Source organism: Emticicia sp. SJ17W-69 (genome assembly GCF_051209875.1).
In the GTDB taxonomy this organism is placed as follows: domain Bacteria; phylum Bacteroidota; class Bacteroidia; order Cytophagales; family Spirosomataceae; genus Emticicia.
Map to the genome: position 1 here is coordinate 5,266,541 of NZ_JBNTQY010000001.1, position 115,343 is coordinate 5,381,883.

The 115,343-nt window shown below is 35.4% G+C and carries 96 protein-coding genes (2 of these 96 running past the window's edge); 46 read left to right on the forward strand and 50 right to left on the reverse strand.

Going from position 1 to position 115,343, the window contains the following annotated elements; translation table 11 throughout:
- Positions 1-544: the 3' end of a DEAD/DEAH box helicase gene (locus ACQUQZ_RS21605; protein ID WP_435357170.1), read on the forward strand. 851 nt of this gene lie to the left of the window's left edge; 544 of the gene's 1,395 nt are visible here — the last part of the coding sequence; its start codon lies off the left edge, out of view; its stop codon occupies positions 542-544.
- A 219-nt stretch (positions 545-763) separates the two neighbouring features.
- A complete protein-coding gene (locus ACQUQZ_RS21610; RefSeq protein ID WP_435357171.1) occupies positions 764-1,573 on the forward strand; it encodes a tetratricopeptide repeat protein in 810 nt (269 codons plus the stop codon).
- Here the strand turns inward: ACQUQZ_RS21610 and ACQUQZ_RS21615 are convergent.
- Complete coding sequence (locus ACQUQZ_RS21615) at positions 1,570-2,415, reverse strand: helix-turn-helix domain-containing protein (protein ID WP_435357172.1); 846 nt, start codon at positions 2,413-2,415, stop codon at positions 1,570-1,572. The genes ACQUQZ_RS21610 and ACQUQZ_RS21615 overlap by 4 nt on opposite strands.
- A 149-nt stretch (positions 2,416-2,564) precedes the next feature.
- Here ACQUQZ_RS21615 and ACQUQZ_RS21620 point away from each other — a divergent pair, with 149 nt between their 5' ends.
- Entirely contained in the window at positions 2,565-3,386 is an 822-nt protein-coding gene (locus tag ACQUQZ_RS21620; RefSeq protein WP_435357173.1) for a phytanoyl-CoA dioxygenase family protein, read from the forward strand.
- A gap of 21 nt (positions 3,387-3,407) precedes the next feature.
- Here the strand turns inward: ACQUQZ_RS21620 and ACQUQZ_RS21625 are convergent, their stop codons facing one another.
- From ACQUQZ_RS21625 to ACQUQZ_RS21635, 3 genes are all read right to left on the reverse strand, one after another.
- Positions 3,408-5,339, reverse strand: a complete 1,932-nt coding sequence (locus ACQUQZ_RS21625; protein ID WP_435357174.1) for a DsbA family protein — start codon at positions 5,337-5,339, stop codon at positions 3,408-3,410.
- Complete coding sequence (locus ACQUQZ_RS21630) at positions 5,336-6,505, reverse strand: pyridoxal phosphate-dependent aminotransferase (protein WP_435357175.1); 1,170 nt, start codon at positions 6,503-6,505, stop codon at positions 5,336-5,338. Before ACQUQZ_RS21630 ends, ACQUQZ_RS21625 begins: the two co-directional genes overlap by 4 nt.
- A gap of 277 nt (positions 6,506-6,782) precedes the next feature.
- On the reverse strand, positions 6,783-7,967 hold the full coding sequence (locus tag ACQUQZ_RS21635; protein ID WP_435357176.1) for an MFS transporter: 1,185 nt from the start codon (positions 7,965-7,967) through the stop codon (positions 6,783-6,785).
- A 200-nt stretch (positions 7,968-8,167) separates the two neighbouring features.
- Between ACQUQZ_RS21635 and ACQUQZ_RS21640 the strand changes: the two genes are divergently transcribed.
- Positions 8,168-9,367, forward strand: a complete 1,200-nt coding sequence (locus ACQUQZ_RS21640; RefSeq protein ID WP_435357177.1) for an acetyl-CoA C-acetyltransferase — start codon at positions 8,168-8,170, stop codon at positions 9,365-9,367.
- A gap of 88 nt (positions 9,368-9,455) precedes the next feature.
- Here the strand turns inward: ACQUQZ_RS21640 and ACQUQZ_RS21645 are convergent, their stop codons facing one another.
- Positions 9,456-10,103 (reverse strand): LolA family protein, encoded by a 648-nt coding sequence (locus tag ACQUQZ_RS21645; RefSeq protein WP_435357178.1) that lies wholly within the window; start codon positions 10,101-10,103, stop codon positions 9,456-9,458.
- 120 nt (positions 10,104-10,223) lie between these two features.
- Positions 10,224-12,782 (reverse strand): DNA translocase FtsK 4TM domain-containing protein, encoded by a 2,559-nt coding sequence (locus tag ACQUQZ_RS21650; protein ID WP_435357179.1) that lies wholly within the window; start codon positions 12,780-12,782, stop codon positions 10,224-10,226.
- Between the two features lie 153 nt (positions 12,783-12,935).
- Here ACQUQZ_RS21650 and ACQUQZ_RS21655 point away from each other — a divergent pair, with 153 nt between their 5' ends.
- From ACQUQZ_RS21655 to ACQUQZ_RS21665, 3 genes are all read left to right on the forward strand, one after another.
- Positions 12,936-13,145, forward strand: coding sequence for a hypothetical protein (locus ACQUQZ_RS21655; protein WP_435357180.1), 210 nt, complete (start codon positions 12,936-12,938; stop codon positions 13,143-13,145).
- A 99-nt stretch (positions 13,146-13,244) separates the two neighbouring features.
- Complete coding sequence (locus ACQUQZ_RS21660; protein WP_435357181.1) at positions 13,245-13,916, forward strand: thiamine diphosphokinase; 672 nt, start codon at positions 13,245-13,247, stop codon at positions 13,914-13,916.
- Positions 13,917-14,425: 509 nt separating this feature from the next.
- A complete protein-coding gene (locus ACQUQZ_RS21665) occupies positions 14,426-16,897 on the forward strand; it encodes a ribonucleoside-diphosphate reductase subunit alpha (protein WP_435357182.1) in 2,472 nt (823 codons plus the stop codon).
- Between the two features lie 80 nt (positions 16,898-16,977).
- On the opposite strand, the gene ACQUQZ_RS21670 is transcribed toward ACQUQZ_RS21665, so the two are convergent.
- The 3 genes from ACQUQZ_RS21670 to ACQUQZ_RS21680 form a co-directional block, all read right to left on the reverse strand.
- The gene (locus ACQUQZ_RS21670; RefSeq protein ID WP_435357183.1) at positions 16,978-19,725 is read right to left on the reverse strand and encodes a carboxypeptidase-like regulatory domain-containing protein; all 2,748 of its coding nucleotides are present in this window, start codon (positions 19,723-19,725) and stop codon (positions 16,978-16,980) included.
- A 297-nt stretch (positions 19,726-20,022) separates the two neighbouring features.
- Positions 20,023-22,881 carry an excinuclease ABC subunit UvrA gene (gene uvrA / locus ACQUQZ_RS21675; RefSeq protein WP_435357184.1) on the reverse strand — a complete coding sequence of 953 codons (2,859 nt, stop codon included), beginning with the start codon at positions 22,879-22,881 and terminating at the stop codon, positions 20,023-20,025.
- Between the two features lie 58 nt (positions 22,882-22,939).
- On the reverse strand, positions 22,940-25,306 hold the full coding sequence (locus ACQUQZ_RS21680; protein ID WP_435357185.1) for a T9SS type A sorting domain-containing protein: 2,367 nt from the start codon (positions 25,304-25,306) through the stop codon (positions 22,940-22,942).
- 208 nt (positions 25,307-25,514) lie between these two features.
- Between ACQUQZ_RS21680 and ACQUQZ_RS21685 the strand changes: the two genes are divergently transcribed.
- The 7 genes from ACQUQZ_RS21685 to ACQUQZ_RS21715 all read left to right on the forward strand — a co-directional run bounded on the left by ACQUQZ_RS21685 (position 25,515) and on the right by ACQUQZ_RS21715 (position 31,362).
- A complete protein-coding gene (locus ACQUQZ_RS21685) occupies positions 25,515-26,177 on the forward strand; it encodes an HAD family hydrolase (protein ID WP_435357186.1) in 663 nt (220 codons plus the stop codon).
- Positions 26,174-26,563, forward strand: a complete 390-nt coding sequence (locus tag ACQUQZ_RS21690) for a VOC family protein (RefSeq protein WP_435357187.1) — start codon at positions 26,174-26,176, stop codon at positions 26,561-26,563. Before ACQUQZ_RS21685 ends, ACQUQZ_RS21690 begins: the two co-directional genes overlap by 4 nt.
- Positions 26,563-27,726: an MFS transporter gene (locus ACQUQZ_RS21695; protein ID WP_435357188.1), complete on the forward strand. Its 1,164-nt coding sequence runs from the start codon at positions 26,563-26,565 to the stop codon at positions 27,724-27,726. The genes ACQUQZ_RS21690 and ACQUQZ_RS21695 overlap by 1 nt, the downstream gene beginning before the upstream one ends.
- 347 nt (positions 27,727-28,073) lie before the next feature.
- Entirely contained in the window at positions 28,074-29,132 is a 1,059-nt protein-coding gene (locus tag ACQUQZ_RS21700) for a hypothetical protein (RefSeq protein WP_435357189.1), read from the forward strand.
- Positions 29,133-29,312: 180 nt separating this feature from the next.
- The gene (locus ACQUQZ_RS21705) at positions 29,313-29,993 is read left to right on the forward strand and encodes a head GIN domain-containing protein (RefSeq protein WP_435357190.1); all 681 of its coding nucleotides are present in this window, start codon (positions 29,313-29,315) and stop codon (positions 29,991-29,993) included.
- A 112-nt stretch (positions 29,994-30,105) separates the two neighbouring features.
- The gene (locus ACQUQZ_RS21710) at positions 30,106-30,684 is read left to right on the forward strand and encodes a methyltransferase family protein (RefSeq protein ID WP_435357191.1); all 579 of its coding nucleotides are present in this window, start codon (positions 30,106-30,108) and stop codon (positions 30,682-30,684) included.
- Positions 30,685-30,846: 162 nt separating this feature from the next.
- Positions 30,847-31,362 (forward strand): hypothetical protein, encoded by a 516-nt coding sequence (locus ACQUQZ_RS21715; RefSeq protein ID WP_435357192.1) that lies wholly within the window; start codon positions 30,847-30,849, stop codon positions 31,360-31,362.
- A 78-nt stretch (positions 31,363-31,440) separates the two neighbouring features.
- On the opposite strand, the gene ACQUQZ_RS21720 is transcribed toward ACQUQZ_RS21715, so the two are convergent.
- The 7 genes from ACQUQZ_RS21720 to ACQUQZ_RS21750 form a co-directional block, all read right to left on the reverse strand.
- The gene (locus ACQUQZ_RS21720; RefSeq protein WP_435357193.1) at positions 31,441-33,162 is read right to left on the reverse strand and encodes a M3 family oligoendopeptidase; all 1,722 of its coding nucleotides are present in this window, start codon (positions 33,160-33,162) and stop codon (positions 31,441-31,443) included.
- 99 nt (positions 33,163-33,261) lie between these two features.
- Positions 33,262-33,987 carry a carboxypeptidase-like regulatory domain-containing protein gene (locus ACQUQZ_RS21725; protein ID WP_435357194.1) on the reverse strand — a complete coding sequence of 242 codons (726 nt, stop codon included), beginning with the start codon at positions 33,985-33,987 and terminating at the stop codon, positions 33,262-33,264.
- 88 nt (positions 33,988-34,075) lie between these two features.
- On the reverse strand, positions 34,076-35,416 hold the full coding sequence (locus ACQUQZ_RS21730) for a M14 family zinc carboxypeptidase (RefSeq protein WP_435357195.1): 1,341 nt from the start codon (positions 35,414-35,416) through the stop codon (positions 34,076-34,078).
- Positions 35,417-35,470: 54 nt separating this feature from the next.
- The gene (locus ACQUQZ_RS21735) at positions 35,471-36,394 is read right to left on the reverse strand and encodes an EamA family transporter (protein WP_435357196.1); all 924 of its coding nucleotides are present in this window, start codon (positions 36,392-36,394) and stop codon (positions 35,471-35,473) included.
- Between the two features lie 48 nt (positions 36,395-36,442).
- Positions 36,443-36,862, reverse strand: coding sequence for a Fur family transcriptional regulator (locus tag ACQUQZ_RS21740; RefSeq protein WP_435357197.1), 420 nt, complete (start codon positions 36,860-36,862; stop codon positions 36,443-36,445).
- An 88-nt stretch (positions 36,863-36,950) separates the two neighbouring features.
- Entirely contained in the window at positions 36,951-38,852 is a 1,902-nt protein-coding gene (locus tag ACQUQZ_RS21745; protein ID WP_435357198.1) for an ABC transporter ATP-binding protein, read from the reverse strand.
- Between the two features lie 130 nt (positions 38,853-38,982).
- Complete coding sequence (locus ACQUQZ_RS21750; RefSeq protein WP_435357199.1) at positions 38,983-39,981, reverse strand: gliding motility protein; 999 nt, start codon at positions 39,979-39,981, stop codon at positions 38,983-38,985.
- Between the two features lie 155 nt (positions 39,982-40,136).
- Between ACQUQZ_RS21750 and ACQUQZ_RS21755 the strand changes: the two genes are divergently transcribed.
- Together ACQUQZ_RS21755 and ACQUQZ_RS21760 are read left to right on the forward strand one after the other, a co-directional pair.
- The gene (locus ACQUQZ_RS21755; RefSeq protein WP_435357200.1) at positions 40,137-40,991 is read left to right on the forward strand and encodes a hypothetical protein; all 855 of its coding nucleotides are present in this window, start codon (positions 40,137-40,139) and stop codon (positions 40,989-40,991) included.
- 295 nt (positions 40,992-41,286) lie between these two features.
- The gene (locus ACQUQZ_RS21760; protein ID WP_435357201.1) at positions 41,287-43,428 is read left to right on the forward strand and encodes a peptidylprolyl isomerase; all 2,142 of its coding nucleotides are present in this window, start codon (positions 41,287-41,289) and stop codon (positions 43,426-43,428) included.
- Positions 43,429-43,497: 69 nt separating this feature from the next.
- Here ACQUQZ_RS21760 and ACQUQZ_RS21765 read toward each other — a convergent pair whose 3' ends face one another.
- Together ACQUQZ_RS21765 and ACQUQZ_RS21770 are read right to left on the reverse strand one after the other, a co-directional pair.
- Positions 43,498-46,071, reverse strand: a complete 2,574-nt coding sequence (locus tag ACQUQZ_RS21765; protein WP_435357202.1) for a TonB-dependent receptor — start codon at positions 46,069-46,071, stop codon at positions 43,498-43,500.
- Between the two features lie 105 nt (positions 46,072-46,176).
- Positions 46,177-46,545 (reverse strand): winged helix-turn-helix domain-containing protein, encoded by a 369-nt coding sequence (locus ACQUQZ_RS21770; RefSeq protein WP_435357203.1) that lies wholly within the window; start codon positions 46,543-46,545, stop codon positions 46,177-46,179.
- Between the two features lie 281 nt (positions 46,546-46,826).
- On the opposite strand from ACQUQZ_RS21770, the gene ACQUQZ_RS21775 reads away from it, so the two are divergent.
- Both ACQUQZ_RS21775 and ACQUQZ_RS21780 read left to right on the forward strand, forming a co-directional pair.
- Positions 46,827-47,729: a DUF1684 domain-containing protein gene (locus ACQUQZ_RS21775; RefSeq protein WP_435357204.1), complete on the forward strand. Its 903-nt coding sequence runs from the start codon at positions 46,827-46,829 to the stop codon at positions 47,727-47,729.
- A gap of 79 nt (positions 47,730-47,808) precedes the next feature.
- Positions 47,809-48,684: an aldo/keto reductase gene (locus ACQUQZ_RS21780; protein ID WP_435357205.1), complete on the forward strand. Its 876-nt coding sequence runs from the start codon at positions 47,809-47,811 to the stop codon at positions 48,682-48,684.
- 97 nt (positions 48,685-48,781) lie between these two features.
- Here ACQUQZ_RS21780 and ACQUQZ_RS21785 read toward each other — a convergent pair whose 3' ends face one another.
- Together ACQUQZ_RS21785 and ACQUQZ_RS21790 are read right to left on the reverse strand one after the other, a co-directional pair.
- The gene (locus ACQUQZ_RS21785) at positions 48,782-49,960 is read right to left on the reverse strand and encodes an AGE family epimerase/isomerase (protein ID WP_435357206.1); all 1,179 of its coding nucleotides are present in this window, start codon (positions 49,958-49,960) and stop codon (positions 48,782-48,784) included.
- An 85-nt stretch (positions 49,961-50,045) separates the two neighbouring features.
- A complete protein-coding gene (locus ACQUQZ_RS21790; RefSeq protein WP_435357207.1) occupies positions 50,046-52,103 on the reverse strand; it encodes a glycosyl hydrolase family 95 catalytic domain-containing protein in 2,058 nt (685 codons plus the stop codon).
- Between the two features lie 115 nt (positions 52,104-52,218).
- On the opposite strand from ACQUQZ_RS21790, the gene ACQUQZ_RS21795 reads away from it, so the two are divergent.
- Positions 52,219-53,061 carry a c-type cytochrome gene (locus ACQUQZ_RS21795; RefSeq protein WP_435357208.1) on the forward strand — a complete coding sequence of 281 codons (843 nt, stop codon included), beginning with the start codon at positions 52,219-52,221 and terminating at the stop codon, positions 53,059-53,061.
- Between the two features lie 101 nt (positions 53,062-53,162).
- Here ACQUQZ_RS21795 and ACQUQZ_RS21800 read toward each other — a convergent pair whose 3' ends face one another.
- The 4 genes from ACQUQZ_RS21800 to ACQUQZ_RS21815 all read right to left on the reverse strand — a co-directional run bounded on the left by ACQUQZ_RS21800 (position 53,163) and on the right by ACQUQZ_RS21815 (position 58,094).
- Positions 53,163-54,722, reverse strand: a complete 1,560-nt coding sequence (locus tag ACQUQZ_RS21800) for an outer membrane beta-barrel protein (RefSeq protein ID WP_435357209.1) — start codon at positions 54,720-54,722, stop codon at positions 53,163-53,165.
- A gap of 33 nt (positions 54,723-54,755) precedes the next feature.
- A complete protein-coding gene (locus ACQUQZ_RS21805) occupies positions 54,756-55,316 on the reverse strand; it encodes an RNA polymerase sigma factor (protein WP_435357210.1) in 561 nt (186 codons plus the stop codon).
- A gap of 233 nt (positions 55,317-55,549) precedes the next feature.
- On the reverse strand, positions 55,550-56,275 hold the full coding sequence (locus tag ACQUQZ_RS21810; protein WP_435357211.1) for a hypothetical protein: 726 nt from the start codon (positions 56,273-56,275) through the stop codon (positions 55,550-55,552).
- A gap of 151 nt (positions 56,276-56,426) precedes the next feature.
- Complete coding sequence (locus tag ACQUQZ_RS21815; protein WP_435357212.1) at positions 56,427-58,094, reverse strand: glutamine--tRNA ligase/YqeY domain fusion protein; 1,668 nt, start codon at positions 58,092-58,094, stop codon at positions 56,427-56,429.
- A gap of 265 nt (positions 58,095-58,359) precedes the next feature.
- On the opposite strand from ACQUQZ_RS21815, the gene ACQUQZ_RS21820 reads away from it, so the two are divergent.
- Both ACQUQZ_RS21820 and ACQUQZ_RS21825 read left to right on the forward strand, forming a co-directional pair.
- Positions 58,360-59,199, forward strand: coding sequence for an N-acetylglucosamine kinase (locus tag ACQUQZ_RS21820; protein WP_435357213.1), 840 nt, complete (start codon positions 58,360-58,362; stop codon positions 59,197-59,199).
- A 22-nt stretch (positions 59,200-59,221) separates the two neighbouring features.
- Complete coding sequence (locus tag ACQUQZ_RS21825; RefSeq protein ID WP_435357214.1) at positions 59,222-59,926, forward strand: pseudouridine synthase; 705 nt, start codon at positions 59,222-59,224, stop codon at positions 59,924-59,926.
- A gap of 63 nt (positions 59,927-59,989) precedes the next feature.
- On the opposite strand, the gene ACQUQZ_RS21830 is transcribed toward ACQUQZ_RS21825, so the two are convergent.
- The 4 genes from ACQUQZ_RS21830 to ACQUQZ_RS21845 all read right to left on the reverse strand — a co-directional run bounded on the left by ACQUQZ_RS21830 (position 59,990) and on the right by ACQUQZ_RS21845 (position 64,961).
- Positions 59,990-61,918 carry a ComEA family DNA-binding protein gene (locus ACQUQZ_RS21830; protein ID WP_435357215.1) on the reverse strand — a complete coding sequence of 643 codons (1,929 nt, stop codon included), beginning with the start codon at positions 61,916-61,918 and terminating at the stop codon, positions 59,990-59,992.
- Between the two features lie 272 nt (positions 61,919-62,190).
- Entirely contained in the window at positions 62,191-62,982 is a 792-nt protein-coding gene (locus tag ACQUQZ_RS21835) for an RluA family pseudouridine synthase (RefSeq protein WP_435357216.1), read from the reverse strand.
- A 79-nt stretch (positions 62,983-63,061) separates the two neighbouring features.
- The gene (locus tag ACQUQZ_RS21840) at positions 63,062-64,123 is read right to left on the reverse strand and encodes a sensor histidine kinase (protein ID WP_435357217.1); all 1,062 of its coding nucleotides are present in this window, start codon (positions 64,121-64,123) and stop codon (positions 63,062-63,064) included.
- 148 nt (positions 64,124-64,271) lie between these two features.
- Positions 64,272-64,961, reverse strand: a complete 690-nt coding sequence (locus tag ACQUQZ_RS21845) for a response regulator transcription factor (protein ID WP_435357218.1) — start codon at positions 64,959-64,961, stop codon at positions 64,272-64,274.
- Positions 64,962-65,152: 191 nt separating this feature from the next.
- Between ACQUQZ_RS21845 and ACQUQZ_RS21850 the strand changes: the two genes are divergently transcribed.
- The 3 genes from ACQUQZ_RS21850 (at position 65,153) to ACQUQZ_RS21860 (ending at position 67,474) form a co-directional block, all read left to right on the forward strand.
- The gene (locus ACQUQZ_RS21850) at positions 65,153-65,857 is read left to right on the forward strand and encodes a membrane or secreted protein (RefSeq protein ID WP_435357219.1); all 705 of its coding nucleotides are present in this window, start codon (positions 65,153-65,155) and stop codon (positions 65,855-65,857) included.
- 75 nt (positions 65,858-65,932) lie between these two features.
- Positions 65,933-66,400 (forward strand): CYTH domain-containing protein, encoded by a 468-nt coding sequence (locus ACQUQZ_RS21855; protein ID WP_435357220.1) that lies wholly within the window; start codon positions 65,933-65,935, stop codon positions 66,398-66,400.
- A 75-nt stretch (positions 66,401-66,475) separates the two neighbouring features.
- Positions 66,476-67,474: a cation diffusion facilitator family transporter gene (locus tag ACQUQZ_RS21860; RefSeq protein WP_435357221.1), complete on the forward strand. Its 999-nt coding sequence runs from the start codon at positions 66,476-66,478 to the stop codon at positions 67,472-67,474.
- A 1-nt stretch (position 67,475) separates the two neighbouring features.
- Here the strand turns inward: ACQUQZ_RS21860 and ACQUQZ_RS21865 are convergent, their stop codons facing one another.
- The 4 genes from ACQUQZ_RS21865 to ACQUQZ_RS21880 form a co-directional block, all read right to left on the reverse strand.
- On the reverse strand, positions 67,476-68,303 hold the full coding sequence (locus ACQUQZ_RS21865; RefSeq protein ID WP_435357222.1) for a tetratricopeptide repeat protein: 828 nt from the start codon (positions 68,301-68,303) through the stop codon (positions 67,476-67,478).
- A 173-nt stretch (positions 68,304-68,476) separates the two neighbouring features.
- Complete coding sequence (locus ACQUQZ_RS21870) at positions 68,477-69,259, reverse strand: hypothetical protein (protein WP_435357223.1); 783 nt, start codon at positions 69,257-69,259, stop codon at positions 68,477-68,479.
- Between the two features lie 271 nt (positions 69,260-69,530).
- Positions 69,531-70,079, reverse strand: coding sequence for a hypothetical protein (locus ACQUQZ_RS21875; RefSeq protein ID WP_435357224.1), 549 nt, complete (start codon positions 70,077-70,079; stop codon positions 69,531-69,533).
- Positions 70,080-70,190: 111 nt separating this feature from the next.
- Complete coding sequence (locus tag ACQUQZ_RS21880) at positions 70,191-71,585, reverse strand: BamA/TamA family outer membrane protein (RefSeq protein WP_435357225.1); 1,395 nt, start codon at positions 71,583-71,585, stop codon at positions 70,191-70,193.
- 190 nt (positions 71,586-71,775) lie between these two features.
- Between ACQUQZ_RS21880 and ACQUQZ_RS21885 the strand changes: the two genes are divergently transcribed.
- Entirely contained in the window at positions 71,776-72,990 is a 1,215-nt protein-coding gene (locus ACQUQZ_RS21885; protein WP_435357226.1) for an acyl-CoA dehydrogenase family protein, read from the forward strand.
- 62 nt (positions 72,991-73,052) lie between these two features.
- Positions 73,053-73,847, forward strand: coding sequence for an alpha/beta fold hydrolase (locus tag ACQUQZ_RS21890; RefSeq protein WP_435357227.1), 795 nt, complete (start codon positions 73,053-73,055; stop codon positions 73,845-73,847).
- Between the two features lie 6 nt (positions 73,848-73,853).
- Here the strand turns inward: ACQUQZ_RS21890 and ACQUQZ_RS21895 are convergent, their stop codons facing one another.
- Positions 73,854-75,056, reverse strand: a complete 1,203-nt coding sequence (locus ACQUQZ_RS21895; RefSeq protein WP_435357228.1) for an ATP-binding protein — start codon at positions 75,054-75,056, stop codon at positions 73,854-73,856.
- Between the two features lie 485 nt (positions 75,057-75,541).
- On the opposite strand from ACQUQZ_RS21895, the gene hemA reads away from it, so the two are divergent.
- Positions 75,542-76,798 carry a glutamyl-tRNA reductase gene (gene hemA / locus ACQUQZ_RS21900; RefSeq protein ID WP_435357229.1) on the forward strand — a complete coding sequence of 419 codons (1,257 nt, stop codon included), beginning with the start codon at positions 75,542-75,544 and terminating at the stop codon, positions 76,796-76,798.
- A 237-nt stretch (positions 76,799-77,035) separates the two neighbouring features.
- On the opposite strand, the gene ACQUQZ_RS21905 is transcribed toward hemA, so the two are convergent.
- Both ACQUQZ_RS21905 and ACQUQZ_RS21910 read right to left on the reverse strand, forming a co-directional pair.
- On the reverse strand, positions 77,036-77,485 hold the full coding sequence (locus ACQUQZ_RS21905) for a hypothetical protein (RefSeq protein WP_435357230.1): 450 nt from the start codon (positions 77,483-77,485) through the stop codon (positions 77,036-77,038).
- Positions 77,482-77,715: a DUF4160 domain-containing protein gene (locus ACQUQZ_RS21910; RefSeq protein WP_394990315.1), complete on the reverse strand. Its 234-nt coding sequence runs from the start codon at positions 77,713-77,715 to the stop codon at positions 77,482-77,484. The genes ACQUQZ_RS21905 and ACQUQZ_RS21910 overlap by 4 nt, the downstream gene beginning before the upstream one ends.
- Positions 77,716-77,882: 167 nt before the next feature.
- Here ACQUQZ_RS21910 and ACQUQZ_RS21915 point away from each other — a divergent pair, with 167 nt between their 5' ends.
- Positions 77,883-79,328, forward strand: coding sequence for a Gfo/Idh/MocA family protein (locus tag ACQUQZ_RS21915; protein WP_435357231.1), 1,446 nt, complete (start codon positions 77,883-77,885; stop codon positions 79,326-79,328).
- An 81-nt stretch (positions 79,329-79,409) separates the two neighbouring features.
- Here ACQUQZ_RS21915 and ACQUQZ_RS21920 read toward each other — a convergent pair whose 3' ends face one another.
- Together ACQUQZ_RS21920 and ACQUQZ_RS21925 are read right to left on the reverse strand one after the other, a co-directional pair.
- On the reverse strand, positions 79,410-80,582 hold the full coding sequence (locus ACQUQZ_RS21920; RefSeq protein ID WP_435357232.1) for an acyl-CoA dehydrogenase family protein: 1,173 nt from the start codon (positions 80,580-80,582) through the stop codon (positions 79,410-79,412).
- Positions 80,583-80,712: 130 nt separating this feature from the next.
- Complete coding sequence (locus tag ACQUQZ_RS21925) at positions 80,713-81,993, reverse strand: metallophosphoesterase (RefSeq protein ID WP_435357233.1); 1,281 nt, start codon at positions 81,991-81,993, stop codon at positions 80,713-80,715.
- Between the two features lie 230 nt (positions 81,994-82,223).
- Here ACQUQZ_RS21925 and ACQUQZ_RS21930 point away from each other — a divergent pair, with 230 nt between their 5' ends.
- The 3 genes from ACQUQZ_RS21930 (at position 82,224) to ACQUQZ_RS21940 (ending at position 84,336) form a co-directional block, all read left to right on the forward strand.
- The gene (locus ACQUQZ_RS21930; protein WP_435357234.1) at positions 82,224-82,781 is read left to right on the forward strand and encodes a TetR/AcrR family transcriptional regulator; all 558 of its coding nucleotides are present in this window, start codon (positions 82,224-82,226) and stop codon (positions 82,779-82,781) included.
- A gap of 75 nt (positions 82,782-82,856) precedes the next feature.
- Positions 82,857-83,723, forward strand: coding sequence for an alpha/beta hydrolase family protein (locus ACQUQZ_RS21935; RefSeq protein ID WP_435357235.1), 867 nt, complete (start codon positions 82,857-82,859; stop codon positions 83,721-83,723).
- Positions 83,724-83,817: 94 nt separating this feature from the next.
- Entirely contained in the window at positions 83,818-84,336 is a 519-nt protein-coding gene (locus ACQUQZ_RS21940; protein ID WP_435357236.1) for a DinB family protein, read from the forward strand.
- Between the two features lie 66 nt (positions 84,337-84,402).
- Here ACQUQZ_RS21940 and ACQUQZ_RS21945 read toward each other — a convergent pair whose 3' ends face one another.
- The gene (locus ACQUQZ_RS21945; RefSeq protein ID WP_435357237.1) at positions 84,403-85,764 is read right to left on the reverse strand and encodes a deoxyguanosinetriphosphate triphosphohydrolase; all 1,362 of its coding nucleotides are present in this window, start codon (positions 85,762-85,764) and stop codon (positions 84,403-84,405) included.
- A gap of 230 nt (positions 85,765-85,994) precedes the next feature.
- Here ACQUQZ_RS21945 and hisH point away from each other — a divergent pair, with 230 nt between their 5' ends.
- Complete coding sequence (hisH, locus tag ACQUQZ_RS21950; protein WP_435357238.1) at positions 85,995-86,603, forward strand: imidazole glycerol phosphate synthase subunit HisH; 609 nt, start codon at positions 85,995-85,997, stop codon at positions 86,601-86,603.
- 4 nt (positions 86,604-86,607) lie between these two features.
- On the opposite strand, the gene ACQUQZ_RS21955 is transcribed toward hisH, so the two are convergent.
- Complete coding sequence (locus tag ACQUQZ_RS21955; protein ID WP_435357239.1) at positions 86,608-87,933, reverse strand: sensor histidine kinase; 1,326 nt, start codon at positions 87,931-87,933, stop codon at positions 86,608-86,610.
- Positions 87,934-88,208: 275 nt separating this feature from the next.
- Between ACQUQZ_RS21955 and ACQUQZ_RS21960 the strand changes: the two genes are divergently transcribed.
- From ACQUQZ_RS21960 to ACQUQZ_RS21970, 3 genes are all read left to right on the forward strand, one after another.
- Complete coding sequence (locus ACQUQZ_RS21960; RefSeq protein ID WP_435357240.1) at positions 88,209-88,865, forward strand: hypothetical protein; 657 nt, start codon at positions 88,209-88,211, stop codon at positions 88,863-88,865.
- A gap of 166 nt (positions 88,866-89,031) precedes the next feature.
- Positions 89,032-89,754 carry a YebC/PmpR family DNA-binding transcriptional regulator gene (locus ACQUQZ_RS21965; protein ID WP_435357241.1) on the forward strand — a complete coding sequence of 241 codons (723 nt, stop codon included), beginning with the start codon at positions 89,032-89,034 and terminating at the stop codon, positions 89,752-89,754.
- A 176-nt stretch (positions 89,755-89,930) separates the two neighbouring features.
- Positions 89,931-91,295 (forward strand): hypothetical protein, encoded by a 1,365-nt coding sequence (locus ACQUQZ_RS21970; RefSeq protein WP_435357242.1) that lies wholly within the window; start codon positions 89,931-89,933, stop codon positions 91,293-91,295.
- Here the strand turns inward: ACQUQZ_RS21970 and ACQUQZ_RS21975 are convergent.
- From ACQUQZ_RS21975 to ACQUQZ_RS21985, 3 genes are all read right to left on the reverse strand, one after another.
- Positions 91,283-91,660 (reverse strand): type II toxin-antitoxin system VapC family toxin, encoded by a 378-nt coding sequence (locus ACQUQZ_RS21975; RefSeq protein WP_435357243.1) that lies wholly within the window; start codon positions 91,658-91,660, stop codon positions 91,283-91,285. The two genes, ACQUQZ_RS21970 and ACQUQZ_RS21975, sit on opposite strands and share 13 nt — an antisense overlap.
- Positions 91,642-91,863 carry a hypothetical protein gene (locus ACQUQZ_RS21980; protein WP_435357244.1) on the reverse strand — a complete coding sequence of 74 codons (222 nt, stop codon included), beginning with the start codon at positions 91,861-91,863 and terminating at the stop codon, positions 91,642-91,644. The genes ACQUQZ_RS21975 and ACQUQZ_RS21980 overlap by 19 nt, the downstream gene beginning before the upstream one ends.
- An 80-nt stretch (positions 91,864-91,943) precedes the next feature.
- Positions 91,944-93,293 carry a sugar porter family MFS transporter gene (locus ACQUQZ_RS21985; RefSeq protein ID WP_435357245.1) on the reverse strand — a complete coding sequence of 450 codons (1,350 nt, stop codon included), beginning with the start codon at positions 93,291-93,293 and terminating at the stop codon, positions 91,944-91,946.
- Between the two features lie 183 nt (positions 93,294-93,476).
- On the opposite strand from ACQUQZ_RS21985, the gene recF reads away from it, so the two are divergent.
- Positions 93,477-94,574, forward strand: a complete 1,098-nt coding sequence (gene recF / locus ACQUQZ_RS21990) for a DNA replication/repair protein RecF (protein ID WP_435357246.1) — start codon at positions 93,477-93,479, stop codon at positions 94,572-94,574.
- On the opposite strand, the gene ACQUQZ_RS21995 is transcribed toward recF, so the two are convergent.
- The 3 genes from ACQUQZ_RS21995 to ACQUQZ_RS22005 form a co-directional block, all read right to left on the reverse strand.
- Positions 94,541-95,329 (reverse strand): amidohydrolase, encoded by a 789-nt coding sequence (locus ACQUQZ_RS21995; protein WP_435357247.1) that lies wholly within the window; start codon positions 95,327-95,329, stop codon positions 94,541-94,543. The genes recF and ACQUQZ_RS21995 overlap by 34 nt on opposite strands.
- A gap of 90 nt (positions 95,330-95,419) precedes the next feature.
- Entirely contained in the window at positions 95,420-95,995 is a 576-nt protein-coding gene (def, locus tag ACQUQZ_RS22000; RefSeq protein ID WP_435357248.1) for a peptide deformylase, read from the reverse strand.
- Positions 95,996-96,006: 11 nt separating this feature from the next.
- A complete protein-coding gene (locus ACQUQZ_RS22005) occupies positions 96,007-96,471 on the reverse strand; it encodes a GNAT family N-acetyltransferase (RefSeq protein ID WP_435357249.1) in 465 nt (154 codons plus the stop codon).
- A 20-nt stretch (positions 96,472-96,491) separates the two neighbouring features.
- Between ACQUQZ_RS22005 and lipB the strand changes: the two genes are divergently transcribed.
- Positions 96,492-97,211, forward strand: coding sequence for a lipoyl(octanoyl) transferase LipB (lipB, locus tag ACQUQZ_RS22010; protein ID WP_435357250.1), 720 nt, complete (start codon positions 96,492-96,494; stop codon positions 97,209-97,211).
- 379 nt (positions 97,212-97,590) lie between these two features.
- On the opposite strand, the gene ACQUQZ_RS22015 is transcribed toward lipB, so the two are convergent.
- Positions 97,591-98,382: a response regulator transcription factor gene (locus tag ACQUQZ_RS22015; RefSeq protein ID WP_435357251.1), complete on the reverse strand. Its 792-nt coding sequence runs from the start codon at positions 98,380-98,382 to the stop codon at positions 97,591-97,593.
- 319 nt (positions 98,383-98,701) lie between these two features.
- Between ACQUQZ_RS22015 and ACQUQZ_RS22020 the strand changes: the two genes are divergently transcribed.
- The 3 genes from ACQUQZ_RS22020 (at position 98,702) to nadC (ending at position 102,277) form a co-directional block, all read left to right on the forward strand.
- A complete protein-coding gene (locus ACQUQZ_RS22020) occupies positions 98,702-100,441 on the forward strand; it encodes an ArnT family glycosyltransferase (RefSeq protein ID WP_435357252.1) in 1,740 nt (579 codons plus the stop codon).
- 59 nt (positions 100,442-100,500) lie between these two features.
- Positions 100,501-101,313: a type III pantothenate kinase gene (locus tag ACQUQZ_RS22025; RefSeq protein ID WP_435357253.1), complete on the forward strand. Its 813-nt coding sequence runs from the start codon at positions 100,501-100,503 to the stop codon at positions 101,311-101,313.
- A 112-nt stretch (positions 101,314-101,425) separates the two neighbouring features.
- Positions 101,426-102,277 carry a carboxylating nicotinate-nucleotide diphosphorylase gene (nadC, locus tag ACQUQZ_RS22030; protein WP_435357254.1) on the forward strand — a complete coding sequence of 284 codons (852 nt, stop codon included), beginning with the start codon at positions 101,426-101,428 and terminating at the stop codon, positions 102,275-102,277.
- Between the two features lie 281 nt (positions 102,278-102,558).
- Here the strand turns inward: nadC and ACQUQZ_RS22035 are convergent, their stop codons facing one another.
- Together ACQUQZ_RS22035 and ACQUQZ_RS22040 are read right to left on the reverse strand one after the other, a co-directional pair.
- Positions 102,559-104,142, reverse strand: coding sequence for a S8 family serine peptidase (locus tag ACQUQZ_RS22035; protein WP_435357255.1), 1,584 nt, complete (start codon positions 104,140-104,142; stop codon positions 102,559-102,561).
- Positions 104,143-104,351: 209 nt separating this feature from the next.
- Positions 104,352-105,497, reverse strand: coding sequence for a trans-sulfuration enzyme family protein (locus ACQUQZ_RS22040; RefSeq protein ID WP_435357256.1), 1,146 nt, complete (start codon positions 105,495-105,497; stop codon positions 104,352-104,354).
- 139 nt (positions 105,498-105,636) lie between these two features.
- Between ACQUQZ_RS22040 and argB the strand changes: the two genes are divergently transcribed.
- From argB to ACQUQZ_RS22055, 3 genes are all read left to right on the forward strand, one after another.
- A complete protein-coding gene (gene argB / locus ACQUQZ_RS22045; protein WP_435357257.1) occupies positions 105,637-106,425 on the forward strand; it encodes an acetylglutamate kinase in 789 nt (262 codons plus the stop codon).
- A 123-nt stretch (positions 106,426-106,548) separates the two neighbouring features.
- Positions 106,549-107,628 carry a M20 family metallo-hydrolase gene (locus ACQUQZ_RS22050; protein ID WP_435357258.1) on the forward strand — a complete coding sequence of 360 codons (1,080 nt, stop codon included), beginning with the start codon at positions 106,549-106,551 and terminating at the stop codon, positions 107,626-107,628.
- Between the two features lie 96 nt (positions 107,629-107,724).
- Positions 107,725-108,168, forward strand: coding sequence for a DMT family transporter (locus ACQUQZ_RS22055; protein ID WP_435357259.1), 444 nt, complete (start codon positions 107,725-107,727; stop codon positions 108,166-108,168).
- Here ACQUQZ_RS22055 and ACQUQZ_RS22060 read toward each other — a convergent pair.
- On the reverse strand, positions 108,151-109,416 hold the full coding sequence (locus tag ACQUQZ_RS22060) for a 3-deoxy-D-manno-octulosonic acid transferase (protein ID WP_435357260.1): 1,266 nt from the start codon (positions 109,414-109,416) through the stop codon (positions 108,151-108,153). The genes ACQUQZ_RS22055 and ACQUQZ_RS22060 overlap by 18 nt on opposite strands.
- Positions 109,417-109,609: 193 nt before the next feature.
- Here ACQUQZ_RS22060 and eat point away from each other — a divergent pair, with 193 nt between their 5' ends.
- Positions 109,610-110,959 (forward strand): ethanolamine permease, encoded by a 1,350-nt coding sequence (gene eat / locus ACQUQZ_RS22065; RefSeq protein WP_435357261.1) that lies wholly within the window; start codon positions 109,610-109,612, stop codon positions 110,957-110,959.
- Between the two features lie 66 nt (positions 110,960-111,025).
- Here eat and pbpC read toward each other — a convergent pair whose 3' ends face one another.
- Positions 111,026-113,428 (reverse strand): penicillin-binding protein 1C, encoded by a 2,403-nt coding sequence (gene pbpC, locus ACQUQZ_RS22070; protein ID WP_435357262.1) that lies wholly within the window; start codon positions 113,426-113,428, stop codon positions 111,026-111,028.
- A 203-nt stretch (positions 113,429-113,631) separates the two neighbouring features.
- Here pbpC and ACQUQZ_RS22075 point away from each other — a divergent pair, with 203 nt between their 5' ends.
- Together ACQUQZ_RS22075 and ACQUQZ_RS22080 are read left to right on the forward strand one after the other, a co-directional pair.
- A complete protein-coding gene (locus ACQUQZ_RS22075; protein ID WP_435357263.1) occupies positions 113,632-114,153 on the forward strand; it encodes a KdsC family phosphatase in 522 nt (173 codons plus the stop codon).
- A 58-nt stretch (positions 114,154-114,211) separates the two neighbouring features.
- Positions 114,212-115,343, forward strand: partial view of a BamA/TamA family outer membrane protein gene (locus ACQUQZ_RS22080; RefSeq protein WP_435357264.1) — the 5' portion only. The gene runs 5 nt beyond the window's last position; only the first 1,132 of its 1,137 coding nucleotides appear in the window; it begins with the start codon at positions 114,212-114,214; its stop codon lies beyond the right edge, outside the window.

A 115,343-nucleotide genomic window follows, 5' to 3' on the forward strand; every position in this document is an offset into this window, starting at 1 on the left:
TCAAAATACAAGAATCAACTCTATGGATGCTTTTCGTGATGGAGTAGTGACGGTTTTGGTTGCAACTGATGTGGCTGCTCGTGGTATTGACATTGACCATGTAACGCACGTCGTCAATTTCGATGTGCCTTTGATCTACGAAGATTATGTTCATCGAATTGGCAGAACGGGTCGAGCCAATCATTTAGGTGAAGCCATTACTTTTTTGACTCCTGCTGAAGAATATCATATCAAGAAAATTGAGAAAATCATTAGGATGGATATTCCTCGTGAGTCAATCCCAGAAGAAGTAAGCATCGCTCCTACGCCTTTTGATGAAAATCAGGCAATGTTGCTCGAAATTGATAACCAGCGTAAAAAAGAAGATCCAACTTTTAAAGGAGCTTTTCATGAAAAGAAAAATCCGAAAGCTGTTGTAAAGAAAAAAACCAGTTTAGCAAAAACTGGATTACCAAAGAATGTTACAGCCAAAAGTTTTTCTTCGACACGACCAAAAAGTTATGGTTTTTCCAAGAATAATAAACGAAGTGGTAAAAGTAAATGATTGTCGGCGACCAAAATAAGATTGATAGGCATTATTTTTGTAAGTGAAACTATTTATAAAAAAGGTTAAATTGAAGCAAATAGATTCTTTTTTTCAGGAAATCTTAACTCTTACTAATCTTTAAAATTCTTATAAATTCCGTTTAAAATTTTCGGGGTAAACTCTAATAATATCGCAATAGATGACGTTATTTACATGATGTTTATGTCAAGACCACTGATGAAATTTTTTGTATTATCGAGTATTTATGTCTTTATTTCTGCCGAAGTGCTTGCTCAACAGCCAGTTTTTCGTTCGCAGAGTGCCAATCTTAATACTTTTTCTTCGCAGACAAAGCCAAAGTCTTTTATATCTGCTCAAGATACGCCAAGTCAAGTCGTCAAAAAGCGATTTGCTCCAGCGGGAACGAATATTCATTTATTACCCTTGTTTGGAGAATTTGAGAAAACAGATGCTCAAAAAGCGGCAGACGAAGAATTTTTAAAAATGTGCGACTTAAACTTTCCAACGCGTGAAAAAGCAAGTGCTTTTTTTGCCGAAAGAGCTTGGGAATATCTGTCAGAAGGACAAAAAGATACTGCTACTTACCGATTCAATTTAGCTTATTTGCTTGATAATGACAATTCAGACGCTTTTTGGGGGCTGGGTGTTATTTCTTACCAAAACGAAAAATATGACAAAGCCATTAATCTAATGAAACGTGGCTTAGAAATCGACGATGACGATAATACTACTTTAATTGTAGATTTATCAACCGTTTATATCAAATGCTTTACAGTAGATGCTGAAAAAGAAGATTTATATAAGGCTTTCGATTTATTAGAAAAAGTCATTAAAAAGCAACCCGAATCGGCCAATGCCTATATGCAATTATCATTAGCAAGGCTCTTGAATGGACAAATTGAGGATGCTTGGGAAAACTTCCATAAAGGCTACGAAATCGACCCTGATAATGCCAGCGTTGATATTTTAGAAGGTCTTTTAGCTAAAAAAGAAGACCCAAAGGGCATTTTTAAGAAGAAAAATTAAAAACTCCTCCGATATACCAAAGGTGTAAGACCCACTTGATTTTTAAAAATGCGATGAAAATGTGAAAGATTTTGAAATCCACATTCCAATCCAACTTGGCTTATACCCAACTCACTATCTATCAATAATTTACGAGCATGACTTACCCGAATCTCGTTGAGATAATCTACATAAGTTTTTCGGGTGCGAGATTTAAAATAACGACAAAATGATGGAACTGTCAGATGAGCAATTTCGGCAATCGCCTGAATCGAAATTTCATTTTGAAAATTATCCAGCGTAAACTCTAAGATCTTTCGCATTCGTTCATTTTCTACATCATCAGGTTTTATGTTAAAATGTTCACTCGCAAGAAGTTGATAATGACTGGTTTGAGACAGATTTCCCAATAAATCAATCAATAAAATAAGACGTTTGATTCCATGTGCTTCAACAACTTTTTCTAAATATGTTTGAAACATCACAGGAAATCGAATACCAGATTTCGACAAATGCAGCATCTTAATGATTGATTTGCATTCGGGTAGTTTTTCAAAAATATTTTTCACAAAATCAATCGAAAATTGAATAACAATTGCTTCTGCAATCGGCTCTTTATTTTCATAAAAAGTCTTTTCGCTACGCCAAAAATGTGGCAAATTTGAACCAAGCAACACCAAATCTCCTGGCTCAAAGTTTTCGATACTATCCCCTACAAAACGTTTTCCGTTTCCCTGCAAAATCAAGGTTAATTCATATTCTGGATGATAATGAAGCGGAGCATCAAAATAACTTAACAAAATTCTTCTTGCTAAGAATGAGGTTTCTTCAATCGCAGGTATTTTTTCAAAAAATGCTCTCATTTAACATAAATATATAATATTAAATTATTATTTGTTAAAATAATACATAAACTGGAAAATACATAAGATTTTCTTCCTATTCATTTATATGACCTTTGTCATATAAATTTGTTCTAAAATTTAAGCACTCAATTAACTTAATTTCAACTATGACAGCAACTATTGATAAAGTGTCGCTTTTACAACAACTCAACAAGCCTTATACACTTTCGCCCGAAAACATTGCCTTTTATCGAGAAAATGGCTATGTAAAACTCAAAAATGTACTTTCAGCCGAAGTCATAGAGTATTATGGTGAATTAATAACCGATTTGGTTTTTAAACTAAATAAACTCACCAAACCAATGGAAGAACGTACTACTTATGAAAAAGCTTTTTTGCAAGTAATGAATCTTTGGGAAGAAAATGACGAAGCAAAGGAATTTGTTTTCTCAAAACGTTTGGCACAAATAGCTACCGAATTGATGGGTGTTTCGGGTGTTCGTTTATATCACGACCAAGCATTGTATAAAGAACCTTCGGGCGGAATTACCCCTTTCCATGCCGACCAATTTTATTGGCCACTTTCAAATAACAACACCATTACAGCTTGGATTCCACTGCAAGCAACACCAATGGAAATGGGGCCTTTAGCATTTGCAGAAAAAAGCCAAGACGTAGAAATCGGACGTGATAAAGAAATTTCTGATGAATCAGAAGCGATTTTGAGCGAAACTTTGAAACAATTTACCATGAATGAAGCACCATTCGACTTAGGCGAAGTAAGTTTTCACTCAGGTTGGACATACCATCGTGCAGGAGCAAACGTTTCGAGCAAAGCTCGTAAAGTAATGACGATGATTTATATGGACAAAGACATAAAAATAATTGAACCAACTAACAAATACCGCATAGCCGACTGGGAGAGATGGTTAAGTAGCAAGCAAATTGGTACTGTGGCAGATGGTTCGTTGAACCCTATATTATTCTAAAACAAAGAGCAAATCAATGGCTTAATAAGCCATTGATTTGCTCTTCCAAAGTACACCATTTTTACTTTCATATTTATCAATAATTCCTCCTCTGAATAAAGCATTGAGTGTTTCATTACTATTTTCCATGGAAGTATCTGTAATAAACGAAAATTCCTTATTGGTCATGGTTGCAAAACGATTGAACAAATATTCAGGGGTAATATCTACTTTTTGCTTCTTGGCATTTGGAACTAATTTTAATATTACACGCTCTAAATCTTGGTATGATTGATGCCCCGTTGTAACGATTTGCTCATTCTGTTTGTTTGTAAAAATGAGCGTTGGGAGCATATTCACCTTCAACTCGCTTGCCAATCTAAGGTCTTCAATGAAACAATCCTTCGCTTTTTGTTCATAATCTTTCAAGAATCGAGCAGAATCTAAGCCAATCTCAAAAGCGACTTTTGCAAGAAAATCAACATCAACAATATTGGTTTTTTCAAGAAAAAGCATTTCTTTAATTCTTCTTAAAAATAAGGAAGCTAAGTCGGAATCTTGCAATTGTGCCGCTTTGAAAGCAATTGAAGGAGGATAAGAAGAATTGAGTGGATCTTCCAACCAAATATCCCCATCAATTGGCATTCCATAAAGCAAACATTCTTCTTCCCAATGAGGAGCTACATCAGATGGCTTACTAATATTACCACGATTAAAATTTTCCCAAGAAGGCAATAGTCCTCCCATGCGATTTTCAACATTAATATACTGACCATACTCTAAAATTAATTTTCGCAAAAGCGGCTGTACTACCCAACAAGTTGAACAGATTGGATCTGAAAAATATTGCAAATTAATTTCTTTATGAGATGTATTCTCCACCACTTTTTTTGAAATAAGAGGTACTCGTACTTCGTCTTCATCTATTTTGCTTGGATACAAGAAGAATTCTTTCAATTCCCTTCCTAATAAAATATGTTGTTCAACGTGCTGCAAGCGTTGCTCATAAAATGCTTGAAAATCTTCTGTATATGTCTCATGTTGAAACAATACATCTGAAAGGACTTGAGCATCCATAATAGCGTTGGTTGTACCCGCACTCGTAAATGGTAAAGCTAAATGGGCTGCATCACCTATCAATACTATGTTATTTTTATGAAAAGTGGGCAAAACACCAAAATCACGTGTATTCCAAATGTAACTATTGCTAAAGTCATTTGACGCCAAAAGTTCTGAAACTTCCGAAGGAAAATCAACTAATAAATTCGTACAAAATGATTTCAATTCTTCTGCACTGCACCCATCTTGACAATCGGCTAATGACGTATCAAATTGCATAAACCATACAAATTCATCAGAAGAAACAGGAATCATTCCAAAGCTTAATCCTTTTTTATTACTTTGGAATTTTTTAAAAATATGTCTTTGTTTGACTCCCAAAAATTCATTTTTACAAATACCAACCACCTCTTTTACTTGAATTTTAGTAAAATCAACAGGCCCTAAAATAGCATTTCTAACACTTGAATTTCCACCATCAGCACCAACGAATATATCACCACACTCAACTTCACCATTAGTAAATGCTGCCGCAACCACCTTATCGCCTTCATAAATAAAATGAGAGAATTCTCGACCGCTTTTAATTTTGTCGCCAGGAAATAAATCATAAAGATATTTTATCAAATCTTTACGCTTGAAACATTTCCATTGATGGAGTTTTAGCCTTTTGATTTCTTCTCCATTTGGTCTATTAAAACTAAAAGTATTAATAGATTCTCCTTTAAGATAATTAGATGAATGCTCCCCCAGTTTATTGAGGATTGACCATCCATCTGCGTGCATCAAAAAAGCGTGGCCACGGTCAGGTAAGCAGTTGGCTCGCTCATTGATAATTACCTCACATTTTTTCTTGAGTAGTTGGAGTCCAAGCGTTAAGCCAGCCACTCCTCCTCCGATAATAACAATTTTCATAGGACATCTAATATGGATTTGATTTGGGAAAGTGCTTGTGTAAGAATTTCATCAGTAGTAGCAAAACTTAGTCTAATATAACCTTCTGCCCCTTCACCAAACCATTCTTTGAGGCCAGGAACTACCGCTACTTTAGCTTCATTTAACAATAACTCATGAATTTCTTTACTTGATTGATGGGTATTTTTAATATTAGCAAAAGCCACATAACAACCTTCAGGTGCAATACAACTTACACCTTTCATTGTGTTCAACTCAACGGTACATTTTTGACGCATTTTATGCAAATGGGCTACAAAATCATTCAACCAATATTCACATTGGTTAAGGGCAGTTGTTGCCGCAATTTGCCCCAAAGTATTTACGCCATGAATGGTTGACTGATGCAAAGATGTTTTAAAAAGTTGTTCAAAATGTAATTGATTAGAAGCAATAATTGCTCCAATTCTTAATCCTGCCAGTCCATAAGATTTACTAAAACCAGTGACAATGACAGTTTGTTGTCGTATAGCCTCGTCCAACGAAGCAATACTTGTATAGGTATGGGGTTGATAGATTATATCACTCCAAATTTCGTCAGATAGAATAATCACATTATGTTTACAGGCAATCGTACCCAGTTGTTGAAGCTCAGCACGAGTAAAAACCTTTCCAGTTGGATTTAATGGATTACACAAGCATATCAAGCGAGTTTTGGGTGTAATAAGTTTTTCTAATTGCCCGAAATCAACAACATCCGTTCCTGCTGGAATCGCAAAGGGAATGGCTTTTGCCCCAACTTTTTCAACAGAATAACGAAAAAGAAAATCAACTGGATCAAAAATTATAGCCTCATCAAGTGGATTTAAAAAGGTTTGGCACACTAAAAAAATGCCAAATGCTGCACTATCAACGGGAAATGTAAAAGCAGGTGAAGCTGTAACCTTTCTTTTTTGTTGAAAGAAATGAGCTACACTTTCTTTAAAATCAGGAAGTCCTTCTGCTGGGCCATAACAAAGATATCGGTCTCGAATAAATTTTGTAAGTGCCTCTGCAATTTCGGGAGCACTTGGAAAATCAGGGTCAGCAGCTGTAAGTGGAATTACGCCATTAGGAACTGTTGCCCATCTTAAATTATAAGCACGTTGTTTTAAAATATCAAGATTTACAGATGAATTATTGAACATAAATTACTACTTAAAAGAGTCGGATTTGCAAACTTTTTTGTTAAAAAAATCCACTTCAAGTCCTACCATTTCTTTAGTAAGAAAGTCCAATTAGTGTTCGGTTGAAGTGTATAATTCAATAAAATATGATTAAGCGGTAGCATTACTAAACTTATCACATTCAGAATTAAATGTAGAAAATAAAATTTTTATTTCACTAAAAATCCTTGTCTTTTTTTATTCATTTTGAGGGAGGTAAGCACTCGCTAAAACTGGTTTTAGCGAGCTTTTGGAAGCTCTAAATTTTCTTTAACCAGACAAATCCTAAAGCTGAAATAATACCAAAAGAGCCAAGAATATACCACAGTGTATCGAAGCCAAAATGAGCAATGGTTTGTGTGCCAATCAAAGGGGCAGAGATTTGTGCTATCGACCATGTCATCGAATGGAGAGCAGAGTATTGTCCACGATTATGAGATTTAGACCGTTCAATACTAAAAGCATTCATAAAAGGCATCGCAAAAATTTCGGAAAATGTTGCAAAGACGATACCTACAATAAGCCATCCATAATTATGCGAAAACAAGAAAATTAGATAATTGACTACCACTAAACCTACACCAAAACTTATCAATGATAATTTTTGAAACTTACCTTCTATTTTATAAATCAAAATCATTTCAATGAAGGCCACTAATAGTCCATTCAAGCCTAAAATATAGCCAATTTGAATTTCAGATAAATTACAAGCTCTTTTATAAAACAATGGGCCAATTGTAAAAAGTTGAAAAAAGGCAATGGCATAAAGGGTGGTTAATAATAAAAAAAACAAATACTTTCGATCTCGATATACTGAGTCTTTGGGATTTACGTTACTTTTGACAGTATGTTTATCCGATTTTTTTCGTCGAGTTCCTCTTAAAAAAGAAAACACCAATAACGCAGCTCCAATATTTGTCAATCCATCTGCCCAAAATAATAATTTATAATCTCTTGTTGCCAAAAAACCTCCGATTGCAGGCCCGATCGACCAGCCTATATTGATAGCCAAGCGAATCAAAGATACCGAGCGAGTGAATGTTTCGGGTGTACTAAAATCTGCGATTGAGGCTGTATTTGCGGGACGATATGCTTCGCCAAAAGCACTCAATAAAAATACAAACGTACAAATTAGGTAATAGTTTTGTACCTGAGAAATAAGCAAAAACATCACTCCCCCTAAAAACAAACTCCATAACTGCACAGGAAAATAACCAATCAAATCAGTCAGTTTTCCACCCATAAATGTTCCACAAATTGAGCCAACACCGAAGGCAACCATCACAAAGCCTGCTTCTGTTACACTAAAACCCAGTTTTTGAGTTAGATATAATGTTAGGAAAGCAACCACCATTCCCCCACTCCGATTAATGAGCATAACCAAAGCCAACAGCCAAACTTGCCGTGAAAGCCCACCAAAAGCATTGCGATATAATGAAATCATTGATAATTGGAAAATGTATAATTGAAAAAGTTTGATTTTATTCTTGATATAATAAGTTTCTGAGAAGAAAATCTATTTTGAAAGCACTCGGCAAATTTAGGCTTTTTAGCATTTGCAACAAACCAAAGTATTGATTAGTTTTGTCAAACAAAGTATGCTTGCATACTAATTTCTATTCATCTTTACACTAATCTAAAAAAATGGAAGCATATATTTATGATGCCGTACGCACGCCTCGTGGACGTGGCAAATCTGATGGTTCTCTGCATGATGTGCAACCTGTTGAGCTACTTTCAACGGTTTTGAAGGCAATCAGAGATAGAAATAATCTTGATACAAGTTTGATTGATGACGTAATAATCGGTTGTGTTTCGCCTATTGGTGAGCAAGGGGCAGATATTGCTCGCACGGCAGTTTTGGCAGCGGGTTATGCTCAAACTGTGGCAGGGGTGCAGGTAAATCGTTTTTGTTCCTCAGGTTTGGAGGCAATCAATATGGCAGCCGCTTATGTCATGTCGGGTCAAGTTGATTTATTGGTGGCGGGTGGCGTTGAATCTATGTCACGTATTCCTATGGGGTCAGATGGTGGGGCTTTATTTATGAATCCTCAAATTATTTCTCAACATAAGATTGTACCACAAGGTATTTCTGCCGACTTGATTGCCACCAAATACGGCTATTCACGCAATGATGTTGATACTTTTGCTGTAGAATCAGTTCGCCGAGCAGTAGAATCTCAAAAAAACAAACATTATCAATCAATGGTTTCGGTAAAAGACGAAATCGGCATAACAGTGCTTGATCGTGATGAAGGTATTCGTCCAGACACAACGGTTGAATCTTTGGGCAAACTAAAACCTGCTTTTGAAATGATGGGCAGTATGGGGCTTGATGCTTTGGCTTTAATGAAATACAATGATTTGGTAAATATCAATCACGTACATCATGCAGGAAATTCTTCGCAATTAACCGACGGTTCGGGAGCATTATTAATAGGGAGCAAAGCTATGGGTGAAAAATTAGGGTTGAAACCTCGTGCCAAAATAAAAGCATTTGCTATTGTTGGCTCTGAACCAACAATCATGCTTACAGGGCCTGTTCCTGCTACTGAAAAGGTTTTGAAAAGAGCAGGAATGTCAATCAGCGACATTGATTTATTTGAAGTAAATGAGGCTTTTGCCGCTGTACCAATGCTATTTATGGAAAAATTTGGCGTTGACCATTCAAAAGTCAATATCAATGGTGGAGCAATTGCTTTAGGGCATCCGCTTGGAGCAACAGGGGCCATTCTTTCAAGTTCATTGATTGACGAAATGGAAAATTCTAATAAATCAACAGGACTTGTAACCCTTTGCATTGGTGGCGGCATGGGAATTGCTACTATTTTTGAAAGGGTTTAATTATAATTTTCATATAAAAAAGCTCATGAAAATTAATTTTCATGAGCTTTTTTATATTTATCTAATGATATTTTGACTATCAATCTACTTATCTCAAATCTACTACTTCTACTCCTGGATATTTCTTTTTGTCAAAAGTAAAGATTTTATCATCGGCTGGAGCATTTGGCGAAAACTTATCTACACGAAAAACCGTGCGTTTACCATTTTTGTCCCAAACTTTCCAAGACTTTACTGACTTATCTTTCTTATCAACCTTAATTTGAACCTTCGCAACTTTGCTTGATTTATCTTCTGGTGAAAGTTCTACTACTTCATAAAACTGGCTTCCTTCTTTTACTTCTTCCAAGAAAACATATTTATATCCTTTTTTATAAATCGTATAAATTTTGGTCGGAGAAAGCTCCTCCATTTCAGTAGGATTAAACTCCGTTACATTACACTCGTTGGTTTCTTTTACATAAGTATAAAGGTCTTTTCCATTGGCAAAAACCTCTTGTCCAGCCATTTTTAAGCGAAATTTTATACCTTTTACAGTTACATCACCTTTATAGCTTTCTGTTAGTTTTGCGTTTGTTCCTTCCACACCATAAGTAAATGCCGCACTAAACGATTTCATTGTTTGGTATTTTTTGCTCATTTCATCCAAAATCGCCGTAGCTTTTTTGTCTTTTTGAGCAACCACTAAATTGCTGATTATCAACAAATTAGCAATTATAAAGAGTATTTTTTTCATTATTTTATAGAGTTAATTATGTTTTTATTGTTAGTTAGACGAGATTTATATATTGAAGGATTAATATTTATTCCGTCTTTTATAACATTTAAGACGCAAAATTAATTCAAAAGGTTGTTTTTACCTCAATTTTCTTAAAATCTCTTCTAAATGTTCCATATCCTTTACTAAAACTTCCCGTGCCTTGCTTCCCTCGAATGGCCCAACAATTCCTGCACCTTCCAATTGGTCGATGATTCTTCCTGCACGATTATAGCCTAATTTCATTTTACGCTGAATCAACGAGGTACTGCCTTGTTGGTGCGAAACCATCAAACGTGCCGCTTCTTCAAACATTACATCAAGTTCTGAAGCATCAAATTCGGCCGTTTCACCTTCTTCATCGCCATAGAATTCTGGCAATAAATACGCAGATTCATACGCTCGTTGGCTTCCAATAAACTCACAAATTTCTTCAACTTCGGGCGTATCAACAAATGGACATTGCAAACGAACCATATCCGACCCCATTGAAAGCAACATATCTCCATTCCCTACCAATTGCTCCGAGCCACCCGTATCTAAAATTGTTCTTGAGTCAATTTTAGAAGTAACTTTGAATGACAAACGAGCTGGGAAATTGGCTTTTATCAAACCTGTGATAACATTGACTGATGGACGTTGTGTAGCTACAATCAAGTGAATACCAATAGCACGAGCCAACTGAGCCAAACGAGCAATCGGTTGTTCCACTTCCTTTCCAGCCGTCATCATCAAATCTGCTAACTCGTCAATAACCAACACGATGTATGGCAAATAACGGTGTCCCTTCTCTGGATTTAATCTTCTTTGAACAAACTTGACATTATACTCTTTGATATTTCGTACACCTGCATCTTTCAGCAAATTATAGCGATTATCCATTTCGATACAAAGTGAGTTGAGGGTATAAACAACTTTTTTTGTATCTGTAATAATTGCTTCTTCAGCATTGGGTAACATTGCCAAGAAATGTCTTTCGATTTTGTTATAAAGCGTCAACTCAACTTTCTTAGGGTCAACCAACACAAATTTTATTTGAGCAGGGTGTTTTTTATAAAGCAAAGATGCCAAAATAACATTCAAACCAACTGATTTACCTTGACCCGTAGCTCCCGCCATGAGTAAGTGAGGCATTTTGGCCAAATCAGTTACAAATATTTCGTTCGAAATCGTTTTTCCAAGAATAATGGGTAATTCAAAATTAGTTTTTTGAAATTTCTCACTCGAAATCACCGATTTCATCGTAACCATCTCTCGGTTTTTGTTCGGAACTTCAATACCAATCGTGCCTTTTCCTGGCATTGGTGCAATAATACGAATACCCAAAGCGGCCAAATTTAAGGCAATATCATCTTCCAAATTTTTAATTTTTGAAATACGAATACCCGCATCTGGCACAATTTCATAAAGGGTTACTGTTGGGCCAATTGTAGCTTTAATGCTTGCTATTCCTATCTGGAAATTACGCATTGTTTCCACAATTTTGTTTTTATTTGCTTCCAGTTCTTCTTCTGTAACTTTGCTTCCTGAATTACTATATTCGCTCAAAAGTGAGAGTGGAGGATATTGATAATTGCCTAAATCAAGTGTTGGATCAAACAAACCAAAGTCTTTTAATACTTTTTCATTGACACCATCATCATCTAAATCATTTTCAAAAACATCCTCTTCTTCTTCCGATTCATTTTTACTGGTATCTTCGATTATAAAAGTTGGACCTCCCTTAAATGGCTCATTTGGTAAAGTATTTTTTGTTTTTTCAACACTTTCTACCTCCAACCTTACATTTTTTTCTTCAAATGGTTTCGGAACAATGACTTCATCATTTTCAATTTTATCGTTTCCTACTTTCAAGAAATCAATTTTATCAACCGTTTCTCGTTTAGTAGGAGGTGGCGTATTTCTGAAAGTATTTTCTTCTATTTCTTCGTCTTCATCATCCTCAACTTGTATGGCACGACGAATACGGTCGGTGGCTACATCTTCACGAGGGTCACGCTGAAAATATTTGGCAAAAAACCAGTCATCAATTTTGGTATAACCATGAAAGAAAATCAACCAACCTGCCAAAATCAATAAAATGACCAATATACCACCCCAACCAATAGCTTGATGAAAAAACTGATTAACAGTATAGCCAATTCCTCCACAAACAGTTCCAGCAGGCAAATCAAACAAGGAAGCAAAATAGCCTAAGAAAATACTTGTCCAAAAAATATAAAAAATACTGGAGAGCGTAAAACGATTAAAACTTTGTGGAAGTAAATCTTTCTTGAAAGTCAAACGATAGCCTGCCCAAAAAACAACAGGTAACCAGCCAAAAGCAGCTAATCCAAACCATTGAAAGATAAAAAAGTGTGAAAAATATGCACCCATCAATCCCATTGCGTTGCGAGCTTTACGGTCAGTTTGTTCAAGAGAAGCTTTGAAAGTACGTTGAACAATATCTTGATCTGCATCACCTGTAAAAAGATAGGAGACAAAAGAGATGAGCAAAATTACTGACAGAATTAGCAAAAAAATGCCAAAAGCGAGTAAATAGCTATCCTTGTTGACGTTGAACTCAATGGGCATTTGAGTTACGCCACCTTTACCTCCCGAAGAGCCACGTGGTGTACTCTTGGGTGGTTGTTTTTTTCGAAAAGTATTACCAGACATCTTTATGGGGTAGGAAAGCAATATATTTTAAAGACAAATATATAAATTTTAGGATAAATATTCTCAAAAAGGAAACTATTTTGAAATTTATTACTTTTTTTAACCAAAGGTTTCTGCCTATCTTTGTTGCTCTACGTAATTTTCAAACAAAAAATGTCTGGTAAAAAAAGCTTAAAAAGCAGAATTGAAAGTACGCTCTCTTCTTCTGACATTAATTATATTAAACATAATGCTACAAGTCATACACTTGGACAATTAGTCGGACGCTTAGGACGTTCTGAAAATACCATAAAAAAGTATTTGAAACTTTTGGACTTAGAACCATCAACAGTAGCCACAGTTTCAATGGATATTCGACCCTAATGTTTAAAATTATTAAACTCAAGAAAACTAGAATTAATATTTGTAAATAATGGCCAATAAATTGACCATTATATTTGGTTATTATTACTAAGTAAGAAAATGTCTTCACACCATATTGTAAGAGAAAAACAAGAGCCAGCTCTCATCATTGCGAATGGCGAAAGTTGCAGTTTTGAATTGCTTGGGCAGTTGCTGGAATGGAGTCCATTTGTGGTGGTTCTAGACAGTGCAATTCAGCGTGTAATGCCGCTTGGAATTAAGATAGATGTACTTCTTGGCGATTTTGATGAGGAATTAAATCTGAGCGAAATTGAGGAAAGCCAATACCCAATTGAGGTTGTACATACACCTGATCAAGACAAAACGGACTTAGAAAAAGCCTTTGATTTTCTGATAGAAAGGGGCTTTCCTGCGGTGAATGTTGTATGGGCTACGGGTCGTCGAGCCGACCATTCTATTACTAATATGACCAATATTGTTCGTTACAAAAGTAAACTTCATATCGTGATGATTGATGATTATTCGGTCATTTATCCTTTACACCCCAAGCCCTATGTATTCCAAAAATGGTTCGCAAAAAGTTTCCAAATTTCACTTATTCCGATAGGAACGACAACAGGTATTTACACCCAAAACTTGCGTTATTCACTTGATAATGAGCAACTTATACTCGGATATCGTTCAGGAAATAGTAACGAAGTGGCAGCAGATGGAATTGTGCAAATTTCTTACGAATCTGGTGACTTATTACTCATGGAATGTCATGATTAAGGAGAAAAATCGAGTGTGGATAACTTTTTCAGAATTTATTTTTTTTTCTGAAAATTAAATATTTACATTTGTCAATGAAAACACAACTAAAACTTCTATAAACTGCCTCGTTGAATTATAAGAAAAAAGTATTTACAACCGTGTGGATAACTTTTTTTATTTCACTTTTCTAATCCACCAATTAAGTAACTAACTGATTATTAGGGCTTAATAATTTCTTAACATTACACTTTTTAAGTATTGCTAATTAAGTATCGTTTTTTGATTTTTAAATAGCTTGATTATTTATTAATTTTACAATCATATCGGTATTCAGTATGCATAAAAATATACATGAATAATTGGCTGCTTATTTTATAAAAATACTCGTATTTCCCGAACCCAAAAAGTGACTGGCAGTCACTAAATATATAAATAATAACAGTAGTTGAATCCTTATTAAAGGTCAAATTTTGACCTCATTGAAATTTGTTGTGAATTCCTAAAATCCTTATTAAAAAGGCTGCCTTATGTATGTAATCAAGAGAGACGGACGCCGCGAGTCGGTAAAGTTCGACAAAATCACTGCTCGTATTGAGCGACTGTGCTATGGTTTAGAGCCTGCATTTGTCCAACCCGTTGAAGTTGCTATGAAAGTTGTGGCGGGTATCTATGATGGTGTAAATACCAGCGAATTAGATAGTCTTGCTGCCGAAACGGCCGCTTCGATGACAACTAAGCATCCCGATTATGCTGTTTTGGCAGCTCGGATTGCTATTTCAAACCTTCATAAAAACACCCTTAAGTCGTTTTCTGGTACAATGAAAATGTTGTATCATTATACCGACCCCAAAACTGACCAAAATGCTTCACTTATTGCCAAAGACACTTGGAAAGTAATTCAGAAACATGCTGCTTTGCTTGATTCTGCTATTATTTATGACCGTGATTTTGGCTACGATTATTTTGGTTACAAAACGCTTGAAAAATCATACTTATTAAAACTTAACGGCAAAATCGTTGAACGTCCACAACACATGCTTATGCGTGTTGCTGTTGGTATTCATGGCGAAGATATTGACCGTGTAATTGAGACGTATGAATTGCTTTCAGAACGTTGGTTTACACATGCGACTCCTACATTATTCAACGCAGGAACACCAAAACCTCAGCTATCTTCTTGTTTCTTGTTAACAATGAAAGAAGATAGCATCACCGGAATTTATGAAACTTTAGCTCAAACGGCTCAGATTTCACAATCTGCTGGTGGTATAGGATTGGCTATTCATGATATTCGTGCCACAGGATCTTACATCAAAGGCACTAATGGAACATCTAATGGTATCGTGCCGATGCTGCGTGTTTTCAATGATACAGCTCGCTACGTTGACCAAGGTGGTGGCAAAAGAAAAGGTTCGTTTGCTATTTATATCGAACCACACCACGCTGATATTTTTGAATTTTTGGATTTAAAAAAGAATCACGGAAAAGAAGAACTTCGTGCGAGAGATTTATTCTACGCTCTTTGGATTTCAGATTTATTCATGAAACGTGTAGAAGCTAATGAAACTTGGTCTCTATTTTGTCCTCACGAAGCTCCAGGTCTATCAGAGTGCTATGGAGAAGAATTTGAAAGACTTTACGAAAAATACGAATTAGAAGGTAAAGCACGTAAGACTATCAAAGCTCAAGACCTTTGGTTTGCTATTATGGAGTCTCAAATTGAGACAGGTACACCATATATGTTATACAAAGATGCTGCTAATAAAAAATCAAACCAAAAGAATTTGGGAACGATAAAATCATCGAATCTTTGTACTGAAATCATCGAATACACTGCTCCTGACGAAGTGGCAGTCTGTAACTTAGCTTCAATTGCTCTGCCAAAATATATCGCAAAAGATGAAAAAACAGGATTCTTGAAGTTTGATCATCAGAAATTATATGAAGTAACGAAAGTAATCACTAAAAACCTCAACAAAGTAATCGATGTAAATTATTACCCTGTACCTGAGGCAAAACATAGTAATCTCCGTCACCGTCCGATTGGTTTAGGAATTCAAGGTTTAGCTGATGCCTTTATTTTATTAAAAATGCCATTTGAATCAGACGAAGCTCGTCAGTTGAATAAAGACATTTTTGAAACGATTTATTATGCAGCCATGGAAGCCTCAATGGAGTTGGCGATCAAAGACGGCCCTTATCCAACTTGGGAAGGCTCTCCGATTTCAAAAGGTATTTTCCAATTTGATATGTGGAACGTAACTCCAGAATCCGGTCGTTGGAATTGGGAGGAATTGCGTGAAAAAGTAGTTAAAAATGGTGTAAGGAACTCCTTATTAGTTGCTCCTATGCCAACAGCTTCAACAAGTCAAATTTTGGGCAATAATGAATGTTTTGAACCTTATACTTCAAATATTTATACCCGTCGTGTACTTTCTGGGGAATTTGTGGTTGTAAATAAGCACTTATTAAAAGATTTAGTAAAAATCGGCTTGTGGAATGATACCATGAAAAACAAGTTAATTGCTGCTAATGGTTCAGTACAAGCAATTCCTGAGATTCCTCAAAACTTGAAAGATTTGTATCGTACCGCCTGGGAAATTAAGCAAAAAACCATCGTAGATATGGCAGCCGACAGAGGAGCATATATTTGCCAAAGTCAGTCATTGAATATCTTTATGGAAAATGCTAATTTCGGAAAATTGACTTCGATGCACTTCTATGCTTGGAAAGCAGGATTGAAAACAGGTATGTATTACTTACGTACAAAAGCCGCTTCTGATGCTGTGAAATTTACAGTTGATAGACAAGCAATTGCCGAAGTAATGCCAGCAACTTCAGTAGTTGAAGAAAAACCATTAGATTATGCCAAATATGCCGAAGAACAAACTGCAAAGGCAACTGCAGCGGCTTCTTTTGCAAGCGAAGAAGAGTACCAATACGCAGCAATGCAATGTTCTCTCGATGACCCAGAGGGTTGCGAAATGTGTGGTTCATAAGGGATTCCGACTGTGCTCTTTCTTAATATAAAATTGTTACAAAACCACCTCAAAAGGGTGGTTTTGTTGATTTTATACTATTATCTTTGTACTTCTACAAAAGTCTCTGCTATTTCATTGCCATTTTTTACTGAAATTCTATAAACCCCAATATTATCGGCTGCGTAGAATGAGAATTTATTAGAACTAAGTTTGGGTTGCCAAAAAATAGTTGTTCTCATATCTAGCTTGGAAATTTCTTTGGACGTTCCATAATTCGGACTAAAAAAAGGGTTTGCTTCTTGAAACCCAATGATGGTAAGTTGTTTAGCACTGGCTTTCAGTCCATGATTATTACTTTCTGATGGCTTAGACACCGAAGATTTAGTATAAATAGCAATCACGCCATTGGCTCCTCTCGAACCAAACATCGCACGAGCAGTTTTCAATACCTCAATACGATCAATATTATCAAAATTAACGCTTAACAATGAATTCACATCTTCCACAGGAAAACCATCAATCAAATATAATGGTGCCGAATCTCCCTCAATCGAGTTCTGTCCACCTCTCATTCTCACTTTTATTCTACCATCAGCATAAGTAATCTGTACGCCTGGAACTTTGCCTTGAAGAGCCAATACTGGGTTCATTCCTATCAGGGCTGGCCCCATGTCTTTGGCATAAACGGTGAAATCAGGATTTCCATAAATAGGCTTACTCACAAATTGCTTTTCTGTTCGTTTGGTTCTTACGCTCACTTCATCAAGTTGAATCGCATCTTTAGGTAAATCAATATCTTTTTCTATTAAAACTGTGGTATTTAGGTCTTTTATCTCAAAAATTGGTGTCAAAACTGAGGGTTTTATGATAGGAAATTCTTCGTTATCAAATAAAATTTTATTCAACAAACGCCCTTTTAGATCGGTTGCTTGGTAACTAATATCAGTTGTATCACTTAACTGAATACCCGAAACTGAAAATTTTCCTTCGGTATCCGTTTGTGCCGTTACAGTATATTGAGCTTTTCCAAAGTAAAAAACCAAATTAGCAAAGGCAGGCTTATCACTTTTATCTAAAACTTTACCCGAAAGCGTCAAACCCGTTTCAGCAAGATATTTAAATTCAGGTAAAATTTTGAAACTTGATGCCGAAAGAAATGGTTTAGCCTTGGTTTCCAAAGATTTTACTCGGCGAATCACCAGCGAGTCAGTTACCGAAACTACTACATTCTCAGCTTTTGTACCTTCGATTTGAACATTAATTTTTTCACGTGGCTGATACACCTTTTTATCGGTAATAAGTTTTATCAGAGAATTATTTACTGATGGGATTGCTTTTCCAACAATATATTGTTTGGGTGAAATTACAGGCACAATTTGCTCGAAAAAGCAAGAATCTCCAAAATTTCGCATCCATTTTGTGTAAGCTCGAAGGTGATAGTTTCCTAACATAAGGTTAGATGGAAGCTTCACCATCCCTTGAAAATGTAATGAATCTACATGATATTTCTGACGGATAATTAACTCATTTTGTGGACTTATCCATTCAACATAAACCACTTTACTAATCGAATCACTCATGGCAGCATCGGCATAGAGCATTTCTCCTGCAAACCATAGGTTTTCGTTAGGGTGATAATACGATTTATTAGTCGAAAGTTGCACTTGCTCTTGTAAACGCCAAATGCTTTTTTGTGTAGTAGAATCAAGTGCTACATTGATTTTTGTTGCAGGAATTTCTCTTTGAATGGATTCATTTGGCAAATAATCAAGCGGAAGCATTTCAGCCAAACGTTTATTGCTCATAAAGCCTGAAACAATCAAATCTTTGGGATTTTGAATAATACCCTTGTCATTGAAATCTAAATCCTTCGTCGTTTCTATCCACGAAATCATGCGATTGTCGTCACGATAGAATTGACCATTGAAATATGGACTTGCAAAGTGCAATTCGATACGTTTGGGGAACTTTATACGAAATTCATTATCAATTCGCCCTTTTTTAATGAGAGAATCTAAATTAACTGGTAAAATACTTTTGTTCAATTGGCCATAAAACATAGCAGTTCGGTTGGCAGGATTGAAACCTGCTGCATCAACAAAAGCCTCATAGCCTTCCATTTTGAGTTTGTGCTGTGCCAATGACCAAAATAAATGTCTGTCAGAGCCTTCAAAAGCCATTTTTCGATTCAAGTTCCACTTTTTTTCTTCTTTATCGCTGACTGGTTTCAACTCTTCAAAACGAGCATAACCTTGATATTGAATTTCATCATTTGATAATAAAAAACTCGTAAGTGTAAAGAACACTCGATAGCCTAAAGCTAAGTTTTCAACTTCAATTGGGCGAGTTGCTTTTGCCTTCAAAATACCTTTAATCTCCTCAAAATCAATAAGATAGCTGTCTTTAATAGTGCATGATTTTGCTAAAGGAGTATCACCTAATATAGCCTTTAAAAAACGTTGAAAATATTTTTCCCACGTTTTATCTCGACTACTTGACACTTTTACTTCACTGAGTTCTTGCTCGTTTGGATTGAGTGTAAAGTCAATTTCTTTGACACCAGTTTTTTCCTCACGAATAGTCTGGCGTGCAGGAGCATATCCAAGCATAGAAACAGAAATAATGACCGTGCCGAAAGGTATTTTTGTGAGAGAATATTCTCCTTTTTCATTGGTGGTGGTACCTTTAGTAGTATTGGCAATAAACACATTCGCAAACGGCACAACCTCGGCCGTTTTGGCATCACGCACCACACCTGATATTGAAAATGTTTGAGCAAAAACACTGAAACATGTAAAGAAAAAAAAGAGAATTAAGTAAAAGTTTTGGCGGTAAAATAGCGTCATGTTTATTAGCAGTAAATTTCAGATTTAATTCTCCAAAGTAAACGAAATTATTAGTTGATAAAATACATTTCGGCTAAATTCTTTATCAAAATGCTTTACGCTGGAAAAAAACTTGGCTATTTATGCTATAGAAAATAAAAAAATGCTGTTTTTTTTGAAGTTTTTACTAAAATTAAGGCTCTATAAATAAACTTCTCTTCGTAAACTTAAAGAAGCAAAAAAGTAGTCATAAAGGCCACCTTTTTGCTTCTATTCCTCTTATTAAATTCTAAATATGACCCAGAAGGGCACTATGATTTAAACCTTCTCCTTCAAGAAATCAGCTGTATAATTTCCTTCCAATTTTACCATTTCTTCGGGAGTTCCTTCGAAAGTCAGATAGCCACCTTTTTCGCCTCCTTCAGGCCCTAAATCGATTATCCAATCTGCTGATTTGATGATTTCCATATTATGTTCAATGATAATAACCGAATCGCCTTGGTCAACTAAAGCATTGATAGCTTTCAAAAGTTTTTTAATGTCGTGAAAATGTAAACCTGTTGTTGGCTCATCAAAAACAAAGAGGGTTTTCCCTTTGTCAGCATTACCTCTACTCAAGAAAAATGCTAATTTGACACGTTGAGCTTCTCCACCTGAAAGTGTACTTGATGATTGACCTAAACGAATATAGCCCAAACCAACATCTTGTAAAGGGCGAAGTTTATCAGCTAGTTTTGGTTCACTTATATTAAAAAAATCTATCGCCTCATCGACTGTCATATCCAAAATATCGGAAATGTCTTTTTCATTATATTTTACTTCCAAAATCTCTTGTTTGAAACGTTTTCCACCACAACTTTCGCATTTTAGACGAACATCAGCCATAAATTGCATCTCAATTGTTTGTTCGCCCTCTCCTTGACAGGCTTCGCAACGTCCACCATCAACATTGAATGAAAAAAAAGCTGGCTTGTAATCACGTGCCTTGGAGATTTGTTGCTCTGACATCATCTGGCGAATATAATCGTAAGCTTTGATGTACGTAACAGGGTTCGAGCGAGATGATTTCCCGATTGGATTTTGGTCAATCATTTCGACTTGGGTGATTCGGTCAAGCGAACCAATCAAGCCCGAGTATTTTCCAGCCTCGTCACTATATTCACCTTTCAAACGAGCAATGGCAGGAAACAAAATTTTACGAACCAAAGTCGATTTTCCTGAACCACTTACCCCCGTAACAACTGTAAGTACTCCCAAAGGGAATTTGACATTCAATTCTTTTAAATTATTTTCTCTTGCCCCTGTTAATTCAACAAAATCTGTTGGTTTTCGTCGTTGGATAGGTACTTGAATTTGGTCTTTTCCAGTTAAGAAATTGATGGTGTGGGAAGTCTTAGTTCCTGAAATATGGCTCGAAATATCATCCCAATTTCCCTGAAACACCAGCTCTCCACCCAATGTACCTGCATCAGGGCCAATATCTATGATTTGATCAGCGGCACGCATCACTTCTTCTTCATGCTCTACCACTATCACTGTATTTCCCATATCTCGTAGTGATTCCAACACACTTACCAATCGCTGCGTATCTCTCGGATGAAGTCCGATACTTGGTTCATCAAGAATATACATCGAACCAACTAAGGCACTTCCAAGTGACGTTGCCAATTTGATACGTTGAAATTCACCACCCGAAAGACTCGAAGTAAGGCGATTTAAAGTCAAATACCCTAAGCCCACACGCTCCATGTATTCGAGGCGGGCATTGATTTCAATCAAGATTCTCTTTGATACAGCTTGTTGATAATCAGGAAGTTGTAAATTGCTGAAGAATTTTGCAACTTCAGAAATAGGCATTAAGACCAAATCTGTGATTGATGCTCCACCCACTTTCACATAACTTGCATCTTTGCGGAGACGAGAGCCCCTGCAATCAGGGCAATCGGTTCGGCCACGATAGCGAGAAAGCATCACACGGTATTGTACCTTATGCACTTGACTTTCGATGTCTGTAAAAAAAGCATCAAGTCCTTGAAAATATTTATTCCCTGTCCAAAGCAGTTGTTGCTGCTCTTTTGTAAGGTCTTTGTAAGCACGATGAATCGGGAAGTCAAAACGAATACCGTTGCGGAGCAAAGGTGTGAGCCATTCTTCGCTCATTCGTTCACTTCTCCAAGGAGCAATCACACCTTCAAAAACCGATAAGTTTTTATCAGGAAGAACTAATTCTGGGTCAATTCCCAATACTTTTCCATAACCTTCACAGCGTTTACACGCTCCATAAGGATTATTAAATGTAAATAAATTGACACTTGGTTCTTCAAAAGTAATATCATCAAGTTCAAACCTATCTGAAAAAGTTTTTCTAATAATTTGCTTCTCTCCTGCTTCATTCGTAGAAATAATATCAATTAGACATTCCCCTTCCCCCTCAAAAAAAGCAGTTTGTACTGAATCCGAAAAGCGAAACTGAGTATCTTCATCATCATGCTTCACTACATTTCGGTCAATTAAAATCTCTAACCTTTGTTTGTCCGAAAGTTTTATTTTTTCACTCTGAATCTCTTCAATTTGTTTTACTTCATCATCAATCACGATTCGGGTATAGCCTTTGTGAAGCAAAAGGTCTAATTCTTTTTCTATCTTTCTACCTTCTTTTACTTTCAAAGGTGTCAAAATCATCATTCGAGTCCCTTCTTGATGTGAAAGAATGAAATTTACTACATCCGTTACCGTATCTTTTTTGACTTCTTTACCTGAAACTGGCGAATATGTGATTCCTGCACGAGCAAATAGTAATTTGAAATAATCGTAGATTTCAGTGGTGGTACCGACTGTTGAACGAGGATTTTTAGTAGCAACTTTCTGTTCAATGGCAATCGCTGGCGAAACACCTTTGATATAATCGACATCAGGTTTCTCCATTCTTCCCAAAAACTGACGAGCATACGAACTCAAGCTTTCCACATACATTCGTTGTCCTTCGGCAAAAAGTGTATCAAATGCCAAGGAAGATTTTCCACTACCCGAAAGCCCAGTGATAACAACCAATTTGTTGCGAGGAATAGCTACATCAATATTTTTTAGGTTATTTACTTTCGCCCCCTTGATAATAATATAATGCTTAGGGTCAAGCGTTTCAACTTCAGGATATTGGGTATTTTTGGTATTATTCATTCAATTTGAGGGGATAAGCTCGAACTAATTTAACCAATTTATTGGGCATATAGTTTCACTATTTTGATTGTATTATTAGGCGTTTTGTTTCTTCAAAACCGTATCCTTTGATTTTTATGATATATGAGCCACTTTCCAAACTTCGTAGGTCAATTTCTTTGCGTTCCGAGGTATCATCCAAAATAAATTTATAGACTTGTTTTCCTAAAGTTGTATAAAATCTTACATCTAAATTTTTCATCACTTCTTTTGTTTCCAAATACACGAGGTCAGTTGCAGGGTTAGGATAAATAGAAACAAAATCATTTAATAATTGAAAAGAAAAAATATCAGAAACTTTGGATTGACAAGTAAGTGACTGACTATTAGATACTTGATATTTTCTCACTGTTGAAACCTGATAAGCTCCAGGCTGAGCAATTTTCAAGAGGGGTGTGCTGGTAGTTAAAAAAAAGGTATTTTCTCGCTTCCATTCAAACTGGTCATTAGCAAGAAAATCACCAGTGATTGCTTGTAAAGCGAAAACACCAAATTGTGAAACACTTGGTTGTTTTGGTGTTGGATTGATACTTATTTTTTGTAAAATTGATTCCGAAGAAACGCAACCCAATTCATTACTTACTTTCAACGAAACCTCATAATTCCCAATTTTATCAAATGAAATCGCCGATGTAGTCTCATTATTACTCCAAAGTATTTTGTCATTGCTATCTGTTGAAAGCGTAATATTTTGTCCTTCGCAAACATTATTGGCAGGCAAAACCATAATTTTTGGTTGTTCGGGAGTTGGTTTTGCCGTCACAACTATTTTATCCGAGATAAGCGAAAGACAACCAAATTCATTTTTGGCCGTTACAGTAAATTCTCCTGAATTTCCTACCATAATTTTTTGATTAGTTTCTCCCGAACTCCATTGGAATGTTTTAAACTCATCCCCAATAGCAGTCAATGACACTTTTTTTGTACCATCGGTACAAAATTCTAAATCTATATCATTCGTAATGACAGGCTTTTCTTTTGGATAAATGAGATTCGTATTAATTATAGGACTTACATATTTATTCCCTTGTAAATCTTTTAAAGCAACCGAATATTCTCCTTTTTCAACTGAAATTTGGTTACTCGTTGAACCATTCGACCATTCAATACTTTTAAAAATTTCGGATACTTTTAATATCGCTTGATTGTCGGTATCGCACAAAATCTGAGGTTCAACAATGGCTTTAGCCAATACAGGTTTTGAATTTTGAAAGAAATTATTGTCAAGAAATTTATCCCAATTTTCAGCAAGAATTGAAAGACCCATATTATCAGGCGGAACGTTTTTAAAGTGTACATTATCGGGCCGTGGGATTTGTAAATTATCAGTCAGAGGTCCAGCAAAAACATTGTTTCCTGCTTGATTAATCACTTTATTTTGTCCTCCAATAATTTCAGGATTTGATGGTGTGAGATATGTCAAAGAAGTTCGAGTAACCATCCATGTTAGGTCATTATCAAAATCTTTTCGTGAAATATCTATTACTTTTTGAAGATTGTCCGCATAAACATCAGCAGAAAGGCGATTAGGTGAGTTATCTGTTTCACCTTGATTCCAAAGCAATGAGCGAACACCTAACAAAGAACCATAATAATTCAACGTATTTTTAAGATTAGAATAGGGTATTCCAAAATTATATTGAAAACGACCACCCACATCCAAAACAAAATTGAATGTTGGTAAACCTTCAGCACTTTCTCGCCAATTGATGACAGAGACGCCCAAAAAACCCGCATTAAAAAACATCACGGGAACATTCAGTCTTTTGACCAATCTATCGCCTAATTCGCCATAACACCAAGGGCCAGTGCCATGTGGAGCAATATCCACATTTTGACTCAATTGGACGAAATTTAGATTTTCGGGAACGGTACCATTCTCATTAAAAAAATTTACTGTATTTACTCGATCATCTTCTGCCCCCTTCGCTCCACTATCGCTTATTCCTTGTGCATTTGATTGCCCTAAAGCAATAAAAACTTCTCCAATTCCTACTTTCTCAATTGTAATTATTTTCAAAACAACATCATTTTTTACACCTCTGATTTCCATTTTATACCAACCTCCTTGTCCTTGTATTTTTCCTGCAAAATACCCAGCTTTTGGGTTTGCTTGTACCAAAAGCCAATCTGTAGCTACTCCTTGTCCTGCTGCTATGGGTGTGAGCTTTGCTTCTATTTTATCTAAGGATTGGGTGTAATTTCCCATGATATTTATGAAACCAAAATTTTCATTATTTCTCTGAAAAACCATTCGATTAGTAGGAAAAGAAACACTAAGCGTAGCATCACTTGTTTGTGCGAAGCTTGAAAAAGAATAAAAAAATAGCCCAATAAGTAAAATATTAAAGAAAAGTCTTTTAGCAAAAAAAGTTGTCACAGGCATTGTAAGTAAAGTTTTATGAAGTTGAAAGAGGTATTGGATTACGCAATAAACAAATAAAATAATAGTCAATAGCATATTAATTAAGACAAAAATAAGTTTTTTAAAATTGATTCTATCAATCTAGTATTATTTTTAGTAAATGAAAAGATAGAATCAAGCCCCAAAAATCTGTACTTTTGCAAAAAACTTAAACTTTCCTCAAAGGGCATTGGAAACATCATTTGCAGTAATTTTCGACATGGATGGTGTCATTTGCGACACTAATCCCTACCATTCATTAGCTTGGAAGGCTTTTTTAGATAAACTTGGTATCGCATCAAGTGAAGAAGAGTTCATCGCCCACATGTACGGCAAAAGCAATAGCTACATTCTCAAACATTTTCTTCAAAGACCAGTGGTGGGAGAAGAATTTGCCCAAAAAGAATTTGAAAAAGAAGCACTTTTTCGTGAAATCTACGAGGCTCATGTAAAACCTATCAATGGCCTTTTAGAATTTATTGAAGATTTAAAAGCCAATGGTGTAAAAACAGGTATTGCCACTTCGGCTCCTTACTTAAATATGGAATTGATTTTGAGTAAATTGCCTTTACGTGACAAAATGCAGTCGTTGCTCGCAAGCGAAGATGTAAGCACTCACAAGCCAAATCCAGAAGTTTATCTAAAATCAGCATTAAATTTAGATATTTCACCCGAAAGATGTGTCGTCTTTGAAGATTCATTTTCAGGCGTTACAGCAGGGAAAGCCGCAGGAGCTAAAGTGGTTGGGGTTCTATCAACTTACAAAAAAGAAGAGCTACCTCCGTGCGATAGCTATATTGTTGATTATCAAGGACTTACTTATCAAAAAATCAAGAATTTATTTGAGATATGAAAATCGAACATATCGCTATTTGGGTAAGAGATCTTGAAAAAATGAGGATTTTCTATGAAAAATATTTTGATGGAAAATCAAACGAAAAATATAGAAATGAGAAAAAATCTTTTGAATCTTATTTCATTTCTTTCGATTCGGGAGCAAGGCTCGAACTTATGCAAATGCCTAATATTCCCGATTCAAAAAATAACATTTACGAGCAATTTATAGGACTCATTCACTTCGCTATTTCAGTAGGAAATACCCAAACTGTTGATAGCTTGACAGAAAAATTAAACAATGATGGTTATGAAATAGTTGGACAACCAAGATGGACAGGCGATGGCTATTACGAAAGTGTAATCCTCGACCCCGAAAAAAACAGAATTGAAATTACAAACTAATGTTAAAACACTTACGTACTTTTTTTACCCATCGACAAAGCCTTGCTATCGGAATGATTTTTATTTCAGTGGGTTTTTTATTTGGTAATTGGGCCACATTAATTCCTTACATTAAGCAAAAATTTGACTTAAATGATGCTCAATTAGGTTTATTACTACTAAGCTTGCCTTTAGGAGCTACTACCATGAATCCCTTTTCTACGTATTTCATCAACCGTTTTGGTATGCGAAATACTACGGTGATAGGCCTAATACTTTTATCAACGACATATATTATTCCTGTGAGTATCCACTTTTTACCTTTCGTTGTAGCAGGTTTGATTGCGGTTGGGATGAGCCTGTCAGTGACAAATGTGGCGATGAATACTTGTGTGACAAGTCTTGAACATCAATATCGAATAAATATCATGTCAACTTGCCATGGGATGTTTAGTGCAGGACTTATGTTTGGTTCTATTGCTGCCAGTATTTTACAGGGAATGCAAATTCTCCCCTCCTACCAAATGCTTGCAATAGCCATTGCATTAATTATTTTAGTCTTTTTACTCAGGCCAACAATTTTAAGTATTCACGAAGAAAAAATTAATGATAGTGACAGTGGTGGAGCGAAGTTTATTCTTCCAAAAGGCCCTTTACTTTTGATGATTTTGATAAGCCTTTGTACAAACATTACCGAAGGCACTATGGCCGATTGGACAGCGGTTTATATGAAAGATATTGTTCAAACCGATGCCTATTTTATAGGTTGGGGACTGGCTGGCTACTCTATGTTTATGGCTTTGGGTCGTTTTCTTGGTGATGCCCTCATTCCACGATTTGGGGGTAATAATGTTATTCGTGCAGGAGGAGTCATAGTTGCTTTAGGTGTTTTGATAGCTATTTTCTTACCATCTACTATTTCTGCCATTATTGGTTTTACAATGGTTGGGGCTGGTGTTTCATGTGCAGCTCCAGTACTTTACGGTAGTGCAGCAAGAGTTCCTGGCATGGCAAAAGGAGCTGGTTTGGCAACGATGAATACTTTTAGTATGGCTGGTTTTTTGGCTGGCCCCGTTATTATTGGCTTTATTTCTAAAAGTGTTAATTTACCTTTTGCTTTTTCATTGGTAGCTATTTTGGCTATTATTTGGGCTTTTTTAGTCAATCGAGTGAAACTTTATTAGTAAAATTTCAAGTTTTACACCAAAATTTTGAGTTAAATACATACTCAAAGCCATGCCAAGTTTGATAATATTAATCAAAAAAGCTTAAAAAAAAGTAAAACTCACTACAATAATTCATAAAACATATTAAAATATCCTTTAAAAAACTTTAATTTGGGATATTTGCTTAATGGAATGATAATTGCTTAATTTTAATCTCTGAAAGTTCCAAAAACTCACATTAGAAAAAATTATCTGTTTTTATTAAAATACCATGTTTACCATTAAATAAAATTTAGAAAGAATATTTTTTCTTCTAAAAACAACTCTTTACCTTTATCATCAGAAAACAGATAAAAGTAACATATATGAAAAAAATTCTTTACTCTCTTGGCATTTGCCTTTTAGCAAGTCAAGTTCACGCACAGTTTGTAAACAATACTGACTTCTACATTAGCGAAGGTGCTGTCGTAAGTTTTAATACTAATGTAGTAAACGAAGGCAAACTCACTAACAACGGAAAAGCTCATTTTCAAAAAAACTTTGATAACCTTAGTGTAGTTAATTCACCAGGTATTGCTGTTTTTGATGGTAACGGTACACAATTCATTAAAAGTGAAAAAGAGTTATCGTTTAATCAAATACAATTAGACAATGATGTAAAACTTGAAACACCTGTCCGTATCAATGGCTCTGTTTCTTTCCGTCGTGGCGTAATTGAGTCATCAACAAACGCTCCTTTAATCTTTACAGAAGGTGCAAAACACAATGGAGCATCTGACTTCTCACATGTAAAAGGTGTAGTAAAAAGAGAAGGAAATGAGGCATTTGAATTCCCTTTGGGTGATGGAACAAACTTCCGTGCATTCAGCGTAGCAAGAAATGCAGATAGCCAAGTACTTACTGCTTCATATTTATATAAAAGCCCATTAAATATTTCAGGTCAAGTTTCTGAAAGCCTTGAAACAATCAACGAAAATGAATACTGGTCATTGAAATCTGAATCTGTTAAAGGCTCAGCTCAACTTTCAGTCAATTCACAAGCAGGTCTTGAAGATATTGCTTACTTGAAGAGAGGTACTTGGGATGTGTTGGAAGATTCAAAACTTTCAGCAACAACTGATTTGAAAAACGGAACATTGTTTACTTTAGCAAGAAGCCGTAATATCAAGGCTGAAATTGGGGTGTATCCTAATCCAACTGAAGGAGAATTCTTCTTAAAATTGAGTGGAATGGATGAAAATGAATCAATCACAGTTGATATTACTAACCAAGATGGTACAACTATTATGCACAAAGAAGGTTTGGTAAAAGATCTCCGCAAAGCATATACATTACCAGAAACATTGCCAGCTACTGAACTTACTGTACGTGCAATCAGAGAAGGCAATAAATCATTAGTTCAAAAAATGATTTTAGAAAAATAACCATTGGGTTATCAATATGTTACAGCAAAAAAGACCATCTTTTGAGATGGTCTTTTTTGCTGTATATGCGATAAAATAAAAACGCCAACGTTATTAGTAACAAAATATTTTATTGTATTTATGCAACATTTTATATTTTGTTCTCATCTAATGAGTAAATACAAACCAATTCAAGAAAACATGAAAAAATTAATTGTTTTATTCATCTTCATTGCAACAAATAGTTTCTCTCAAGAACTCAAACGCACATTTAATGTAAGTGGTTTCGATAAATTAGATATTGGAAATTCTTTTATTATCACCGTTACACAAGGAAATGACTATAAAGTTGACGTTCGTGGACGAGAACAAGACGTAAAAGAAATCATGGCAAAGGTATCAGACAATACTTTAGACCTACATTACCCATCCAATTGGAGTGGCTGGAGAAACCACAAGGAAGTTTATGTGACTATCACAATGCCTAAATTAGCTGGAGCTGAGTTTTCAGGAGCTTCAAAATCTAACGTATCTGGTTTTAGTAGCGAGAAACTTGATATACAAGTTTCAGGAGCTTCAAGTGCCGTTTTCAATGTAAATGCAAAGAAACTTTCCTTAGATTGCTCTGGTGCTTCTGGCCTTAAAATTACGGGAGATGGCCAAACAATGAACGCTGAGATTTCGGGTGCTTCAAACATCAATGCTTTTGATTTTAAAGTAACAACTGCCAACATTGACGCCTCTGGTGCGAGCGATGCGAAGGTTTATGTAACAAGCAAAATTGTAGCTGAAGCCAGTGGGGCAAGCAGTGTTCGTTATAAAGGTGGAGCCTCTGTCATGTCGAATACTTCGGGAGCTGGTTCTGTGAAATCAGTGAACTAAGTTTCTTTCATAAAACTGTAAAATGCCTTGTTTTCAGTCGAGAACAAGGCATTTTTTATTTCGTTCAATTTTTACAATATTTGTATTTCTCCTAGAATTCAATTTTCATTTTATGATACTACTCTCGCTGGCTTGGTTACTTTATGGGGCTATTCATAGTTTAATGGCTAGCAATTTTTTCAAAGATTTTATGTCAAAAATCTTGGGTAAAAACTTTCGTTTTTATCGACTGATTTATAATATTTTCGCTTTTGCATTGCTTATTCCTGTACTGACTTTACAATTTTCGACTGAAAAAGTCTCTCTTTGGCAATTATCTGGCTATGTACAAGTCATAGGAAAATTCATTTGTGTTTTTGGAGTAATCTTTATCGCTACTGCCTTGCAAGGCTATGACTTGGGTGAATTTAGCGGCATTGATTTCAAGAAAACGAATGAAATACCTAAACTGAAAACCGATGGATTATTAGAATATGTTCGCCACCCTTTATATTTCGGAATCTTACTTTTGGTTTGGGGTTTGTTTATTTCAGAGGCTTCAACACGTAGCTTGGCAAGTGCCATAGCCGTTACGATTTACTTATTAATTGGGATATATTTTGAAGAAAAGAAATTGATTGAAACATTTGGCGGGCAATATAAAAAATACCAAAAAGAAGTAGCAATGTTGATTCCTTTTTTGAAGATTTGATAGAGAATATTTAAAAAAACTTCAAGATTAGCAAACTCGAAGTATATATATGGAGGATAAATTACTGATAATCAGATTATTATATAGAATGTTTTCAAGAAAACACTTTGACTAATAACAATTTCTTATAATATTTGTTGTGTCTATAAAACTCTTCTGACTATGAAAAGGAATTCTTTACTTCGCACTTATTCAGTTATTTTTGGATTGTTAATGACTGCATGTAGCAGCTCAAAAGATGAGGTTTTGCCCAATGCCACACAAGCCAAAATCATTTCTCAAAACTTAGCATTGACCCAATCAATGAAAGGGACTTGGAATGCCGAAATGGTAAAAGATGACAATGTTTTGGTTTATGCACGGAATAACGAAAAAAACACGGTCGATTATGGAAAGTTTCAAATTGATTTGAAGAATGATGCAAAGTTTTCGATGATTGATAGAGAAGGTAATAAAATCGAAGGAGAGTGGTATGTCGGTCAAGGAAATGTATTGAATTTAGAGTACGAAAAAAATGATTTTAAAAGCTGTGCAGTAGAATCAACTTCTCAAGTTTGTACAGTAACTTCGATATTAGTAACGATAAGTTTTGACCTCGTTAAAGCTCCAAACAATAATGAATTAGGTATTCAAAATAAATCTATTAATTTTTTAATGAAAGCTCCAAAAGTTGAGTAATTATTAATAGACATAATATAAAAATGGGGGCAGACGAAAATCTGCCCCCATTTTTAATTTTTAGAGAAATAAGTTGTTCTACTTCAATTTCTCCAGTTCATCTTTTACAAAATCCATCAATTCAGCAATATATGCCTTCGAGAAATCAAATTTTACATTGGCTGCTTCATAAATCTTGCCGATTGTGGTGGTATAACCCAATTTCAAAGCATTTAAGTATCCATCTAAACCTTTTTGAGCATCTTGCTTGTAATTTCTCCAAACACTGATTGCTCCTAATTGAGCCATTCCATATTCAATATAGTAAAACGGCACTTCGTAAATGTGCAATTGTCGTTGCCAAGTATAACGTTTGAATCGTTCAAAACCTTTCCAATCTGTAATCGAATCTGAGAATTGTTCAAATGTTTTTAGCCATTGCGTTTGACGTTCTTCGATACTATGCGTTGGGTTTTCATAAATCCAATGTTGAAATTTATCGACCGTCGCAATCCAAGGCAAAACCTCTAAAATATCTTCCAAATGCTCAATTTTAGCACGTTTTAGGTCTTCTTCATTTTCAAAGAAAACACCCCAATGCTCCATCGAAATCAATTCCATTGACATCGAAGCCAATTCTGCCACCTCTGAAGTTGGATTTCTAAATGAATTAATTGGTAAGTTTCTTACTTCAAATGAATGGATGGCATGTCCACCTTCATGAACCATCGTGACCACATCACGCAGACTCGAAGTAGCATTCATAAAGATAAATGGTACTCCAATTTCTTCTAAGGGATAATTATAGCCTCCTGGAGCTTTTCCTTTACGAGATTCTACATCAAAATGTCCCATTCTACGCATGATACGAATGTAATCGGCCAATTTTGGGTCGATTCTTTGGAAACATTCAACTGTTTTATCCAACAAATCTTCACCGTTTTTGAATGGTTTAAGTGCAGGTTTTCCATCAGGATCAACTTTCAAATCCCATGGACGTAACTCCTCAACATTTAACTTCGTGCGACGTTCTTTTGCCATTTCATCAACCAAAGGCACAACAGTTTCGGCCACTGCTTCATGGAAATTGAAGCAATCTTGTGGTGTATAATCGAAACGTCCCATTGCCGCAAACATATAATCACGGAAGTTAACAAAACCGGCATTTACTGCCAATTGATGGCGTAAATCACGCAATTCATTGAATAAAGTATCTAATTTTTCATGGTCTTGATACCGGCGTTCCGAAATTTTAGTCCATGCTTCTTCACGAATCTCACGGTTCGGCGATTGCAACAAATCACCTGCCTTAGGTAAAGTCAATTCTTCGCCATTAATATTTACGGTCATGGCTGCCGTAGTTGACTGATATTCAGTTTGTTTAGTCTGAATTTGTGTTTCAATTGGAATATTTTCTTCACGAAAAATCTCGACTGATTTCTTCATTCCGCGAATTGTTATATAAAAACCAGCATCTGTTAATTCCTCTAAAAACGGACTATCAAGGACCTTTTTGTTGAGTTGGTCACTATAAACAGAAAGTTCGGGCTGAATTTGCTCTACAAAAAACTGGTAGTTTTTTTGATTTTCTTCGCTTGCGGTATCACAAGTCATTTTGATATAACGCCAAGCCATATTTTCTGATAAATACGACTCCAACTCACTACGGTCAATAAACCATTGACGCAAATCTTGGGCATTACCTAAAGTACGATTCAATAGATTTTCGTACAATGGCTTCACATCTTGCCATGAATTTAAAGCAAATTCTTCACCAATAAATGTGCGTGGTTTTCTTTGTGGTATTGTTATTTCTTGCATGATTATTTTGTTATTGAGATACTGGATACGAGAAGCAAGATATGAGATTTTAAAAAAAAACTTTCTCGTATCCCAAATCTCATATCCCGAATCTAAAATCTAAAATTTAAAACTTGGTATTCTTTGAAATTCATCCAAACAACGATAAACCTCAAAAGTAAGGTCATAGTCGTTGGCTGTTAACACAAAATTATCAGGTAAATTACAAAATTTCATAAAGTTCTTTAGCTCCTGACCTTTTAGTTTTGTTACAAACGAAATGTATTCAGAATTATAACGGTACTCAACCAAGAGTTTTCTTAAATCTTCTTGTTTCATTGCGGCTAACTTTCGGCGTGATTTTCCTTCTTTACTAAAAAGTTCATAAAGTCCATCTATCGAAATGCCAATTGCTCCAGGAGTAGAGGTATTTGTATTAATCAAGTTTGAAATATCTTTCCATTTAAGTTTTGTAGAAGCCTCGGGCGTTGCCAAAAGTTCATCAATTTGTTTTTTGATTTGCTCCAAACGCTTATCTCTCACAACCACTTCATGCAAGGCTATCGCATCTTGTCGCATTTCGATAACAGGCTCCATATTTACCCCATCCCACGCAATTCCTGTTGCTTTATAGCCAACCGAAGTAATTTTTATCGAATCACCTTTTGAAGCCCTTACCAAGAAATTACCATTTTCACTTGTCTTGGTTATTTGCTTGGTATTTTTATTGACAACCGTTGCCGCTGGTACTGGCTTTCCAGTAACCTTATCAATAGCTCTGCCAAGGACGTAAGATTTTTGGGCGAAAGTGGAGAAGGAAAGGAGAAAACATAGTATTAACCCCACCCCTAACCCCTCCCCGAACTTGGGAGGGGAAAAACAAATATAATATTTCGTTACTCCCCTCCCTATCGGGGAGGGGCTGGGGGTGGGGTTATTTAATCTGTCCATTCAGAATAATATATTTAACTTCTTTGTCTTTGGTTAGGAGAAAACTGGCTCTTTCATCGAGATTTAATTCTTGGTTCAAGAGTTCTTTCTCAGAGATTTTATATTGTTGCATTATTTCTGGAAAATCATGCAACATACTTACGGTCAAACCTTTGGCATCAATTTCTTTGATTCCCCAAAAAGTTGAAAGGTCGCCGAGGTCTTCAATAACGCTCGAATACTCAAAATCGGTAGCATTATTGACATTTTTTTCACTTAAATTAATTCCAATATCTTTGATTGTAGTTTTTCCATCATGCACAAATTCGGCATGACGAATCAACAAGTCGAATAAATACCTATCATTATTTGGAATCGCTTCGTAATATTTTAGTTTATATTTTTTGTAAGATTTTTCAGAAATCGCCTGTAAACCATTCAAAATTGCTACAAAATTAAGTTTTCTGATAAATTGTTTTTCAATATCATCTTTATACCCACCCGATTCTATCAAAATCAAACTACTCCCCCATTTTGCAATATTGTCACCAAAAGCACGTGGTTCGTGGTCGTCGTTCCATCTACCCAAATGCCCAGGGATAAACTGCTCTAATGCTTCGTGCATCCCACAAATTACCTGCATGGCTCGTGTACGTGTCGCATTCCACTCTTTTTCATGGTTATAAGAAGTTGCCAAAAACGAAACGGTTGCTTGCTTTCCGCTCGCTCCCGCACTGTATTTTGTACCTTTATCGTGTAGATTAAATGAGAAATCAGGATGCAATTCATCTTGCAGTTTTTTTAATAGCTGTCCTTCAGGAGTCTGAAAACGCAAGGCATCTCTATTCATATCAATGTCGGTAGCAGTGCGTCTTTGGTAGCGTTCAGCACCATCAGGGTTAAGCATTGGCACAAAATAAAGCGTGCAGTTCTCTAATATTGTTGCCCTTAAAGCGTCGAAACCATCATTTTTTGGCGGAATGCCGCCCACTTGAAAAAACTTAAAAATATCCAACAAGGCCATCGTAGCCGTTGGTTCATCGCCGTGCATTTGTGACCACAATAAAATCTTCGTTTTTCCACTTCCCAACTTGATTTGATAAATATCTCTTTGTTCAAATGATTTGCCTATTTTCTGCACATCAAAAGGCAGATTTTCAATCAATGGGACAATGTCTTTATGCTTGAAACGACGTTTAGTTATCGTTTTTTCCTTGTAATCTTCGTATCTATCGAATAATTGTTGAGAGAAATCTTGTGAAGCTTTCTGCATTGTTAGAGCCATACCGAACAACAAAATAAATGGTGTAAACACAAAGGTAAGGTGTTTGCGAAGAAGTACCATAATTTTAAGTTTTTTTAGGAATTATTATCAAAAGTACATTTTGTTATCTTTCCCTCAAAAATACTCAGCATTATTATCTATTTCTTTCGCTTTTTTTCTTCTTCCCAAAGTCATTAAAATAACGCCTGCTAAAATAATAGCTGAGGCTGTTAAAGAACGTGAAGTAAGGCGTTCGTCAAGAAAAATCCAACCAAGAAAGATAGCTACAACGGGATTTACATAAGCATAAGTAGCGGTTAGTTGCGGAGGAGCATTATTTATCAACCAGACATAAGCCGTGTAGCCTACATACGAACCAACAATGACCAGATAAATCATTGCCAAATACGTTTGCTGGGTCATACTTTGTAAGGCCTGTAATTGATTTTTTTCAAATATCAGACTCATGCTTAAAGAAAAACACCCACCGACAATCATCTGAATTGCAGTTGATTGAAGTGACCTTGGAAGTGATAAATAAGGTGATTTTAACGAACCAAAAGCCCAAGCAACTGAGCCACCAAATACTACAAGAGCTGGCAATAAAGATACCTCACGTTGTCCGATTTGTTGGGCAGGATTCAATAAAAAAGCCATTCCAACCAAACCCAATACTAAGCCGATTGAACCAATTAGTGTTGGCTTTTGATTGCTGAAGAATAAGAAATCAAGTAAGATCATCCATGCAGGAAGTGTGGCGACTAATAAAGCAACTAATCCAGATGGCATAAATCGAAGAGCATACGCTACAGCACAGTTCCCAACTCCACTCAAAAGTACACCAATAAAAGCCGCATTTCGAATGTGCTTCATTGAAGGAAAACCTTCTCCTCGTAACAAAGTAAATATGAATAATAAAGTGCCTCCAATTAAAAAACGAGTACAGGAAACCAACATTGGAGGAAGGACAACAATCGCATATTTAACACCTAAATAAGTAGAACCCCAAACGATATAAACCACGCCAAGTGCAATAAAAATCTTGGTTTTTTGAGACATATTGATGGCAATGATAAATGTTGAATAATAAAAATTGAGTAGTGCTAATTATGCAATACAATTGGGGCAAGTACCTTGTACAAGCATATTTACCTCAGTTCGTTTATAACCTTCGGGTAAGTTAAACATGGGAATGTGTACACTCTCAATACAAGTAGTATTGCCACATTTCAAACATTTAAAATGTACGTGGTCGTGATGATGATTATCATGGCTACATTCAGAATTGCGACAAAGGGCATATTTTGTACCACCTTCATCGTCCAAAACTTTATGAATGATTCCTTTTTCTACGAAAGTTTTGAGTGTACGATAAATGGTCACACGGTCGAAACGCTCACCGAAACGCTCTTCCAAATCACCATGAGAAAGGGCAAAGTTAAAGCTTTGAAACGATTGTAGAATATCTGATCGACAACCCGTGTGTCGTAATTCGTATTCTTTAAGAGTATCTTTTGAAGGATTCATGTTATCAACGGTCAACAGACCTTAGTCCTTAGTTTCTAATCACTTTATAATCAAATCACCAACCTTTATCTATCAGCAATTTAAACTACTATTCCACCAGCAAATTTACATTATCAAACTGTAATTTTACCAAATTTGCATAAATTCCTTCAGCTTGTAAAATGAGTTGTTCGTGAGTACCTTTTTCCGCAATCTCTCCATCTTTCAACACATAAATTGTATCGACATTTCTGATCGTTGCCAAGCGGTGAGCAATGATAATTGTAGTACGATTTTTCATCAGTTCATCTAACGCATCTTGCACCAATTTTTCCGACTCAGAATCTAAAGCACTAGTGGCCTCATCTAATAATAAGATTGATGGATCTTTCAAAATCGCACGTGCAATGGCTACTCTTTGGCGTTGTCCGCCTGAAAGTTTCACGCCACGTTCTCCCACAATGGTTTGAAACTTTTCAGGAAACGATTCTACAAATTCTAAAGCATTGGCTTTTCTTGCAGCCTCAAATACTTCGGTTTCGGTGGCATTAGGTTTTCCATAAGCAATGTTCTCAAAGATAGTTCCACCAAAAAGCATCACCTCTTGTGGCACAATGGCAATATTACTACGCAATTCGGTTACATCTTGCGGTTCGATATTTTGTCCATCAACCAAAATCTTTCCTTTGTTTAATGGATACAATTTCATCAGCAACTGTACAATAGTAGATTTTCCAGCACCACTATGTCCCACAATCGCAATTTTTTCACCTGCTTTAATATCCAATGAAATATCTTTCAAAACAGTCACATCAGGACGAGAAGGATATGAAAAGCCAACATTTTCAAATGAAATATTACCTGCTGCTTTCTTAAAATTGAGTTTTCGAGCAACATCTACTTCTGATTTTTCATCAATAATCTCTAAAACTCTTTCTGAAGCACCGATGGTCCGCTGAATTTGGGCATACATATCTCCCAAGCCACCAACCGAGCCACCAATAAAACCAGTATAAAGTATAAAAGTAAATAGGTCTTGAAAAGCCAATTCTCCAGATAAAACCAAATTCCCACCATACCAAACCACCCCCACAACACCACCAAACAATACCAATATAATGAATGAAATAAATCCACCTCTAAATGTCGCTGCTTTCAAGGCATATTCAACTACTCGTTGAATTGATGTTGAATAGCGACTTACTTCTAAACGCTCATTAGTAAATGCTTTTACGACATTGACCGATTGTAATGTTTCCTCAACAATGATATTTGTCTGAGCCAGCTCATCTTGTACTTTCTTAGAATTTTTTCTAATGAATCTTCCAAAAATAATGGCAGCAACTACTAGAAATGGAAAAGTTGAAAGCATGAAAAGCGTTAACTTACTCGACAATAGCGAAATCAAAATAATACCACCAACCAAGGTAAAAACCTGACGAAAAAGTTCGGCAAGCGTTATCGAAAGTACATCTTGTAGCTGTGTTACGTCTGAAGTTATACGACTCATTAATTCACCCACACGGCTTTTTTCAAAAAACGTGATAGGTAATGTAATGATTTTAGTATAAAGCTCCCTCCGCAAATCTCGCATTGATTTTTCAGAGACTTGTGTAAAAGTATAAACTCTCAAAAACGAAAATGTCGCTTGAAGTAGCAACAAAACGATAAATAGCAGAGTAACTTCGTTGAGTGTAAGATTCTGTGAAGAACTAAAAATATTTTGAAACTTCTGAATACCAATATTTCCGCCCATCATTCCAGAAGCATTAGCTGCCTCAGCAGCATTTTTAGGCGAAACAATTGCTCCAACCATCTGCCCCATCAAAAGCGGAATACTCATTGATGTGATTTGCGAAAGAATCAGAAAAATAAAACCTATCGCAAATGTTCCTTTGTAAGGAAGTGTGAATCTGAAAACTTTTAATGCTTTATTAAAACCTTCTTTGCTAACTTTTTTCTTGTCTGCTTCCGAAACTACCGCTCCAAAATTACTACTTCTTTTTGCCATTTTTTTATTTAAAAAGGTTGCTAAATTTTGTTACAAGTTGTTGAAACTTATGATAAGTTGTTGAAACATCATTGATTTTTTACGTATAAATCAACAATCATGTAACGCAATTAACAAATTTCAACAATGTCTAATCTTCTTTCTGCCCTTTGTACTTTGACTTTTCAAAAATATCACGAGCATTGGCGTTTTCCATTAAATCAACTAACGAAATTGAAGGATTTTCGGTTCGATATCGACTCACAATTCGCCAGCCTAACCATTGTCCAATTCGCCCAGGACAATCTTCTCCTATTTCAAAAACCTTCGGGCGGTCGCCTAAATACTTTTCTTTTGTGCGGTCATTTGTATCGTAAAGTAATTTATTTTCAAGGAAATATGCCCAAACCAAATCTTGAGAATTCCAAGTTTTGGTCATTGCCTCATTACTATAAGCAATCACCAGCGAATCGGCAACATCTGGCAACATCGCTCTTGTAAATTCAAAACTTTTACCATAATACAGCATGTCACCCATCAAAGAACGGTCATTTTGGTCAATTTTGTTGTATTTTTTTGATAAAAGTGTCAAAATTGAAGGAACAATATAAGGCTTATCAAATCTTTCCAACAAATAGGCGGGATATTGTGGACGGTATTTGGCTTTAGGGCCAAGAAAAGTTTCCAATGGAATAACTATCAGGTTATCCGAAACCATTAATTCTAAGTCAAGAGCTGTAAAAGTGGTAATGATTTGTGGCTCTTTAAAATCAGGGTAGTAGAATTTTATATGTTTAAAAGCTATTTCTAACTCCTTCTTTAATTCTGCTAAATCTCCGAATGATTTTTTCGTGTCTTCATAAAAAGCCTTTGTATCGGCATTATGGCAAATCAAGTCAAGACGGTTGATTAGAGCCGTATCATTGGGAGAAGTCTGGTAAAATTGATTGACAAAGCTGGTATTTTTCTGTAAAAAAGCCTTGATTTCATCTTTATTTTGCAATTTCATCATGCTTTCATCAAATCTCAATACATTTACCTTAACTTTAACGTTGGAGACATCAACAGATTCAGAATTTTGACAAGAATTGAGAAAAAGTATTGTTAGAAAAGACAAACTTAATAAGCAGAGCAAAAGGATAGGTTTCATATATAGTCAAATATTTTTTTAAAAAACGCACAAAAATAGATAAATATTTGCCCCGAATCATCTAATTTTGTAAGATTGTATTTCAATAAAAATTTGCAGGAAACTTGGTTCATGTTAATCAAGTACATTATAAAACCTTTAATTGACCACTAAAAATGTTCCATGTAAACCTTTCAGCTAAATCTTTTGGCAAAAATTTGCTTTTAGCAAGTGTATTCCTATGTTCATTTCAGGTATTTGCCCAGAAGAAAAGTGGAATAAACAAAAGTATCAATAGTAAAAGTATCAGCAGTAAAGGTGTCAATAATAAAAGTGCCAACGGAAAAAGTATAGTTAATAGAATTGATGCTCTTATTCAAAGAAATCGCCGACTTAGCTCTGAAATTACCGCCCTTAATCAATTATTGATCAAACAAAGTAATCAAATACTTTCACAAGAAGGGATTAATAATTACTACAAATCACTATTAAAAACTTCGAGAGATTCTACTTCAATTACACAAAAAACATATACCGACTATAACCAAAAAGCTGAAGCAGAAATACTCGCCTTGAAAACTGCTTTGGCTGATACCATCGCAGCATTTCAAGAATTTAGAAAACAAACTTTTAAAGAGCGAAATAGGGTTGTAAAAGATACGAATGTGGTAAGAGTATATAGTATGCCTTATGACCAAGTAAGGGTAAGAGTATTAAGAAAAATCCTTGATGAAGGTATTGGTTTAGTTATTGAGCGAAATACTGACGAAGGATTTTTAGTTTCAAAAATATTTAAAGACCGTAAAAGTAACGGTTTATTTAAAAGAACCCTTGATACTCGTGTTGATTGTGACATAAAAATGGTTCAGCATCCTTATGAAGACAATAAAACACTTTTCTATGCCACTACTCGTGTGCAAGAAAAAACTAAGAAAGACAGTTCATTTATTGAATTGACAGACGATAAAATGATAAAAGATTATCAAAAGAAATTATTAAAGTTTTTTGATGACTTTTTGGTTGGGAACTAAAAAAAGCTTTTAGATCAAACAAAAAAGTCCATGTTTTCAGACATGGACTTTTTTTAACGCCAGTAAGTTTGATAATTTTTGTGATTTTTTTTTACGAATAAAAGTCCCAACTGAATGGCTTAAGCTGGTTTTAAAGCCTTGTTTGGCATAAAACTTGTTAAAATAGATAATATAACAATTGGATTTCCTTGATAATCTATATGAATCTGCTTATTTTTGCACCTCAATTTTTAAAAAGAAAATATTTTTGCAATAAAACAGTCCTAAAAGTCCAGTAATAAATTTAAATAAACAAATGGCTTTAATTAACAAAATTCGTGAGCGTTCAGGTGTTGCCGTTGCGGTTATCGCAGTTGCACTCATTCTATTCATTGTCGGTGGAGATTTATTCGGCGGAGGTAATGGTAGAGGTGGATTATTTAGTAGCAATAACAATAAAATAGGTGAAATTGCTGGAACAAGTATTGATTACCAAGCATTTCAAGCAAAATTAGATGTTGCCCGTTCAAATTATGAACAACAGGCAGGAAGATCTTTGCAAGAACAAGAAATACAACAGCTCCGTAGCCAAGTATGGGAGCAAATGATTTTTGATATTACTTACAAAGAAGAATTTGAAAAATTAGGCTTAAAAGTTACTCCTGATGAACTTCGTGAGATGGTACAAGGTACAAAAAACCTTAGTCCGCTTATCAAACAACAATTTACTGACCCACAAACTGGACAATACGACCGCAATCGCCATATTGAGTTTATCAATGCAGCAGCGGCCAACCAACTTCCTGCTCCACAAAAAGCAGCTTGGGATCAAGTAAAAGAGCAAGCTATTCAACAACGTTTGTTGGAAAAATATAATGCTTTATTAACAGCTTCTACTTATGTAACAACCGCAGAAGCGAAAAGAGAATACGAAGCCCAAGCAACTAAAGCTGATGCTCGTTATTTGTATGTACCTTATACTAGCATCATTGATACAACAATCAAAGTAACTGATAGCCAATTGTCAGATTATTTGAGCAAACACAAAGAAGAATATAAAGGCTATGACAGCCGTTCATTCGATTACGTAGTGTATCAAGTAATGCCAACCAAAGAAGATAGTGCTGCTTTATATGATGACATCAAAAGTTTTGCAAAAGGTTTAGCTGCTGCTCCAGATGCAAAAGCTTACGCTGCTCTTAATTCTGATACACGTATTCCTTACGAGCGTAGTGCTGGAGAAATCACTGGTCAATTGAAAGATGCTATATCTTCGGCGATTCAAGGTGCTGTTATTGGACCTTTCAAAGATGGAAATTCTTATTCTATTCATAAATATGAAGGTATCACGACTGACTCTCTTTATACAGTTCGTACAAGTCACATCTTGATTCGTGCTGATAAAACTGCACCTGATTCGGTAAAAGCTAATGCTCGTACAAAAGCACAAGATATTTTAGCTCAATTGAGACAAGGAGCAGATTTCGCAACTTTGGCACGTGCCAATAGCCAAGATGGCTCGGCACAACAAGGTGGAGATTTGGGTTACTTCAAAAACAATGGTTCAATGGTAAAACCTTTTGAAAGTGCTGTTTTTGCATTTAGTGGCACAGGTTTGTTACCAAATATTGTTGAAACAGACTTTGGTTACCATATTATTAAAGTAACAGAAGCAAAATCTAATACAAAATATAAGATTGCTACTATCAGCCGTGAGCTACAAGCAAGTGAAGGCACTCGTAATGCTATTTACCAAAAAGCAGAAGCTTTACGTGCAAGTTGTGATTCAAAAGAAGAGTTTGAAGCTGCTGTGAAAAAAGATGGCAAATTAGTTATCTTGAAAGCTGATAAAATCTTCCCAGAAGCGGCTTCATTTAACACGATTCAAAATGCACGTGAAATCGTGTTGTGGGCTTTCAACGATGATACAAAAGAGGGTGCAATCTCTAATCGTGTTTTTGAAATTGGTGATAGCTTTATTGTTGCTGCCATCACAGCAAAAACTGAAAAAGATAGTCCAAAAGCTGATGATTTTAAAGATATATTGACTACGAAAGTACGTAATGAAATCAAATCTGAGCAAATCTTGAAGAAATTAACTGGAGCATCTGGTACATTAGAGCAAATCGCACAAAAATACGGTGCAGGTGCTTTGGTTGAAGCTGCCACAGGTATCAACATGGCAACAGGAATGCTTACCTCTCCTGGTGTTGACCCAACAGCCATTGGTAAAATCTTCAGCTTGCAAGCAGGCAAACGCTCAAAACCATTTGTTGGCGAGAACGGCGTATTTATCGTAGAAACAACCAATATTGTAAAAGCTCCTGAAATTGCTGATTATACACAATACAAAGCTCAAATCAACCAACGTAACGGTGGATACGGTGCTTCGTATATGGCAAATCAAGCGATTCGTGATAACGCAAACATCAAAGATAACAGAGCGAAATTCTTCTGATATTTTGATTTATAAAGCATAAAAAAAGGAGTGCCATGAGGTGCTCCTTTTTTTGTTTTTAGCTTAATTCTATTTCATATTAACCGTCACCGTAGCATAATAAAATGCCCCAATAGTTGGTCCCGCAATGAAACTTACATAATGATTGTTGAAAACATTTGTACCAGCAATTTTAAATTGTAAGCCTTTATTTCTCAAATAATAAGTCAATTGAGCATCAACTGTATTAATCTTTGGCACAGTGCCTGACGCCAAAGCCGACTGCCATAAAAAAGATTCTTGGTATTTATAATTGACGCCAAAACCGATATTTTTGGTTAATGTTGTATTATTGATACCCACATTCACTATCCAACGAGGCGTATTGAATGCCTCTTCAAAACCATCATTATTTGCTACATTTTTAAGTTTAGCAAAAGATGTATTACTGGTAATCGTAAAGTTTTTATAAAAATTATAAGTCAGACTAATTCCCCCACCATAGTTTCTGACAATTGTTTTAGAGTTTGTCCAAAGGCGATAGCGAGCTTGTTTATTTAGGTCATACATATAAAAAGCCAATGAATCAGTAGCGGTGCCAATCGGGACGTTCGCCTCGATTTGTGCCATGAAATTGCGATAAACATTATAATAAAAATCAACATCAATAAATAGCCTTTTCCCTATCGGATAACCTTTGTAGCCAATCTCAAAACTATTGACATATTCAGGTTGGAGATAAGTATAATCATTTTTACGAAGCAGGTTTTTATTTTTCAAAATAGCCTGATTCTGACTCAATTTATTAATATTTATATCATTATTGACAGCCGCTGTAAAATCATCAATGGTTTTGCGTAGATAAGAATTTTCAAAAATTTCTTGCGACATAATCGGTAAACCTCCTACTCGCTTTACACCACCACTATTAATATTTGAAAAAGCCTCAAACAAACTCGGAAAACGATATCCATTTTGATAAGAAACTCTAAAATGAGTATTTTCATTGAGTGAATAAACTGCCGAACCACGAGGGTTGAGTCGAAAATTAAAATATTTATTTTTATCACCTCTTAATGTAAAAATAAATTTAAGCTTTTCATCAAGAAATAGCTTGCTCAATTGCACAAAACCACCTGATTTCCAATAAGTTAGCATCTTACCCGATTCTTTTGGATTGATAAAATAATTGCCATCAGGAACCACAAAGTAATTTCGATAATCAAATCCTGCCAAAAGTCCAAAACCATTTTTTTGTAAAGTCGGGGAAAGTTTTTTGCTCAAATCAGTCAAACCTTCAGTATGTAAAAGAAATGATTTTACCCGCAGTGCAGCACCAATGTCCCAATTATTGATATTGCCTAATTTTTCAATCAAATCATTAAATTGTTGCGTATTGGGCTGTGGTCTGCCTTTATCTGCCGTAATTCTGGCAATCATTAAAGCATCAATGATTGTTTTACCTTGCTTATTTTGATTATTAAATTCATTGGTAAAATCCGTAAACCAAACATTGTCGCTTTTGAAACTTCGGTCAATATTCTCTGCCATCGAACGAATATTATACGATTTACCAGTATTTTCAGCAGTCAAATAAGCTTTAATTTGAGTCGTTGAATTTTGATAAACCAAAGCATTTTGCGACAGTCGATAATTATCTAAACGAAAACGATTGGTACGTTGATAAACATTATCTAATTGGGCATATTTGAAAATATATGAAATCTCGTGCTTAGGTTTCGGGCGAAAATTAACAGCAAAATCGCCTTTGATATTATTAATTGAATAATCCGTTACCTCTTCTTCAAAATAACCAGTTCGAGCAACCACGTATTTTTTCCCACTCAGTGTAAGTGTTCGACGATTAGAAGATTCATTGCCATAGGAATTAACAAAATCTGCTCCTACATTATCTTTTCCGATTAAACCTACCGAGGTATTGGCAGTTGGATTAAGGTCTAATGTAGAATTGGCAACCCAATCATAGCCTTTTTGGTAAGTGAAGTTTGTTTTAAAAGCCCATCTTTCATTCAGCTTTTTGGCATAACGCAAGCTCGTTTCTGAGAATAATTTAGGGCTAACTGTTTCATTATTTAGCGAAGCGTCGCCCGTATGATTTACACCCGTCTTTTGTTGAATACTCAAACCCTCTGACTCAAATGGATTCAATGTAATTAGATTAACCAAACCATTCAAAGAATTCATACCATATAATGCCGAAGCCACACCAGGTATCATCTCCACTTGTCGAATATCAAGGTCTGAAGGCCCCATGGCCGAAGCAATAGGTGAGCCAATATGCGGAGCTTGGTTGTCGATGCCATCAACCAATTGTACAAATCTAACATTAGTCGTATTCGTAAAACCACGAGCATTATACACTCTAAAACCCAAACTTGGCGTAATGAGTTGAATCCCACGCATATTTTCGATAGCATCAAAATAGCTCAAAGCTGGGCTTTGTTGAATTTGTTTGAGCGTCAGCAATTCAATACTTGTGGGAGATTTCAAGTAGTTTTCTTTGATTCTTGAAGCCGAAATAACCACTTCATTCAATACTTTCGACTTTAGTGTATCGGCTTGTCCTTGTGCAGGTATTGAAAAAATAAGAAAACAAATTAACGTTATATATTTACTAATATAACGAAAGATAAAAAAAAGCATAAATGATTATGATTAAAAGGGAAATTTGAATTGCATTTAATAAATTTCCCTTTTTGAAATAAAAAGAGAAATTCGTTATATATACAAATATATAACGAATTTCTCTCATGACTGTAAAAAGGCTTCTAATTTTTCAGAAAGATAAATATTAAATTCACTGTGAAGCTTTTTAAATGCTGTGATAAGTTGTTTGCCCTCTTCGGTTACAATTGTTCCACCACCCTTTTCTCCACCAGTTTGGGTCGTCACTATAGGCTTAGTGGTATGTTGATTTATCGAATTGATTAAATCCCATGCTTTTTTGTAAGACATTCCCATCAATTTGGCTGCTTGACTAATAGAGCCTGTCTCGATGATTTTTTCAAGCAATTCAACCCTTCCTGGCCCCATAAAGCGATCATTTTCGCTCTCAATTCTGAGCATACCGCTCATGTGGAGTTGTTTTGAAGGCTTAATTATTTCTTTAATTGTCATTTTCCTACTTTGTTAGGTTGATGTGTAAAGATAAAAAACTATTGATTTTTCCTTTTAAAGAAAATTAAAAAACATTACCCGATTGTATTTAACAACGATTCAATAAATATAGATTGATTAACTATTTAAAAATTTATTATCCTACTTGTTTGGTAGATTTAATATAGTATTGTATTTTTGCACTCAAATTTAAACAATACACTGAACAGAGAAAAGTTTATAATAATAGGTGTTTTTAGTAACTTTACTTTTCTGAAAACCAATCAATTTCGATTATTACAATGAAAAAAAATATTAAACCGTCAAATGTAAGTCTTTACTTAGGTATTTTATGCGTAAGCATACTCTTTTCTTTTAGTGTTAAAAGTGATGATTCTGACTACGAAAAAGAAATCAAAGCGTGGCAACAGACTCGTGTTGAAAATCTAAAAAAAGAGAATGGATGGCTAAATCTGGCAGGTTTATTTTGGCTTGAAGAAGGGAAAAATTCTTTTGGAGCAAGCACTGATAATAAAATTGTTTTCCCAAAGAATAAAAGTAAACAGTTTTTAGGCGATTTTATTTTAGAAAAAGGTGAGGTTTTCGTTGAACCTAAGGCTGATGCTGAAATCTTTAATGATACTCAACCTGTTGGGAAACTTAAAATTTATCCTGCTGAAAAGAATATCATTCTGAAGCATAATTCCTTGCGTTGGTTTGTTATCAAACGTGGTGAACGTTTTGCCGTTCGTTTGCGAGATTTAGAAAGTCCATTTTTGAAAGAATTTCATGGTATTGAAACTTTTCCAATTGATGAAAAGTGGAAAGTGAAAGCCAAATTTGTCCCAAGCGTTGGAAAGAAAATACCCATCCTTGACATTACTGGACAAACTACCCTACAAGATTCACCTGGAAGTTTAGTATTTACGATTGCAGGAAAAGAATACAGTTTGGATGCCTTGACAGAAGGCGAGAGCTTATTTATCTTATTTGGCGATAAAACTAATAAAATTGAAACTTATGGGTCGGGAAGGTTTTTGAATGCGGCAAAAGCAGATGCCGAAGGCTACACCTATCTTGATTTCAATAAAGCCTACAATCCGCCTTGTGCTTTTACCCCTTATGCAACATGTCCTTTGCCACCTAAACAAAATCAATTACCATTCAATTTAACGGCAGGAGAGAAAAATTACGGGCATCATTGATGGTTTGTATAAAATTTTTAGAGAAGCTCTAAACTAAAACTGTTATCTTTACCACACTTTAATAAAAATCTTGTGCAACATGAAAAAAGTATATTTGAGTGATTCAGGCCCGAAAGTATCGGAGGCAATTTATGGTTTTTGGAGATGGGAAAATCTTGACCAAACAACCGCCAAAATGGAGCAAATTATTAATTTATGCTTAGAATTAGGCATCAATACATTTGACCATGCTGATATTTATGGTGATTTCACTATTGAAGAACATTTCGGGAAAATAATTAGCAATAAGTCGTTCAAGCGTGAGGACATTGTGCTATTTAGCAAATGTGGTATTCGCAAATCAAGTAATGGGAAAGTTTATTACTTTGATAATTCAAGAAATTACATTGTAAAAAGTGTTGATAATTCCCTGAAAAATCTAAAAACAGACTATTTAGATATATTTTTATTGAACCAAAGTGATTTTTTGGCTGACCCAGAGCAAACAGCGATGGCATTGGCAGAAGTTGTTAATTCTGGTAAAGTAAAGCATATAGGTGTAGCAAATTTCACTGCTTTCCAACATAGATTATTGGCTTCTTATCTCACCATTCCAATTGTTACAAACCATATTGAGCTAAATTTGATGAATATTTCGGCGATTGAAGATGGTCGTTTGGATTTTATTAAGCAAAGCTTTAGTAAACCTTTGGCGTGGGCTCCATTGGCAGGTGGCGAAATTTTAGACGGAAAAGAAGGGAAATCGGCTGTTTTGAAAACAAAGTTAGAAGCAGTAGGAAAGAAATATGATGCCAATGTTGAGCAAACTGCCGTAGCTTGGTTGATGCAACTTGGTACATTGCCAATCATTGGTTCGTTGTCTGAAGCTCGTATTAGAAATGCCGCCAGTGCGTCTGAAATAAAATTAAGTCGGGAAGATTGGTATGATATATATCAAACTTGTTTAGCTTCTTGATTATTTACGATTTTTGATTTACGGTTTACGAATAAAAACTCAGGTTGCTGATAAACAAGTTTATCAAATCGTAAATCAAAAATCGTAAATCAAAATTTCACCCTTCCGTTCTTCGCCAAATTTCTAAGCAAGCACGAGCATTGTGGTAAGGACATTTCCAGAAACTTACCTTGTCTTTGTTATAAACCGAATGGTCGTCTTTCACACCCCAAAACCATTCGCCGTGTTCTTTATCAATCAAATATTTCTTGATAAATTCCCAAGAATTGGTGGCTTTTTCCAAATAATTTACTTTTCCTGTTAATTGATAAGCATTATAAAATCCTACCATTGCCTCTGCCTGTACCCACCAATCTTTATTCGTATTAAGATGATTTGTTGCCACATTTAACTCATAATTTAATCCTCCATCTGCTGCCAAACCATCAGCAGCAGCTTTTGCCATATTGATAGAAAGATCTTTTATTTTTACTATAAGTGGCTTATCATCTAACACTTCGGCCGCCTCCCACAAAAGCCACGAAGCTTCAATATCATGTCCATACGAAATTTCTGGACTTTTAACATTCCATTGTTCATCAAAGAATAACCTCATGCGGTTATTAGCAATGATATGGTCGGTAAACGAGCTTAACATCTTTTTGAGTTGCAGCCGCAGGCCTACATCTGGGAAAGCACGATAAAGGTTCGTATAGGCTTCTAATAGATGTAAATGCGTGTTCATTGATTTCCGATCGTCGCCTTTACTCAAAATATAATCATTGGTTGGTGACCAATTGGGTGCAAATGCTTCGATATACCCACCATTCTTAGGGTCGAAGCTATGTTTTTCGACTAAGTTATAAAGTTCAATAGCCAAATCTAAAGCATTTGCTTGTCTGGTCGCTCGATAAAATTCGCTCAAACCATAAATCGCAAAAGCATGCCCATACATCTGTTTTTTGCGTTCAAGAGGCGAACCGTCAGCATTGACCGACCAATAAACGCCTCCGTTTTCTCTATCAATAAAATATTTTTCGATGTAATTAAATGCCCTCGTAGCAACAGCCAAATAGTTTTGCTTTCGGAAAAGAATATAAGCAGTAGAAAATGTCCATAGAATACGGCTATTAATTACTATAGATTTGGGTTCGTTAGGAACAGGTCGATTATCAGTCGTCACACGCCCATAAAATCCACCTTTTTCTTCATCTATTGAATAGTTTATCCAATAAGAGAGAATATTTGAAAATTCTTGATAAACTTCTTGTCCGAGAGCAGGGATACTTAGTGGCATTTTCATATAGTCGTTAGATGCTATAAAAATAGCACAAAAAAACTCCGTTTGATAAAGACGGAGTTTTTTTCTTAGAAAAGTCAATTTACTTCACAGAAAAAGTCTTTTTCTCAACACCAACACCCTTGATAGTCAATGATTTCCATTGTTTCGGAAGTTTGGTTTTTAGTTGAATAATTCCTGCATCGGTAATATCCAAACCTCCCCAGCCATTGATCAATGTTTGTAAATAACCTCCTGCTCCAGTGGCAAAATACGGGTTAGTTCCTCCTGCTGTCTCAGCTAAAACACCAAATGGAGGAGCTTCATTTGGTTTGTAACTATCGATGTATTGTTTATAGGCAGTTTCAGTATCACCCAAACGTGCATTTAAAATAGAAAAAACACCATGAGCCATTGCAGGACTTTGCCCTTTTCTACCTGGTTGATTATCGGCAAGAACTTTCCAATAATAATCTAAATCTTTTTTAATCGTCTGATTATCAACAATTTGCTTCATTGGGTAAGATAATAAATTTACATCACCTTGTTTGATTAATTCGCCATTATAGCTGGCATGTTCACGAGTAGTGCCATCTGGAAACTTCAAAATTATAATACCATCTTGTACTTCTTTCCATTTGGGATTTTCTGGCAAGCCCAATTCTTTTGCAGCTTGATTAGCATAGCCCAATACCTCTTTTGCCATTCCATTAGTATAAGCATTATCATCAACATTTTCTGCCCATTCGTCAGCACATACTACATTGATAATATGATATTTCCCATCAGTACCTTTCTCTACCCTACTCGTCCAAAAATCAGCAACTTCTTTTAGCATTGGATACCCTCTATCTTTTAGCCAAGATTTATCTTTTGTTACTTGATAATATTTCCAAAAAGCAAAACCAATATCGCCTGTAATATGATGTTGAAACGGGCCAGTCAATGCCCAAACAGGCGTAGCCTCTTGTCCAGTATCATCAGATTCCCACGGAAACATGGCTCCTTGATAACCGTGTTCTTTGGCGTTAGTTTTGGCAGCTTCAAGGCGTTGGAAACGATACTCAAGTAATGATTTCGCCATTTCTGGGTGCAATGCTAATATTGGAGGATACATCCAAATTTCAGTATCCCAAAAAACGTGTCCATTATACCCTAAACCCGACAATCCCATTGGTGAAAGACTATATGCTTGTCCTTCTCTACAATAAGAATAAAGATTATACAATGAGAAATGTGCGGCCCGTTGTGCTTCGTCGTCTCCTTCTATCACAATATCTGATTCCCACAATTTTGCCCATGCTTCTTTGTGTTTTTTCAATAAACGCTCTCGTTTTTCGAGTGCCGCAAAGATCGTCAAACGCTCAGCTTCATTGTGTGGATCACTCACATGAGCTGTTGAGATAACCGAACCAGCTACTGAAAACTTATAGGTTTCACCAGCTTTTAGTTTTTTAGTAAATTTCATTCGGTGCATACCATTGTCCCATTCTTCATGAATCAGTTGTGGTTCTTTTCCACGTTCTTCTTCAAACAAAAAAGAATTGGAAGCAGCAATTGTATGTTTGCCTGTGGGTGTTTTAGCTACCGAAGTCATCAACGGAATCAGCGAATGTGGTCGGTCGATGGTGTGGTAAAAATTCTGTACATCACGCAACATATCAGGCGTTTGCATAATGCTGATAGGCGTAAATTCAATATCTTGCTTTGCTGTGATTTCCATCTCAATCAAAGCTGTGTGTGGTAATTGTCTGAGTGCCAAAATATTAGATTTGACAGAAACTTTATTCCCTAAATCAAAAGTTGTCGTGAAAATAGCATTTTGCATATCAATTGTTTGAACAAAATTGCTGATATTCTTACGGTTAATCATTTCGTTATCAACAATTAGCTCCATGTTAGCAAACTCAAAAGCTTTCATGATATTTGCCACACGTCCACGTCCATAAGTGTCAAATGTGCCATTTAAAACGATTTCTTTTACCTTTAGTGGGTCGGGCGATGAAATGATTCCAATCATTCCATTGGCAACTGTAACACCGTAATAATTATTGGGGTCGAAATTTTTGGCAGAAATTTGCCATTGAGCAGTGGATGCAAATGAGGCGGTAATGCCCAGCAAGAGCAGGAGGATTTTTTTCCTCAAGTTTAGTTTTTTCATAGGTCAAGTTTTAAATTTAAGGTTAAAGATAATGTTTTTTTCAGGGGAAAAACAAAAAACAGAGATTTTACACTAATTTTAAGTTTACTTTTGAAAAAAACAATTTAATTAAATTATGAAAAAAATAGCTTTAAGCATTACATTATCAATATTTTACATTTCCTGTAATAATCCAAAATCAACTCGAACAGATTCTTTACAGGTGGCGATATTAGAAAAGACTGAATCTACTGCAAGCGATACCCTTGACATAGATTTGATAGATTTAAAAGCCAAAGATTTGTTAAAAAATACACAAATCGTAACAGTTAATGAAGACCCTGTTTATCATAAAGCTAAAAAGTTTAACGCTCTATCTTTGAAGGAAATCTTAGAAAAGTTTTCGTCGATAAAAAAATTGAATGCTGCCGATACCAAAGTGGTTTTTGAGTGCGAAGATGGTTATAAGCCTGAAATGCCTCTTGAAAAACTGCTTTCAGCAAAGGCATTTTTGGCCATAAGTGATGTTGATGCCCCCAAAGACCGCGAATGGGAGCAACTTTTGAAGAATGGTCAGGATGTAAAGATGGAGCCTTTTTATATTGTTTATGAAGGCGTTTCACCAAAAGATGTCGATTATAAATGGCCATATAATTTGGTAAAAATTCATCTTGCACCGCTACATGAAAACGATGCTATACTTGTTCCCAAAGACGCTACGGCAATGACTGGCTATAATTTATTTAAAAAATATTGTCAAACTTGTCATGCTATTAATAAAATCGGTGGAAAAATGGGGCCAGAATTGAATTTTCCTAAAAATGTAACTGAGTATTGGAAAACAGACGATTTGAAAGCATTTATTCAAAATCCTGCCAGCTATAGAAATGATGTAAAAATGCCAAAATTAGGAATTAAGCCAGCAGAAGCAATCGAAATTGTGAAGTATTTAGAATATATGAGTAAAAATAAATTATAAACAATGATTCATTGCAATTCGTCTATTGGCGACGAAAAATAAATTAAATCTAATACAAATATTTATACCAAAGAGACGCATTGCAATGCGTCTCTACCCAATTAAAAACGATAATTTAAACCATAATTTACACCCAACATTCGGATTCGCATTTGTAGTGCAGTAGATGAATTAATACCTGAAAACAAAGAATGTTGATAAGAACTTCCTATGTTTACTTGCCAGTGTTTGCTTAGTAAATAGCTTGCACGCACTCCTCCTAAACCACTGACATTCAATGGTTTGTATATATTATTGGCACTATTAATCGTACTTTTCTCCTGTACAAAAGTATTATCATTAGCAATTGTATTTTGCAAGAAAATATCAGTTGAAATACCTGCTAAAATATTTAAACCCAGTTTTTTAGACAAGCCTATTTCATAACCTAATTGCATTGGAATCATCAAATATTCATAGCGATTATTGAATTGCGAAGCATCTGCAACTACTGTATTGATTGGATTTTGGGCAAGAACAGTCTTGTTATTACTCGAATTCTGCAACAAATAATCTGCTAAAAAAGTATTTACATAACCATTTTGTTGAAAGGCATAAGTATTACTTTGCAAAGTAGAATTACCACGTAAATACCGAATACCACTCTCAATATTCCATTTTTGGGCTACTTTATAACCAAAAGCAAAACCTGTATTTGTTCCAACACCCGCCTTGATTGCATTTTGAGGATGAGAAACTACTACATTTCCTGGGGTTTGTCCTGCGACAGCTCCCATATTGGGTGTTGTTGGACTATTGGAAGCTTTTGCAAAAGCATCAGCCGCTTCCAAAGCAAAAGTATTCAGTCCACCCAATTTCATATTTGGGTCAAATGGGGATACGCCAGACTGAATTCCCACCCAGTATTTTGATTCGTTTGAAGCAATTATGGGAGCCTCTGATACTTCATAATCAAATACTAATTTATTTCGTTTGAGTGTTTTGCTACTTCCAAAATAAGTGTAATCTTTACCTTTCAAGGTATTCATTTCTGTAGGTAAATTGCGATAATTCTCCGCTAATATAGTTTCATTTCTACTGATAATATGTTGATTGTCAACACTTTGAATCTCTTCTACACTATTTAAATCATTAGTATTGTCCTTAGGCAAATCCGCTTTCGCCATTGCCATAGACATTGGTTTTTCAACATTATTATTTTTATGCTGAAACTTTAATTTATTTGAGAAATGACTTAATTTATTTTGATTTTTACTATTAAAATCAGTTGCAACTTGGATAGGTTTTTCGACGGAGGCTAATGCTTCATTAGTGGAAATAATTTCACTTGAATTTGGCAGTTCATTTATTATTTTTTTATCGCTTGGATTGACTTTTGCCACAGTTGACTCTGGTGTTGAGTTTGTTTTAGATAAATTTTGAACCGATATATTTCCAGTATTCTTATTCAAGAAAAACAATCCCCCTAAAACCAAAACCAAGGCAGCAGCCACACCCGAAGCAATTGCTGAAGGACGGAGAATAAATAAGAAAGGGCGGCGTTTTTTGTGTTCTAATTCTCGCTCAATTTTATCCCACATATCGGTAGGAGGAGAAATTGAGGCATTTTCAAACGCTTTTTGCCATTCTTTTTCAAAATTATTTTGTCTTAGTGGTTCCATTTATATTTCAACACAAATTATATTTTGTGTTTTTTAGCTTTCATTTCGTGTTGGAGAATGCAGCACTTCTCTGTTTTTTAATTTTGCTTGTAACAATGTTCTGGCTCTTGAATATTGAGATTTTGAAGTTCCCTCCGAGACGCCAAGCATGGCTGCAATTTCGTTATGTTGGTATCCCTCAATGGCATAAAGGTTAAAAATAGTACGACAACCATCGGGTAAACTCTGAACAATCTCCATCAATTGCTCAAACTGGAAACCTGAAAGTGTGAACTCTTCCTGCTCTATTTCATCGCTAACCATTTGGCTGTCAGTATGTTGCATCCAATTGGGTTGATTTTGCAATGCCTTTAAAGCTGTATTAACGACAATCTTTCTGAGCCATGCTTCTAAAGGGCAATCAAAGCGAAATGCAGTTAGTTTTTGATAAATTTTTATAAATGAATCTTGTAAAACATCTTCAGCATCTGCTTTATTTTTCATGTAACGCATAGCCGTAGCAAACAACTTACTCGCATATTGCGAATAAAGTTGCCGCTGAGCGAGGCGTTCTTGGCGAATACAAGCCTGTACTAAATCTTGTTCGCTGTACATGAAAAGGGCATTTTTTTATCCAACCGTATGGATTTAATTAGGGTTATATTAGAAAGACCCTATTTAATTAATTTTGGTTGGAATGGGTTTGAAAAAATTATTTTGGATTCGAGAAGTGAGATATAGGATATGGGATTCGGAAAATCTCATTTCTCGAATCCAGAATCTCACATCTAATTTAAGCAAAAAAAAGCCTCTCAAAAAATTGAGAGGCATGATATTTTGATTTAAGCTTAGCGACTAAAAAACTCTGCCCCTATTTTATCATTGAAAACCACATTAGTTGTCAATTTTATCGTTCGCTTATCAACGCTACTCAAATAAGTTGATTCAGACGGGTATTTGATGCCATAAGCCGAATCTGCATATTTAGTATAATCTTCGGTAATTACTTCTTTGTTAGCCAATGTCAATTTTTTTCTTACCAAAAGCCCGGTAACATCATCAAAATATAGGTTGTATTTGATTCCATTTCCACTAAGTTCAACTTGGCTTACTTTTGAGTCATTCATTGTTTCGCTTCCAACCAATGTTGCTATGTATCCTTTATCTTGATAATCTAAAAAAGGTAAAAGTGTCTCTTTTAGTTCTCTACGCATGTTTAATTGTTCTTTTTCACTAAGGTCTTTGGTTTCATATTGAGTAGCTTTATCACTACTTCCAAGTGGCACTTTCAACCAACCTTCTGTTCCTTTAACACCATAAATAAAGGTTCTTTTCAAAATTGTTTTAGCTTTGTATAATGAAGCATCGGCAAATGAACCTTTAATTTCCATGTCATAATCTGCGGCTGAATTTCCACGATACGATTGTTTCATAGAATAAGTAGTAACACCACGCCAAAGAGTTTTTCCCCCAGTAGCCTCAAAGTATTTATCAAAAACTGCATCAGCTGTTTGAGCAAACGAAGCTGTAGATATAGCTATAAATGTTAGAATTCCGATGATTTTATTTTTCATATCGTTGTGAAATTTAATTGTTGTGTCTAATAACGTTTTTTTGTTTGGAATGGTATGTTTGATGAGTAATATTTCTTTTATAAAAACCGAAATTCCCCGAAATATAATAAAATCTTTCGGGGAATTTAATATTTTTTTCTTTAAGCAAATGTTACTTTCCAGCCTCTTTCGCCCATGTATCACGCAAACCAACGGTGCGATTAAACACCAATTTTTCGGGAGTAGAATCTTGGTCTAAGCAATAATACCCTTTTCTTAAAAACTGATAAGGTGTTGATAATGAAGCAGTTGCTAAACTTGGCTCTACAAAAGCTGTAATGGTTTGTAAAGAATCTTGGTTAATATATTCTTTAAAATCACCATCTTCACGACTTGGGTCTTCTACCTTGAAAAGTCGGTCGTATAGTCTGATTTCTGCCTCTATTGCTTGAGCAGCAGATACCCAATGAATCGTTCCTTTTACTGGAATCCCCGAAGTATCTTGTCCACTTTTCGAGTTTTCGATATAAGAACAATGAAGTTCTATCACTTCCCCAGCAGCATTTTTTATCACTTCATCACAACGAACAATGTAGGCACTTTTCAATCGAACCATTAAACCTGGAGCAAGACGGAAATATTTTTTCGATGGATTTTCCATGAAATCATCTTTCTCAATCCAAATCTCACGGCTAAACGGCATTATCCTTGTGCCGCTATCATGGTCTTCTGGGTTATTTTCGGTTGTTAGTTCTTCCACTTTTCCTTCTGGATAATTTGTAATGATTACCTTTAAAGGGTCAAGAACTGCCATTACGCGTGTAGCTATTTTATTAAGATGCTCACGAACACAAAATTCCAGTAAACTTACATCTATCAAATTGTCACGTTTTGCCACACCAATTCTTTCACAAAACTCACGAATCGCTTCAGGAGTATAGCCTCTTCTACGCATTCCGGAAATTGTTGGCATTCGTGGGTCGTCCCAACCTGTCACATAGTTATCATTTACCAATTGCAACAATTTTCGCTTACTCGTAATCGCATAAGAGAGGCTTAAACGTGCAAATTCGTATTGTTTTGAAGGGAAAATTTCTAAATTTTCGATGCACCAATCATATAATTCACGGTGAGGAACAAACTCTAAAGTACAGATTGAGTGCGTAATTTCTTCAATGGAATCAGACTGACCATGTGCGAAATCGTACATTGGATAAATACACCATTTATCACCAGTACGATGATGGGTAGCGAACTTGATACGATAAATAACAGGATCACGCATCAACATATTGGTTGATGCCATATCAATTTTTGCTCGAAGCACTCGTGTACCTTCGGCAAATTCGCCATTTTTCATACGCTCAAACAATTCAGCATTTTCTTCAATGCTTCTGCTTCGATATGAACTATTCATTCCAGGCATTGTTGGCGTGCCTTTCATGGCTGCCATCTCTTCCGAAGTGCTGTCGTCCACATAAGCCAAACCTTTATTTATGAGCTTTTTAGCAAACTCATAAAGATTGTCAAAGTAGTCAGAAGCATATAATTCTTCTGCCCAATCGAAGCCTAACCATTTCACATCAGCCTTGATTGATTCTACATATTCGGTTTCTTCGGTGACAGGATTGGTGTCATCAAAGCGTAGGTTGGTTTTTCCACCATATTTCTGGGCAACACCAAAATTCAAACAGATAGATTTAGCATGACCAATATGCAAATATCCGTTAGGTTCGGGTGGGAAACGAGTCAAAACTCGGCCATTATTTTTGCCTGTTGCGAGGTCATCTTCGATGATTTGTTCAATAAAATTTAGTGACTTTTCCGATGCTTCTGCCATGATTCCGTGAGTGGTAATGTTGCTTGTGTTGCGAATTTAAACATTTTTTAAGTTTAAAGGTTTCTTGTTTTTAGATAATAGCTTATTTTATTGAATTCGTGAAATAAAATATTGAAATTATTATGTTTTAATTTATCTCTAACACAAGTATTTAACTTGTTAGCCTAAAAATTGTTTTTATTGTTCTTGATTGACGAACAGATTGGAAACCTGTGCTACATTTCGGATATTTACGCCCAAATCATCAAAGCAAACATCTTTTTACATGATTCTTATCGCAGATAGTGGCTCGACCAAAACCGATTGGCGGATTTTAGACCAAAACGTAGTGGTTGGACAAACCCAAACCGTAGGCTTTAATCCTTACTACCAAGATGCTGATTCGATAGCTAACGAACTATCAATCAATCTTTTGCCTATTTGCCAAGGCGAAATAAATCAAGTGTTTTATTACGGAACTGGGGTAACAAATGATGAAAAAGCAGGTGTTATCAAAGATGCGATTTTAAAAGTTTTTCCAACTTGCTCGCAAATTGAAGCATATAGCGATGTGGTGGGTGCTGCACGAGCAGCTTGTGGACGAAGTGCTGGCATTGCTTGTATTTTAGGAACGGGTTCAAATTCTATCTATTTTGACGGACAAAAAACTGGCTTTCAAGTGCCACCTTTAGGATTTTGGTTGGGTGATGAAGGAAGTGGTGGACATTTGGGTAAAAACCTGATTTTAAGTTATTTACACAAAGAAATGCCCCTTGAAATTCGAACAAAATTTGAAGAAAAATATGGCATAATGGATAGACTAACGGTTCTTGAAAATGCCTACCATAAACCTTTTCCAAATCGGTATTTTGCCTCTTTTTCAAAATTTTTATTTGATAATCTTGATCATGTTTTTTGTCATGATTTAGTAGAACGATGTTTTCTTGAGTTTTTTGAAAAATACATTTTGAAATATCCCATGTGCCATGAAGTAAATATAAACTTTGTTGGTTCTGTTGCTTTTTATTACAAAAAATTATTAACAAAAATAGCTGATAGTCAAGGAGTTCGTATTGGGAAAATTTTAGAAACGCCCATTGCAGGATTAGTCGATTATCATATTTAAAATCTCATTCGTTGACGCTTTCATGCAAAATATAATACTCCCCATTCTGTACCAAGACGATCATTTGGTTGCCATTAATAAACCACATAATTTATTAGTTCATCGCTCATCAATAGCCGCCGACGAAAGTGTTTTTGCCTTACAATTGCTTCGTGACCAACTGAATTGTTGGGTAAGTCCTTGCCATCGAATTGATAGAAAAACTTCTGGGGTACTACTTTTTGCTCTTTCGACAGAAGCTGATAAAGAGATAAAAAAACAGTTTGAAAATCATTCTGTTCGGAAAAAATATTTGGCTTTGGTAAGAGGTTATTTACCCGAATCGGGTACAGCCGACCGACCACTGGAAAAAGAAAAAGGTGGCTTTCAAGATGCCATTACACATTTTCGTTGTTTACAACAAGTCGAATTAGATATTGAAGTAAGTCGATACCCCAAATCAAGGTATTCATTGGCAGAAATTACACCAGAAACGGGCAGAATGCACCAAATTAGAAGACATTTTGCTCAATTACGTCATTATTTAATTGGAGATAAAACCTACGGAGAATGTAAGCACAATAAAATGTTTGAGCAAAAATTTGGATTAAATACCATGCTTTTACATGCAAGTGAGTTGAGTTTTATTCATCCAATTACTGGAGAAAATATGTATATCAAAGCTCCAATGAATGAGGAATTTAGAAGAATTTTAAACGAAATCGGTATGAGTACACAAGGATTGTAGAACGGAGTTCCTACTCCGTTTTTTATGCTGTGTAACAACGGAGTAGGAACTCCGTTCTACAGTTTAAAACTGGTATTTTACCTGAACTTTTATATCCGTCTTGTGCGGAACACTTATCTCATCAGTACCACTTCCAATTGAGGAAACATTACTTAGTTGGGTACGAGCCCATCGAAACCATAAATCTATATTGCGGTTGATACCATAGCGAGCAATTACATAAGTACGAAACCCTTTACCGTAATATGCGGGTAAAGAAACAGCATAAAGCACGTCATTTTCATAAGTATAGATTCTTGAATCATAATCATCTGTGCTGAAATATGCCAATCGACCTTTCAATTGCAAGCGTTTGATTGAACCTTCTATATCTTGCATAATCACATAACCTTTTGACTGTAAAGCATTTACATACTGAAACGTATTCATTTGCACACGGGTTTGAGTTTTGAAAGTTCGATTGATAGCATATTCAAAATTTGCCAAAATGCTTTGCCTCTTTGTGTTTACGACCAAATCTGTAACGGTTGCATTATTAGGCATATTTTTACCTTTATGCTCTTCATGATATTGAGTAAAAAACAACATTTTTTTGTTCGGCTGATAAGTCATTCTGAGTAAATAATCAAACCCATCTGATGGAGCATCAACCAAATATCTTAGCCACGGAAATTTGAATCGGTCATAAAAAGCACTGAAAATTAAACCTTTTTTTGGTGTATATTTCAAGCCCCAATAAATACCTTTCTCATTGATGGTTCGGCTACTTTCACCTAAAGCATTGGCATAAAAACTATGAAAATTTTTATCATAATTTCTAATATTCACCGCCCATTCTACTTGACGGCTGAGGGCAGCTACAAATCCGCCTATCACTCCTACCCCACCGCTGCTTGAGCGAGCCGCTTCGCCAAAGAAATTGAAGTTTTGCCAAGTATAAGTAAAGTTCGTACCGAGAACTAAGTTCTGTTTTCCCAAAAACTCAAATTTATTATATAAAACAGGGCTTCTCTGCATGATGGCATCAAATTGTGTATGGAGCATTGTTGCTCCAACTTGACCATTTTTTAGTCGAAAAGTAGCATTTAATCCAATATTTTGTTCTGAAATTTTATTTTTTCGAGCCAATTCTGTTTCTGTTCGGTGGTAACCACCTGTCAGAATCGAGCTGAAATAGTCTTCTTTTTCTCCATTGCCCTCATCAACACTTGCATCTCTTTTGGTGAAAGAATAAAAGCCTGTTAAGTCGATTTTACCTAATTGATGCGTCATAGCAGCACCTCTGAAATAGCCCCCTTCGAGCAAAGAACCATAAGGTCGAATACCCAAATTACTACGTCGAGTAGTTGCGATTGCCTCGCTACCTTTTCCTAAAGAAAAACCTGCCGAACAAATCAATCCTTGTCCAAATTGCACTTGATAATCGCCCAAAACTAAGTTTTTCAAATGTCCTTTGTTGCGTAATTGAACATGAAAAGTATAATAATCTAAATAGTTTTTCTCGCCTGCATCCTTTTCAACAATAAATCCAACTTGAAAGTCTTTTGGGTGACTCAAACGATAACGGGCATATAAGTGTTGAGGCGAACCTAAATATTTTCCATCTTCAAAACCTTTGGCTTTTTCTACAACTTGGTCGCTTCGTAGCACTAAATAATGTTCGGTGGCATTCGTTAAGCGATTTTTTAAGTCATTTGCAGAAAACTTATATTTTACTACCACAAAAGGTAAGAGCCGATTGATGGTCTCTAAATCTAAATTTGGAACAGCTTGAAGTTCATAAATACTTAGAAAATCGCCATTTTGCTGCCGATGTTCTATGATATTTTTTATTTGTATTTGAGAAAGCATATAAATCGAGGCTAAATCTTCTGCCGTTGCATTATTCAAATCTATTGGATTTTGGTATAATTGGTACAACGATTCGTAGAGGTCGTCGTAATTGATATTTTCCTGTTGAACAGGAAAAACTCGTTGAATAAATTCATCCAAGTTGATTTCTGGTCTTGTACGTGTTTGAGAGAAAGTAGAATATATAGATAAACAATAGAACACAAGGCATAAAAAACTTTGTACGTAAAGAATTTTTAATGCCTTTTTTGAACATTTATTTACGACAAATAAATCTATCTTCATAAAATCGTATTTTCATTGTGTTTCTTTATTTATAAAGATTGACTATAAAAACTTTATGAAGTCACTATTGGAAACAAAAAAAGGTTGAAAAGCTCATCACTTTTCAACCTTTTTGATAATATTGTTGGCTATCGACTAAATTTATCTAACTGCTTCACCAACACATTAAAATCTTTTGGATAAGGTGCTTCAATCTTTATCACCTCGTCATTTAATAAGCGAAAAGTAAGCGAATGAGCATGCAGAGCCACTCGTCTGATAAGTGGCAACTCTTCTGTCCCATTTTTGAGATTAAAGTTTTTGCTTTTGAGTTGTGAAAGCAAAATATCATCACCTCCATACATAGGGTCACATACAATTGGAGCTTTTAGGCATTGCAAATGCACTCTAATCTGGTGCATTCGTCCTGTAATAGGCATACATTCGACCAAAGTATAATGACGATAAACTTTCAGCGTATTAAAAATCGTCTCGGCAATTTTGCCTTTTTCTCGGTCAATTCTTACGCCTGTGCCGTCTCTCAACTGAGCAATTGGTAAATAAACAGAAACACCTTCAAAACTATGTACACCATTGACCACCGCATGATAACGTTTTGTAACCTCACGGGCTTCAAATTGCATTGCTAAACTTCTGTAAGCTGCTGGATTTTTAGCGATGGCAAGCACACCCGAAGTTTCTTTGTCAAGGCGATGACAAAGTTGGGCATCATCAGAATATTCTTTAGCTAAACGTAAAATACTATAGTGTTTATCTTGCGTACGCTCATCAAGACTTGACAAGTAGGGAGGTTTATTGATAAGAATATAGTCATCATTTTCAAAAATAATTAAATCTTTGAAATTTACGTTTTTAACTAAATTCTTTATTTTTGGGGTTTCTTGCTTATCGAAAATATCAAAATCAAAATCGTATTCCATCTTATTTGGTGCTTTTTTCTGCAAAGTTAAGAAAGTATTTACGATTTACGCTTGACGATTGACAAGAATGGTCTGTTAATCAACTATCTATGGCTTTTTCTAAGTCAAAACTTACCTTTTTTAACTTAAAACTAAACGTTGTTCCTTTATCAATTTTACTGGTTACTGTGATTTTAGAATTATGAGCATTCAGAATGTGCTTCACGATGGCCAAGCCAAGCCCAGTGCCACCAGTATCACGAGAGCGGCTTTTATCTACTCGATAGAAACGCTCAAAAATGCGAGACAAATGTTCTGGCGGAATTCCTGGGCCATCGTCTTCTATCGAAATATGAAAATGTTTTTTTTCTTCTTCAATCTCTACAATTATTTTTCCTTGCTCTCGTCCATATTTGATTCCATTATCAATCAAATTAGTCAAAACTTGTGTAATTCGCTGTTTATCAGCCATTACCAATGCTTTTTCTAAATCCTTTGGTTTGATTTTCAATGTTACTTTTCGACTATGAGCTTTATTTTCTAATTGTTCAAAAATCTCCTCTGTAATATGTTTAAGGTCTATTTCCTCAAAGTGCATCTTCAAATCGCCTTTTTCTACTTGCGAAAGCGTCACCAAATCACGTACCAAAGCATCAAGTCCATCAATACTTTTAGCAGCACGATTCAGAAATCTATCAAGTGTTTGGGGGTCCTCTTTTGCCCCATCAATAAGTGTATGAATAAAACCTTGGGCAGCAAAAATGGGTGTCTTTAATTCGTGCGAAACATCGGCCAAAAATTCTCGCCGGAACTGCTCCATTTTTTTTAATTCTTCAATTTCGTTTTGTTTTTTTGTAACGTAGGTAGAAATTTCAGAATTTAGTTTTTTGATAGGGTTAACACTTTTAATCAAAGATTTTCGTGAAATATCAAAATCACGAATTTTAAGTTTTTGAATGGTTTTATAAATTTGGTCAACCTCTCGAAAAACCAAAATATCAATTGTGTAGAAAACAAAGAAAAAAGAAGCAAAAAAACAAGCTACCCCTACGACAAAAAGCATTGCGATTGTTACGTCTGGCACAAAACTAAGAAATGCCACCGAAACGAGCGTAATCAGAACGGCAAGAAAAAAAGCAATAATTCGAGGGCTAAAAGACATTTTCTTAGTCGATTGTCAATGAATGACAGTCGATCGTTTAATTTTAGACCATAATCAAAAGACAACGGTCGATAGCTTAACAAAAGTAATTGATTATTAGGTATCAGCAAATAGTTTATTTCAAGACTATAGACGATAAGTCTGTGGATTAATTCTCGTCAGTAAACATATATCCCACCCCTTTGAGGGTCCTAATGAAGTTTTCGCCTACTTTCTCACGTACTTTACGTATATGTACGTCTATCGTACGCTCAACTACATAAACATCAATTCCCCAAATTTTCTGTAAGATTTCATCACGACTAAATACTTTATTAGGGTGTTGAGCAAGAAAGAAAAGCAATTCAAATTCTTTTTTTGGCAAAACGATTAAAGTTCCATCGGGCTTGGTAACTGTATAATTTAAACGATTGATATTCAAACCTGCCACCTCCAAGTTTTCAGTTGGGTCGGTTTTTTGAGCTTCACGACGGAAAAACGCATTGATTCGGCTCATCAACGCACGAGGCTTAATCGGTTTGTTGAGATAATCATCAGCCCCAACTTCAAAGGCTGCGATTTCAGAATATTCTTCTGAACGAGCAGTAAGATAAAGTATGTAGGTACTTTTCAATTCTGGCATAGCACGAATCATTCGTCCAACTTCGATACCATCAAGGTGGGGCATCATAATGTCCAGAATCACTAAATCGGGTAAAAACTCCTTGGCAATTTCGATAGCTTTTTTGCCATCAGGGGCAGAAGCCACTTTATAACCTTCTTTTTCGAGGTTATAACTCAATAACTCCACAATATCGGCTTCGTCATCAACTACTAAAACACGGTGAGCAAGACTCATAAGTAGTAATTTGTTGTTTATGATGCAAAGGTAAGGTTAAAAAAACGTTAGGTATATTAAGCCAATGTTAAATCTTATTGAAAGGATAAGTTTGCGATTGTTTTTTATCTATAAATTAAGATTTTTGATAGAATCAGTGCTTATTTTCTATCTTTGTGTAAAGCAAAACTCAACATTCAACTGACCAAACAATGAAAACTACGATTTTATTTTTTCTTTTTATTTTAGGGCTTTCTATTCAAAGTATTGCTGGCACACTTCAAGGTGCATGGGAAATGTTGCCTGAAAATAATACTTCAAATGAGAGAGCTGTGATGATTGCTACACAAAATTACCTTTCTATTGCTGTTTTTGAGAAAAATGTATATATCCGAACTTATGGAGGCCTGTATGAAATCAATAACAATGGTTTAACATTAACACTCGAATTTAATGACAAACATCCCGAAAGTGTTGGAACAAAAATTACCTATAAATATATCCGAAATGGCAACACTTTTTCAATAGAAAACCTGGCAAAAACAACATGGAAACGCATTGATACAGGTTTAGAAACATTAGCAGGAAATTGGCGAATAACAGCCCGAGAAGGGCAAGATGGCAAAATGTATGAAATGGTGCGTGGAGCGAGAAAAACTTTAAAAATTTGTTCGGAAACAAGGTTTCAATGGATGGCCATAAACCCCGAAACCAAAGAATTTACTGGAACAGGTGGCGGCACTTACACCTTGAAAGATGGGAAATATACCGAAACTATTGAGTTTTTTTCAAGAGATAATAACCGAGTTGGAGCTTCCTTAGGCTTTGATGCAAAAGTAGAAAACAACAAATGGCAACATTCTGGCAAAAGCTCAAAAGGCGATAAAGTCAATGAAATTTGGGTTAAAGAAAACTAAAAGCCTCTATCTTTTAAAAAAAAATAAGAAGAAAGTTACCTAATTATTAATAGAAATTACTCTTAAATCATCTCCATGCCACTCGAAATAGAAAAAAAATACTTGGTCAACAAAGCAAAATGGAATCAAACTGACAAACCCAAAGGGCAGTTTTTTCGACAGGGTTATTTATTGACCGACCCCAATAAAACCATTCGTGTAAGAGTTACCGACACCAAAAGTTTCTTGACCATCAAAGGGCTTTCGGTAGGAGCAACGAGGCCAGAATTTGAATATGAAATTCCAAAAGATGAAGCCGAACAATTGTTAGATATGTTTGCAATTTCTGACTTAACAAAGATTCGATACAAAGTTTTAGTCAATGATAAACTTTGGGAAGTAGATGAGTTTTTGGGCGATAATCTTGGTTTGATTGTAGCAGAAATAGAGCTTCTAAGCGAAAATGAAACTTTTGGTTTACCTAATTGGGTTGAAAATGAGGTGACAGGAGAAGATAAATATTATAACTCAAATTTATCTGTTTTGCCTTATAAAAACTGGTAATTTTTGCTATTTAATTGACAAAATCACTTTCTGTGGCAATTTTTCGTACCTTTGCTCGCCCAAAGAAGCAAATAAATGAGAACATCCTTAGAAAATTACAACATCCAAAAAAGGCTTATATCAATAACAATCGCTTTGTTTTTGATAAAGATTATTGCTTGGTATTTGACCAATTCTGTTGCAATTTTGACCGATGCTTTAGAATACACGATCAATGTAATCAGTGGACTCGTTGGGCTTTATAGCCTTTATCTTTCTTCTCTCCCTCGTGATCAAAACCACCCTTATGGACATGGAAAAGTTGAATTTTTATCGGCTGCTGTCGAAGGAACTTTGATGATTGTTTCAAGTTTTTTGATTATGTATGAAGCCATTAATAATCTTAAACACCCACATCAAATTTCTAAACTTGATTATGGTATTTATTTGGTAGCAATCACTGCTTTTATCAATTATGCAGTAGGCTTTTATGCTGTAAAAAAAGGGACTCAAAATAACTCACTTGCACTCATTGCCACAGGCAAACACATGCAGTCTGATACTTATGCAACAATCGGTATTATTATCGGTCTTGTGTTGATTTTTTTACTAAAATATACGTGGATTGATAGCGTTGTAGCATTTGGATTTGCACTCATCATCATTGTTTCGGGATACAAAATTTTGCGAAGTTCGATTGCAGGAATTATGGACGAAGCCGATGATGATTTATTAGATAAAGTAATTGCCTTATTTCAAAGATCAAGAAGAGAAAATTGGGTGGATTTGCACAATCTTCGTATCATAAAATATGGTGGAACACTTCATCTTGATTGCCACCTGACCGTGCCTTGGTACTTAAATGTCCATGAAGCTCACCGAGAAATTGATGAATTGAGCAAATTGGTAAAAGATAATTTTGGTGAAAGTATTGAGCTATTTGTTCATACAGATGGATGTCTTGACTTCTCATGTGCGATTTGTACCAAACAAGATTGTCCAGTAAGAAAGCATGAATTTGTAAAAAAAGTTGATTGGACTGTGCACAATGTTTCAAGCAACAATAAGCATAGGGTAGCTCCAATAAATGATTAACTCATTTCAAGCTACCTATCAATTCTTTAGCGTATGAGTTATTGGGGTTTATTTGTAGTGATTTTTGGCAGTTTTGAAGTGCTGCATTTTTCATACCCATTTTTTGATAAGTTGCCGCCAAACGATAAAACCCATTGTCGCTACGAGGATTGAGCAAAATAGCTTTTTGATAATAGGTAGCTGCTTTCTCATAATTTGCACCATCAAAATATAAACCACCTAAGTTAAAACTCGCCTCGTAATGTTTTGGATTCAATCGTAAGGTATTTTCTAAGTCGTCGATTGCACCTGTGATTTGTCCCAAAGATGTTTTACAATTACCCCGTTTATAGTAACTCATCTCTGAATTAATTCCCAATTTGATACAACGGTCAAAAACTATAAGAGCTTTCAAGTCGTTTTTTTTATCATAAAGTTCTATACCTTTTTTAAACAATTCTAGCACAGGAATTTGTTCAACCTCCTCTTTAAAATCAGCAAAACTCTCTTCTTTTTCTTCTGATTTAAGCTCAAAACCATCAAAAATGTCAATATTATTTGCTTTGGCCAACTGATTTAGTGTTTTTCCCACTTGCATTGCTGATTCGGCATTCAATGCCTCTGTTTTTTCTACTTCCAATTGATATTTATCCCCTTTTTTAGAAGTATTTACAAATCGATAGTTTTGTTTTAATAATAATTCTTTGAATAGAACAAGTGCTTGTGGATCATTATCAATAAAAAAATAATGGTAAGAAATGGGCTTTTTTGTATCGAAGCCAGTGGCAACTAATTGTGAATAAAGCGTTTGAATTTCATTAGCATGATTACATCTTTGTGAAAAACTCATGCAAGGAAATAGCAGTAAAATACAAACGCTTACTCTAAAAAATTGATTTTTTTTGCCTATTTTAAACATATTGTATCTGAAATTTATTATTCAAATATAGTAAGAAAACGACAAAAGGCACTTCTTATGTGCCTTTTGTAAGGGATATATTTCTTTATAAATAACAAAAATTTTTATTTGGGAATACCAAACGCCTTTGCTACTTCATTAAAGTTTGAATAGTCTATACTCTTTCTTGATTTTTCTCCACCTGGAATAATTACATAGCGAAACTGTAGGCTTGTAGCTGGTTTGCCTTGAATATCTAATAACTCAACAAAAGTTATATTGATTTTCCCAACTGCTATCGAAACATTATAGTTGGTAAGTCCTGAATTCGTTTCTAACATCAATGGTAATAAATACGCAGGGCCAATACCCGTTTGACGACTATACGCAAGTACCACACCTTTATCTATTATTTCTTGGGTGGCCTTAGCCTCATTTATTGAATAAGTATAATTTTTTTCTGTTATTTTTTGCCAATCAGCAGCGGCAGGTGTAAACCAATCTGAGTAAATAACATTTATGTTACTTCCACCCGTTCCCCCCGAAGACCCTGCAGGGCCTGCTGGACCTGTTGGACCTGTTGGCCCTATTGCTCCTGTATCGCCTTTGGGACCTGTAGCTCCCATTGCTCCAGTAGCACCTGTCGCTCCTACTGCTCCTGTTGCTCCAGTAGCACCAGTAACTCCTTGAATACCTGTAGCTCCAATTGCTCCAGTAGCACCTGTCGCTCCAACCGCTCCCGTTGCCCCAACTGCCCCTGTTGCACCTGCTACACCAGTAGCACCAGTCACTCCTTGAATACCTTGGTCTCCTTTTGCTCCTTGTGGCCCTTCTGGTCCCTCACAACTACTCAATGTTAAAAATCCCAGCAGTAAAAAACCGAGGGTTAATTTTGACTTACTTTCCATCATATTGGATTTGATTATTAGAAATAAGCACAAGTAGGCTTGTGATTGTTGTACAACGATTATTGACTTTAATATACTTAATCTCTTTTTCCAATAAATAAATCAGAAAAGACATAAAACTGTTTGTCCTTAATTAAAGCGAACAAACTTATAAAATTCAGCAGAATATAAAAAACACCAACAATTAAAATGAGGAAAAATTTAAGAATAATCGATTTAATAGCAAAAAATATCCCCATGACTTTTTTAAGTCATGGGGATATTAAAGATCTTATATAGCTTTAGGTTGTTGAGAAAACCGTACTTCTAAACCCCTATCTAATTTATTTTTAACAACTTTGATTGTTACTTGACCATTAGGTTTGATTTTCCAAGTTGGTAAATCCGTATCTGGTAATGGTTTTCCGTAACGAATAGTAAATTGGTTACTCAATTCATTTTTTAAACTATCATTTGAGGAATCAGTATTCATATAAATATCCAAACCTATACCTATTACATGATTTTGTTTGTCTTTTTCATATAGAATATCAACCGTTTCGAGATTTTCTGTATCAAAAGAATAGCCAATATGACTATCTTCTTCTTCAAAAAGTTCAACAGTTTCTTTTTTCTTCACATCAGCAATTGCATCCCCAAATTTGACTCCTCGAAGAAGACCTTCACCTGTACCCATAATGGCACGTAGTAGTTTTTGGACGTTACTTGATGTAATAATGGTTGGGGGTGATGGTGGGTTTACAACTTCCACTTTTTTTGTGTCTTTTGGGTTATTACACGCAATAAGGAACAAAGATAAAATAAATAAATAAATTTTCATAATTTTTTGAAAGAAATGTATTAAGTGAAAATAAGGCATTTATGAGCCTTAATTTTATTTGCGTTTTTATAAATTTATCAATCGTGCATTGAGCTTTATTATCATTATTCTTCAAAATTCACGAGCTACATTGAAAAATAAGCGTTTTTCGCCTAAACCATTAATGGAGTAATTAAGTCGCCCTACAACATTATACCATGTAATGACATCTAAGCCCAAACCTCCTCCTACTAACCTTTTATTTGCTAATTTAGTATTATTAAGTAAAGGAAAATTATTTTTTGTATAACCTACATCTATAAAAGAATTGAGGTAAGCAGCTACGGGTAATGTATTAAATTGCTTGATTTTAAGAAACTTACTGAGGTCAAACACACGATCAATGAGTTGATATTTTAAATTAGTTTTAGCTAAAGCATAGCTCTGCCCATCAATCACATAAAGTTCATAGCCCCGCACCAAGTCGCTTCTATAACCTAAACCTGCGGTTTGCAAAAAAGGTTGCTTTTGAGGAAATGATACTTTCCCACGAAAGCTATAATTTGCATAAAATTTCCCTCCGATTGGCACATATTTACTGTAAGTTCCACTAATACTTAATTGATTAATATTATCTGAAGCAAAAAGTCCATATTTTGTTATTTCAAAACTACTTCTATAGCCTTTTAAGGCATATTGTCGATTGTCTCGTCTATCAAAAATATAAGAATAGTTTATTAAAAAAAACTTTTGTTTGGTTCTGCCATCTAAAAGATAATTAGGATTCAATCGGGCAATGGTATCGGCAATTTGGGTTTGGCTGTAACTTAGTTGCAAAGATTGATTTTGATAAAAACCTGTACGGCGAGACAAAACAGTATAAAAACTAAGTCTTTGTCGCTGCTGCTGTTCGCTTTCCAAAAACTGAAATTTATCTTGCCAAGTGCGATAAACCATTGTCTTGTTAATTCCATAAAAAATCCCCCCTAAAAGAGTGGTTGTCAGTTTCTTATCTAAATATGGACTGCTATATGAAATCTCAAAATTGGGTATAAAGCCAATTTCTGCACGAATTCGAAGTTGGTCATTATTACCTGTTAAATTAGCATGTTTAGCATAAATACCATAAATGGTTCTTCGTAAATCATGGTTTCGCTCATACCACCATTCATTAAAGTTTCTATCTGCTAAATAAAATACGGGCAATATTACCAAATAAAGGCGTTCTTTAACCTCTACAGTTATGTCAACCTGCTGATTATCAATCTCTTGATAAGTAACTTTGACTGTAATAAACAAATAGGTATTCGTGATTTTCTGACGGTCAGATTCTAAAATTTCTTTGAGTTTAGCTTTTTGTAATGTATCTCCTACCTTAACAAGCATTTCTCGAAAAATAATTTTATCTTTTGTACGGGTATTCCCTTCTATTTTAATGTCATGCACAAGTACAAAATCATCAGCAAAACACTGATAATAAGCAGTTTGTAAGAATAAAAAACAAATAAAGAATAGGCGTTGAGTCATTCAGTTAATGAGCAATGGATGATGAGAAATGGTTTTTGGCAGCCCATTTCTGTAAAATATTAGACTTTTATGCACTTAAAAAAAACCAAAATTAAACTATTTTTTAAGAAAAACCTTAAATCATTGTGCTATTAAGATAGGAAAACTAACTTTATGAGAATATTTATGGAATCAACAAAAAAAAACTGTGATGGAAAGTCTATTTGTTACTGAAAAACTCAAAAACCTATTACCTAAAATTAAAGCATTTGTAGAAAGTGAATTATATCCACTCGAAACGCCAGAAAACCTTCTGCATAATTTTTCTTATGTAGAGCCTGTTTTGAACCAAAAACGAGATTTGGTAAAAAAAGCAGGGCTTTGGGGTTTACATTTACCCGAAGAAGATGGTGGACTTGGACTAACCCTCTGCGAATTTGGTCAAATTAGTGAAATTTTGGCGAGTTCGCCCTTCGGGCATTATGTTTTTAATACTCAAGCTCCCGATATTGGAAATACCGAGTTAATGCACAAATATGCTCCTAAACACCTCAAAGACAGGTATTTAAAACCTTTGATGAATGGAGAAATTCGGAGTTGTTTCTCAATGACCGAACCTGAATTTGCAGGTTCAAATCCAACCATGATGGGTACAACCGCTGTGAAAGATGGTGATGACTATATCATTAATGGTCATAAATGGTTTACATCTTCGGCCGATGGTGCAGCTTTTGCGGTCGTGATGGCAGTTACAAATCCAGATGCAGCACCACACAAACGTGCAAGTCAAATCATTGTTCCGCTCGATACACCTGGCTTTAAATTTATCAGAAATATCCCTATTATGGGGCATGCTGGCGATAGTTGGGCAAGTCATGCAGAAGTAATGTACGAAAATGTAAGAGTGCCACAAGCCAATCTTATTGGTGTAGAAGGTTCTGGTTTTTTGTTGGCACAAGAACGCCTCGGCCCAGGTAGAATTCATCACTGTATGCGATTTATTGGCATTGCCGAGCGAAGTTTCGATTTGATGTGTCGTTATGCTGCTTCAAGGAAAATGGAGGCAGGTGTCATGCTGGGTGAAAAACAATTTATTCAAGGTTTTATTGCTGAAAGTAGAGCAGAAATCGATTCAGCAAGGCTTTTGGTGCTACGAACAGCCAAGAATATTGACGAACAAGGTGCTGCTGCTGTTCGTGATGAAATCTCAATGATTAAGTTTTTTACAGCAAATATGATGTTGCGAGTGATTGACCGAGCAATTCAGACACACGGAGCTTTGGGGATGACCAATGATATTTTACTGTCTCAATGGTACTCACACGAACGTGCTGCCAGAATTTATGACGGAGCCGACGAAGTACATAAAACAGCCTTGGCTCGTGGAATTCTAAAAGGCTATGGTTTAGATACAAGAAAGAAATAATTCATATAAAAACTACCTCAGTAGATTTGACTAATCTACTGAGGTACAACATTTCAACATTCATGAGAAAGCTTTTTTGCTTACTATTTCTCTCACATATAGCTTTTGCACAAAGTGAAAGAGAGCCTTTATTTACATCTTTTGACGGAACAAAAATTCATTATGACATCAAAGGTGAAGGGTTTCCTGTGGTGCTGGTACATGGTTTTATGAGTAATAGCAATTCTTGGAAACGAGGAGCTTTGATTCCCGCATTGGTGAAAGAAGGTTTTACCGTTATTACGCTTGATTTACGTGGAAATGGCCTTTCAGACAAACCACATTCGCTTGAAGCTTATGAAAATAATGCCGAAATAAAAGACGTAATGGCTTTGATGAAGCATTTAGGTTTCAAGAAATATGATGTCGTTGGTTATTCAAGAGGAGCAATTCTTACCGCACGACAACTCATTTTAGACAAACACCTTCATAAAACAGTAATTGGTGGCGTTGGAGCAGATTTCACCGACCCCAATTGGGAAAGACGAAAAATGTTTGCCGAAGCATTTTCGGGAAAAGCCCATCTTTATCCTGAAACCAAAGGAGCAATTGAAAGTGCCAAAAGAAATGGCGTTGACACTTTGGTAATGGGTTTTCTACAAAAAGTACAACCTGCAACCACACCAGCACAACTGGCAAAAGTAAGGAAACCTGTTTTGGTAATTGCGGGCGACCAAGACCTTGACAATGGAAATTCAGCCGAATTAGCAAAATTATTGCCAAAATCAACCTTAAAAACCGTTCCAGGTAATCATGGAAATACTTCACAATCTGAGGCTTTTGCCAAAGAAGTGGTTTTGTTTTTAAAAGAAAAATAGGTCTTTTTATGCTGTTTCCAGCACAATTCTAAAAGTAGTTCCTTTATCAACTTGGGTTTCTTTCACAAATAATTTCCCATCGTGATAATTTTCGATGATGCGTTTGGCAAGTGTCAAACCAAGTCCCCAACCACGTTTTTTTGTACTAAAACCTGGTCTGAAAACTTTGCGAAGATTATTTTTTGAGATCCCTTTTCCTGTGTCAGTAATATCAATCGCAATATTGTTTTTCCCTATTGGCGTGAGTTTTACAAATAGTTCACCAATACCTCCCATGGCATCTACCGCATTTTTGCAAAGGTTTTCGATGACCCATTCAAACAAATGTGTATTTAACTTAACTTTCAGATTATCAGGCAATTGACTCTCAAAATGTACCTTTACTTTAGTTGAAATTCTTCTTCCTAAATAAGTTAAAGTTTGCTCTACCAATGGTGCAATTGTTTCTTCACTCATTTGTGGAATCGAACCAATGTTTGAAAAACGAGTCGTGATGGTTTCAAGGCGTTTTACATCTTTTTCCATTTCGTCACCAATACTTGCATCAAATTCTGGATTTGAACGCAGCACCTCTACCCAAGCCATCAGTGCAGAAATCGGTGTGCCTAATTGGTGAGCGGTTTCTTTTGCTAAACCAACCCAAACTCGATTTTGCTCCGCTTTGCGTGACGAGCTGTAAGCGATAAAAGCCAATGAACCGAAGATTAGAAAAATACCTAGCAGAACATAAGGAAAATAACGTAATTGCTTGGCTAACAATGAGTTACTATAATACAAAGAAACTTTATCTTTACCAATAAAAAGCTCTATCGGAGGGTGTTCTTCTGACATTTCAGCAATTTTAGAGTATAAAATCATCTCTTTATCTTTTGGTTTCCATTGACGAGTGGTATCTTCTAATTCAGTAATATTAACATTACTAATAGGCACTCCATTCTGAACCAAAATCGAAGGAACTGTTTCGTTTGCCTCTAAAACTTCCTGTACGAATGTATAATCACAGGTACTTTCTACACTTTTTTCAACAAAAAACTTAATACCCGCTGCATATAAAAGTACATATTTTTTTTCACGCTCTTCTACTTGCCTGCCCAATTGATTGAAATAATACAAAACCCCAATGCCAATAATCATCAAAAAAGCAATAACTGCAAATCGCCAACCAGTGACTTGTTCATAAATATTTGCAAAAACTTCTCGTCGTGCCATAAAATTTAATATTTGGGTTATCCTTAATGTATTCTGATGAGGTTTTAGATTTCAATATTAACGTCTTCTTATTTTAGAATCATTCTAAATTACTTTGGTTTGCTACATTGCTTACATTTATACCAAACCATCTAATCAAAATAGTCGTACATATCACCGAGTTTTGAAAGAAATAATGGGTCATTGTCTCCGAAATTTATCAAACAACCCTTTGCCTTGTCAGACACCCCAAAAGGTTGCTGTTTAACCCTTTAGTTTGATAATGACATATTGAAACCTATAGATTTGCGTTAAGTACTATCAGTCAAATAATATTAATTAAACGAAAATGACTAATTAAACGCTCATCAAATTTTGTATTTTTTTTAGATGAAACCTAAATAAATCATAAATTTATTTAGAATTATTCTAAATTATAAAAACTGATCAAAATCATATCAATATTTAGTATTCTGACTGTAAATTTGCAAACTATTTAAGAAACAATGCACGGATTATTTAAAGCACTCACGATTTCGCATAAAAAAGCCTCTCTCCAAATAAGAGGTCAAATTGCACTAAACGAAGATGAATCTAAAGCCTTAATGCTTAAAATTCGAGAAACTTACGATGTTTCGGAAGTGCTTGTGCTTTCTACTTGCAATCGTACAGAAATATATTATTGTTCAGAAAATGATTTAGGCGAAAGCATCATTCGCTTACTTGCCAGTCAAAAGGTACTTAGTTCTAACGAAATCCTTCCATATTTTGATATAATTTCTGAACATAATGAGGCGGTTCGCTATTTGTTTGAAGTAGCCATGGGCTTACATTCTCAAGTGGTGGGCGATTTGCAAATTCCCAACCAAGTAAAGCACGCTTATCAATGGTCGGCCGATGTTCACATGGCTGGACCATTCTTGCACCGTTTATTGCACACTATTTTCTTCACAAATAAAAAGATCGTTCAAGAAACTTCATTCCGTGACGGGGCTGCATCAACTTCGTATGCAACTGTTGAGGTAATGGAAAGCTTTTTACCGATGCTCAATAATCCAAAGATTTTGGTGGTTGGTTTAGGAGAAATTGGAGAAGATGTTTGTAGAACTTTAGCCGATAAAGGTTACAAAAATATTACAATTACCAATCGTACATTAGAAAAAGCCGAAAAACTAGCAAATGAATTAAATTTTGAAGTGGCTGATTATCAATTAGTTAATCAAAATATTTTGAATGCTGACATCATCATTTCGTCTGTACGCTGCGAAGAGCCTATCATTACAAAAGAAACTTTAAAAGATAAAACGCTTGCAGTAAAATACCTCATCGACCTTTCAGTTCCGAATAGTATAGCAACTGATATTGAAGAAGTTGCAGGAATTGTAGCGTATAACCTTGATGAAATTCAACGCCGTGCCAACGAAGCACTTCAACGTCGTATGGAAGCAATTCCACAGGTTTTACACCTCATTAGCGATGCCATCGGAGAGTTTAATAATTGGTCGCAAGAAATGATTGTTTCGCCAACGATTCAGAAATTGAAAGGGGCTTTGGAACAAATCAGAAAAGAAGAAATGGCTCGTTTTGTGAAAGAATTGTCGGAAGAAGAGGTAGAGAAAATGGAGAAAATTACAGCAAGTATGATGCAAAAAATCATCAAATTGCCAGTGATTCAGTTAAAAGCTGCTTGTAAACGTGGCGAAGCCGAAACTTTGATTGATGTTTTGAATGATTTATTTAATTTAGAAAAACAGACAGCATAGTAGCACAATTTTCTAAATTGTCATAAAAATAAAAAAGGCGTAATTTCTGAGGGAATTACGCCTTTTTTGTGGACAAAATTTAAAAAGCAAAAAATCTATCCGGTAGGGATTTTATATCGGTAGAAAAGCAAATCCCAAAAATCCTCATGCCGTAAGTACGAAATATTATATTTAAAGGTATTTTTCTGACGGTTTCTCATCATTAAACATATAAGGTGATTCATATAATAAACTAACTTACACCACCACCAAAGTAATATCCAAATGCGGTACATAGCGGCTTTTTAGTCGTCCACGCCTTACCCATGTGCGTACTTTTGCTGGGTTTATTCCGTTACGGCGAGCATATTCTGCTTGCGTAAATTCGTGATTTGTATCAATTTCTATAATCGGGTTTGGTGCTAATAATTGGCTTTCTTCAAATAATACATCTGGGTCGAAAGCTAATGGACTTAGCTTGCCTTTTGCTGTTTTATATTGTATGTTTTGCCAACATAAAGTATCTCCTTCACCCACTTCCACTTTTGAAAATACCTCAAAATCAAGCAATGGCTTATATCTTTCATTTTCAGAAAAAGAGGCTAATTTATTTACAAAATCAATCAAACGCACATCGCCATTTGTCCAAAGTGTTTCTATTTTGAATGGCTCAATACTGAGTATTTTTAATATTCTTGGATTTCTCATTTTCGTAATTTTGGGTTTAATGTTTCAAACTCTTCTAAAAGATACTGTTGGTTTAATTTTGCCCATTTGATAATCTGTTTAAGTTTATTAGAAGGCATTTCTCCTCTCAAAACTGACAAATCTCTAATATCTATCAGCACTTCATACTCAGCACTAATAGCATGGAAATGTGGTGGATTATGGTCAAAATCATACACATAAATCTTTATTCCTTGAAAACTCTCAAACATTTATTTGCCTTTTAAGTGTAGCGTAACGTTACAGCAAATGTATAAACTAAGACTTAAACTACAAAATAATAGTTTCAAAAGTAACATTCACTAATTGTATCTTTTTTCCTCCCCAAAAATTTTCTACATTTCGTAAAAATTCAATCTCATCTTACAATCTATTCAACATGAACAACGCTAACGACAAAAACGAACAAGCTTCCCGTCGTCAATTTTTAAAAAGTAGTGTATTGGCCTCCGCAGGTTTTATAATTGTTCCTCGCCATGTATTAGGCAAAGGTTTCGTAGCACCTAGCGATAAACTCAATATTGCTGCCGTAGGCTGTGGTGGAAAAGCGGATTTTAATATTCCACAAGCCTATAATAATGGCTCTGATAATATCGTGGCATTGTGCGATGTTGATGACAGAATGTCGGCAAAATTCCGTACAAAATTCCCTAATGCTCCATATTTCAAAGATTATCGAAAAATGTTGGAATCGGAAGCTAAAAATATTGATGCAGTAATCGTCACAACGCCTGACCACATGCATTACCCAATTGCCATGTCGGCCATGCAACTTGGTAAGCACGTATATTGTGAAAAGCCACTCACACACGATATTTGGGAAGCACGCCAAATGACCGAAGGGGCGGCAAAATACAAAGTTGTGACACAAATGGGCAATCAAGGCAGTAGCGGAAAAGGTACGAGAGTTACTGAAGCAATTGTCCAAAGTGGCATGATTGGCGAAGTACATACGGTAGAAGTTTGGACTAATCGACCAGTTTGGCCACAAGGTGTACAATCTCCAAAAGATAAGGGCGAAAAACAACCCATTCCAAGTGAAGTTGATTGGAATTTATGGCTCGGAACTGCTCCTGCACGTGACTACCATGAAGCATATATGCCTTTCCGCTGGCGTGGTTATTGGGACTTTGGCACAGGGGCTTTGGGCGATATGGGTTGTCACTTTATTGACGTGCCTTTTCGTACACTCAAATTAGGTTATCCAACTTCGGTCGAATGCTCTGTCGGACAAGTTTATGCCGATTTTTTCAAGGAAGCATTTTTTGACGATAGTTGTCCACCCTCATCGGCAATCCACCTTAAATTTCCGAATCCTACAAGCAAAAACTATAAAGAAATCAGTCTTTCATGGTACGATGGTGGTATTCGTCCGAGACTTCCCGAAGGCTGCGATTACGAAAAGGTTTTTGCTAATATTGATGGAGGAGTCATGTTTATTGGCACAAAAGGAATTTTAGCTTGCGAGCTTTTTGGTAATAATCCAAAGCTTTTTGCCAACGGAAAACTACAAGATGTCAAATTCCCCGACCCCAAACGTGCATTGGTTGATGGAGACACCAATGGACATCAACAACAATGGATAAAAGCTTGTAAAGCAGGTTTTGGTACTTATACGAGCTCTTCTTTTGACCAATCTGGCCCTTTGACCGAGACAGTTTTGATGGGAAATTTGGCAGTTCGTTCGTTCTTACTTCGTGATGCAAAAAATAAATTTATCGGAAGAAAAAAACTTTTATGGGATGGTGCAAATATGAAAATCACCAATTTTGATGAAGCCAATGCTTTCGTCAAACGTGAGTATCGTGCAGGGGGTTGGATTTGAGAAAATAATGATTAATGTAAAATGGATAATGATAAATGTTTGATTATCAGCATTTTCAATTATCCATTTTACATTTTTAGTTCAATAAACTTTCGAATATTTCACTTCATCAATTACTATTTTGGCAATAATTTCTTTCATAATTTCAGAAGTGCCTCCTGCAATTGTGCCAACTCGTACATCACGATACATTCTACAAATTGGATAATCTTCAATGAACCCATAGCCTCCAAAAAATTGTAAGCAAGTGTCAGTAACTCGCTTAGCCAATTCGGCAGTATAAAGTTTTGCCATCGAACATTCTTTCACAACTACTTTACCTTCCGAAAACATTTGGCAAGTGTTATAAACAAAATGTTTTGACATTTCAATTTCAGTAGCAATTTCAGCTATTTTATGACGAATTGCTTGAAATTTTGCTATTTTTTTTCCAAATGCTTCTCTTTCATGTAAATATTTAAGCGTTTCTTCCAAAGCTAATTCTGCACCAGCAACTGCCATGACGGCCGCCACTAAACGTTCGATTTGCAAACTTTCCATTAAATAATAAAATCCACCATTTTCGTAACCAATCAAATTACTGACAGGCACTCGCACTTCATCAAATTTGATTTCGGCAGTATCAGAGCTATGCCAACCCATCTTATTTAGCTTGGTTTTTGTCACCCCTTCGGCATCTAAATCTACTACTATTAAGCTGATTCCTGCCACTCCAGCAGAGGCAGTATCCACTGGGGTCTCAGTTTTACAAGCAAGTGTAATAAAATCACCATAAAAACCATTAGAAATAAACGTTTTTGAACCATTGATTACAAACTCATCACCTTCTTTTCGAGCAGTAGTACGAATAGCTGCTACGTCAGAACCAGCATCAGGTTCGGTAATGCCCAATGCGGCTAATTTCTCACCTGCAATGGCAGGAATTAAATATTTTTGCTTCAACTCTTCACTTCCTGCCTTAAAAATATGGTTGATTGCCATGTAAGTATGCACACTTATCATAGTACTAAAACCACCCATATAGCTACGAGCAATTTCTTCTAAAAAAACCACCGAAAACCAAAAATCTGCTTTGCTTCCACCATATTCTTCAGGAAAAAGTAAGCCCAAATAGCCCATATCTCCCATTTTTTTTAAAATTTCTTTTGGAATATGACGTTCGGCTTCCCAAGTATTGGCATTGGGTATGACTTCTTTTGCAATAAATTGTCGCACCGTTTCACGGAAAAGTATATGTTCGTCGTTGAAGTACATAATTTTATAGTTGAATGATAGATGTGTGAATATAAGTATTTTCATTCAAAAAGATGCTACATATAAAACAAAAGCGTGCCACACTTCGAAAGTGTGGCACGCTTAAATCCTTGATAATAAACTTATTAACTCAACCTACTTTCAATTCAAAAATCGTAATTTCTGGCAAAATACCCAAACGCCCTGGATAACCAATATAACCAAAACCACGATTAACATAAAGCTTTTGATCGCCTTCTTCATAAAGCCCAGCCCATTCTTTGTAACGTAACTGCACAGGCGACCACTTGAAACTACCTAATTCAACACCATATTGCATTCCGTGGGTATGTCCCGCAAAAGCAACGTCAATATCTTTATATTTTGGTGAAACCACTTGGGCTCTCCAATGACTTGGGTCGTGCGAAAGCAATAATTTTACAGGCAAATCTTGTGTATTTTGATGAGCTTTAGCCAAATCTCCGTGCTTAGAAAAACCACCTGCTCCCCAGTTTTGAATACCCAAAATTCCAATACTTTCACCATCAACTTTCAAGGCACGATGCTCGTCCAACAATAAATCCCAACCCATCGTTTTATGGGCGTTCATCAAATCTTTTAGATTTTGCACCTTTTTTTCGGGCGATTCCCATTGTGTATAATCACCATAATCATGGTTTCCTAAAGTTGAAAAAGTCCCCAATGGAGCTTTGATTTTCGAGAAAATATCAATATAATCTTTTACTTCTGGAGCAATATTGTTAACCAAATCACCAGTAAAGAAAAACACATCAGGTTTTTCCTTCATCAACATTTCTACACCGCCTTTTACAGCCGTTTTATTAAAAAAGCTTCCCGAATGAATATCTGACAATTGTGCAATCTTCATTCCATCAAATTGCTTAGGTAGATTTTTCAAACGAAGCGTGACGTTTCGTACTCGATAATCATGGGCTCCCGACAAAATTCCCCAAGCCATTCCTCCAGCGTGTAAACCACCCACAGCCAAAGCTGTTTTTGCTAAAAACTCTGAACGACTGATTTTTTCAGCAGCCACAGGTATATTTTCCGTAACAACTTGCTGTACAGTATTATCGCCTTGGAAATAAGAAATAACCCATTTACCAAGACGAATCAAATCATCAATAATAAGTACTAAAACCGAGAAAATTTTTGAAATATAAATAATGAAAATTCCTGCCATCAAAAAGGTGCGAAAGCTTGCCTTAACAGGTGCCGACATTGGCATATAAGTAAAAATAGCGATAATGGAAAGGATGGAGAAAACAGTAAAACCCCAAAATCCAAAACCAATGATGCGTTGAGTTGAAAGACTCAGTGAACGCATAACGACTTTTATTGCCTGCCAAACATAAAAATCAATCAATACAAAAAAGACCGCCATCAAGGCAAATCCAACAATTCGATTCATAGTATTTAGGTTATTTTTAAGAAAAACTGAATGAAAACACAACGGATTTAGCACTAATAAGGTTTCAAAATGTGTGGAACGATTTTCTAAATCATTCATAGGTGTTATGGATGGTCATTTTCAATGATTAAAGAAAATAATTTTATTCTACCAATCGTTTGGTAAGTAAAAAACTATTTATATATTTGACCCAATAATACTTCTATAGACTACCGTCGACTGACTATACAATGGCTGTTCAGAAAATAACAAAAGACGAAATATTACTTAAATCATCGGATGTCTTTCGAGTGAAAGGCTATCATAATACTTCAATGCAAGACCTCGCCGAAGCATGTGGTCTGCTAAAAGGGAGCCTTTATTATCACTTCCCAAGTAAAGAAATGTTGATGAAAGATTTGCTATTTTCTATACATAAATATATGACTGAAAGAATTTTTCCTATTGCACAAGACGAAAGCCTTACTCCCGAAGAACGTATGGAAAAACTCTTAAAAAAAATGGGAAGACTACTTTTAGAGAAAGAAGGAGGCTGTCTAATAGGAAACACTACGCTCGAAACAGTTGGAGTTGTACCCGAATTTCATGAGGTTTTGAGAGCCATTATGAATGGGTGGACAAAAGCTCTACAAACTATTTTTGAGACACGTAAAAGTCCAGAATTATCACTTCGGCTGGCACAACAAACCATCATGGAGTTTGAAGGGGCGGTGATGTTTTCAAAATTATATAGTGATAAACAATTTCTCTACGATGCTTTTGCTCGAACAATGGTGAAGTTGAATTAGGTAGTAGGTTTTAGGCGATAGGAATTAGGGTTTTGGGGTTTTTAATATAAAACAAACGTTTGGTATAATATAATTATGCAAAAACTAAGAATTAAGTGTGAAGACGAAGTTGAATTAGCTGCCATTTTATTTGAGCCACCAAATCCCAAAGCTGTGGTTCAATTAAATATTGGAACGGGTGCTAAAAAAGAATTTTATATACCTTTTGCAAAGTTTTTGGTAGAGCATCAGTATGTTGTTTGCACATTCGATTATCGTGGTACTTGCGAATCGGCACCAGCTTCAATGAAAGATTGTAGGTATAATTATATAGAATATGGCACCCAAGATATGCCAGCAGTGATGGAGTTTTTGGATGAAAAATACCCTAATTTACCCAAACTTATTGTTGGACATAGCGTAGGAGGAATGAACTTCGGATTGATGCCTAACTATCATAAAATCAAGGGTTTAGTGGCTGTTGGGTCAGGGTCTGGTTATTGGAAAAATATGTTTTTGGGGTATCGCTTACAAACACTTTTCTTTTTCAAAGTTTTTACACCAATCAGTATTCTTTTGAAAGGCTACGTAGCTGCCAAGCGTTTTGGAATTATGGAAGACTTGCCTCGAAACATTGTAACAGACTGGGCAGCTTGGTGTAGTGTACCAAACTATTTTTGGGATGAGAAATTTTTTGGCAAAACCGTTCCTAAAGGGCATTACCATGAATTGAGCTTTCCGATTGCTCATTTTTGGGCATCTGACGACCCAATTGCCAATGAAAAAAATGTGCCACTCCTACTCCAAAATTTTAAAACCAACAAAGGATTAACTTCTGAAAAATTAGTTCCTACTGATTTTGGGGCAAAAAAAATCGAACATTTTGGTTTTTTCAAGCGTGAATTTAAAGACACTATTTGGGTAAAAATCTTACATAAATTAGATGATTTTATAGTGCGTTAACAGGTAATTCAGTCAGGGGACGAACCTCAATGTTCGTCCTCATGATTTTTTTAACAAAAACAACTGAGTAAGAACTGTACAAAAAAATAGAGATATGACAAAACAAGAACTAAAAACCACTTTAGAAGAAAGTTTCAAAAGTATCATGAATGATGTTGCAAGCATCGAAGAAAGCCATTTTTTTGCTCCGATTGGAGAAAAATGGTCGATTGCTGAAAACGTATTGCATTTGACACAATCAGTCAAAGGGCTAAATCAAGGAATGGCTTTGCCTAAAGCATTTCTCGAACAACAGTTTGGAAAAATCGACCGTCCCACACTCTCTTATGATGGTGTGGTTGATAGATATTTGACAGTTTTGGCAACTGGCGTGACGGCTCGTGGTGGTTTTGTGCCACAAATGCCAGAAAATCCTTCCAAAGAAGTTCTTTTAAGTAGTTTTTTGAAACATCATCAAACGCTTGCTGATTTTTTGAATGATTGGTCTGAAACGGAATTAGATGAATATTGCATCAAACATCCTGTACTTAAAATGTTGACTATCAGGGAATTTTATTACTTTATGCACTACCATATCTTGCATCATCGCAAGGCAATTTTGAAGGGGCTGTAAGCGATAGGCTGTATGCTTTAGGCTAAATCATAAAAAGCATAGAGCTTATAGCATAGGGCATAAATTCTACAAATGTGGAATCTGAATTCCAGTAATTTTGCGATACAAATCAATAGCAAAAAGGTCAGTCATTCCTGAAATAAAATCGACCACCGATTGAATATTTTGATAAACATTTTCTTCTTTCTTGATACCAAATTGGTTGGGAATGAGTTGTAATAACTTTTTTGATTTAGGTGAATTTGGCTGTAAAACTGCCGAAACGAATTCTTTCAACAAACCACCAATGACATGATAACCAGCGATTTCGATTTCGATAACTGATTTATCATTATATATTTTTTTGACAGAAATTTGGTCTATTTTTTCAATCAACGCAGTTGTTTTTTCATCTAAAAGGTCAATTAAAGGCTTGTTGAGTGTTCCATCTAGCAGTTGGTTTTCGTATCTAAAGAAAGCATCTGAGCATTGAGCAACTAACTTACCTATGAGCATTGCTCGTAGAAATGACAGTTTTTGTTTATCGTCTTCGATGGTATCAACTTTCTCTTTGATTGTCTTTTTCCCTTCTTGGTTTTCAAAGAATGGTTCGAGTAAATCTCGGGCTTCTTGAATTGAAATAATATTTAATCGATGAGCATCTTCGAGGTCAATGATGCGGTAACAAATATCATCAGCAGCTTCGACCAAAAACACAAAAGGGTGGCGTGCAAAAACTGTCTCTTCTTCATTTAAAGCATTAATATTCAGCTCATTAGCTATGCGTTTATAAAATTCAGTTTCTGCATCAAAAAAACCAGATTTCTTAGCAGAAATATAACTTTTCTTTTTAAATCCATTAGTCGAATCGGATGGATATTTAATTATAGAAGCTAAAGTTGTATAAGTTAGATTAAGATTACTTTGATTAAAAATCGTGGTGAGAATACGAAAAGCATTAGCATTTCCCTCAAAATATTTAAAGTCATTGAATTGATTTTCCGTCAGATTTTGCTTTAAAATGTCTAATTTTTCGCCTTCTAACTCTCTGAAATAAGTTCTGATTGCCTCTTCACCCGAATGGCCAAAAGGGGGATTGCCGATATCATGGGCAATACAAGCTGTCATACAAACTGCCGACAATTCAAACTTGTAAAACTCAATGGCTTCTTCGTTGAGTTGGTCTTTGTATTTTTCAACTATTTTTTCGCCAATGGCTTTGCCGAGTGAACGCCCAACTGACGCCACTTCTAAGCTATGAGTCAGGCGATTATGTACAAAAACTGCCCCTGGCAACGGAAAAACTTGTGTTTTATTCTGCAAACGACGAAACTGCGATGAAAAAATCAGTCGGTCATAGTCTCGCATATAATCAGTTCGGAAATTTTCAATAGCATTGCGGTGTTCGGCACCAAGTCGTTTATTTGAGAAAAGCGTTTGCCAGTTCATTTTTGGGGAGTCCGTGAAATTTTTGTGCAAGATAGACAATGAATGAATGAGCGAATGATAGAATGAGTGAATATTTTTGTTTTTTTTGGTATTTTTTAAATAAAAACAAGATAAAGTATTACTTTTTTAACAAAAACTGCAATTTATCTAATCAGAAGCCTATTTTTGTAAAAGAAGTGATTGAAGATTTCATTCACTCATTCACAAATCACTCATTCACTCATTAGATTTTGAAAGTCATCATCATCAAATATAACGCAGGCAATGTACAGTCAGTTATGTATGCCCTCGAACGCATCGGTGCAAGTTACGAACTATCGGACGACCCTGAAGTCATTCGTTCGGCCGAGCGAATCATTTTTCCAGGCGTCGGTGAAGCTTCTACAGCCATGCGAAGTCTGCGTGAAAATGGTTTAGACAAAATTATTCCGACTTTAAAACAGCCATTTTTAGGCACTTGCGTAGGTATGCAATTGCTTTGCAAATCTTCGGAAGAAAATAATACCGAATGTTTGGGTGTTTTTGATGTGCCAATCTTGAAATTTCCGAGAGTGAAGGGTTTTAAAGTTCCTCAGACGGGTTGGAATGAAATTGCCCCCCCCGATGGAGAGCCTAAAACATGGAGTAATCTTTTATGTAAGGGTTTGCGAGAAAGTGAGTATGTTTATTATAATCATGGGTATTATGCTCCACTTTGTGAGTTTACAGTGGCAAAAACTGATTATATTCTTGAATATTCGGCAATGTTGCAGCGAGAAAATTTCTTTGCGGCACAGTTTCACTCAGAGATTAGTGGCGATGTGGGCGAAAGGATTTTTAAGAATTTTTTGGAGATTTGATATTTCAAAATATCACCAAAAACGTACTACCCTCCCCTACTTTCGAAGTAACTTTTAAGTTTCCGCCGTGCATTTGCATGATTTGTCGTGATAAACTTAAACCGATGCCCGAACCTGTTTTTTTTGTCGTATAGAATGGAATAAAAATCTTTTCTAAAGCTTCTGGCTCAATGCCACTTCCATTGTCAGAAACTTCTATAAATCGCTGATTATCAGATTGATATGTTTTTATTTTTATTTCTGGATTCAGCTTATTTTCCACAGATTCAATGGCATTTTTCATTAAATTTATTAATACCATTTCAATATGTTCGGGGTCGGCTACGAGTTCAAAATCATGTTTAAAGTCTGTTTTTAGAGCAATTTGTTTTTCTTTCAGTTGTGGTTGAACAAGATTGAGTAAATGATTAACCAGCTTCTTTGAAGTTGTTTCCTCAAAAATAGGTTTCGGAATGGTTGTGAATTCTCTATAAGCATTTACAAAATTCATGATGCCTTTGCTACGATTTTCGATTGTATAAAGGGCTTCTTTTAAATCGTCAACAGTTTCTTTAATTTCTTGTTTTTCTGACAAATCAGCCTCAATGATTTCTCGCATTGTACTGGCCAAAGACACAATCGGCGTTACTGAGTTCATGATTTCGTGACGTAATACTTTTGTCAAATTCTGCCAAGCATCTAATTCTTTTTGTTGTAATTCTGATTGAATATTTTGCAACGAAACCAACTTTATCATGCGTCCACGAAGACTTACAGTGGTCGAATTGATGGTGATTTGCTGCTCGTTGGATGCTTCGTAAAGCGTTTTACTTCCCGAAGGTAAGTCTTTCAAGATTTCATATAAACCAATATGGCTACTTTTGTTCAATTCCGATATATTTCTTAGGCGATAGATACCTAAAGTACGAAAAGCGGCATTGTTTATTAATTCAATATTCCCCGAAGCATCAAATGATAAAAGTCCAACGTTGACGTGCTGAACAATGGTATTGATATAGTGTAAGTTGGCTTCTTTTTCGGCACGAGCTTGACGAAAAGCATCTAAAACGCCATTTAATTGTTGGTTTACTTCTTCAAAGCTCTTGCCTAATTTATTATCGGCTCGAAACTTTACCGTAAAATCGGCATAACGAACCGACTCAAAAAAACGAGCTAATTTTCTGTTGACAGAAGTTACGTAGGTAAAAATGGAGAAAAACATGATTCCCACAAATACACTCGCCAACACTACACCAGTCCATTCTTTTTTCATGAAAAAATAAATAATTCCAGATAAAAACAGACATAAAATACCAATTCTCCAAATGATACCGATAGAAAAATGCTTCATGCTTAAATCAATGAGTGAATGAGTGAGTTTTGAATGAGTGAATGAAAAAAAGCCATATAAAACATTAAAATTAGGTAGTTTGATTTGTATGATTTGATTATTTCTTGATGTTTTCTAATACATAACCAGCTGATTATAAACAAATTATACAAACTAATCAAACAATAACCAATTTCAAATAACCACCCCTCATACAACGTTTAGATTAAATTTTTCATTAACATACAAAATACAAACTCAAATTTCGTTAAATACTTGACAAAACAATAAATAAAATGAAAACCATTCAAATAAATAAAAGTCTTATTGCAGTAGCTTTGCTTACTGTAATACTTTCTGCTTGTGCCTCATCAAACGATTTTCTTTCTGAAAACTTTGCTCGTGTACGAAATACGCACCAACGAATCGCTATTTTGCCATTTGATGTACAGTTTGAAAATCCACTTAACGTTCAAAACGGTGCTAAAAGACCACAATTTTTTAGTAAGCAAGAACGTGAAGCAAGTTTAGACGCACAAAAAGAATTATTTGCGTATGCTGCTCGTCAAGTACAAAAAGGTCGTTATGAAATTGCTTTTCAAGATTTCACCAAAACCAACAAGGTTTTATCTGAAAATGGCATCAAATTAGAAGACATTGCACGGCAAAATAAGGCCGATCTTGCCAAACTTTTGGGTGTAGATGCTGTAATCTTTGGTGATTTGGCTATCAGAATTACTCAAATGAATATGCGTTCGCCTCAGATGATGCCCTTCAATCGGAATAATGACGGTGTCGAAACCAACGTAAAATTATTTGATGCTGTCAGTGGGGAAATGCTATGGTCAACTAATCTTACTCAACGGCCAAGCAACCCCATGGACACACCGCACCATCTTTCAAGTCAATTGATTGAGCAAGTTGCCAAGCATTTGCCTTATCGGACGAAGTAAAATTAGCAAAGTAACAAAGGAGCAGAGAAGCAAAGGTGTAAAACCGATAAAATAATGGATTTTTCTTCTCCTTTACTTTCTATTATCTAACGATTTTGTGCTTTTTTGAGTAATATTTTATAATTTCGCACCAAGAAATTAAAAAATACAATATTCGGCAATTATAATGGGAAGAGCGTTTGAATTTAGAAAAGCCCGCAAGATGAAGCGTTGGGGGCAAATGGCAAAAACTTTTACAAGAATCGGCAAGGATATTGCCATGGCAGTAAAATCGGGCGGAACCGACCCCAACAGTAACTCACGTTTGCGTGCATTGATACAAAATGCAAAAGCGGCAAATATGCCAAAAGCAACCGTTGATAATGCAATTAAACGTGCATCGTCAAAAGACCAAGAAGACTATAAAGAGATGGTTTATGAAGGCTATGCACAACACGGCATTGCGGTCTTGGTTGAGTGTACTACTGATAATACCAATCGCTCGGTAGCAAATATTCGTAGTTGTTTTACCAAATGTGGCGGAAGTTTGGGTACTTCGGGAATGTTGGATTTTATTTTCGATAGAAAATCAGTTTTCAAAATTGCCAATGATGGCAAAACTGATATTGAAGAATTAGAATTTGAACTCATTGATTTTGGTGCAGAAGAAGTTTTCTTAGATGAAGAAACAAACCAAATTAATATTTACGGAGAATTTACTGCATTCGGAACTTTACAAAAGCATTTGGAAGAAAAAGGTATTGAAATTCTCAACTCTGATTTTGAGCGAGTGCCAACAGACACTAAAACATTGACCGAAGAAGAGGCTGCCGATGTAGAAAAACTCATCGAAAAACTCGAAGATGATGACGATGTGCAAATGGTTTATCACAATATGGTGATTGCTTAATGAGTGAATGTGCGATGAATAGAATGAGTAAATATTTTGCCATAAAGTGTTACATATCAATAGTTTAGTAAAATTAAAAATATTTTAGCCTCTTAGTTGAGGCTATTTTTTTTATGAAAATTTGGTTTCCTTTACATTTATCAACGCTGGTAAGATTCAAAATGCTGCCAGCGTTAATGTTTCTGTTTTCTCTTCCAAAAATTAGTTTGGCTCAGGTAATTCCATCTGATTCAATAAAAAAGGCTATTTTTGGAAGTTTGACATATTTATCAGAAAAACAGTGTACAGAAACCATAGCTGGGAAACAATATGCAGGCGAATGGGAAGCTTTTATGGAAATGAAAGAGGCTTTTTTATACTTAGGTGGTCGCAACAAATACCGAGATTCAAATTGCTTCACGATGGCGGGCATCCATAATATTTTGGCAGAAATATATTTAGCTGATACTTCACAAAAGCAAATTTTGCCCATGCTCCGAAAAGTTTTTCCAGAAGTTTTGAGTTATTCGACAGGTACACAATTTAATTTTTGGAAGAAATTACCACCTAATCAAGATTTGAAATGGGGAAAAGAAACCAAACAGCTCGTGCATCGTCCAACCAATTTTAGATTAAAAGGGCGTTTCATTAATAATGCCGCCAACGTAGCTAATGATGCCGATGATACAGCTTTAGGAAATTTAGCAATATGGTACAATCAAAAGATTTTTGGCAAAAATGATTCGCTAAAAATGGCAAATCCTACAACATTTGACAGCTTTCTTGACAAAAACCGAAAAAATAGACATTGGTATAATTATCTTTTTCATGGTTTCAAAAATTCAGGAGCTTATATGACTTGGTTTGGGCAAGAAGCCGAGTTTGAAAACTGGCATTTTTATAAAAATGCTTTACATAATTTGATTTTTTTCTTGCCTATTAGTATTGCTTATCCGCATCCTTATAAAGCTTATATTCCATGGGGAACAAATGACTTGGATGTTGTTGTCAACGCCAATGTCTTAACTTACTTAAGTAAAAACAATCTTCGACAAGCAAGTACAGGAAGTGAGGCAGCCAATCGTTTAATTGAAAAACACACCAAACGTGGACGTTGGAATCGTATGGGAATTTATTATCCTAATCGTTATCATTTACATTTTGCTGCTGCACGGGCTTTGGCTGCTGGTGATACAGGTTTGTTGCCAACATCTCAATTTTTACTAAAGCATTTGGTCAAAACCCAAAATCAAGATGGAAGCTATGAAAGCAAGAAGATTGTAAATAAACGAGATATTTTGCAATCAACTGCTTACGCAACTTTGGCAATGCTATATTTGAAAGAATCAGGTGTAGATATTCCCAAATCATTGATAGATAAGTCGATATATTTTCTCTACACTCAAAAAGGAGAAGAAAACAAGCAAGTTTGGTGGAATGGCGGTGTGTATTTTTCGGGAGGAACGGTGGTTAGGAATTTGCTTTATTTTACTTCTGATGCTTATACTACGGCTTTGGTGTCGATGGCTTTTCAGAAGTATTTGAATCTTTATAAATCATGAGGATTTACACAATTCAAGCTCTTAATATTTTGAAAATCTTTGGTATTACGAGATATGATAGTGAGTCCATGAACCAATGCTGTTGCGGCAATGATAGCGTCTGGAAGTTTTATATTTTTTTGCTTACGTAGACTTATACAAGCATCAATAATTGGTTTGTTTATTTCTATGACATTTGCCAAATTTATAAAATCTTCAGTGGTTTGCGAAACTTCTTTATAACCTAAAACTTCAATGTACGTAATAAATGAAATAGTAAAATTTTCATTAATAATATCCCTAAGAAGTTGCAATCCTTTTTCAGATAAATTTCCCATTTGGGCATCAACAATGACATTAGTATCAATTAAATAGCTCTTTCCCATTCGTTGCGACTTTGAGTTACATATTTCTGCATTTTTTCACCATCTTCTTTGCTTAGTGTACCAAAAAAGTCAGATGGTTTTACTTTAGGCTTTTCCCATGATTGTAAATCTTGATGTTTTGCTTTCATTTCATTCCATTCTTCAATCGGAATAATCACCGCAGTATGTCTGCCTTGTTCATCTGAAACATATTGTAAGTTCATGATTATCAATGATTTGATTTTGATATTTAATGTACCGTACAAATATACGATACATTAAATATCTATTCCAATCAATTTTCTCAATTATACTTCTTCTCAATTTCTTCTAAACTCAAGCCTTTTGTTTCAAAAACAATATATTTGGCAAAGAGTAAACCGAGTAAAACAACTACCATATAAATACCAAAAATACCACCATTTGTACCGAGGGAAGTTGCTGCCAAAACTGGGAAAGAATAAGCTACCCCCGCATCAAAAACCCAATGATTGAAACTACCCATGCTTGAAGCAAAACCCCTGATTTTTAAAGGATAAATCTCAGAAATCAATAACCAACCCAATGGACCAAGACTAATAGCAAAGAAAATAATATAAACATACACACCGCCAACAAGCATAATTTTTTGTAATTCTGGACTAAGTGAATCTTTTAAATAAAAAGCCAAACCAACCGTTGCCAAGCAAACAGCCGTGCCAAGAAGTCCAGTGTAGAGGATTTGTTTTCTACCAAACTTATCCAAAATCATAATTGCTAAAAAAGTAGAAAGTGCATTGATAACTCCAACCCCAACCGTTGCCAAAGCTGCTGTTCCGCCCTCAGGAAATACATTTTTAAAAATATCGGTCGAGAAATAAATAATTGCGTTAATTCCCGAAAACTGCTGAATAAAGAAAATTCCTATTCCAATAAACAAGGGAATACGTAAGCGTTTGCTAAACAGCATTCGCCAATCACCTTTATTGTGTTTTTCATCTTCAATTATCTGTTTGGTTTGAGCCACTTCGAGTAGAGCTTGTTCTGGAGTACGCAAACGATTCAACACTTCCAAAGCTTCAGCTTCACGGCCTTTCCCAATTAACCAACGTGGACTTTCAGGAACGAAAAACATACCAATCAACAAAACTACAGCAGGAATAAATCCAGCCCAGAACATACTTCTCCAACCATCTGCTTGATCAGCAAAGAAATAACCAACTACATAAGAAAGTAGGATTCCGAGCGTGATAGCAAACTGAAAAAATGTTACTAATCGTCCTCTTTGATTAGTTGGAGCTATTTCAGCAAGGTACAAAGGCACGGTTGATGCTACGATACCAATTGCTAAGCCTAAAAACAAGCGACCAATAATCAAAAATGTGGTTGATGGTGCCATAGCAGCGATAATTGAACCAATTACAAAAACCAATGAGGCAACAATGTTAATTTTTTTTCGACCTAACAAATCAGTCAATGGGCCGCTAATGAATGGTCCAACCATACCACCAAATAGTACAGCACTCACAATAAAGCCTTCCATTTCGGGACTTGGATGAAAGCGTTCTCTCAATGATGGTAAAGCCACATTTATCACACCAGTATCGAAGCCAAAAAGTAAACCACCAGTAGCAGCAACGGCGGCAATAAAATAAAGAAGTAGGTTTTTGCTCATAATCAGGTTTTAGGTTAAAGTAAGCTACAAATAAAGTGAATTTTCGGGAAAAATGCTTAGATTTGTTGTTGCATTTTGTTGCAAAAAGTTTTAAATGTTACAAGCTGCTGCTATTGAAGTCGCTATTTACTCTTCAAAGCAACCTGCAAGAAATTGTAATGAAAACAAGCCATTTTCGCCCAAATGTTTTTAGAAAAAATTTATCTTTCAAATTTCAAAAATTACGAAGAAGCCAACTTTACTTTTTCCAAGCAAGTCAATTGTATTGTAGGCGAAAATGGTAGTGGAAAAACCAATTTACTCGATGCCGTCTATTTTTTAGCTTTAAGCAAAAGTGCCATCCATAGCCAAGATGCCCTCAGCATCAACCACGAAGCTGATGTGATGATGATTGATGGAATTTTCAAAAAAAATAAGAAAAAACATCAAATTACCTGCTCAATACAGCGTGGTCAAAAGAAAGTTTTGATGCACGACAAAAAACCTTATGAACGTATTTCCGACCACATCGGACAATTTCCAGTGGTATTGATTGCTCCTGATGACACCGATTTAATTAAAGAAGGTAGCGAAGATAGAAGAAGATTTTTTGATGGTGTACTTTCGCAAATGGATGCCACTTATCTTTCTGATTATCAACAATATAACCGTATTTTGGAGCAGAGAAATAGCCTTTTGAAAATATTTTTTGAACGTAACTTCTTAGACCAAGATTTGCTCGATACCTACTCTGATCCTTTGGTAAAATTAGGTATTCGGCTTTTTGAACAAAGAAAAACTTTCATCGAAAAATTCTTGCCTATTTTCAAAATTCATTATTCTATTTTGAGCGAAGGACGAGAAGATGTAGATATAATTTATGAATCAGAAGTAGCCAGTGGTGAATTTCCGCAGGAATTTAGGTTGAATAGAAATGTTGATGTGAAAGCTCAACGCACCACCAAAGGTATTCATAAAGATGATTATGTATTTGAAATTGACCGTTATCCTGTCAAAAAATTTGGTTCACAAGGCCAACAAAAATCTTTTGTAATGGCTCTTCGATTAGGTCAATTTGAAATGCTACAAGAGTTAAGAGAGATGAAACCCATACTTTTGTTAGATGATATTTTTGATAAATTAGATGATAGAAGAATTCAAAAATTGATAGAAAGTATTGATAATCAAACATTTGGACAAGTTTTTATAACTGATGCTCGTCCCGAACGCACAGAGAAAATCTTAGCAAATGTAAAAGCTGAAGTGAATTATATCAGAACAAACCCATCGGCATCTAAATAAGCTGGGAATTTTTGACGGAATTCGTCAAGTGGTGTTTTTTCAAGCGTATAACTCAAAATCGTTTCATTATCAATTGCTCGATCAAGCACTTTTCCTGTGAAATCAATAATGGCCGAGTTGCCAGAATGTGGAAAACCATTGCCATCTTCACCTACACGATTTACTCCTACAACATAACTTTGATTTTCGATGGCTCGAGCCACCAAAAGCGAGTCCCACGGATACATACGTACTTTAGGCCAGTTGGCTACATAAATAAGTAAATCGTAGTCTAAATGCACGTTTCTGCTCCAAACAGGAAAACGTAAATCATAACAAATAAGCGGACAGACTTTCCACCCTTTGATTGTTTTTATTAATCTTTTTTTTCCTTCCGAAAAAACATCATTTTCTTTCGCCATTCTAAATAAATGGCGTTTGTCATAAAAATCAATTTCGCCCTTTGGCTCAACCCAAAGTAGCCGATTATAATAATTCTCGCCCTCTTTTACTATAAAACTGCCAGTAACCACTGCTCCAGTCTGTGCCGCCATCTGTTTCATCCAACGAGTGGTGGTGAGGTTCATTGGCTCAGCAACTTTAGACGCATTCATCGTAAAACCCGAGTTGAACATTTCAGGCAGAATAATCAGGTCTGTAGCTTCCGAAATGCCAAAAATTTTCTCCTCCAACATTGCCAAATTAGCAGTTGGTTCTTCCCAATGAAGATTGGTTTGAATCAGGGTTATTTTTAGGTTTGAGAGAGAGAGGGACATTTTTGAATATTTTATTACTAAAAATTACTAAAACTTTGAGTTATAAACACTTTGTGCCTTTGCAACTCTGTACCTTTGTGCCTAATAAACTCACTTCGGAAACTTCATGCGATATTCAACATCTACATCACCTTTTGTAATATTAGCTAATTTCTTCTTCAACATCTGTTTTTTCAAAGACGTAAGATGGTCGGTAAATAAAATACCATCTACATGGTCATATTCATGCTGAATGATGCGTGCAGCAAGGCTTTCATAATCTTCGATATGCTCTACCCAGTCGGTATCAAAATATTTGATTTTGATAAATTCAGGGCGATATACCTCTGCACGAATACCTGGAATACTCAAACAACCTTCTTCATAAGCCCATTCATCGCCATCTTCTTCTAAAATTTCGGCATTGATGAATACTTTTTTGAAATCAATTAATGATGGATCTATATCCTCTTCCGTTTCAGCGGCTTCATTGATTGGCGTACCATCAACAACAAACATTCTGATGTTTAGTCCGATTTGAGGTGCAGCCAAACCCACACCAGATGCCGAGTACATGGTTTCAAACATATCGGCAGCTAATTTTTTCACATCTATTTCTCCTTGTACAATATCACGGGCTTCTTTTCTCAAAACTGGGTCTCCGTAGGCAACGATTGGGTAAATCATCTTTTATTTTTCTATTTATCAATTATTAAGTTTTTTCGGAGAATGATCCGATTATCATCAATATTCTCTTTTATTTCAATATTTTCTATCAAAAAACCGTTTTTTAAAGCAAAAATTAGCATATTCCTAAAACGATTACGGGTTTTCAACACAATTGATTGGAAACCTATCTTTAATGCCCATTTTTCTTGCTCAATTGCTAATTTTGATGCAATGCGATCTTGTCTATGTCTTGGCAAAACGCCTCCCAACCAACTATACAAACTACCATCTCTATAACGGTCATAAGCAATCTTGAAACCTACCAACTCTTGCTGTTTTATAGCAACTAAAATCAAGTGCTGCGTGTTAAATAAACGTTGATGGTATGTACTTTCGTCATAGAGGTTGTTTGAAAATTCAGGTATATTTTTAGAAATTTCAATACATTCGGCTATTGTACCTTCACGAATAATTACATTTGCATTCGCATTCATGCTACAAAGTTACGAAACTGATGAATAATAATCTTAATAAAACAGTACAGTTTATTGATTTAGGTCTAATTGATTATCAAAAAGGCTGGGACACGCAGGAAAAACTCTTTTCTGAAATAGTTGATATAAAAATTCAAAACCGAAACCTTACGCCTGAGAACCAAATTATCACACCCAATTATTTACTATTTTGCCAGCATCCACACGTTTATACGCTTGGCAAAAGTGGTAAAATTGATAATTTATTGCTCAACGAAGATGGTTTGCAGGAAAAAGAAGCAAAATTCTATAAAATCAATCGTGGTGGCGATATTACTTATCATGGGCCAGGACAATTGGTAGGTTATCCGATTTTGGATTTAGAAAATTTTTTTACTGACATTCATCGCTATATGCGTTTTTTGGAAGAAGCAATCATCCAGACTCTCGCAGAATATAGTATCGCAGCAGGTAGAATTGATGGACTTACAGGCGTTTGGCTCGACCACATTGAACAGAAAAACCCAAGAAAAATATGTGCGATGGGTGTAAAGTCGAGCCGTTGGGTTACGATGCACGGTTTTGCTTTGAATGTAAATACTGATTTAGACTATTTTCAGAATATTGTACCTTGTGGTATCGACGATAAGGCCGTTACTTCAATGGCTACTGAGCTTCATCAGTTACTTGATATTCAAGATGTTGCCCAAAAGCTGCAATATCATTTAGGAAAGTTATTTGAGATGAAATTTTTAAGCTAATAATTAAAAAAAAGACAGAAAAATTTCCACTCTTTTCATAGGTTTAATGAATAGATTAGGATTTTTTTGATGATATAGATCTGAAAGCGAGTAGAAAAGGCAAAGGGGGCATAAAATGTCCCCCGATGAACCCAAAACAACTTTTGCTGTGACTAAAAAAGTGAGTTTTTTAGTTTAGTATGCGATTTCTCGAAAATTTATGGATGTAACAATAGTCAGAGTGACTAATGCTAATATATACACCTGTAAATTACTTATAATCAAACACTTAACTACTCATCTTTGTGTAAAATTTTATTAAAAAATCAAACTTTTTAATACTCTTCTCTTTCATGTAGCTACCTTAACAAGAATGCCAAATCTCTACTAAAACAATAGACTATAAGCCAAAATTATGCAAACCAAGCATTTTACAAAGCTGTATAAGTGCGGTTGTATCACGTGTACCCGTACGGGCAAGCATATTCCGTCGGTGATTATCAACGGTGTTTGGGCTAATATTCATCAATTGGGAAATTTGTTTGGTATCAAAACCCTGCGACACATAGCGAAGCACCTCCCCCTCTCTTTCCGAAATAATATCGTGTTCAACTGTTTTTTCTTCATTTGAATGATAAACAAACACATGCTCGTTTTTTTCTCCAAAGCTGGCTCGTATCATATAATCATCGCCTTTGATAAGATGTGTAATTTCTTGAATCGAAAGGGCTACCAATGTTGGGTTTTGTTCGATATTAAATTCTAAAGGAACAATATTCATATACCATCTTGCCTTCTGATGATTTTTATCCAAGAGCTTTAATCCCCAAACATTAATATGGTGTTTTGTTTTATATTGTGCCGGTACTATTTTTAGCGTATTCAATGACCATATCACAAAAACACTTAAAAATGTTAGGTGTTCAGGGGCAAGAAAACTTATAAATTCCGGCAAAAGATTATCATCTTCAATTTCCTGATTGCCACATTTTAGCACATTTTCACTGATGTAAATAACCTTTAAGTTTTTTATATCTACCAAAAAAGTTAAACTACCTTCTTGATTATTCAATAAGTTAATGAGTCCAGATTTTTCAAGATACTTTTTATAGTCTATCTTTACGGCTTCAGGATAGAATTTTTCTATTGTTTCATAGAGTTTTCTGAGAATATTTTCAATTTCTTTTGACACCTATTTCTTATTAAATTAACATACGACACAAATTACGATATAATTTTTCTGATATAAAGTAAATTAATACCAAAACTTAACTAATTCTTACAGTAATTTAAAATTTTAAAGCACGCATTCTAATTTGATTAAATAACTTATTATCAACTATTTATAGTATAATAAGCTCCATCAATCGACAAACTAATTTATAAATGTGATACAAATAAACCCTATTTCATATATTCACCTCTTATTTTTCGGTAAACGGACTATTTTATTGGTTTTTTAACTCTTTTTAGAAACAATTTGGAAAACGTTATTACCTTCATTTTACCACATGTATTCAGATAACAAAACATACACTAAGATATTTATTATTACCTTTTTAGGCATTTTATTTTACTTTCCATTTCTTGGAAATGTTCATTTATTTGACTGGGATGAGATAAATTTTGCCGAGTCAGCAAGGGAAATGCTTTTAACGGGCAATTATAGTCGGGTTCAGATTGATTTTAAACCTTTTTGGGAAAAACCTCCACTTTTCTTTTGGATGCAGGCTGGAGCAATGCACATTTTTGGTGTCAATGAATTTGCTGCACGGTTTCCCAACGCTTGTATAGGGCTAATTACTTTATTGGTATTATTTTTTATCGGAAAAAAACTCAAAGATACCGATTTTGGACTCATTTGGGCTTTAGCATATTTAGGTGCTTTTACCCCACATCTTTACTTCAAATCAGGTATTATTGACCCAACCTTTAATCTCTGCATTTTCCTTGGAATTTACTTTATTTTTATGGCAAAATTTGAATCTCGCCATAAATTAATATATACTTTATTATCAGGTGTTTTTATCGGGTTATCTATTCTTACAAAAGGCCCCGTTGGTGGACTAATTTGGGGCTTGACTGTATCTTTTTATTGGGTAGTGTACCTCAAATTTAAACCTTTTTTAAATTTGAAACAAATTTTAATTTTTGGTATTTCTTGTTTACTCATCACATCCATTTGGTTTGCTAATGAGCTCGTTAATAATGGCTTATGGTTTTTTGAAGAATTTATCACTTACCAAATTCGCTTATTTAGTACACCCGATGCAGGGCATGGACAACCTTTTTATTATCATTTTGTGGTGGTCTTAATTGGCTGTTTTCCTATTTCTATTTTTGCGATCAGAGCTTTTACCTATTCTCACAAAAACTTAGACGATAAAAGCCCTTTGATAGTCACTTTTTTAGCTTTAATGAAAACAACTTTTTGGGTAGTAATGATTCTATTTAGCATCGTAACAACCAAAATTGTGCATTACTCGTCGATGGCTTATTTTCCAGTGTCATTTTTGGCTACAAAATTTTTGTATGATTGGCTCAATGATAAGGTATTATGGAATAAATGGCTTACTACAGGTCTAATTACTATCGGTTTTGTTTTGTCATTCTTGCTTGCTGCTGTTCCTTATATAGGTATGAATGCCGAGAAAATTATTCCGCTTATAAAAGACAAATTTGCTGCCAAAAACCTCGAAGCACCCGTAGAATGGCATGGAGCTGAAATGCTAATTGGTATTATTTACTTTATTGTACTTGTTTACATAATTTTCAAATTTGCAGTTAAACTTCGTAAGACGGATCTCCTAATCCGTCACGAGAACGACGGATCAGAGTCGGAGTTACGTTCAGAAACAAAAAAACACAAATGGCTGTTTATCAGCACCTTATCAATTTCAACTGCTTTGTGCTTATTTTTCTTTGGAGCAATCGTAGTTCCAAAAATCGAAAGATACACACAAGGTGCTGCCATTGATTTTTATGAATCAAAGCGTGGGCAAGATGTATATATACAAGTATTAGGCTTTAAAAGTTATGCTCATTTATTCTATTTTCAAAAACCACCAAATGGCGTTTCTGCTCAAAAAGAAAGAGATTATGAAAACTGGCTCCTTAATGGAAAGGTAGATAAGCCAGTGTTTTTTGTAACAAAAATTGACCGCATAGACGAATACCGAAATCATCCAAATTTGGAAGTTATCAAAGAAGAAAATGGCTTTGTTTTTTTACGACGAAAAGTTATTTTTTAAAAAAAACTTGAAACATAAAGGAGAATTGACAAATTTTGAAAAGTAAAAAATCGACATTGATGCAAAACTCAGAATCGCATGGCGAACCGTTCAAAACTCAGAATTCAGCACTCTTATTAGTCATAGATGTAGGCAATACAGATGCCGTTTTCGGACTTTTCGATGGCGAACAGTTATTACATAATTTCAGAATCAAGTCTTTGAAAGACGAGAACTATGTTTATTTTGAATATCGTTTTCGACAATATTTCTTAGAAAATAGTCTCCGATTTTCTGACATTAACAAGGTAGTTTTGAGTAGTGTGGTACCACCATTGACTCCAATCTTTAAATCATTGGTGAGTAATCTATTTGGTTTAGATGCGATTGTGGTGAATGCCCATATTTTCCCTTCTATCAAAATATCCATTGATAACCCAGATGAAATTGGTAGTGATTTAGTAGCAAATGCCGTTGCTGCTTATACGAAATACAAGAGAAATTGTGTTGTAGTTGATTTTGGAACGGCCTTAACATTCACTGTTATTTCGGAAGAAGGTAAAGTTTTAGGCGTTTCTATCGCCCCAGGCTTGCGAACTGCTGTAAAAGCCTTGTTTTCAAATACGGCTCAGTTACCCGAAGTTCCTTTGGTTCTGCCTAATTCAGTTTTAGGAAAAAACTCTGTTCATGCCATTCAATCGGGTATTTTGTGGGGTTATGAAGGCTTAGTAAAAAATATGATTCATAAAATCCGTGCTGAACTCGGTGGTGACTGCATTGCCATTGCCACGGGTGGACTTTCGTCTATCATTTCAACACTCAATGGAGAGTTTGTAGAAGTGAATAGAGAGCTCACTTTGGAAGGTTTAAGAATCATTGGAGAAAGTAGGTAAGTTATATTTTTGTTACAGATTGTTAAAAATTGTTATTGAATTCAACTAAAACCATCTATAAAAACTGTAACAAGTTGCAACAACATCAAACAATTTGAAAGAAATTAGACAAATGAAATTAGACAAAAGAGCAATCACGAAGTTTATAAAAAATGCCCTTGCCGAAGATGTAGGCGATGGCGACCACACTTCACTTTCGACAGTTCCTGCTGATGCCATTGGCAAAGCCAAACTTTTGGTAAAAGACGAGGGAATTTTGGCAGGCGTAGAATTAGCAAAAATGATTTTCAAAATCGTTGATAAAGACCTTAAAGTACAAGTTTTGATTAAAGATGGAAAACCTATAAAATATGGTGATATTGCTTTTTATGTAGAAGGCCGTGACCGTTCAATTCTAACAGCCGAGCGTTTGGTGCTTAATTGTATGCAACGCATGAGTGGAATTGCCACTACCACCAATCAGGTTGTAAAACTACTCGAAGGCACAAAAACAATGGTTTTGGATACACGTAAAACAACGCCATGTTTTAGAATGATTGAAAAATGGGGCGTTCAAATTGGTGGTGGAGTCAACCATCGTTTTGGCTTGTTTGATATGATTTTGATAAAAGATAACCATGTGGATTATGCAGGAGGTATTAAAAATGCTTTGAATGCCGCTCATGAATATCTAAAAATAAATAACAAAAACTTACCTATCGAAATCGAAGTTAGAAATCTGACAGAACTAAGAGAAGCTCTTGAAATTGGCGGCGTTGTCAGAATCATGCTTGACAATTTTAGTTTTGAGAATATCAGAGAAGCCATTAAAATTGTTGATGGGCGTTTTCCTTTGGAAGCCTCTGGCAATATTTCCCCTAAAAATGTGCGTGAATATGCCGATTGTGGCGTTGATTATGTTTCAATGGGTTATTTGACACACTCAGCAAAAAGCCTTGATTTGAGCTTGAAAGCAGTGAAGTAAATAACTTATTTTCTCGAAGAATTGATTTGCTTATTTGCTTGCACCAGCTCAATGTTATTGAGCAAGGTACTTTTGCTAATAGTCGATTTTTGACCAGCGAAAATGGTCCAATAGTTTTGTAAGTTTACAAAAAAGCTCTTCTACACTATGCAGAAGAGCTTTTTTATTTTCGACTATAATTGATAATTATGTAACTCTTTTAGAGTCGTAATCTAACTTATATTTTTCCACGAATTTTTATACATGGCTATTCACCAATTCATGGTTGTATTCTTTAAAATTTACTTCATTTCCATCGCCATTTTGACAGCATTGTAAGCATTTACGATACCGCCAGTCGCTGACAAATCTTCAAATTTTACTATTTCGTCCGTTCCTGGTTTTTTCACTCTCAAATCTGGTGCTTTTGTAGTAGATTCTAAAATAATCTTTTTAATTTGAGCAGCAGTCAAGCTCGGAAAATACGATTTCAACAAAGCTGCAACCCCTGCAGTTGCAGGTGACGCCATACTTGTGCCACTTTTTTCTTCATATTTCGAGCCAGGAACAGTCGAATAAATATCAACGCCCGGAGCAAAAACATCAACGTTTTTCTTGCCATAATTACTAAATGTTGCTACAGCATCTGCACCAGCCTTCCAAGATAATGCACCTACTGAAATCCAGTTTTCTGCAATTCCGCCATCTTCATATTGGTCGTTTGGCACTTGTCCTTCCACATCTGTATCCAAATTATCATTTCCTGCCGCAGCTACCAATAAAACTCCTTTCGAGATGGCATATTTTACGGCATCATCTACCCATTTTTTATGAGTACCATATTTTTTACCAAAGCTCATATTGATAATCGAAGCACCGTTATCAGCTGCATAACGAATGGCATTAGCCACATCTTTGTCACGCTCATCGCCATCTGGCACCGTACGAACAACCATAATTTTTACATCATTACAAACCCCCATTATACCTAAATTATTGTTGCGATTTGCACCAATAATTCCCGCTACGTGTGTGCCGTGCATGGCTTCTGGGCCTGTTACTTCATTATTTCCATATTCGCCATATTCGAGCTTATTAGGTTTGTCGCCCACGACCGTACGAGCATCAAAATCAAGATTAAAGTTGTATTTTAATTCGCTCTCATAATGCTCGGCAGCTTCTTTAATGTCTGCTCCCGTTGCACCTAATTCATTAAATTTTTCAATCGTTTTCTTAGCAGCTCTAACTTTGCGGTCGGCTTGGCTTTCATCAATTCCTGAAACAGCATCTTTTGTCAAAGTTTCTGTTTTCAAATACTCCTTCAAAACCCTTTCTGATTCAAGATAATTGGTATAAAGTTGCTTGTAAAAAGGTGCGTATTGTTCGCTTTCTGCTCTTTTTTCATCAAATTCTTTCTGTAAAGCTTGCAATTGTTCGTACTCAGCTTTGTTTTTACGAATCAATTTTTTAGACGGTTTATCTCCAAATTTATCTTTTAATTGCTTCAAAATACGAGTTAATTCCAATTGCTCATGATTTACATCAGTACCATCTTTTCCACCAATAAAATCCCAACCATTAATATCATCAATGAATCCGTTTTTATCATCATCTTTGCCATTTCCAGCAATTTCCTTCGTGTTTGTCCAAATACGGTCTTTCAAATCTTCATGGTTAATATCTGTGCCACCATCAATCACCGCAACTACCACAGGCGTTGATTTTTTATCTTTCAAAAGCTCATTATAGGCACGTTCAACGCTCATACCACGAACACCATCTTTTTCATAGTCAAGGTTGAACCAATTGATTTTGGTTTTTAATTCTTGGGCATTTGTTTGAAGAAAAAGTAAGGAAATTAAAATCGAAAAAAGGATTCTTTTCATTATCAAAATGTTTGGTTTTTAAAAACCTGCAACCCCGTCTTTTCAGACTTTACAGGTTTGATGAATAAACTGCGAAGTAAACGAATATGTTTGATATTTATTTAACCCAAAATGAGGTATTTATAGCACGATTATAAAGATTTACAAAATTTCAGGATTATTTGATAGATTAATTACACTAAAATCTATTCAAAAGAACTATTCAAACACTATTTAAGGGCTTGCTCAAAATCAGCAATCAGGTCAGCGACATTTTCGATTCCGACCGAAATACGAAGCAAGTTTTCAGGACTTTTAGAATGCGGTCCTTCTACAGAATAACGATGTTCAATTAAACTTTCAACCCCTCCCAAGCTTGTCGCATGCTTAAATATATTGAGTTTGGAAGCTAAGACCAATGCTTCATTTTCTCCACCTTTTACCAAAATCGACATCATGCCTCCAAAACCAGCAATGCCGTTTACATCTCGCATCTGCTTTTTAGCAATTTTGTAATATTTGTTAGATTTTAATCCAGGATAATTTACCTTTTCGATTTGAGCTTGTTTTTCTAAAAAGGTTGCCAATTTCATAGCATTATATCCATGAACAGGCATCCTTACAGCATAAGTTGACAAACTACGATTCAATAACCAACAATCAAAAGGAGAAGGGACAGCTCCACCCACACTTTGATAAGTACGAATTTTTGTCCCAAGTTCACTTTGAGAATCGAGAGGTAAAATAACGCACCCACCTAAAATATCTGAATGTCCACCAAAATATTTGGTTGTAGAATGCATCACAACATCCACACCAAAATCAAACGGTCGTGTAAAAAAAGGCGTTGCCCAAGTATTATCACAAGCAACCATGATATTTTTTGCTTTGGCGATTTTGACAACTGCTTGAATATCTGTTACTTTTAAACTTGGATTTGATGGTGTTTCAATCCAAATTAATTTTGTATTTTTCTTGATAGCTCGCTTAATAGCAGTCAAATCTGTCATGTCAACTTCAGTGCAACTAAGGCCGAAATTTGCATAAAGATTATCTATAATTACTTTGGTATTATAATAAATATCATCGGGTAAAATAACATGACTTCCTGCACCTAAAGTATGGAAAATACTCATCGTAGCAGCCTGTCCAGAAGCAAAGGCAATGGCGTCACTACCACCTTCGAGAGCAGCTAATTTTTCTTCTACAGCTCTTCGGTTTGGGTTTGATGCACGGGTGTAAATATCTCTCCCTTCTACTAAACTTCCATCTTCGGCACGCTCAAATGTTGTTGAAAGAATGAGGGGCGGCACAACTGCTCCAGTAGTAAGATCTCCATGATTTCCTGCATGAACCGCAAGAGTTTCGATTTTCATGTGTAATTTTGTATTTATAAAGTTGAATGTAAATTAACAACTTGCAATAGATTAACAATTATTCTCGACAAATATAGGTAAAAAGACTTAACTATAACAAAGCATAATCGCTTGAATTAACAGATCATTGTTCAACAAAATGAAGCAAAAACTCAATATTATTAAAATTGGTGGAAATGTCATCGACAATCCACGTTCATGCAAACAATTTTTAGAAGATTTTTCGGTTTTGAATGCCTCTAAAATTCTGATTCATGGTGGTGGAAAAATTGCAACAAAAATTGCAGTCAAACTTGATGTAGAAACCAAAATGGTTGATGGTCGACGTATCACAGATTTACCTATGTTAGAAGTCGTAACAATGGTTTATGGTGGGCTCGTCAATAAACAAATTGTTGCACAATTACAGGCTTTAGGCTGTAATGCAATCGGGCTCACTGGTGCTGACGGCGGCGTGATTTTAGCAAAAAAACGTGCCGTAAAAGATATTGACTATGGTTATGTGGGTGATGTAGAAAAAGTAGATAATTTATTAATAGCTAATTTCTTAAATAATAATCTTACACCAATTTTTGCTCCATTAACTTTTGACAAAGAAGGCAATATGCTCAATACAAATGCCGATACTCAAGCTTCATCAGTCGCAGTCGCAATGGCTGGCGATTATGATGTAAATTTAATTTATTGTTTCGAGAAAAAAGGTGTACTTTCAGACCCAGATGATAATGATTCCGTCATTCCGCAACTCAATCCTACACTTTATGCCGAGTACAAAGCATCAGGTGCGATTAACGCTGGCATGATTCCAAAATTAGACAATGCCTTTGCTGCAATACAACGAGGGGTTTCAAAAGTAATTATTTGCCATGCTGATGAATTAAGACAAGCCGTTGCCGAAGGAACAAGAGGAACGCAAATAATTGCTTAACTTTGTAAAGGCAGTCTGTTGGCTGTCAAACTAAAAATAAATAAAATTATAGCAGTATTTGAGTCAATGTAAGTGAAAATCATTCACTCATTCGCTCATTCAATCACTCACTCATTGAACTTTATGATTCAAAATTCAGATTTAGTTGCAACACTTACGAAAGATGCCATCGAGCTTCTAAAAGATTTAATCCAAACCGAATCTTTCAGCAAGCAAGAAGATGAAACGGCCGGTCTTATCGAAGAGTTTTTTCGAGAAAGAAATATTCCATATCGCCGAAAAAAGAATAATATTTGGGCAAAAAACAAGCATTTTGATGCCTCAAAACCAACAGTTTTATTAAATTCTCATCACGATACTGTCAAACCTAATCCGTCTTGGACTCTCAATCCATTGAATCCATTAGTAAAAGATGGTAAACTTTTTGGACTTGGCAGCAATGATGCTGGTGGTTGTTTGGTTTCGTTGATTGCTACTTTCTGCTACTTTTATTATCGCAATGATTTGAAATACAACGTCGTGATGGCTGCCACAGCTGAAGAAGAAATTTCAGGCCGTGAGGGACTCGAAATGGTAGTACCAGAGTTGCCAGAAATTGAGTTTGCTATTGTGGGTGAGCCAACACAAATGCACTTAGCAGTTGCGGAAAAAGGGCTTTTGGTATTGGATTGTATTGCTCACGGGAAATCAGGACATGCTGCCCGTGATGAAGGCGAAAATGCTCTTTACAAAGCGGTGAAAGATATTGCTTGGTTTCAAAATTATAAATTTCCGAAAGTTTCCGAAAATCTTGGGCCAATCAAGATGAGCGTAACGATGATTAATGCTGGTTCACAACACAACGTTGTACCTGATACTTGTAAATTTACAGTTGATATTCGAGTGACCGAACAATACACTTTAGAAGAAATCACAGAGGTAGTGAAGAAAAATATTGAGAGTGAGGTTGTGCCTCGTTCGATTCGTTTACGACCATCAAGTATTCCAAAAGAACATCCAATTGTACAAGCTGGAATTTCAATGGGCCGCAATACTTATGGTTCGCCAACTACTTCAGATCAGGCCTTGCTCGATTGTCCGTCTTTAAAAATGGGGCCAGGAGATTCTGCTCGCTCACATACTGCCGACGAATATATTTATCTCAACGAAATCGAAGAAGGGATACAATTATATATCAAAATGCTTGAAAAAGTAATACTTTAAGCACAAATAAGAGTGCCACACCTTGTTATTGTAGAAAATTAGGTGTGGTACACTTCTCCTGCGTGAATAAATCATCCATCATAATTTTCATTTGTCATGAACATCGTTTTCTACATTCTTGCTTTTTTGTGTGGTGTTACTAACAGTACCCAGTCTGGGGTAAATGCCGAGTTACGAAAATCTATCAATAATCCCATTTACGCAGCAATTATTTCATTTGCATCAGGTTTATTAGCTTTGATTTTGATAACCCCTTTTTTCAAAGAATCAGTACCAACAATAGCCACTCTAAAATCTGTTGAATGGTGGAAATTAACGGGTGGCGTTTTAGGGGCGTTTTTTGTAACAACTGTTATTCTGACTGTTCAAAAAATCGGTTCGGCAAATATGATTTGTTTAATCGTAGCAGGACAATTACTGACAGCTATGCTACTTGACCATTACGGTCTTTTGGGCTTTAAACTTCACCAAATTAGTGCTTGGCGAATCGCAGGTGGTTTACTGATTGTAGCAGGTGTTTATTTAATTGTTAAGAATTGATTCGACTACGTGCATTACCTTTTCTGTTGCTCCGATATTCTCTAAAACATAATCCCGACAGGCTTTAGCTGCTTGCTTTCTCCTATCACTATCTCCGATTAAGTCATTGAATATAAACGATATATCTTCAGTTGATGCAATAGCAAATGCTCCCTTCAAACGAATTAAATCGTTTGCTTCTTGAAACTTATGATAGGCTTTGTTGCCAAAGAAAATCGGCATTCCGAAAGTAGCCGCTTCTAAAGTATTATGCAATCCTTTTCCAAAAGAACCTCCAATAAAAGCAAAATCAGCATATTGATAAAGCGATGAAAGCATCCCTATATTATCAATGATAAGCACTTGATAATCAGTCAATTGTGTTTCTGGTTTTACTTCTGAAAAACAAATACTTTTCAACTGAATTTGCTTTTGCCAAGTATTTATTTCTTCTCTGTGGATTTCGTGTGGGGCTATGACAAAAACAGTTTTACTAACTTTAATTTCTGAATTCATAAACGGAATCAAAACTTCCATATCGGTTTGCCATGCCGAACCCACCATAAACACTTGTCGATTTGCCTTAAAATCTTTAGCTATCTGAATATCTTTTTTTGCATCTACAATCTGTTTTACACGGTCGAAACGAGTATCTCCTGCCAATGTAATTTGTTGAATATCAATACTTTGTAATAAATTATAAGACTCCTTGTTTTGCACCAAAATATGGTCAAATTGCTTTAAAATTTTTCTATAAAAACCACCATAAGGTTTAAAAAATAATTGACTTGGGCGAAAAATCGTCGAAAATGAAATGGCGGGAATTTGATACTTTTGAAGTTCGGCAAGATAATTTCGCCAAAACTCATATTTCACAAAAAAAGCAATCGAAGGTTTAACAATTTCTATGAATTTTCTGGCATTTTCAGGTGTATCAGCTGGCAAATAGAAGATAAAGTCAGCTCCAGTATAGTTCTTTCTAACTTCAAAACCCGAAGGCGAAAAAAATGTAACAATGATTTTGTATGTAGCATATTTTGCTCGAAATGCCTCAATAACTGGCCTCCCTTGTTCAAACTCACCCAATGACGCACAATGAAACCAAGCGATTTTATTTGATGAATTTTGTCCGTTAATGGCTGTTTTTAGTCTTTCAAAAATATCTTTTCTTCCATCTATCCAAAACCGTGCTTTGGCATTGAATGGAACTAAAAGACTGATAATGAATGAGTAACTACGTATAGAAAAATTATAAAGTAGATTGAGCATTGTTCAGTAGAACAAGTTTTTAACTTGTTTCAAATAGTAAACTTATGAGTTACATTAGGAACAACTTAGAAATCGGTCGGCAGCTGCCGACCGTAACCGATAAGATTGTTCTACAAAAAACAAATCTATAAAAAAACACGCAAAACCTAACAATTTTATTAATTTCACAGCTCTAAAAAATATAATTCAAGCAATGATTGAACCTCCTGATGATGGCAAAATAGCCTTAAAAAAAGTCTTAGGCACTTCCCAATTATGGGCGATTGCTGTTGGAATGGTTATTTCGGGACAATATTTTGGTTGGAATTATGGCTGGGCTGTGGCAGGAACTGGTGGCTTTTTGATTTCGGTTTTGCTTGTAACAGTTTTATATCTCACTTTTATTTTTTCATATACCGAACTCACCACATCAATTCCCGATGCAGGCGGGCCATTTGCTTATGCTTTTCGAGCATTGGGGCCTGTGGGTGGTTTTATCGCTGGTTTTGCTACTTTGGTTGATTTTGTATTGGCTCCACCTGCTATTGCCATGGCTCTAGGAAGCTATGCCAATTTTCTATATCCCGACATTCCTGTTTTAGCAACTGCCATTGTTTCTTATTTTATCTTCATTGCTATTAATTTGTTTGGAATGAAGGAATCTGCTAATTTTTCATTGCTTGTCACCACACTTTCTGTGATTGAACTTTTAGTATTCATGGCTTTAATTTTCCCAGCGTTCAAAACCCAAAATTTCATGGCTAATTCCACCTTAACTGTCAATGGTGTTTTTGCAGGAATACCTTTTGCTATTTGGTTTTTTGTGGCAATTGAGGGTGTGGCGATGGTTGCTGAAGAAGTCAAAAATCCAATCAAAACTATTCCCAAAGGCTATATTTTAGCTATTTTGACTCTTGTTATACTTTCGGTCGGCATTATGGTTTTGAGTGGAGGCGTTGGAGATTGGCGGCTTTTGAGTGAAATCGACCACCCTCTTCCTGAAACTTTAGCAATGGCATTAGGTAAAAACAATGCTTGGTCAAAAATCTTTACAAGTTTAGGACTTTTTGGCTTGATTGCTTCTTTTCATGGCAATACGATTGGCTATTCTCGACAGATTTATGCTTTGGCTCGCATTGGCTATTTACCTAATTTTTTATCTAAAGTTAATCAACGTTACCACACACCCCATTGGGCTTTAATTGTAGGCGGCTTAGTTGGTTTTTTAGCGATTTTTTCAGGCAAAACCGACCAAATCATTATCATGTCGGTGCTTGGTGCAATAGTGATGTATGTGATTAGCATGATTAGCTTATTTATACTTCGTAATAAAGAACCTCATTTATTACGACCTTATAAAGTGCCATTTTACCCAATATTTCCATCAATTGCATTGGTATTGTCAATACTTTGCATGATTGCTATCATTTATTATAACCTTTTTTTGAGTGCTATTTTCTTTGTTTGTTTAAGTATCTGTTTTATTGTTTTCATTCTTATCCGCATGAAATTTGTTCATTTCAAAACTATACAGAAAAATATTCAAAAGAATATATTTAAGTGATGATTTTTGAGTGATTGAGTAATGTTTTTTAAAGTTTAAATATCCTTTTTTTACAAAAGAAAAATGTTATTCTTCCTTCACTATCACCCAAATATTAGTGCTTCTTCCTTTATCATCAGTACAAGATATTTTTAATTTCCCAACTATTGGAGTAAAAAAAAGTGGCTTATTTGAAGATATTTTTTGTAAAAGTCTGTCATTAATATACCAATAAACCTCCTTTACATCATTGGCAGTTTGACAAGCTAACTGCATTTGCTGGGTATCATTTTTACTGATAAAATATTCACTTCCATCATTGGGATTGGTAATAATAGGAGCATTGTTTACTATTTTAAAAATTCTTGTACAATTAGGATTATGTGGCGGGATCTTCTCATATAGAATGTGCTTCAATTCATAAAAACTAATCAATTCAGGTGCAAAATTTGCATATAGTTTTTCTTTGTAATTGCCATCAATGGGCAGGCATTGTGTACAATAACTCATTGACTCTGAATTATTTACGAAAAATTTCTTGAGATGTGAGCACTTTCTTGTATGCGAAATTCCTTTAATAGAATAGTCTAAGATTTTATTATTACAATATTCACTTGGTAAATCACCCGACTCAGCACAAACTTGGCGAGAAACCACCTCTTGGGGTTGCGGAAACCATTCGCCAGAAGTATTATAATCAATCGTGTTGAAAATCTGAAAAAGCAGAGGCGTAGCGATTTCTGCTCCGCTCAACTCAGGCACACCTTCACCCGAAAAGTTACCAACCCAAACCCCCACAGTGTATTTTTTATTGTAACCAATACTCCAAGCATCACGACGCCCAAAAGAAGTACCTGTTTTCCAAGCAATTTTTGGTAAACGATAAGTATAATCAAAATTATTAGGCAAATCAGGGCGTTTGATTTGGGCTAAAATCTCAGTAATTAGATAAGTAGCTGAGGGTGAGAGCAACTCCACCGAAGCATCGGTCACCCCTTGCCCCTCTTCGATGGAGAGGAGAGTTTTCTCCCCCCTCTCTAACAGGGAGAGCTGGGGCGACTGACGCTTTGGTGCGGTTAATTGGCATTTTCTCCAATTCCCATTATTAGCAAAAGCAGCATATAATTGAGTCATTTCTTCAAGTGTGACCCCACAACCGCCAAGTACGATTGATAGACCTAAATCTTTTTCTTGTTTCTTAATTGTCTGAAAATCTGCTTTTTTGAGTTGTTCAATTAGGCTTGCTTTTCCTAAATCTCTTACCACCTTTACCGCTGGAATATTCAAGGAATTGGCCAAAGCAAACTCAACCGACACTTTTCCATTAAATTTTCGGTCAAAATTTTCTGGCTCAAAACCATTAAAATTTGTCGGAACATCATTAATAATATTTTTGGGCGTAATCATTCCTTTATCGAAAGCTGTTGCATACAAAAGTGGTTTTAAAGCACTTCCTGGCGAACGAATTGCCTGCATACCATCTACTTGTCCACCATCAAAACTATCATTAAAACCCGCTGAACCTACATAGGCTTCTACCTGCATGGTTTCATTATTAATCACTAAAACAGCCGCATTATTGATATTCATCGCCCTCGTGCGATTGACATAATTTGCCACCATTTGTTCAACCTTTACTTGGATCGCTTGTTTGATGCTTGATTTTATAATTGCCTGCTCCGAATATTGTTTTTTTAGCCTAAGCGAAAGATGTGGTGCATCTTTGGGAGCTTCGTGGCGAGTGACATTTAGTGGCTCTCGCAAAGCATCATTAATTGCCTGATTATCAAACAATTGAAGTTTCTGAAAACGCCTCAGCCACTTGTTTCTTTCTTCAACAATTAAAGGATTCTTTGTACCTAACCTCAAACTTGTAGGACGATTAGGAATAATGGCAAGCGTAGCTACTTCCGCTAAACTTAATCGATCGGGTGATTTCTGAAAATATAAATACGAAGCAGATTTTATCCCTTCGATATTTGAGCCATAAGGCACAAGATTAAGATACATTTGCAAGATTTCATCTTTTGAATAAAATATTTCTAACTGAATCGCTCGAAAAATTTCGTTTATTTTATTCCAATATGTTCTCTTTTCGGGATTTAACATTCTCACTACTTGCATCGTAATCGTACTTGCTCCCGAGGTACGGCGATTTCTTGTCAAATTATTCAATGCAGCTCGACCAATTGCCAAAGGGTTTACCCCAAAATGATAATTAAAATACTTATCTTCTTTAGAAAGAATTGCTTTTCGTAGCGTTGGTGTAATCTCCTGAAGTTCAACAAACATACGCCATTTCTCATCTGAACTAAGAAATGAGTGCATTACTTTTCCGTCAGCATCTGTAATTAGAGTTGAATATTTTAGATTTATTTTAGGTGGAAAAATAAGGTTGAGTAGTACCAAAACACCAAAAAAAGCCAAAATTAATTTTGCCCAACGAGTTTTTAGCAGTAAAAAGAATTGAGATTTTATTTTATCAAACATAAAAAAATAATGCTTCGCCAATGACACGAATTAAACGAATTTATGCGAATTTTATGCAAAATTATTTTAAACGTTGATCCAAAACTATAGTAATCTATTAGATAAGTAGCTAATTATAAAATATTAGACGTTTGAAAGATTTAGCTTTGCTATTAAAACAACAATTTGTAATACAACCAAAAGCAATCCCTAAACCCAATTTCATGAATATCAAACTCAAATCTCAGCTCCGAAAAATTACAACCTTTATTTTTGATGTAGATGGTGTATTAACCGATGCCACTGTAATCGCTATGCGAGGTGGCGAATTGGCTAGGGTTTTCAATGTAAAAGATGGCTACGCTTTAGGAAAAGCCATAAGGTCGGGTTATAGAATTGCCATTATTTCGGGAGGAAAAGAAGAAAGTATTCGTGAAAGGCTTTCTCCATTTGGTATCAAAGATATTTTTTTGGGTGTGAGAACCGACCAAAAATTAGCTGTTTTTGATAAATATATAGAAGAAAATAATCTTTCTGCTGATGAAATTCTATTTATGGGAGATGATTTGCCAGATTGGGAAATTATGAAACATCGGGCAGTGCTATCCGCTTGCCCTGTTGATGCCGTAAAAGAAATCATAGAGGTAGCCGACTATAATTCTATCCGCAAAGGTGGAGACTGTGCCGTGCGTGAAGTCATCGAATTGGTGATGAAAGAGCAAGGAAAATGGATGAAGATATTTTAAAACAATCTCATACTTTTATTCGTATATAAAAGTATGAGATTGTTTTAAATCTGTTTTTATGAAAAAAACGCTGGCTATTATATTTTGCCTTATCATTAAAAATACTAATGTTTACGCAAAAGAAAATCTTTTAATAGATTCATTATCAGCACATTATAACTTAGATTCCTTAAAGAAAAATAGTAAGTATTTTCGTGATAAATCTATCCTTCCTTTACCAATTGTCTTTCGACTACCCGAAACAGGCTTTGCGGGAGGTGCATTAGTAACTGGTACATTCAAATTCAAAAATGATGGTGCAATAGCAAAACCTTCTCAAATTTCGGCTGGTGTTGCTTATACACAAAAGGAACAGTTTTTGGCTTATATGCCATTTTCCGTTTTCTATAATAATATTAAATATTATATCAATGGAGAGGTAGGATTCTTTAAATATAACTACAAATACTTTGGTATAGGCGAAAATCAAATTCCAGAAGAAACTTATGGTGTTGATTATCCTCGGTTAAAAATTTTGGTATCTCAACAAATTGGTAAAAACCTTTATGCAGGCCTCAGGTATCAGTTTGAAAATTATAAAGTTACCTCTACGGAAGTAGGCAAAGAATTGGCTTCGGGCAAAGTTGCTGGAAGCCAAAATAGCCGAACCTCGAGTTTAGGTATTTCGTTTTTGAAAGACACAAGAGATGCTATTTTTTATCCCCGAAAAGGTACATTTGCTGAATTTTACATTTTACCAACATTAAAAGCCTTTGGGGCAGACCGAAATTTCAATCGAATTGTATTAGATTTTGCAAATTATCAGCCTCTTCACTCAAAAGTTGTCTTGGCTACCAATATTTATGGCAGTTTTATTCAAGGTAAAAATGTACCATTCAATCAGCTTTCACTTTTAGGAGGAGCGAAGAAAATGCGTGGGCTTTTTGAAGGAAAATTTCGTGATAAAAACTTTTTTTTATTACAAGCCGAAAGTCGTTTTGAAGTATGGAAATTCATAGGTTTAACTGCTTTTAGTTCATTAGGTTATTTGGGTGATGAAAAACAACTTGTTCGATTTGATAAGCCCAAATTTACTTATGGTGCTGGACTTCGTATAAAAGCAATCAAAAAAGAACATATTAATATTAGAATTGATTATGGCATTCAACCTAAGGAAAAAGGAAATCTTTATTTGACAATTGGGGAGGCTT

Bases quoted from the DNA above. Each gene is read 5' to 3' on its own strand.
- ACQUQZ_RS21955 (WP_435357239.1), bottom strand. From the start codon at position 87,933: ATGAAGCATTTTTCTATCGGTATCATTTGGAGAATTGGTATTTTATGT.
- ACQUQZ_RS21720 (WP_435357193.1), bottom strand. From the start codon at position 33,162: ATGCAAGAAATAACAATACCACAAAGAAAACCACGCACATTTATTGGT.
- ACQUQZ_RS21670 (WP_435357183.1), bottom strand. From the start codon at position 19,725: ATGACGCTATTTTACCGCCAAAACTTTTACTTAATTCTCTTTTTTTTC.
- ACQUQZ_RS21615 (WP_435357172.1), bottom strand. From the start codon at position 2,415: ATGAGAGCATTTTTTGAAAAAATACCTGCGATTGAAGAAACCTCATTC.
- ACQUQZ_RS21645 (WP_435357178.1), bottom strand. From the start codon at position 10,103: ATGAAAAAAATACTCTTTATAATTGCTAATTTGTTGATAATCAGCAAT.
- ACQUQZ_RS21785 (WP_435357206.1), bottom strand. From the start codon at position 49,960: ATGCCACTAAGTATCCCTGCTCTCGGACAAGAAGTTTATCAAGAATTT.
- ACQUQZ_RS22040 (WP_435357256.1), bottom strand. From the start codon at position 105,497: ATGAAAATCGAAACTCTTGCGGTTCATGCAGGAAATCATGGAGATCTT.
- ACQUQZ_RS21905 (WP_435357230.1), bottom strand. From the start codon at position 77,485: ATGAGAAATCCAAGAATATTAAAAATACTCAGTATTGAGCCATTCAAA.
- ACQUQZ_RS22020 (WP_435357252.1), top strand. From the start codon at position 98,702: ATGTATTCAGATAACAAAACATACACTAAGATATTTATTATTACCTTT.
- ACQUQZ_RS21945 (WP_435357237.1), bottom strand. From the start codon at position 85,764: ATGAACTGGCAAACGCTTTTCTCAAATAAACGACTTGGTGCCGAACAC.
- ACQUQZ_RS21800 (WP_435357209.1), bottom strand. From the start codon at position 54,722: ATGGAACCACTAAGACAAAATAATTTTGAAAAAGAATGGCAAAAAGCG.
- ACQUQZ_RS21855 (WP_435357220.1), top strand. From the start codon at position 65,933: ATGCCACTCGAAATAGAAAAAAAATACTTGGTCAACAAAGCAAAATGG.
- ACQUQZ_RS21995 (WP_435357247.1), bottom strand. From the start codon at position 95,329: ATGTCCCTCTCTCTCTCAAACCTAAAAATAACCCTGATTCAAACCAAT.
- ACQUQZ_RS21705 (WP_435357190.1), top strand. From the start codon at position 29,313: ATGAAAAAATTAATTGTTTTATTCATCTTCATTGCAACAAATAGTTTC.
- ACQUQZ_RS21940 (WP_435357236.1), top strand. From the start codon at position 83,818: ATGACAAAACAAGAACTAAAAACCACTTTAGAAGAAAGTTTCAAAAGT.
- ACQUQZ_RS22050 (WP_435357258.1), top strand. From the start codon at position 106,549: ATGATTCAAAATTCAGATTTAGTTGCAACACTTACGAAAGATGCCATC.
- ACQUQZ_RS21770 (WP_435357203.1), bottom strand. From the start codon at position 46,545: ATGACAATTAAAGAAATAATTAAGCCTTCAAAACAACTCCACATGAGC.
- ACQUQZ_RS21865 (WP_435357222.1), bottom strand. From the start codon at position 68,303: ATGAGTTTTTCACAAAGATGTAATCATGCTAATGAAATTCAAACGCTT.
- ACQUQZ_RS21730 (WP_435357195.1), bottom strand. From the start codon at position 35,416: ATGGTACTTCTTCGCAAACACCTTACCTTTGTGTTTACACCATTTATT.
- lipB (WP_435357250.1), top strand. From the start codon at position 96,492: ATGAATAATAATCTTAATAAAACAGTACAGTTTATTGATTTAGGTCTA.
- ACQUQZ_RS21890 (WP_435357227.1), top strand. From the start codon at position 73,053: ATGAGAAAGCTTTTTTGCTTACTATTTCTCTCACATATAGCTTTTGCA.
- ACQUQZ_RS21925 (WP_435357233.1), bottom strand. From the start codon at position 81,993: ATGAATCGAATTGTTGGATTTGCCTTGATGGCGGTCTTTTTTGTATTG.
- ACQUQZ_RS21665 (WP_435357182.1), top strand. From the start codon at position 14,426: ATGTATGTAATCAAGAGAGACGGACGCCGCGAGTCGGTAAAGTTCGAC.
- uvrA (WP_435357184.1), bottom strand. From the start codon at position 22,881: ATGAATAATACCAAAAATACCCAATATCCTGAAGTTGAAACGCTTGAC.
- ACQUQZ_RS21695 (WP_435357188.1), top strand. From the start codon at position 26,563: ATGTTAAAACACTTACGTACTTTTTTTACCCATCGACAAAGCCTTGCT.
- ACQUQZ_RS21935 (WP_435357235.1), top strand. From the start codon at position 82,857: ATGCAAAAACTAAGAATTAAGTGTGAAGACGAAGTTGAATTAGCTGCC.
- ACQUQZ_RS21760 (WP_435357201.1), top strand. From the start codon at position 41,287: ATGGCTTTAATTAACAAAATTCGTGAGCGTTCAGGTGTTGCCGTTGCG.
- ACQUQZ_RS22025 (WP_435357253.1), top strand. From the start codon at position 100,501: ATGCAAAACTCAGAATCGCATGGCGAACCGTTCAAAACTCAGAATTCA.
- ACQUQZ_RS21775 (WP_435357204.1), top strand. From the start codon at position 46,827: ATGAAAAAAAATATTAAACCGTCAAATGTAAGTCTTTACTTAGGTATT.
- ACQUQZ_RS22075 (WP_435357263.1), top strand. From the start codon at position 113,632: ATGAATATCAAACTCAAATCTCAGCTCCGAAAAATTACAACCTTTATT.
- ACQUQZ_RS21975 (WP_435357243.1), bottom strand. From the start codon at position 91,660: ATGGGAAAGAGCTATTTAATTGATACTAATGTCATTGTTGATGCCCAA.
- ACQUQZ_RS21750 (WP_435357199.1), bottom strand. From the start codon at position 39,981: ATGAAACCTATCCTTTTGCTCTGCTTATTAAGTTTGTCTTTTCTAACA.
- ACQUQZ_RS21795 (WP_435357208.1), top strand. From the start codon at position 52,219: ATGAAAAAAATAGCTTTAAGCATTACATTATCAATATTTTACATTTCC.
- ACQUQZ_RS21930 (WP_435357234.1), top strand. From the start codon at position 82,224: ATGGCTGTTCAGAAAATAACAAAAGACGAAATATTACTTAAATCATCG.
- ACQUQZ_RS21960 (WP_435357240.1), top strand. From the start codon at position 88,209: ATGAAAACCATTCAAATAAATAAAAGTCTTATTGCAGTAGCTTTGCTT.
- ACQUQZ_RS21700 (WP_435357189.1), top strand. From the start codon at position 28,074: ATGAAAAAAATTCTTTACTCTCTTGGCATTTGCCTTTTAGCAAGTCAA.
- ACQUQZ_RS21690 (WP_435357187.1), top strand. From the start codon at position 26,174: ATGAAAATCGAACATATCGCTATTTGGGTAAGAGATCTTGAAAAAATG.
- def (WP_435357248.1), bottom strand. From the start codon at position 95,995: ATGATTTACCCAATCGTTGCCTACGGAGACCCAGTTTTGAGAAAAGAA.
- ACQUQZ_RS21825 (WP_435357214.1), top strand. From the start codon at position 59,222: ATGCAAAATATAATACTCCCCATTCTGTACCAAGACGATCATTTGGTT.
- ACQUQZ_RS21735 (WP_435357196.1), bottom strand. From the start codon at position 36,394: ATGTCTCAAAAAACCAAGATTTTTATTGCACTTGGCGTGGTTTATATC.
- ACQUQZ_RS22035 (WP_435357255.1), bottom strand. From the start codon at position 104,142: ATGAAAAGAATCCTTTTTTCGATTTTAATTTCCTTACTTTTTCTTCAA.
- ACQUQZ_RS21875 (WP_435357224.1), bottom strand. From the start codon at position 70,079: ATGAAAATTTATTTATTTATTTTATCTTTGTTCCTTATTGCGTGTAAT.
- ACQUQZ_RS21965 (WP_435357241.1), top strand. From the start codon at position 89,032: ATGGGAAGAGCGTTTGAATTTAGAAAAGCCCGCAAGATGAAGCGTTGG.
- ACQUQZ_RS21635 (WP_435357176.1), bottom strand. From the start codon at position 7,967: ATGATTTCATTATATCGCAATGCTTTTGGTGGGCTTTCACGGCAAGTT.
- ACQUQZ_RS21710 (WP_435357191.1), top strand. From the start codon at position 30,106: ATGATACTACTCTCGCTGGCTTGGTTACTTTATGGGGCTATTCATAGT.
- ACQUQZ_RS21805 (WP_435357210.1), bottom strand. From the start codon at position 55,316: ATGTACAGCGAACAAGATTTAGTACAGGCTTGTATTCGCCAAGAACGC.
- ACQUQZ_RS21655 (WP_435357180.1), top strand. From the start codon at position 12,936: ATGTCTGGTAAAAAAAGCTTAAAAAGCAGAATTGAAAGTACGCTCTCT.
- ACQUQZ_RS21640 (WP_435357177.1), top strand. From the start codon at position 8,168: ATGGAAGCATATATTTATGATGCCGTACGCACGCCTCGTGGACGTGGC.
- ACQUQZ_RS21680 (WP_435357185.1), bottom strand. From the start codon at position 25,306: ATGCCTGTGACAACTTTTTTTGCTAAAAGACTTTTCTTTAATATTTTA.
- ACQUQZ_RS22060 (WP_435357260.1), bottom strand. From the start codon at position 109,416: ATGCTCAATCTACTTTATAATTTTTCTATACGTAGTTACTCATTCATT.
- ACQUQZ_RS21870 (WP_435357223.1), bottom strand. From the start codon at position 69,259: ATGGAAAGTAAGTCAAAATTAACCCTCGGTTTTTTACTGCTGGGATTT.
- ACQUQZ_RS21985 (WP_435357245.1), bottom strand. From the start codon at position 93,293: ATGAGCAAAAACCTACTTCTTTATTTTATTGCCGCCGTTGCTGCTACT.
- ACQUQZ_RS21740 (WP_435357197.1), bottom strand. From the start codon at position 36,862: ATGAATCCTTCAAAAGATACTCTTAAAGAATACGAATTACGACACACG.
- ACQUQZ_RS21790 (WP_435357207.1), bottom strand. From the start codon at position 52,103: ATGAAAAAACTAAACTTGAGGAAAAAAATCCTCCTGCTCTTGCTGGGC.
- nadC (WP_435357254.1), top strand. From the start codon at position 101,426: ATGAAATTAGACAAAAGAGCAATCACGAAGTTTATAAAAAATGCCCTT.
- argB (WP_435357257.1), top strand. From the start codon at position 105,637: ATGAAGCAAAAACTCAATATTATTAAAATTGGTGGAAATGTCATCGAC.
- recF (WP_435357246.1), top strand. From the start codon at position 93,477: ATGTTTTTAGAAAAAATTTATCTTTCAAATTTCAAAAATTACGAAGAA.
- ACQUQZ_RS21780 (WP_435357205.1), top strand. From the start codon at position 47,809: ATGAAAAAAGTATATTTGAGTGATTCAGGCCCGAAAGTATCGGAGGCA.
- ACQUQZ_RS22055 (WP_435357259.1), top strand. From the start codon at position 107,725: ATGAACATCGTTTTCTACATTCTTGCTTTTTTGTGTGGTGTTACTAAC.
- ACQUQZ_RS21910 (WP_394990315.1), bottom strand. From the start codon at position 77,715: ATGTTTGAGAGTTTTCAAGGAATAAAGATTTATGTGTATGATTTTGAC.
- ACQUQZ_RS21660 (WP_435357181.1), top strand. From the start codon at position 13,245: ATGTCTTCACACCATATTGTAAGAGAAAAACAAGAGCCAGCTCTCATC.
- hemA (WP_435357229.1), top strand. From the start codon at position 75,542: ATGCACGGATTATTTAAAGCACTCACGATTTCGCATAAAAAAGCCTCT.
- ACQUQZ_RS21915 (WP_435357231.1), top strand. From the start codon at position 77,883: ATGAACAACGCTAACGACAAAAACGAACAAGCTTCCCGTCGTCAATTT.
- ACQUQZ_RS21810 (WP_435357211.1), bottom strand. From the start codon at position 56,275: ATGAAAAATAAAATCATCGGAATTCTAACATTTATAGCTATATCTACA.
- ACQUQZ_RS21815 (WP_435357212.1), bottom strand. From the start codon at position 58,094: ATGGCAGAAGCATCGGAAAAGTCACTAAATTTTATTGAACAAATCATC.
- ACQUQZ_RS21820 (WP_435357213.1), top strand. From the start codon at position 58,360: ATGATTCTTATCGCAGATAGTGGCTCGACCAAAACCGATTGGCGGATT.
- eat (WP_435357261.1), top strand. From the start codon at position 109,610: ATGATTGAACCTCCTGATGATGGCAAAATAGCCTTAAAAAAAGTCTTA.
- ACQUQZ_RS21765 (WP_435357202.1), bottom strand. From the start codon at position 46,071: ATGCTTTTTTTTATCTTTCGTTATATTAGTAAATATATAACGTTAATT.
- ACQUQZ_RS21860 (WP_435357221.1), top strand. From the start codon at position 66,476: ATGAGAACATCCTTAGAAAATTACAACATCCAAAAAAGGCTTATATCA.
- ACQUQZ_RS21625 (WP_435357174.1), bottom strand. From the start codon at position 5,339: ATGAAAATTGTTATTATCGGAGGAGGAGTGGCTGGCTTAACGCTTGGA.
- ACQUQZ_RS21845 (WP_435357218.1), bottom strand. From the start codon at position 64,961: ATGAGTCTTGCTCACCGTGTTTTAGTAGTTGATGACGAAGCCGATATT.
- ACQUQZ_RS21835 (WP_435357216.1), bottom strand. From the start codon at position 62,982: ATGGAATACGATTTTGATTTTGATATTTTCGATAAGCAAGAAACCCCA.
- ACQUQZ_RS21895 (WP_435357228.1), bottom strand. From the start codon at position 75,056: ATGGCACGACGAGAAGTTTTTGCAAATATTTATGAACAAGTCACTGGT.
- ACQUQZ_RS21970 (WP_435357242.1), top strand. From the start codon at position 89,931: ATGTTTCTGTTTTCTCTTCCAAAAATTAGTTTGGCTCAGGTAATTCCA.
- pbpC (WP_435357262.1), bottom strand. From the start codon at position 113,428: ATGTTTGATAAAATAAAATCTCAATTCTTTTTACTGCTAAAAACTCGT.
- ACQUQZ_RS21850 (WP_435357219.1), top strand. From the start codon at position 65,153: ATGAAAACTACGATTTTATTTTTTCTTTTTATTTTAGGGCTTTCTATT.
- ACQUQZ_RS21630 (WP_435357175.1), bottom strand. From the start codon at position 6,505: ATGTTCAATAATTCATCTGTAAATCTTGATATTTTAAAACAACGTGCT.
- ACQUQZ_RS21745 (WP_435357198.1), bottom strand. From the start codon at position 38,852: ATGGCAAAAAGAAGTAGTAATTTTGGAGCGGTAGTTTCGGAAGCAGAC.
- ACQUQZ_RS21620 (WP_435357173.1), top strand. From the start codon at position 2,565: ATGACAGCAACTATTGATAAAGTGTCGCTTTTACAACAACTCAACAAG.
- ACQUQZ_RS21840 (WP_435357217.1), bottom strand. From the start codon at position 64,123: ATGTCTTTTAGCCCTCGAATTATTGCTTTTTTTCTTGCCGTTCTGATT.
- ACQUQZ_RS21610 (WP_435357171.1), top strand. From the start codon at position 764: ATGAAATTTTTTGTATTATCGAGTATTTATGTCTTTATTTCTGCCGAA.
- ACQUQZ_RS21755 (WP_435357200.1), top strand. From the start codon at position 40,137: ATGTTCCATGTAAACCTTTCAGCTAAATCTTTTGGCAAAAATTTGCTT.
- ACQUQZ_RS21885 (WP_435357226.1), top strand. From the start codon at position 71,776: ATGGAAAGTCTATTTGTTACTGAAAAACTCAAAAACCTATTACCTAAA.
- ACQUQZ_RS22005 (WP_435357249.1), bottom strand. From the start codon at position 96,471: ATGAATGCGAATGCAAATGTAATTATTCGTGAAGGTACAATAGCCGAA.
- ACQUQZ_RS21650 (WP_435357179.1), bottom strand. From the start codon at position 12,782: ATGTCTGGTAATACTTTTCGAAAAAAACAACCACCCAAGAGTACACCA.
- ACQUQZ_RS21920 (WP_435357232.1), bottom strand. From the start codon at position 80,582: ATGTACTTCAACGACGAACATATACTTTTCCGTGAAACGGTGCGACAA.
- ACQUQZ_RS21715 (WP_435357192.1), top strand. From the start codon at position 30,847: ATGAAAAGGAATTCTTTACTTCGCACTTATTCAGTTATTTTTGGATTG.
- ACQUQZ_RS21980 (WP_435357244.1), bottom strand. From the start codon at position 91,863: ATGAACTTACAATATGTTTCAGATGAACAAGGCAGACATACTGCGGTG.
- ACQUQZ_RS21880 (WP_435357225.1), bottom strand. From the start codon at position 71,585: ATGACTCAACGCCTATTCTTTATTTGTTTTTTATTCTTACAAACTGCT.